A 115,343-nucleotide genomic window follows, 5' to 3' on the forward strand; every position below is an offset into this window, starting at 1 on the left:
GAAAAATGCCCGATTATGTAACAATTTATCCGATTCCTTATCACTATTTAAAAGAAGGAATTAAACGCTATGGATTTCATGGAACAAGCCATAAATATTGTGCGAAACAAACGGCTAAAATCCTCGATAAACCCTTAGAACTCTTAAAAATAATTACCTGTCATTTAGGAAATGGATGTTCCTTAGCTGCAATTCAAGATGGGATTAGTATTAATACTACTATGGGATTTACCCCCCTAGAAGGATTAATGATGGGAACCCGAAGCGGTTCAATTGATCCGTCTATTGTCTTATATTTACAAGGAAAATATCAATATGATGTGCATCAAATTAATCAAATTTTAAATAAAGAATCGGGGTTAAAAGGAATTGTGGGGGAGTCGGGAGATCTGCGATATATTTTAGCAGAAATCAAAGCCGGAAATGCTCAAGCTAAACTCGCCTTTGAAATGTATATTCATCGCTTAAAAATGGGAATTGGGCAAATGTTAGCGAGTTTAGGGGGTTTAGATGCGTTAGTATTTACCGCCGGAGTCGGAGAACACGCCGAAAAAGTTCGAGAAGCCGCTTGTCAAGGATGGGAGTTTTTAGGGTTAAAATTAGACTTAGAAAAAAATTCTTCTAACCCCGTTGATCAAGAGATTTCTACATCGGATTCTCAAGTTAAAATATTAGTAGTTCATACGGAGGAAGATTGGGCGATCGCAACGGAATGTTGGCATTTATTTAATTGCTATTAATGACAGTTTACTATTTTCTGTAAATATCATTAAATCACGGTAAGCGTAACACTAATATATCAAAAATAGGCGATCGCATTTTAAACCTAAAAACGCGATCGCTTTAATTAATAGGATTATTGAAGTTATCATCCCGTCAGATTAACAGCCTAAATTATTTTATCGGGTTATATTCGGCTAATAACTTTTCTAATTTAGCTTGATCAACTTTAGATAATAATTTATCGGCTTCATGATTATCTCGAACCGTTTTAGCTAACGTAAAAGAAGACCCCACCGAAAAGGTTAAACCCATTCCCATAAATCCTTTCACCCAAATATCAACCGGAAGGTAAGCAATTCCAATAGCAGTTGTAGATACAGCCAGAATAAAAGATAGCCAAACTTGAAGAATCCAAGCGGATGTATCTTTTTGTGCTAACATTTGTTTATTACTCATAATTATTACTTCCTTGGGGTGTTAGTTTAGTTAGATTTTAGTTGTGATCAACAAAAACCCTCACAAGTTATGGACAGTTTAAGAAACTGTACACTACCCTCTTGTGTAAAGCGAACATCCTTGCTTAAATAATTGTGGTTAACCCGCACGAAACCAACCATTAAGGGTAAAGCGTCCATCTTCAAACCGTCGGGACGGACAACTAACAGGCATGACCTCATGTTTGCAACGACTATCAAAAAAAACGATACTATTATTATGGGGTTCAATATCAATAAATTCCCGTTCATTTAAGGCATAACTATTATTCCATTCCGTTGCATACAGTCTTAAATTTCCTCCCGAAAAGTTTTTGGGTTGTTTATGAAAATAATAGACATAACTAATGACGCGAGTATCGGTTTCAGGACTCCCAGAATCATTATGAATTTTATAGAAACATCCATCATTATGAGCAGTTAATTGCATTTCAACTTGAGAAACTGTAAAGGGAGAAAAGTTTAACTGAGTCAGAACAGAAGGAATTGTAGCCATTAGTTTTTTGCGAAGCAATTCATAAAAACCAGGAAATAATGTTGCATATAAAATAGAAGATTTGCGATAATTAATAGCTTTAGTTGTTGTTTTAGAATCAACAAATTTACTCGATTGTTTTAAAGCAATTTTTAAGGCTTCTCGATTTTCTTGGGGGGTTAAAAAGTTTTCAATTTGGACATAATTTGCCGGGAGAATTGTAATATTGTTTTCAACAACCTTCGGGGTTGAATTAGGTGATATTTCTGGCGTTGAGGATAGCAAAGAAGATGATTTTAAAGATTCCATTAAAGTAACAGAAGAACATTCTGCCATTTCTAATATTTTTAAGGCTATATTTGCTCGTTCTGAAGGGTTGATTTTTTCATCTTGTAGCAGGGTTTCTAAGGTTTTAATTGACTGATTGATTAAATTTTGAAGTTGGTCTGTGGAAATTAGAGAAGGGGTTGTAGAAGGGATAGTATTCATACAGAGTTCGAGCAAATAGTGCTAGAAAGCTATTCTCTCTATGGTGACACAAATTTTATGTTAACGGTAGAGACGTGCTATAGCACGTCTCTACGAGCGGTTAAATTTCGTCCCAACCACTGACGCCGGAAGACATCACATAACTGGTGACGCTGGCTTCAAAGAAATTGGCTTTAGTATGCGCTTCTTTTTTGGTATCCGAGAAGCGTTCTAAATGGGTATAGGGACTTTTGCTGTACTTTTTATCGGGATAAAGCGGTTCTAAACCGATAGAACGCAACCGAATATTTGCTAGATATTTGGTGTATTGTTCGGTGCTATATTCGGTGATTCCTAAGATATTATTTCCCACAATATGATTAGTCCATTTACATTCATGTTCAACGGCTGTATTGAACATTTCATAAATTTGATCAACCGAATGGGTAAACACTTGCATGGCTTCAGGAATCAATTTTTGGAATAACCGAACATGACTCAATTCGTCCCTATTAATCATTTTGAAAATATCAGCAGATCCCGGCATTAACATCCGTGACGCTAAATTGTAGAAGTAGATAACGCTACTACCCATCCTTTCAGTAGGGGCTAGAACATACCATTATCTTTTATCTTAAACGAATAAAAGATACTCACCCTCTGTTCGTTGAACCTTCTCCTTTTATGCGGAGCTTGGCTGCTGATTACCCATTGTAAAGATTAGATCCCTTGCGGCTTCCAATCAATCCTTTAACTTTTTTCTGCTCTCGCACCTGGCGCGCTTATCATTTCTAATTTCGCTTTGGTATAAAGGCTTTAGGGAGTTCCAGCAATTTGATGAGTTTTCACTAACATCTCGCGGTGCTAGGGGGCCATTAATTTAACCCATTGTAGAAGTAAAGTCCTTCTAACATATAATCGGCTAACAGAGCAATGAAATAGTTTTCAGCAGTGGAATCATCAATATATTTTTGATAAATCCCAGCGATAAATTCACAGCGATCGCGTAAGACACGATCGGTTTTCCAAAACTCATAAACAAAGGTTCTCCGATCAGATGGAATCATCGTTTCAATCATGTATTGATAACTCTGATTGTGCATTGCCTCTTGAGAAGTTTGTTCTGCCATACACAGACTAATTTCTGGGGCAGTTACACAACTTTTGAGGTGAGGAATAGTTAAACTAAGCAATAACCTCACGATTACTGCTCGTCTTCAGAACCGGACTTGAGACTTTCACCTCATCCGGCTCCTCAATGATTTGGCTCTTATCATGAGTACCTTGAGAACTGCCATCTCTGACGGTTTTCTTGTCGTGGCAATGTCGATGTAGAAGTTGAAGGTTTTTGTACTCATCTTTTCCACCTTTTGACAGGGGAAGGATGTGGTCGATTTCTAGTACATCTTCTTCTTTAATGTACAATCCGCATTCTGGGCATTTCCCTTTTTGTTTCTTTAAGAGTATTGCTACTCTTTTAGGAACTTCCGGGTGTTTACCCATTCTTTGACTCCAGTATTTCCAGTTACCATCATAGGGCGATAGATTTTCTTTAACTTTGACATGAGATTTTATAGGAGTATCCGCATGGAGTAGTAGTCGAGTTAATTTATCTTCCTTACGACTAGCAAATACCCAGTTTCTATTTCCCTCAGAATGCCAATATCTATCTGCGACCCATTTATCAGTTTTATTCTGATGACGGTGTTTACCCCAGCTTAACAATTTGTAGAATATAAGATGATCTAATTTAGCGTAGATATCTTTACTCACAACACCAGAAAAATAATTGCACCATCCCCGGATTATCGGGTTTAAGTTATCAATCAGAGCCTTTTGGGGTGCTGATTGATGTTTGTCAATAATTTCACTGATGTTTTGATAATATTCCTTAATCGATTGCCGACTGGGTTTGATGAGGGTTTTGTACCCTAGTAATCGTCCACCTTTTGTGGTTTTTCCAGAGTGATATTTTCCGACTTTGTATTGTCGAATATTAAACCCTAGAAAATCAAATCCGGGTTCTTGATTCTCATATAGGTTAAGAGTATGAGTCATTCTGGTTTTACTAGGTTTCAATTCCAATCCCATGCCTTTTAACCATTCAGAAATTATTTCTTGACATCGTTGGACAATGGTTATGTCTTCGTGAAGAATCACAAAGTCATCGGCATATCGGATTAAGCTTATTGCCTTGGCTTTGTCTCTGGGTGATAATTTCCCTGGTAAAGTTTTAACAAATTCCTTAATCTGATATTCCATCCCATGAAGGGCGATGTTAGCCAGAAGTGGAGAAATGACCCCGCCCTGTGGCGTACCCTTTGATGTCGGGAACAATTGCTTACCATCCATGACTCCGCTTTTCAGCCAAGCCCGAATTTGTCTTCGTAATTTTGGATAGGTATTGAGTTTATCGAGCAATTGTTCATGGTCGATACCATCAAAGCATTGAGCGATATCGGCATCAAGCACAAATTTGGGTTTTTGCTTGATGACAATAAAGATTGCTTGGATTGCATCATGGCATGAGCGTCCTGGTCTGAACCCATAAGAATTAGGTTCAAATCGCGCTTCCCATTCGGGTTCTAATCCTAGTTTGACTAGGGCTTGTAATGCGCGGTCATATATTGTTGGTATTCCCAAAGGTCTTTTTTCGACCTTCGGTTTAGGTATCCATACCCGCCGCATTGGTTTGACTTTTGACCCAAGTTTCAGGTTTTTTACCAGATTTAGACGTTGTTTAGGGGTTAATGATTTAATCCCATCAACACCTGCTGTCTTTTTACCTTGGTTATCCTGAGTCACCTTTCTGACCGCCAGCATTTTTGCTGACCAGGACTTCATCAATGTTTTCTGGAGTCTGCGAACGACTTTAACATCACCACGACTTGAGGCTCGATAGATTCTCTTTTGCAGCTTATAAATCCGGCGTTCCAGCTTGCGCCAGTTTACCTGATTCCATTCCACCGTAGTCTTTAAACTCGTATTAGACATATTTACTACTTATTGAAACTCTACCTTCCAAATCATCGTGAGTCTGTTTGCATATCTCAGGCATTACTCTGAGCTTTCGCTTCTGACTCAATCCTTCCGACTCGCTGCATCCGGTTAGCACCTACTCGGAATATTCGACCTTTCCGAGAGCATACGAGGGGTTACTTCGTTCCAAATGACCATTTTATGTACCTTTAGAGTGATGCTCTACGCCGGGTTTATGGGAAGTGCAGGATGGTCTATTGCAAATTAGCCACCTCCATTAGCCTTTGTCTTTTTGACTCCAGGGTATCAGCCCTATTTCCCTGGTTCCAAATTACGACGCTTCAAACACATCTTCGTTGACTACTCATGGGTACTTTGCTCAACAGTTATCGGTTACGCTGATTCAGCTAGGCTTCCGATAGTCTGCCTTTTCACCCCGCTTTACGGATTGATGGCTAGTCGCTACCGTAGGGGTAATGCTGTCACTCTTGCACCTAGAGGGTAGGATTTTCACCTACATGGTCACTTAGTTGTCAAGGTTTTTCCAACCTTGCCGACTCCACATCAATCTTAGAGACTGACTTTTGAGCCGAACGAATCGCACTTGCAGGTTTGAATGGAATCTAAAAACGTCAAATAGGATAAAATTCCATCAAATGCCCAGCGTTCATCGGGAGTTAAATTAACATAATCCACGACATCCTGAGTAATATCTAATTTTTCAGGAACCCAGAAATTCTCCCGCATTTGTTTATACAAACTGACAGCCCAGGAATAACGCACATCATTAAGTTGCATTAAATTTGTGGTTTCCCCAAACCAAATTGAACGATGAGCAATATCATCATTTCCATTGGGGTTAAAAATGGGATTTATGGGCATTTTCAAGGGTTTTTGATGCCCACTTTTATCCATTGCTGATGATGAAAACAAATCTAGGGTCATAGTTGTAAAATAGAGTAGTGCAAGATTACTTTATCTTACAAGTATGACATAGCGCTATAGGCTTAACAATTTAACGGTTAGTTTGCACAAGCAACGCAACCATCATCGGCTTCTTTGAAGCTGTCGCGCTGTACAGTCCTGACATAATAAACGGCTTTACACCCTTGTTGCCAAGCTAAGATTAATGTATCAAAAATATCTTTAGCTTTCAGAGTCCGATCAGGCTCATCGGGGAAATAAATTCCTTCGTTGAGATTAAACATTAATTCCATTGAAATTCCGGTATCAATCCATTGTTGAACAGTCGCAACTGCTTTCACAACAATTTGTTGATTTAGGCTTTTATTTTCCGGGTAAAACCAGAAATGATCCCGCAAGAAAGGCGGAGCAATGGGTACGGTTCCTTTTGCCCATTTGTCATAGAAAAAACGACTATAACAAGGTAAAATACTAGCAGTACATCCTTGCACTAAAGAAGAAGATGTGTTAGGAGCGATCGCGGTAATATGAGAATTCCGAATCCCATATTGTTGAATCTCTAAACTCAATTTTTGCCAGCGTTCTTTATTCCCAGCGTGTTGTAAAAACCACTCTACGGGTTTCGCTCCAATTAACTTTCCTTGACTCCAAGTGCTACCTTTAAAGGCTGGATAAGCGCCTCGTTCTTTTGCCAATTCCATTGAGGTTTGAGTACAATAGAAACCGATATCTTCAAATAGATGACTAATTTCGGTTAAATGATTATAGGTTAAGCGATTTTTGGCTAACCAATCTGCTAAACCCATCGCTCCAACCCCAATAGTACGATATTTTTGATTATGGTGTTTACTGGCTTCAAAGGGTGTATTAGTAATTTCAATGGTATTGTCTAACATTCGCACCGCAATTTCACAGATTTCTGGGAGTTCTTCGGGTTCAATATTAGCCAAATTCAAGGAATCTAAATTGCAAGTGTGTGCTTCCTCTCCGGGTTTAACATTACTCCACGATTCTTGACATAAATTCCCCCCCGGAATATACCCTTCGTGTTGATTTGGATTAGCTCGATTTGAGGTATCTTTAAACCATAAATAGGGCATTCCCGTTTCCACTTGCGATCGCATAATTAACTTGAACAGTTCTCTAGCATTTACCTTTCTATAAAGGGTAATTTCTGTATCTAAATTTTCTTCTATTTTTTGATAAGCACTTTCAAAAGCATCCCCCCAAGTTTCTGCTAATTCAATCCCTAATTTTTCCCTAATTTCATAGGGATCAATCAGTGTCCAATCTTCCCGATTAATCACCCGGCGCATGAATTCATCGGAGATGACTAATTGCGGAAAAATATCATACGCTTTGCGACGTTGATCCCCATTTTCCGTTTGCATTTCCAGAAATTCGGAAACATCTAAATGCCAGATATCTAAACTAACCGTAATTGCTCCCGCCCGACGACCTCCTTGGTTAACCGCGATCGCAGTATCATTTAATAACTTAATCCAAGGAATAACACCCCCAGAGGTGTTTTGTTTCCCCATAACCCAACTTCCTGTCGCCCGAACTCGACTAACATTTGTTCCTACACCCCCGCCATTTTTAGAAATCCTAGCAGCATCTTTAATCGTGTCAAAAATGCTTTCTAAATTATCATCCATTGCTGTAATAAAACAGCTACTCAATGAACCATGAGGAATCCTTAAATTAGCTAAAATGGGTGTGGCTAATGAAATTTTCCGTTGAGCGATCGCTTGATAAAATTTTCGCGCCCAGAATAAACGATTTTCAGATGTTTCAACAATTGCTAATAGTAATGCACAGGTTAATAAAGCTTCCTGGGGTAATTCCTCAGACAATAAATAGCGTTTACTTAACAAAACCGCCCCAGCATAATCATAATCTTTATCCCATTCGGGATTAATCCAACTTCCGGCTTCTTGAAGTTCTTCTACGGTATAGGTTAAAATCCGAACATCATATTGTCCCTGTTCAACTTTGTTGTGAACGGTTCTGCAATAGTCGCCATATTCATAACCACGACGGACTAAGGTATCTTTCCATAAACTCCAAATATGCAGTCTTCCGGCCACATAACGCCAGTCGGGGTCTGAGGGACTACATAATTCTAGGGCGCAATTAATTAAATTATCCTGAATTTCTCTCGTGGTCACACCATTGCGGAGACGGGTGGTGAGTCCCGCTTCTAGGGTAATGGGGTTGGCCTCCATCCCCTCACAAGCCCAGTTGACTACCTCTCGAATTTTCGATACATCTAAGGGGGCAAAACTGCCGTCCCGCTTAATGACTTTAATATCTTTGTTGGGGGTGATGGTAATCGACGGTGATGTTGATTGCATGGTCAATATTTGTACCAACTTCTATGATGAATTCACGTCTTACCACTTTACTCTAATTCCATATTTAGTGACAGGGATTGACAAAAATCTTATTTTACACTATATTTAGCGTAATATTTGCTAACTGTACTTAAAATTAGACTTATTAGCATTATTAAGTTGCCCAAAAAAACAACCCCATAACGGGGATGTTGGCGGTGTTTGAGAGGCTGCTTCAAACTGCATAAATATTTTCCGGGTGGTTTCTGTAACAATCTTTAAGAAGATAAATAGTCTCAATAAACCGCCCTATCCTGACTTCATTATTCACATCACTATTACAATCGATTATATTCTAAACCCTAAGATACATCCTCATTATTATTCCTATTAGGATCGGAATTAGAAGCAGGACTGGAAATAAATAAATAGGGTAATAAAACCCCAATAATAGTTGCACAAAACGATAATAATGCTACAATAAAATCAGAGGAAAAACCCAAGCTAGAAATCCAAATCGGTTTGATTTTCCTAACTGGAAATTCTGGATCTAAACCCACTTCGACTTGATTATCTTTTCCGACAAAACGCACCTGTAACCCCGGAGGAGATTCGGGTTTGATTTCAATCGATCTTAAGCGTTGAATTCCGGGTTGTCCTGAAATCAATAAAAACTGATTTTGTTTAATTTCTAAGGATTTATCTGTCATTAAAATTTCTCCAGAAACTATCGTAGAACTGGGAAACTGATCTTGATTATCTCCGAGAATTTCATTTTTGGTAAATTTCACCTGTTTAACGTCTAAATTCCCTTGTATCCAGCGTAAAAATTTATTATCTGTTTCGGGAGGAGGAAGGGTAATGATTAAACTTGAGGGAGAAGTGAGGATGAATTCTCGTTGATCGGATTCGGGAATTAAGGTAAAATCAATCAAGTTGGGATTATCAGGAGTAGACTTAATTCCCAATTCAGGAATACTCACCTGTTCTAAACTAATTTTAATCGGTTCTTGACCTAATTTTAATTCCAAATTTGCTAAGGGTTGATAGGTTGATAAATCGGGATTTTGACAAACATCAATGGACAAATTACCCTGATTAAATAAATCAGAAGGATTTTCGTTATTAAAATCATCATTTTTGAGAAGATATTGAAGATCATCAGAGGTATTTGGAACCAATTTTAAACAAAAAGAGAGTTGATTGAGTTGAGAATTATAGTTAAAAGATTGGACGTTGACCGGAAGAATATTTTGAGTTTTTTCGGGTTTAAACGGAATCAATTTTAATTGAGTTAATTCAATAGAACTCGGTTGATTTTTATTGACCGGAGAAATCACTAAGCGACTATGGGGACGATCTAAATTTAACGTAATTTTTTGTTTTTGGTTGAATTTAGGTTCGGTTTTGCTGGTAAATTTCCCGCGTAACGTTAGGGTTTGTTGTCCGGTTAAATCAAAGGTTTTTAATCCTAAAATCGGGTTGATTAATCGTTGATGACCCTGAGAATTAACAATAAAACTCAATTCCTCAACTATAAAATTTCCTTCAAAGACATATTTTCCAAACGGATAAAAAATTGAACCTAGAATTACAGAAGCTAACGTTAGGAAAATTAAAGCCACAAATTTTTCCCGTTTTCTGAGGATATTTTTATAAAAACTCAACAAAAATCTTTTTGATAATTTCCATAGACTTGACAATATTTCCCGGAAACTATTAATTAAAAAACCCATTCTTTGAGAAATATCGGTAAAAATTCTGACAGTGATTTTTCTTAATTCTTTAACAGCATTTACAAAAAAACCAATAATATTTAATCCTGCTCTTTTAATATTCTGTTTAAATTTCCGACTAAAAATAGCTAATTTTTGCATTATTTTAACCAATTATTATGATGTTCAAAATAATAACTATAAGCACGAGTTTCCTTTTCTCTTTTTGCATTAACATATAACTCATAACGCCCATTTTCAGGCGCGTTTGCCGCTTTCCAAGTATAAGTAATTTCGCCTTGAATGGGGTTAGGACGAGGACTTGGGCTACCGGGAATCACCTTTCCATTCCGTCGCACTTCTAAGTTAGTTAATATAACTCGTTCTGGGGAATAAATCACAAATTCATATTGAGGGGAAGGATTTCCTAAAATCACCGGATAATAAATTCTTTCTGATTGTTGAGTAATATAAGCTAAAGCCCTAAGTTTATTCGGGGGAATTTTAGCCTTTTGCAGAATAGCCGTAGGTAAATTAAAAATAAAGTTAGAGGTATTTCTGACTAAATTAATTTCATCTAAGCGATAATTTCTAAAATAGGATTGAATCACCAGATTAGGAGTGCTATTATTAGGAGCCGGAATTTTTACTGTTAATGTATTGGGATAACTATTCAGATTCCGAGAAACTAAAGAGGTCAGCCGAAACGATAATGAAACATCCTGACCATCTTTTAGACCTTCACAACGGTTTTTATCCCGGCGAATATAGGCGAGGGAGTCAGGATGTCCGTTTTGGCAAGCGATCGCACTCAAAGGCGTTATACTCAGAATAGTTAAGGTTAAAAAGGCAATTTTACGCATCATTTTTTTAGTTGGAAATTAAAATAATAATAACAGGTTTTTACTCGCTTTTACCGTCCTTTCTGTAGGGCGAGGCGTGTCCAAAGTCCGTTAACTTAATGCCAAAAGCCTGGAAATAAATTTCAGGCTCAAAGCTCAAACCCGTTAAAACGGGTTAATGAAAAATGATCTTAGTCATCTTTAGATAACTTCAGCTTTCAGCCCGAACTTTAGTTCAGGGTATTATGACCAAAAGCCTGGAAATAAATTTCAGGCTCAAAGCCCAAACCCGTTAAAACGGGTTAATGAAAAATGATCTTAGTCATCTTTAGATGACTTCAGCTTTCAGCCCGAACTTTAGTTCAGGGTATTATGACCAAAAGCCTGGAAATAAATTTCAGGCTCAAAGCCCAAACCCGTTAAAACGGGTTAAGAAAAACAGGTATTTAGTTATCTTTAGATAACTTCAGCTTTCAGCCCGAACTTTAGTTCAGGGCATTATGACTTAAGTTAACACGAATAGGGAGCGCCGCCTCCCTACGGATTTATCCCCCATTTGATTAACTGTTGTTGGACTAAATCAATCGGATAAGCAATACCAAACCCGCCAGTGGTGAAAACTTGATCAGGAACAGCAGGGGTAGGGGTGTTAGGATCAGTAGCAATATCCTCATCTGCAACCCTAACCATAATCCCAATCACCTCTTTTGTGGTTTCGTTAATCACAGGGCCACCGGAATTACCCGTAGCAACCACCGCACTAACAGTCACTTTATTAATACTATAATTCGTCACTTCTCCCCCAGAAGAATTCCAAGGGTCAGCATTAATCGGATGACCAATCACAATAACTTTAGTATTGCGACTGACTCGACCTGTACCCATTTTCAACGGTCGAATATCATCAGGAATTCCCGTGATTTTCAAAACCGCTAAATCCAGTTTTTCGTCATTACTAATTTGTTCAACCGTCGCCGGAAAACGGGCGCGTCGGGTTGCTTCAATTTCGCTGAAAAACTCAATTTCAATCTTGGGACTGGGTTGGCGCTGTTGGTTAGCAATGACATGGCGGTTAGTCATCACCCAAATGGTATTTCCCTCCCGTTTCACCACCCAACCCGTCCCCCTTGTCGGCCCCCGTGTCCCTGGAATATCATTAGCAATAATCAATACCGTAGCGCGTAACTCATCCCGCAGGGGTTCCTGTTGTAAAGTGGGAACAAAGGCTAAATCACTCGCAGGCGGCGGGACATATTGGGGAGACTGTTGGGCCAGGAGTCGTTGGGCTTCTTTTAAGTTATTCTGGGCGGTGACATAATTGCCGTCAAGGGCAATAGATTTTTGATACTCGGCAATGGCTTCTGGCAGTTTCCCTTGTTGTTGTAGAGCATTGCCTAAATTATTATGGGCTAAGGTATGGGCACTGGCAGGAATTCCTTTTTCATCGGGTAAACTTAAAGCTATCGTGAAATTATTAATGGCTTCTTCTAGTTTCCCTTGGTCAGAAAGCGCAAGGCCCAGATTGTTGTAAGCATAGGCAGATTTGGGATCGAGTTGAATCACTTGGCGGAAATTAGTAATCGCTTCTTCTAGTTTCCCTTGGTCAGAAAGCACAATGCCCAAATTGTTGTAAGCAATGGCAAATTTGGGGTCGAGTTGAATCGCTTTTTGGTAATTAGTAATCGCTTCTTCTACTTTCCCTTGGTCTTTAAGCGCGTTGCCTAGACCGTTGTAAGCATAGGTATCTTTGGGGTCGAGTTGAATCGCTTTTTGGTAATTAGTAATCGCTTCTTCTAGTTTCCCTTGGTCATAAAGCGCAACGCCCAGATTGTAGTAAGCAATGGCAGATTTGGGGTCGAGTTGAATCGCTTTTTGGTAATTAGTAATCGCTTCTTCTAGTTTCCCTTGGTCATAAAGCGCAATACCCAGATTGTAGTAAGCAATGGCAGATTTGGGGTCGAGTTGAATCTCTTTTTGGTAATTAGTAATCGCTTCTTCTACTTTCCCTTGGTCTTTAAGCGCAATACCCAGATTGGTGTAAGCATAGGCAAATTTGGGGTCGAGTTGAATCGCTTTTTGGTAATTAGTAATCGCTTCCTCTACTTTCCCTTGGTCAGAAAGCGCAATACCCAGATTGTAGTAAGGAATGGCAGATTTGGGGTCGAGTTGAATCGCTTTTTGGTAATTAGTAATCGCTGCTTCTAGTTTCCCTTGGTCTTTAAGCGCAAGGCCCATACCGTTGTAAGCATTGGGATATTTGGGGTCGAGTTGAATCGCTTTTTGGTAATAAGTAATCGCTTCTTCTAGTTTCCCTTGCTTTCTAAGCGCATTGCCCATACCGTTGTAAGCATTGGCATCTTGGGGATTTATTCTAATAACTTGACGAAAGATAGTTTCTGCTTGGGAATAGTTTCCTGCGGCTTGTGCTGCGTTACCTTTTTCAAATAATTCCTCACCATTCGGCGCCAAAGCAACAGGTGTGTAACTCAACACAGAAAAAATCAGAACCAGAGGAAGCAATTTCGACTTTCGCACGTTTCACCCCCGTAGGGTGCGTAAGCCCAGCGCACGCACCAAAATAAATAGACTCCTATCGTTATAGTTTAGCGTAGCTGTTAGCAGACGGGGGTATAAACTAACAGATAAGCGATATTAAAGTCAGGATAGGTTTAGGGGGTTCTGAGATAGGTGTTATCGGTTGACTCAAACCATCGGTGTCAACTTAAGTTGCCTGCGCCCGGAAATAAATTTCGGGCTAAAAGCTCAAACCCGTTAAAACGGGTTAAGAAAGACAGGTATTTAGTTATCTTTAGATAACTTCAGCTTTCAGCCCGAACTTTAGTTCAGGGCTAACGTGGATTAAGTTGACACTTTGGACTCAAACCATCAGTGTCAACAATCGCGCCAAAAGCCCGGAAATAAATTTCGGGCTAAAAGCTCAAACCCGTTAAAACGGGTTAAGAAAAAGAAGCTGTGAGTCATCTTTAGATGCCGATCGCTCTTAGCCCGAACTTGAGTTCAGGGCTAACGTGGATTAAGTTGACATTAATGAACTCGAACCCGTCCCGACGGGATTGATGAAAATTTATTGTTAAAATCAGATAAACTGTAAATAGGTATACTTTATGAATTCATTATTAATATTGTGTCTGCTCAATCAACAACCTTCAACGCTCAAGAACTCGCTAGTTTAGACGATCAGCTTTCTAATCGTTTTATTCATCTTGATCCGTCGGGATATTTTATTATTTATATTGATAAAGAAGCCCGGTTAATCTGTGCCGAACATTATACCAATGCTATTAATGAAAAAGGATTAGCCGTTGATCCTGAAACCGGAGAACCTTTTCCTTGTACCGGGAGTTTGAAGCGAACACCCACAACGGTTTTTAAAGGAAGAACAGCTAAAGAATTAGGGATTAAAATTACTGAAGAAACTCAACCCTGTCCGATTAGTTGTTTAGATCATGCGTTGTATTTAGGACGGGAATTTGTGAAGGCTGAAATTGCTTTAACCACAGGACAACCGTATATTCAAGACTAATAGAGTTAGAAACCGGGTTTCTGACCCAGATTTTGCTGATGAAATCCAGATTTTTGTTGAGAAACCCGGTTTCTGGTAAGTCCTGAGAAACCGGGTTTCTGACCCAGATTTTGCTGATGAAATCCAGATTTTTGTTGAAAAACCCGGTTTCTGGTAAGTCCTGATGTCTCTACAGATCGCCCCCGCGAAAAGCCAGTAATACGATGACTACGGGGCCAGCAATAACAATCAGACCCAACATTGTAAGCTGTGCAATTAGCTCAAAGTTGATGTTGCCCAAAAAACTTGTAATTGCGTCCATTGTTCCTCCCTATTTGACCCAGTAATATATTGAGCGTTTTTAATAAAAACCAACTTTTGATTTTATCAGGTGATCGCACCATCATTTTATTGACACTCCCGGTGCCTAAAGCCGTGGGGATTCTTGGTTCAACGAAACCACTTAATCAAAGTGCCTTGCAGTGCTTCAACCAGAGGTGGGATTCTCCCCAAGCGTAAATTCGGGTATGCCCTACCCTATTCGCATGACTGCGAGTTCTTTTTTGACTTGAAACAAATTTGTTTCAAAAACTGGTTGCCTAGCTCCCATGAATCTTTTACCCACTGCTGGGGGAAACTAGAACTGTGCAGCAGAACCGCATAGATTCAATTGTCAAGGTTCAGTGTTCTGCCGTTAAGCAACTAGGTTTTTAGACAGGTTGTTTACCTTTTCCTGTTACTGGAAATAGTACCAGGATCAGATGTCAATAGACAACCCACCAATATAAAGCCGTCCTCCGCTATCGCTAAAGGGCTTGCCCTGAGCTTGTCGAAGGGACGGGGTTTTAAACCCAATTTTTCGATAATTTTAATAAAACGCAATACAACTCAACCCAGTCAAACCGAATCACAAGCTACCATAAGGGAACAGAACTCAACTCCCCTGTGTTTGCTATGGTTACGGCTGCTAATCTTTCTTCTCCTCCGACTCAGGATGAACTACCCTACTCCGATGGAGTTCCGATGGAAAGCCAACGTCACGTCCAGCAGATGACCCTGTTAATTCTGACCCTGCAACCTTGGTTAAACGCCCGAACAGATGGCTATGCAGGGGGTAATATGTTTGTGTATTTTAGTTTAGAACAACTAAAAAATCGGGATTTTCGCGGGCCAGATTTCTTTGCGGTGGTGGGTGTTCCCAAGGGAGAACGTAAAAGTTGGGTAGTTTGGGAGGAAGGAAAAGCCCCCGATGTGGTCATAGAATTGTTATCAGAAAGTACGGCAAATACCGATAAAACGGATAAAAAATTAATCTATCAAAATCAATTACGAGTTTCTGAATATTTCTGGTATGATCCCTTTAACCCTGATGATTGGGCGGGTTTCTTTCTGCAACAAGGTGTTTATCAACCGTTAATTCTGAACGATAATCAGCAATTTATTAGTCAATCTTTGGGATTAGCATTAGTGCGTTGGTCAGGAATTTATCAAGGGACTGAAGCGGTTTGGTTACGTTGGGCGACGTTAGACGGGGAATTATTACCTTTAGGAGAAGAAATCGCCGAACAAGAGCGTCAAAATGCCAAACAAGAACGTCAAAATGCAGAACAACAACGTCAACGGGCTGAACAAGAACGTCAACGGGCTGAACAAGCGGAATCTCAACTGCGTCAAGTTGCTTTTAATTTATTACAAAATGGGATGAGTATTGATCAAGTTGTACAAATCACGGGATTATCTTCAGAACAACTGCAATAAAAATCATTCATCTTGATAAGGAGTTGCTACAGTTAACGGATTAACTTGACATTGATATCAAAATATGATATCAACAAAAGAGAGACATCAAGTTGGGGTGATCATGCAGGCGATTCCTCTTTAAAGATTTTCCAAAAAGTGTTATTGTGCCGTTTCGTCATTCGAGAACTGAGGCAACTATGCTAAGTTATAAAGGTTATACTGCTCAAATTGAAGTAGATGCAGAAAAAGCAATTCTTTTTGGTCACGTTTTGGATATTAAAGATGTGATTACCTTTCAGGGTAAAACTGTGGAAGAAGCTCGTCAGGCATTCCACGACTCTGTTGATGATTATTTAGACTTTTGTGAAGAGTTAGGGGAAAAACCAGATAAACCTTTCTCTGGTAAACTGCCATTTCGGACAACACCTGAATGTCACCGTCAAATTTTTTTAGCTGCTACTAAAGCAGGTAAAAGCATTAATGCTTGGATGGAAGAAGTCTTAGCAGATGCCGCTAATCGTGCTTTCGGGAATTGACATCAACTAGAGGAGAAAACCAAATATGGCTATCATGTTTCTCTCCCTTACCCTAAATTATTACGGACGCGAAAGAGTTGAGCCCTGAAGGACTCACTACAATTTGTGCAAATTAACGTTAAGATCAAATACGAATAAATTATTGAGAATCGCTCAGGATACTGCTGTGACAGAAGCCAAGTCCTATAAAGATACCGTCAACTTGCCCCAAACCAAATTTGATATGCGGGCAAATGCTGTGAAACGGGAACCGGAAATCCAAGAATTTTGGGCTGAACAGGAAATTTATCAACGCCTGTCAGAAAATAATCCCGGTGAATTGTTTATTTTACATGATGGCCCTCCTTATGCGAATGGAGCGCTACATATTGGTCATGCTCTCAATAAAATTCTTAAAGATATTATTAATCGCTATCAAATTTTACAAGGTCGTAAAGTTCGTTATGTTCCGGGGTGGGACTGTCATGGTTTACCCATTGAATTGAAAGTATTACAAAACATGAAAGCGGGGGAACGTGAACAATTAACCCCCCTAACTTTGCGTTACAAAGCCAGAGATTTCGCCTTACAAACTGTTGAACAACAAAAAGCGGGTTTCAAACGTTATGGGGTTTGGGGCGACTGGGAACATCCCTATTTAACCTTAAAACCTGAATATGAAGCCGCCCAAATTGGCGTATTTGGAAAGATGGTTTTAGAGGGTTATATTTACCGAGGACGTAAACCTGTTCACTGGAGTCCGAGTTCAAAAACCGCATTAGCAGAAGCCGAATTAGAATATCCTGAAGGTCACATTTCTCGCAGTTTATTTGCAGCTTTTAAACTGTTAACAGTGGCTGAACCCTTACGGGAATTATTCGCGCCATTTCTATCAGAATTAGGGGTAGCTATTTGGACAACAACTCCCTGGACAATTCCCGGTAATTTAGCCGTTGCGGTTAACCCGGCGTTAAATTATGCGGTTGTAGAAGTGGGGGAAAGTGAAAAACCTACGGCGTTTAAATATTTAATTGTAGCCGAAGATTTAGCCGAACAATTATCAACAACTTTGGGTTATCCCTTAACGATTAAAGCCACATTTAAAGGTAAGGATTTAGAACATTCTACCTATAAACATCCCCTATTTGAACGGGAAAGTCCGGTGGTAATTGGTGGGGATTATATTACCACAGAATCAGGTACGGGATTAGTTCATACCGCCCCCGGTCATGGTCAAGAAGACTATATTGTCGGTCAAAAATATGGTTTACCCATTTTATCCCCAGTGGATGATCAAGGAAACTTTACCTCTGAAGCTGGAAAGTTTGAAGGATTGAATGTTTTAGGAGAGGGAAATGGGGCTATTGTTGAGGCTTTAACAGAAGTGAATTCTTTGTTAAAAGAAGAACCTTATCAACATAAATATCCCTACGATTGGCGCACGAAAAAACCGACTATTTTTAGAGCCACAGAACAATGGTTTGCCTCCGTTGAAGGGTTCCGAGATGCAGCCTTAAAAGCGATTTCCGAGGTGCAATGGATTCCCGCCCAAGGGGAAAATCGGATTACTTCTATGGTAGCAGATCGTAGTGATTGGTGTATTTCTCGACAACGCAGTTGGGGGGTTCCGATTCCGGTTTTTTATGATGAAGAAACCAACGAACCGCTATTAAATGAAAGCACGATTAATCACGTTCAAACTATTATTGCTGAAAAAGGTTCTGATGCGTGGTGGGAGTTATCTGTTGCGGAATTATTACCAGAAGAATACCGCAATAATGGCAAGACTTACCGCAAGGGAACTGACACAATGGATGTGTGGTTTGATTCGGGTTCTTCTTGGGCTGCGGTGGCGAATCAACGCCCCGAATTACACTATCCGGCGGAGATGTATTTAGAAGGTTCTGATCAACATCGGGGCTGGTTTCAATCGAGTTTATTAACCAGTGTGGCTAATTACGGTTACGCGCCTTATAAAACAGTATTAACTCATGGATTTGTCCTCGATGAAAAGGGGATGAAAATGAGTAAATCCTTGGGAAATGTGGTTGATCCTGCCATTGTCATTGAAGGGGGCAAAAATCAACAACAGGAACCCCCTTATGGGGCTGATATTCTGCGGTTGTGGGTGTCATCAGTCGATTATTCTTCGGATGTTCCTCTGGGTAAAAATATCCTCAAACAGATGGGAGATGTTTATCGGAAAATCAGAAATACTGCCCGATTTTTATTAGGGAATTTGCATGATTTTAATCCGATAAAAGATACTGTTAAATACGAAGAATTGCCGGATTTAGATCAATATATGTTACACCGGATCACGGAAGTTTTTACTGAGGTAACAGAAGCTTTTGAAAGTTATCAATTCTTCCGATTTTTCCAGGTGATTCAAAATTTCTGTGTCGTGGATTTGTCGAATTTCTATTTAGATATTGCCAAAGATCGCTTATATATTAGTGGAGTTGATGGATTTCGGCGGCGCAGTTGTCAAACGGTGTTAGCTGTAGCGTTAGAGAATTTAGCGAAAGCGATCGCACCTGTATTATGTCATACGGCGGAAGATATTTGGCAAAATATTCCCTATTCTACGCCTTATAATTCGGTATTTGAAGCGGGTTGGGTAACGTTAGAAAAATCTTGGGAAAAGCCAGAATTAGGGACGTTATGGCAACAGTTACGACAAATTAGAAGTGATGTTAATGTTGTCTTGGAAAAAGCCCGTCAGGATAAAATGATTGGTGCATCATTGGAAGCCAAAGTATTGTTATATGTGGCGGATGAAGATTTGCGTCAACAGATGCAAGAAATGAACCCTCAAACAACAGAATTAAAAGCAAATAATGGGGTTGATGAATTGCGTTATCTGTTGATTTGTTCCCAAGTTGAATTATTAGACACTCCTGAACCTTTAAACGATTTACAATATAATCAACAGTTTGAAGATTTGGGAATTGGTGTTATCAAAGCTGATGGGGAAAAATGCGATCGCTGTTGGAATTATTCGGTTCATGTTGGAGAGTCAAAAGATGATCCTACAATTTGTGAACGTTGTGTTGAGGCGTTAGCAGGAACGTTTTAAATCCTTATCAAGAAGGTAGGGATAAGGTGAGATTATATCTTCCTATCCCTACCTATATTGTTGTATGTATGATATCGAATTTGCTGAATCTGTTCGACAACACCTGAGAAGCCTCTCACCCAGAGAAATTGCTATCATAATAGATGCCATTGAGGAGCAACTTGTCTATGATCCTTTGACTCAAACTCGCAATCGCAAACCGTTACGCCCTAATCCTATAGCACCTTGGGAACTCCGTATAGGTTCTTTACGGGTTTTTTATGATGTTATTGTTGATGAATCCAATGTTGTGCGAATTTTAGCAGTTGGTAAAAAGCAAGGAAATCGACTATTTATTGGTGGTCAAGAGGTAAAACTTAAATGAAAACGATTGAACTTTCAACAGCATCTCAATCTCTATCAGCTTATGCTGAAGAATTTAGTCAGGAAACCATTGTTTTAACAGTTAATGGAAAAGCAGTTGCAGCCGTTGTTTCTTTAGAAGGAGTTGATCCTGAATCTTTAGTATTAAGTACGAATCAAGAATTTTTAGAAATTATCCAAAAGTCAAGACATGAGTTTAAATCGAAAAAAACCCTATCACTTGAAGACATTAAAAAAGAATTTATTCACTAGGGAGGGAAATTGATGTTGTGAAAGCCGAACTAGAAATCCAGTTTCTTTGAGAAACCAGGTTTCTAACCGCTCCTATCCAATTAGATTGGTTAAATAAAGATTAATTGATTTAAACCTTTGAAACCATGAAATCTATTAAAATTATTGTTGAAAAACATTCTGATGGTTATATTGCTTATCCTTTAACATTCAGGGATGAATGGGAAAAAGTAGTAAGCCCTTCAGGGCTTTCTTTCCTAGGCTGATCAGCAAAACCCACACCCATTAATAAAAATTGAGATAATTTAAGAGGGCGGGTTTAGGGAGATTGGTATTGAGAATTATAAAATTTGGGAGAACCCGCCCCTACAGGTTTTAATCACAAATCATTTAGACTTGCTATATTTCTTTAAGCATATTTTGATTTTACCCATTATTTCTATCAAGAGATAGAGGTAATAGTAGACTGATATTTTTATATTAGAAGGAGATAAAACAAGATAAAAAAATAGGAGAATAACAATGGGTTGGTTAAGCCGATTATTTGGCCGTAATGAAGAAGAAAAAGCCAAAACCTCTCAGAATGTGGAAGCAAAGGAAAATGTTCAAGCTGCTGCTCCCGCAACAACAGCAACCGCTACAGTTTCCCCTGAACGTATGGGTTTAGATGGCAAATATGATCAAAGTGGTTTAGCGAAACGGGTTGCTTATGCGTTTGATCAAGATTCCGAATTAGATGATCTTGAAACGGTTTGGGTGGCTCAAACTGATAGCACTGTTGTTTTAAAAGGGAAGGTTCCCAGTCAACAACTGTTGAGTAGAATGGTTACAGTTGCTAAAGGCGTTAATGGAGCCACTTCAGTGGACACTAGCCAATTAACAATCGGTTAGTTATTAATTTAGAATAAAAAAACGACACTGTTGAGCAACTATCTCAATGGTGTTGTTTTAATTTTAAATAAAATAATAATAATAATCTTATTTAGGGAATTTTTACTGTCCTATCTCAACATCATCTCAAAGTCAATAAAAATTAAAATCAGCTATCCCAAAAAGGGAACAAATGAGGGTATTATAGAAGCTATCACAACTGAATGATGAGTTTAAAAAGACATGACTGAACCTAAAACTGAAAAGTTAACTCGTGCTTTAAATCAATTAATTGAGGAACATGGAATTAGGAGTGTTGTCCACTCTTTAGCCGATCATTGTTTTAATGAAGCTAAATTTCTCCGTCAAGATCGCAGTACAGATCTAGCTCAAAATTGGCAAGAGATTGGGGACGGACTTAAACAGATTATTAATCAGTGGGAGTCCTAAATGGGGAGAGATTAAACACGGTTAGAGATAAAGATTTTAAATATATCAATGGGTGGTTTTTCTAAATCTACCCATTATTTTAGATTAAATTCTAATTAATCTAATATTAAAAGAAGAATACTAATCTAAATATTTTAATCTATCATAAACCTATTGTTGGAGAGGTAAATCTTGCCAGAAGGGTTGTTCATTTCCTAGACGAGTGGTATTTGTGGCACTGTAAATATTACCTTGTAATTCTTGATAGTAATCATCCTCTAGGAAATTAACATTAATTTCCGCAACAGCAACCCGGCGTTTAAAGTCTTCTTGGGTATAGTCTCGGCCATCAATTAACGGCCCTTTGGGATTAGAAACTAATAATTCTCCATTGACATAAACACAATTAATTAAATTCGGCCACCAAGCATAACCACTATAACTAAATATTGCTGGAATTTCAATGATTTGATCATTTCTGAGATTGAATTCTTTTTTCAGTTGATTAATTAAGGGGTCAATTTTTTCCTTTTGTAAATTTTGATTATGTTGGAGCAATAATTGATTATTCAACGCGGCTCTGACGGTGGTTTGAGTGCTTAATCCTCGATTAATAGCTGCCCCTTCATAACCTTGTTTTTCGAGTTCTTTTAATAGTTTAATTCCTTCCCCTGGACTGGCAATTAACATTAATGGCTCACCGGAAGCAGTAGAAATAAAATTAATAATTTCATCGACATGACGCATCATCAACCAAGAGGTATCAATAGCAACAGGATCACCTTGAATTTTTTGCGCTTTTAAAAACTCAACAACTTCAGGATTTAGACTCACATTGTCGGCTGTGCCATAATAAATTCTTCCTAATGGATAATCGGGTAAAGCCGGAGTTACGGCTAAATTATTATACCAATCTGCCCATTGATTAAACACATCTAATTGCCGGGGTTTACTAACTTCAAACCAGCCGAAATTTTGATTCATTAAAGATTGAGCATAATTATCACTTTCTGTGCTACGGTTTCCTTTTAAAACAACGGGATATTCCTGTAAACCTTCAGCATTCGGAAATTGAACATAACCAATTTCTTGAGTTCCTTTCATCCATAAGGTTGCTCCTGGTGTCACTTTAACATTGGCTCCGGTGGTTTCAACTATTGTTTTTACCTCTTGAACAATGGTTTGATTATCACCGCGATCGCTAATATGAACTTCAGAAACGGGTGCAGTATTAGGAGACATAATCCAAGGCGCAACTCCCATTGAAATCGTATCCGTTGCGATGATAATTCCTTGTTTGCGGGCGATGGCTTTTAAACTAATTAAACCCGACCAATTTTGATTAGCAAATTGTTTAGCTTCTACCCCTAAAATAATATCTGAACTAAATTCTAAAGGCGTTGTACCGGATAAATCAATCGGTTTCCATCCCGTTGAGGTTTTCTGGAATATATTAATATAAGATCTAGCCGTTTCATCAACACTCATTAATAATTCTGAACCCTTATAATCTTGAGATACTTTAAAATGAACCAGGGCTAAATCCTTTTCATCTTCAGCCCCATTAACCCCTTTTTCTCGCCAGTCGGGTAAGCCATTAAGATCATCATCATCATTATTAAATAAAACTAACGGCCCTACTGATAAAGACCATTGTTCTGGGCGTTGTTCATCGGCTTCATTAACAATACCATCTCGGTTCGTATCTCCATAGAGTTGAAACCCTGGAAATTGAGGATTAGCGAGGGAAACTGGGGAGAGCGTTTGCGGTTTTTCCGGTTGTTGTTTTTGGGATTGTTGTGCTAACGCTCGTTGATAAGTTGCGATCGCTAAATACCCTTGATATTCTACAATTTTATCAATGGCTTTAGAACTCAAAAAAGACTCTCTGGGAATTTTTCTGAGGGTATCAATAGCTTGTAACCATAATTGTTGGGCGGTTTCCCAATCTTCAATGGTATTGGTTTCAGGTTGTTTGCCAAAAGTTGCAGCTTCAGTGGCGATTTTAATTGCTTGATTCCAACTTTCTAGGGTTTTTTCTTCAAATTTAATTTGGGTTTCTACTTGACGGTTCGCTTTAACTAAGGTTTCATATTGTTTGAGTTGGAGTTGATATTCCCACGCTTCTAAATTACGATTAATATCGGGAGGATTAGAGACTTTCTTTAATTCCGCTTGGATGAGATCGCGCAATTGATATAATTCAGCTAAGGATTTAGGTGTTATTTCGATGGTTTCTAAGTTAGGGTTTCTGCGAGTATTCGTTTCAAATCCTTGCAGTTGTAGTCCTGAGTCGTTAATGCGATACTCCAAATTCAGATCCGTCGGTGCGGACTGAGCTAAGGTTGAAGGGGCGGGTACTAGGATAATTCCAACGACTACACCCAAAGCGTTAATTAAAGCAACAGCAATGTAGCGCATCCAGTTCATCTTTCTTCCTCAGATATCCTGATTGATTGTACCTGAAATTGACGTCACTGTTGATCGGGACGGGAGAAAAAGATTTAGGGAGTTGGTGCGTGCGCGGAGCTTACGCACCCTACAAGTTTAGAAGAAGTTGGGTTTTGTTTCTATCCAATTCCCAACAATTCATCACTAATATTAACAATATTAATACTATTTTTAACAATATTAACATCGGTAGTATTAGCAACGACTCCGAAAATATTTCCTGTTGTGGTTTGACGAATAATAATCCCTTGGGAGGCTCCAGTGGCGAGTTGTAAATTAGCCGTTTGATCAAAGGTTTCTAAGGTGAGTTGTTCAGAAGTTAAACTGGCAATAATAATAATTTTATCTCCTTCTGTGGGTTTAAAATCGGTAATCAAATCGGCTTCAGTGGCGTTTAGAGGAACTTCTGAGGGATTTGCACCTAAAATAAAGGAATCCGCATCAGCACCTCCAGTGAGGATATCAAACTCTAAATCTCCGATTAAAATATCCCGCCCCGCGCTCCCTTCTAAAATATCTTTTCCTTTCCCTCCTCTTAATAGGTCTTCGCCATCTCCTCCGATTAAGAAATCATCGTCACGGTTGCCATTAATAATATCGTTTCCAGTATCGCCATTAAGGGTATCATTTCCCTGACCTCCCCGAATTAAATCTATCCCTTCTGCACCGGATAATTGATCATTTCCGGTATTACCATTCATGACATCGGTTTGATGAGAACCCACTAAAATATCATCACCCGCTAAAGCCAGAATTCCTCCTGGATATTCTACCGTCCATTCGGGTAAAATTACGCCTGTGGGTAGTTGTGGAAAATTGAAATTGTTGGCAGGTGCTAAGATATCAATATCATCGGTTAATATAAATAATTGTGAGGATTGTCCTGACAACTGGGTCAAAGTTTTATAACTACTTAAACTATTAATATCGCTGAGAATTTGACTGGGTTTAACCTCCAAAGTTGGGGCTGTATTCAGGGTGATTTGGGGGTTTTGTTCTAATAATTTCTGCACCCAAGGTTCTGCAATGGGGAGAATTGTGTTAAATAGGGGTTCATATTGGGGAAAAAATGTGAAAACGACGGGTTCAGCAATTGGCCAAATAACATCGCTAACAAAGTTAATAATTTGGTTAAACATAGCTGGGAAATTTTAGGTGCAAATCATTCGTTATTCTTTTTGATTTTGCACTTTGATTTCCGAGAATTCAGGATGATTTTTTTAAGATAAATTAAAGATTTGTATTCTAATATGAAATCTAGTTATTAACGCTACAGATGATCCCCCCTAACCCCCCTTAACAAGCAGGGCGTTTTCAAAGTCGGGTGTAAAAAAGAAAATAAAAGTGATCTTTTATTGATAAAATCAAAAAGAGATCACTATTTTNGCAGGGAACAGGGAATAGGGAACACCGCAGAAAAAGATTTCAGCGCCCTTGGTTTACTGGCTCAGTCTTTGTCCTAACCCTTCTGGCGACTGCTATACCGCAAAAAATTATTATTCTGGCTTGGGTTCAGATTTAGACTTAGACTTAGATTCGGTGGATTTTTGAGCCGCCGCTTTTAAATCGGGGTCGGGAGGTTGGGGACGAACTAACGGGGGATGGGTTGTTTCCTCAGATTCAGTTGCTTCGGCGGGAGTTTCGTTTTCTGACACAATCGTAATTTCCTCTACGTTTTCGGGGTTTACCTGATCAATCACCGAAGATATTTCCTCAATTACAGATTCCTGAGTTTCCTCAACAATAAGATTCACCTGTTCTGCGGTAATCTCCACAATTACTTCAACCTGGGGCGCAGCCATTTGTTCAAAGGGTGAAGGAGTCGGTTTATCAATCACCTCTGTTGTTTCTGGCTCTGTTGAGGTGTCCTGATCAACAATATCAGCAGTTGGGGCAACGGTCGCTTCTAAATCCTCAAATTCTGCAAATTCTGAATCCGCCATCACAGTCTGACTGTCCGATGTCGTTGATTCTACAACCGTTGAAGCGGGGGGAACTGGATTAGGTTCAGGAGATTTAGGCTGGCGGTCGGTTGTCGGTTTTGGGGTTTTGGCTTTAGGTTTTTTCTGGAATAAACCTGTTAAATTGCCGATCGCACCCGATAACATTCCGACGAGCGCCGGGATAGATTTCTGCGGTTGGGAAGCCGTTTTTGGAGTCGTTACCTCTGGAGTCACCACAGGTTTTGTTTCCTCTGGCTTCTTGGGTGCTTCTGGGGGTGTTTGTACGGGTGCTGTTGCGCTTGGAAAGGTGGGTTCAACCGTTGGGATTTCTGGCGTTTCCTCAACAGAGACTTCAAGGATGATTTCTGCTTCAGTTGTAGACGAGATCGGGGGTTGCTCTGCCACCTTCTGATCCGACACCTCGCTCACATCGGGAGAGGTTGACAGGATTTCCGGTTCGGGTTCGGGTAGATGCTCTACCGGAGCTTCTGGAATAACTGGATTGATTGGGGATACAGGTTCAGGCGGTTTAACAATATTAATCTTCGGTGTAGATTGAGGAGAAATCCCAGAGGACTGACGACCTAGAAAGCCGTTCAGTCGTTGTTTAACATCCGCCGGAATCGGGGTTTGTTGAGCCACAGGGGTTGCTGCTCGTCGTAGCACCAGAATTTCCGATCCAAACCAAACTAATAACGATACACTCGCCACTTGACCCAATAATACAGCCCCAGTAATTCGTCCTGCACAGGCCCACAAAATTAGTGCATAAAATAATCCGACTCCACTCCAGACAAAATCACTTTTACGGTGAACTTCTGGAAAGAAGAAGGCAGCCATATAAAGGGCGAAACTCCCTAAACCTATTGCGATCGCCAGGATATACGCCAGCATTTTGCCCTCCCACTCTATCAAGAAACCTCTATTGCGTTATTTTACCGTTAACTGGGAAATGTTGACGGTTGACTGTTGGCTGTTGGCTGTTGACGGTTGACGGTTGACGGTTGACGGTTGGCTGTTCAAAGTCAGCGAGCGAGGACGCTCCCCCTGCTTCCCCTTCTCCTCCTCTCCCTCTGTTCCCTGTTCCCTGTTCCCTGTTCCCTATCCCCCGTGTGATTTTAATCACGACTAGAGACTGTGCGGAATCATACAGACAGGATGTGTTGTCTTATTACTATAGACATAGCATAGACAATAGGGTGCGGTTAGAAAGTGAATTTAGGGGGGAGTTAATCATGTTAGAAAAATTATTGTTAGCGGCTTTTATCACATTGTCTCTTCATTTACAATTTGGCGTAAACTGGTTAAGCTCGAAACCAGCATCCTCAAGCGGGATCGCATTGCAAATGGATATGGGAAGAATTGTTCTGTCTCAAAAAATCATCAAGTAGAGTTTGTTAACTCAAGCTCTGATTAGAGATCAGACAATCCTCTATCGAGCAGATAGAGGTTCCCTAAACAACAAATTAATCGGGATGAAATTTTTCTCATCAAGAGTTCATCACCCGTTCACCCTTAATCGTTATCATCACCAGTAGAGTTAGTGATTTGTGCATCTAGTCTCACGCTCACTGGAGTTTTAGTTAACCATGTTTTCCTCCGATTTGAAAGCTCATCGGACTCCATTCTACGCTCCAGATAATCCTAAACTGATTCGATTATCCAACGATGTAGCATGGATTCAGGTCATTGAAAGTGCGATATTGAATAATCGCTGTGCTTTATATCTTCAGAATGTTGTTTCTTTAACAGAACCCGATTCTCGACAATATTATGAAGTTTCTGTGCGATTATTTGATCCGAAGGGTAGGATGATTCCTCCCTCGGTTTTTCTTCCGGTGGCTGAACGGTATTCTTTACTTCCTGATCTGGATCGTTGGTTGGTTGAAAATCTGTTTGCATCCTTAGTCAAAATTGATGCTAACTTAATCAAAAATAGTTGCTTTGCAATTAATTTATCAAAGCACAGCCTGAATAAAGTTGATTTCGTTAGTACAATTCATGAAAAATTAAATCAGCTAGAAATTTCTCCTGAATTCATCTGTTTTGAAATTACCGAAACAGTGGCTTTATCTAATTTAGAAATTGCCTCTGATTTAATTACCTATCTTCAAAGTTTAGGTTATTACTTTACTTTGGATGATTTTGGTCAAGGATTATCTTCTTTATCCTATCTCCAGCATTTACCTGTCGATTATATCAAAATCCCAGGTATTTTTATTAGAAATATGCTGAGTGACCTAACGGATAGAAGCATTGTAGAAATGATTCATTACTTGGGTCAAAAGATGGGATTAAAAACCATTGCTGAAGACGTAGAAACTGAAGCCATTTTTCAGCAAGTTAAAGCCATTGGAATTGACTACGCTCAAGGATATTATCTCAGTAAGCCTCAACCCTTTGAGCAGGTTTTATAGCACTAACAATTAAGGTTTTTGACAATACCAAGCCTTGTAACAAGGGTCATAACTTACAGTTAATCTGTTCCCTGTTCCCTGTTCCCTAGCGCGTAGTGCTATAACTCAACCGTAAAGTAAGATAAAATGATCAGAGTTTGTGATCAAGTTCCAGTTTCTTGAACCCCCCGAAATGTTAAATCCTATTTTGATGAAATTAATGGTGCGTGCGCGTTGCTTACGCACCCTACAAATGTTTTAATTCATCATTTGTTTAAAAAATGCGATCGCATCTTTTAACGCTACAATAAATACATCAATTTCTGCTTTAGTATTGTAGAAATATAAACTCGCTCTGGCGGTAGCATTAACCCCTAAATAGCGATGTAAAGGTTGGGTGCAATGATGTCCTGAGCGAATGGCAACCCCCCCATCATCTAACATGGTTGATAAATCATTGGCGTGAATACCCTCAACACTAAAAGACGCTAAGGCGGCTCTGCCTTCTCCGTTAGCATTGGGTAGGGGGCCATAAAGTTTTAATTCGGGAATTTCTCGCAATCTTTCATACAAATAAGCCGTTAATTCATGTTCATAGGCTGCGATTTTATCCATACCAATTGACATTAAATAATCGATAGCTGCCCCTAATGCGATCGCTTCTCCAATTGCTGGAGTTCCGGCTTCAAATTTATGGGGTAATGCTCCTACAGTAAAATGATCTAAAAACACCTCATCAATCATTTCTCCACCCCCAAAAAACGGCGGCATGGCTTCTAATACCTCTAATTTGCCATATAAAAAGCCGATACCCGTAGGAGCGCACATTTTATGACCGGATGCCACTAACCAATCACAATCGATTTTCTGCACATCTAAGGGGGTATGGGGCGCACTTTGGCAAGCATCTATTAATACTTTTGCGCCGTATTCATGGGCAATTTGAGTTATTTCTTCAATAGGATTAATACAACCCAATGTATTAGAAATATGAACAAGTGAAACTAATTTTGTTTGCTCTGAAAGTAAGGTTTTAAACTGTTCTAAATCAAATTCTTGAGTTTCTGTTAATTCCACAAACTTGATCACCGCGCCTGTTTTTTGGGCAACCATTTGCCAAGGAACTAAATTACTATGATGTTCCATGACACTGAGAATAATTTCATCCCCTGCTTTTAAGGTATTTAAACCCCAAGAATAGGCAACAAGATTAATGGCTTCACTCGCATTGCGGGTATAGACAATTTCTTGATAGGATTTAGCATTAATAAATTGAGCGACTTTTACCCGTGCGGCTTCATAAGTATCCGTTGCTTTGGCGCTTAAGGCATGAACCCCCCGATGCACATTAGAATTATACTTTTGATAATAATCTTGAATGGCATTTAATACCGCTAACGGTTTTTGAGAGGTGGCGGCGTTATCTAAATACACTAAGGGTTGACCGTTGATTTCTTGATGTAAAATCGGGAAATCTTGACGGACGGTTTCAGCGAGTGTTTTTTCTTGAGTTAACATCATTTTTAATATCCTTAAGTCTAATTTGAGACTGACATAGAAACCGGGTTTCTGAAGTAAAAATATCAGGATGAGAAACCCGGTTTCTGGGGTTAACTAAATTCTGTGCGACAGGAAACGCAACGGGATAAGACCTGCTTTAACGTTTCTGAGGGTAATTCGGCTAGAATTTCGGCGGCGAAAGCATCAATTAACAGATGACGACTCATCTGTTCATCTAACCCTCGACTCCGCAAATAGAAGACTTCATCTTCTTCTAATTGACTGACGGTTGCGCCATGAGAACATTTAACATTATCCGCCACAATTTCTAACTGGGGTTTCGTGTCTATTCTTCCTTTTGAAGATAGCAATAAATTCCGACTCAGTTGATTGGCATTTGTAAACTGTGCCGTTTGGGGTACAAATACTTTACCATTAAAAATACCATGTGCTTTGTCATCGATAATACATTTATGCAGTTGATTAAATGTACCCTGTTGATGATTGAGCATCATGGTACTATGGGTATCCGCTAACTGTTCACCGCCAATTAATGTTAATCCATTCAGAGTGGTTTCAGTTCCTTCTCCCCGTTGATAAACTTCTAAATTATGACGAGAGAGTTGAGATCCTAAACTAATAGCATGGCAAGTATAACGGCTATTTCGAGATTGAAAAACAGCGTTTTTGCCAATGTGAAATGCTGTTCCTGCACCCCGTTGTACCCTTGTATGCTTCATTTCGGCGTTTTCTTCTAGGAAAATTTCGGTGACAGCATTGGTAAAATAGGATTGCACTTTTACTCGGTCAGAACATCCGATAATTTCGGCGATCGCATAATGTTCAATTAAGCTGATTGAACTTCCAGTTTCTGCTACAATTAAGGTTCGGGGTTGATTGATCACCGGAAGATTATCCGGTAAAGCAATGAATAATAAATGAATCGGGTCTTCAAGGATTTTATTCTTTTCAACCCAAAGGACTGCTACATCATTTAACCCGGTGGTATTCAGGGTTGAAAAAACATCTTGATTTCCTTGTTGTTGACTGAGATAGTTGGGAATACGAGCTTGAAATTGTTCGGGAAGTTGTGCTAAATTGCCAATAAAAACACCCTCTGGAATTTCTGTAATATCAGAAAGTTGGGGTGCATAAATCCCATTAACAAATACAATCCGTTTGTGTTCGGCTTCGGGTAATATTAAAGAAGCGATCGCTTCCGCTTCTAAGGGGACAAAATTAGCAGCTTGAAAGCGATGTTCTAATAAGGGCGATAAATTGGTAAACCGCCATTCTTCATCCCGTTGGGTGGGGATTTCTAATTCTTTCACCCAAGTTAACGCATGATCTCGAATCTCTTGCAGTTGAATCGCAATTTCAGACCCAAGGGGATAGGGAGAAGACTGTTTAGAAAGTCCGTTTTTAATTTCTGCTAACAGATGGTTTAAATAGGACACTTCCGGTTTTTTTGTGACTGTAATCTTGTTCATTAAACCCCCACCATTGACGCAGCAACAACATTATCATAGCCTTGTTCTTCCAGTTCTAAGGCGAGTTCTTTTGTGCCTGTTTTAATAATTCGTCCATCGGAGACAACATGAACATAATCCGGCACAATATAATCGAGTAACCGTTGATAGTGAGTAATCAATAACATGGCGTTATTTTCATTGGCTAATTGATTGACTCCATGAGCAACAATTCGCAACGCATCAATATCTAAACCGGAATCTGTTTCATCTAAAATCGCTAATTTGGGTTCTAATAACGCCATTTGTAAAATTTCATTGCGTTTTTTCTCCCCGCCTGAAAATCCTTGGTTAACGCTGCGTTCTAAAAATTCATCCCGCATTTTAACAATCTCTAGTTTTTCTCGGATTAATTCATCAAAATCAAAGGCATCTAATTCTTCTAATCCTTTATGTTTTTGATGAGCATTATAGGCAACTCTCAAAAAGTCTACATTACTCACCCCAGGAATTTCAATTGGATATTGAAACGCCAAGAAAATTCCGGCTAAGGCGCGTTCTTCGGGTTTTAATTCTAATAAATTTTGACCGAGAAAGGTAATTTCTCCTCCGGTCACTTCGTAGCTAGGATGTCCGCTTAAAACCTTAGAAAAGGTGCTTTTTCCCGAACCATTTAAACCCATAATGGCATGAATTTCTCCCGCTTTAATTTCTAAATTAAAGCCTTTGAGGATTTCTTTATTGTCAATATTAGCCGTTAAATTTTTAACGGATAAAATCAGTTCGCTGTTTTCTTTAATCATGGTTTTATGTTGTTAGATTTAGGACTTTTTTCCCTCGTTCCCTGGTTCTACCAGGGAATGCAGTCAGGAGGCTCTGCCTCCTTTTTTGAATAGAGGCAGAGCCTCTATGTTTCGTTTCTAGGTAGAACCTAGAAACGAGGGGGGCGAGAGGAGGAAAGGAATGATTAACCAACAGTTCCTTCTAATTTTAAGCTCAATAATTTATCAGCTTCGACGGCAAATTCCATCGGTAATTTATTGAACACATCTTTACAGAAACCGCTAATCATCATTGATACAGCATCTTCGGCAGAAATTCCCCGTTGGGAAAAATAGAACAGTTGGTCTTCTCCAATTTTAGAAGTAGACGCTTCATGTTCAACTTTGGCACTATTATTTTCCACTTGAATATAGGGAAAAGTATTGGCTTGCGCTCGATCTCCGATTAACATAGAATCACATTGAGAATAATTTCTCGCGCCTGCCGCTTTCGGCCCCATTTTGACTAAACCCCGATAACTATTGGAGGATTTCCCGGCAGAAATTCCTTTAGAAATAATCGTGCTCCGGGTATTTTTGCCAATATGGATCATTTTGGTTCCGGTGTCCGCTTGTTGTTTATTATTAGTCAGGGCAACGGAATAAAATTCACCCACTGAATTATCCCCCACTAATAGACAACTGGGATATTTCCAAGTAATAGCAGACCCGGTTTCTACTTGAGTCCAAGAAATCTTAGAATTTACGCCTTTACATAATCCCCGTTTGGTGACAAAGTTGTAAATTCCGCCTTTGCCTTGTTCATCTCCGGCGTACCAATTCTGCACCGTAGAATATTTGATTTCCGCATTGTCTAAAGTGACTAATTCCACAACAGCAGCGTGCAGTTGATTAGTATCAAACATCGGGGCGGTACAGCCTTCTAAATAGGTGACAGAACTACCTGATTCTGCTACAATTAAGGTACGTTCAAACTGTCCCGAATCTCCATTATTAATCCGAAAATAGGTAGACAAATCCATCGGACATTGAACGTCTTTAGGAATATAAACAAATGACCCATCACTAAACACCGCAGAATTCAACGCCGCGAAGAAATTATCGCCAACGGGAACCACACTGCCTAAATATTTTTCAACCAGTTCAGGATGTTCCTTGACCGCTTCAGAAATAGAACAGAAAATTACCCCATCTTCCGCTAATTTTTCTTTAAAGGTTGTGGCAATAGAAACACTATCAAAGACAGCATCAACCGCCACATTAGAAAGACGTTTCTGTTCGCTTAAGGGGATGCCTAATTTTTCAAACGTTTCTAATAAAGTGGGGTCAACTTCTTCTAAACTGGTTTTTTTCTTTTCAACTTTGGGAGCGGAATAGTAGATAATAGATTGATAGTCAATGGCCGGATAATTGATATGGGGCCAAGTGGGTTCTGCCATTTTTAGCCATTGTTGATAGGCTCGTAAACGGAAGTTGAGCATGAATTCTGGCTCATTTTTTTTAGCCGAAATCAGGCGAATAACATCCTCACTGAGTCCACGGGGTATGGTGTCTGACTCAATATCGGTGACAAAACCGTATTTGTACGGTTGGTTGACTAGGGTTTTGACGGAAGCACTCATAAGCTTAAATTTAGTGTTCGACGGTTCTCAACGGATGACAGACGGGTGGTAAGCTGTAGACTTAAGCAACAGATTTGTTACTTAAGTCTATTTTAAGCTACATTAACAACAAGCGTATTGTCAAAGTCCAAATTCATTAATTTTTGTTAAGACGATGGCCACCACTCAGCAGCAATCCACGAAACACGATATTCTGCAACTCCTTCTCAAGCAGGGACAGGCAACGGCCCAGGAGTTAGCGGAAACCCTTGATATTAGTCCCCAAGCCATTCGTCGCCATCTCAAAGATTTGGAACTGGAGGGGTTAATTGCCTATAATTCGGTTCAGGTGGGGATGGGGCGACCTCAGCACGTTTATGAACTGACGACTCAAGGACGGGAACATTTTCCGAACCGTTATGATGAGTTTGCGATTTCCTTCCTCGATACTTTAGCGCAAACTGTCGGACATGAACAGGTCAGTCAAATTTTACACAAACAATGGCAACGAAAAGCTATCCAATATCGGGAAAAAGTTGGGCAGGGTTCGCTGAAAGAACGGGTAGAAAAATTAGTTGAATTAAGAAAAGCCGAAGGGTATATGGCTGAGTGGTATGCGGTGGAGTCAGAACAATTGGATACTCAGCGAGAACGTTATATTTTAACGGAACATAATTGTGCCATTTCTAATGTTGCCGAATCTTTTCCCAGTGTGTGTGGTCATGAATTAGAAATGTTTGGGGCTATTTTAGAAGATTGTACGGTAGAAAGAACCCATTGGATTGTGAATGGGGAACATCGTTGTGGCTATTTAATTATCGGAGGAAACAGGGAACAGGGACGGGGAACACCGGAGGAAAAGACAGACACAATATCTGGTTTGTTACATCAATCTTTGTCCTAACTGTGGTGCTGCGACTGGTATATTAACTAATCAATAAAACCTATGGAATTTTTAACTGAGGACGAAGCAATTCAAGTGGATGCGGCGTTATTATCTTCTAAGGAGAAGTTTTCAACGCGGTTAGCAATTTATGCGTTACGGTGTTTGAAACAAATTTCTCAAAACGAAGAAATTATTATTGAAAATATTAAACCGGAGCAAGTTCAAAGCTGGATTGAAAAGGATGCGAATTTTCAAGAAAAATTAGAACTAGATGCTAATTTTAAGAATTTTTTTAGTCAGTTAATCTTGGCTTCATTAAAGCCTTTAAAACAAGCATCTCAAGCGGAAAATATTCCCATTCAAGAATTAACTGTTAAACAGTTAATTCAATGGTTTGAGCAGGAATCTAAAAGGTAAAATAATAATGATAACATTGTTCTCTGATTGGGGTAAGTTATAGTCAGTGCGATATTAAGGATTTTCTAAATTAACAATTTGCTGAGAAAACCAGAATGCTGCATTAAAATTATTGGTTTTTTCTAATTGTTCTAAGGTTAATTCTAATAATACCATAGGTAAGCCATTTAACGCCAGAGAAGTGTTGATTTCCTGGTATTTTCCATTCTCTTGTAAACGAAAGGCGATCGCCCGTTTTCCTCTAATATCAATCACCCAATATTCAGGAATTCCTAACGCGGCATACAGTTGTTTTTTCTCATCTAAATCAATAGCTAAAGTGGTATCAGAAATTTCCCCGACTAAATCAGGAACTCGCCATTGTTCTAAATTGATTCTTCGGGGTTCTCCTTCTTGCCATTTAGGAGAATTTTCACCAATATATAATACTTTATCCGGTGAAGCCGCCCGTTGGTTGGGTTTTTCAATAACACATCCACTAAAGGAATTTGCTAAGACCCCAGGTTCACGGGAAAACCACACATAAAATAAGAAACTCAATAAATCATTCACATTAGAGTGATTAATGCCTTCATTTCCCATATCAATCCACAAATATCCTTGATTAAATGTAATATTAATAGTGTCTAAATGGCGATTATTAACATAACCCAAATAATCCTCCCAAGTAGCAGGTCGCCATTGGTTCTTTTGAGTTAATTCAGGAATAGAAACTAGGGTTGTCATGGTTTCATCCTCATTTAAAAATAAGGGATATAGCAATCTTCAATAATTTCTGAAAAATCCTGTAGGGGTGGCGTCCCTCCCAACCCTCTTTGTACCTGAGTTTGGAAACCAAACCCCTACGATAAAATATTACAACCTATTGAGGGTTGCTATATTGATTTTAACATGGGGTTAAGGTGGTGCGTGTGCTACGCTTACGCACCCTACGGATTAGAATTTTAGTAATAGTGGTGCGTGTGCTACGCTTACGCACCCTACGGATTAGAATTTTAGTTCTTGTAATAGCCAAAATCCCGCAAAGGATTCGGAATTAGGGTCAGATTGAACTGCTAAAAAATGCACGTTTTTAGCCTTTTGTTTAGCAATTTCAAAATTTTGGGCTTCTCCTTGGGTTTTAGCATCGGCTAAATTATCTAAAATCCAGCTTTCATTTTCCCCCGTTTCTAATAATAAACTAGGACGGGAACTGCTATCAAATCGTAAATAAGCTAATTCTAATCCTGACATCCAAGCGGCTAAAGGAGTCGCCCTAGAGGAGTAAATAATTAACCCTGGAATAGAGGTTTCTGGAGTTAACCCCACCATTGATAATCCGAAGGCTTCACCAAAGCTAATATCCCATTCTGACAGGTCAGAAAAGGCGCTCGCTTCTAAACTCACAAACGCCCATTTATCCCCCCGCAAAGCATCAGGAAGCGGTTGAGGTTTGAACTCCAGAAACTGAACGGAAGGGTTAGCCCCCTCTTGATAATTTTCTAAAGTGGGATAGAATGTTTCCATGCGTTCCTGTAACCATTGATAGAGGGCATAGGTACGCCGACTGGCAGAGGAAGGAATGGCTAATTCTTTACAGGATTTAGAAATCATATTCGCCATCGGACGACGAAAGAAACGAATCCGAGAGGGGGGTGTAGGGACTTTGGCGATCGCATCTTCAATGGCTTGTTTTAACCAAATTGAGTTGACTTGGTTACTGGGACAAAACTGGGTGTAGCGAAACATCGTCTCGGCGCGATCTTCAATATTAAGCGGGGTTTCACAGATTAAGACTTCCCAAACTTTCTTCCCTTCTTCGTCCCGCAGGGGGCGACTATAAAAATCGAGTTCCCAAATAGTTGATTTCATCGATGGTTAGATTCTACTGCATAAGTTTACCCTATTGTTAATGCTAGGATGATTCGGTTGTTCTGATCAATATTGACTTAAAAATCTTCAGAGGGTCAGTTTATCTGTTATTTATTATATTAATAATAATTAGGACAGAAATTCTATTAGCCCTGAACTAAAGTTCGGGCTAATAGCTGAAGTTATCTAAAGATAACTAAAGACTTAATTTTATTAACCCGTTTCAACGGGTTTGTAGGGGCGGGTTCAACAAGATCTTTTCTGATTAACCGCAACCCCACTGAACCCGCCCCTACATTCAATCGATGCCATAAATCTTTACAAAAATCTGTAATACCAAGAAACCGGGTTTCTGCGTTAACCTTTGCTACTAACAGAAAGATCAATTGAGAAACCCGGTTTCTGACCCCAATAGACATTAAACCGAATCATCTGCTAAATTGAGACTATGAGCAAAAACACAGAAGGATATAAAATTGTTAGCGACAACCGCAAAGCCCGCTATCTTTACGAGATTTTAGAGACGTATGAGGCGGGAATCGCCCTCCAGGGAACGGAAGTCAAATCGATTCGGGCGGGTAAAGTTAACCTGCAAGATGCCTATGCTTTGATTCGCGGAGGTGAAGCCTGGTTGTTGAACGCCCACATCTCACCCTTTGAGAAAGCCAGCGTTTATTTTAACCATGATCCTCGTCGCACCCGCAAGTTATTGTTGCACAAAGAAGAAATTAATAAACTCTTAGGACAAGTCGAACAAAAGGGATTAACTTTAGTTCCCTTGAAAATGTACCTCAAAGGCGGACGAGTTAAAATTGACATTGCCGTTGGCCGAGGCAAAAAACTCCACGATAAACGGGAAGATATTCGTCAAAAAGATGATAAACGGGCGATGGAGCGGGCGATGAAACGCTATTAGAAAATTTGTGTTATCGCAGGGAATAGGAAGGAGGAAAAAAGTTCACCGTCTAGGGTGGAGGATCAGTCTACGGAATATCTTTGATATTCAAAAGGTTGGATAGCTAGGAGTTGAGCCAGAGTAGAGGGACTGGATCACTTGTAAAACAAGACAGCCCAGAAAGTTCGTAATTAGTGTTTTTCTCTACATCAACAAATACCTCTTCAATAACGGCACGAAAATTTACTCCAGCCAGTTTTACTACTTGAGATTGATTTTTATATTTTTGAAAGTCATCTGTAGGCGTGATATGAATAACAACACCATTACAGGCAAACTCCCAATGGTTATTGAATGAACGATGCTGTCGTGCTCTTGTTCGTTGTTCTCTGCTGCCTGGACGAAAAACCTCTCCAGCAAATAAATTAAAATTGCTATACCTATGACGTTTGAATTTAAGGCTTGTATTTTGATTCTGATTCTGTTTAATATACTCTTTAATTTTTGCTGCTGTTCCCTTAGCTGAACAATCTTTCCAGTCATATTTGAGATGAACGTTGAGTAGCCTATCAGGGGTTTTAGGCTCAATTCCAATAATGATTAATCGTCGTGAAAAAGTTTTCAGAAAATCCCTCAACACAACTTCTGATGGTACAACAGTAGGTGTTTCAACTTCCGTATTATTTAATAATGGTTGGAATCGTTTAATTGAGCTTCTCTCTGCTTCATCTAAGTCCTCTTCATTCCATGCTTGCCAAGCAATTCTAACAGAGCATTCTTTATCAATTTCTTCTAACTTATAAAGGCGGTGATGATTTTTCCACCTTGCTACTAATTTTTTGGCTTTGCCGACATAGAGAACTCTGTTATTGGCATCTATGGCAAAGTAAATAGCTGCACAATCCGGTAATTTTTTACGTTCAGCTAAGGGCAAAGATGGTAGTTGAAAAGGATCAAGTATTGTAGACATTTTGTATAGTTTTTATTTAATTTTAAGTTAGTGTTTCTAATGCTAACAATCCAGCACCATAAGCAGGTTCATGACGCGGAGAGATAATATTAGCTAAAGGTGCGATCGCGTTAATTTCAGCTTCAAATTGACGGCGAAAATTGGCTAATCCTTGCCATACTCCTCCCATGACCACAATTTCAAAGGATTCTGTGGGTTCAAATAAAGAATTAATAGCAACTTCTGTAGCTAATACTAATTCATGGGCTGCATTTTTAATAATAGTTTGAGCAATGGAATCACCGGAAGCCGCAACTTGATCCACAATGGGGGCTAAACTAGCAATATCTTTAACTTTCCATCCTTGACGGTAAACCACGGGAATTAATTCTTCAATAGAATTTAAACTTAAAACCTCTTGAAATTTTGGAATCAGTTGAGTTGATTCTAAGCGACCATCATAGGAACGTAACGCCGCTTTTAACCCTTGAACAGCAATATCATAACCACTGCCTTCATCTCCTAAAATATACCCCCAACCGCCGACTCTTTTACTGATTCGGTGATGATTTTTTCCGAATATATGGGAACCTGTTCCTGCTATGACAACAATACCAACAAAGTGACCTAAACCACCGACTAAGGCAATTACACTATCACTATTAATAATAATAGTTTCCGGGGTTAATTTCCAGTCAATCGGTAATTCTGAGGAGGTTTGAATCTCTTCAATTAAATTGCGAATTATTTTAATATCTTCAGAACGTCCAACCCCTGCTAATCCTAAACTAATTCCTTGAATCGGAACGAACCCTTCTAAGGCTAAAAAACTATGTTCAACCGCTTGTTTAATTGCTGAAATAATCGCTATTTTAGCAGCTTCTATTCCAATTGTTTGATAATTTGATGGCCCAGCTTGTCCGTGTCCTAATATTTTGCCATCAGCACTCATTAACACACAAACCGTTTTAGAACCGCCACCATCAATCCCTAAAACATGAATCATTGTTCCTTATTCCCTATTCCCTATTAACAGGTGTTGGGTTTCGGGTGTTGGGTTTCATTCCTGTTCCCTGTTCCCTGTTCCCTTAAAACCTAAATTGTGAGTTTTCCCCCTAAAATTAATTAAAATATAGGGGGATTTTTAAAGGTTGAATTACAGATTAATTAACTTTCTAGCTCGTTCAGAACGAGCTTCAGCAGATTCCATCACTTCTGATAATTTTTCAACCACTTCACCCGGATAATTTTCTAAAATTCGGGTAGACAGAGAAATCCGATGGCGACCTTCATCTAAACTAATCACCATCGCTTTAATCATTTGACCGACGGGAAAGAGTTGGGGTAAAGATTCAACATATTTTTGGCTAACTTCTTTAATGTGAATTAACCCCGTCACCCCTTCAATATCGACAAAAACACCGAAGGGTTTAACTCCCATGACTTTCCCTTCGACGAGTTGACCGACTTCTAATTGACTAAAACCGATGGATTGAGAAGCTAACCGTTGGGATAAAACAATTTTATTTCGTTCGACATCTAATTCTAAGATACTAACATTTAAGGATTGTTCTATTAACGATTCTAAATCGTCTTTTTCTAAAAGATGCGATCGGGGAATAAATCCTCGTAAAGAATAAACTTCAACCGTAACACCGCCGCGATTAACTCCAGTCACTCTAGCTTGTAGGGATTGACCACTGTTTTGAACATCAAGGAGTTGATCCCAAACTTGTTTAAGTTCTAATTGGCGGATGGAAAGTAACATTTGACCATCTGCATTTTGCTCTCGAATAATTAGAAAATCTCGCTCTTCTTTTAACGGCAGAATTTCGGAAATATCCTCAAATTCTATAACAGAAATCTCTTTTTTGGGAATAAAACCTGGTGATTTAGCACCTTTAATGTCAATGTAAGCACCATCGCTGGTATATGATTCTACCTGACCCTTAACGATTTGCCCTTTGTGTAAATCATAACTGTGTTGATCTAGGGCTTTGGCAAAATCATCAAGGGAAAAGGACGGGTTTTTAGTAGCCATAGCAAAAAGTAAAGAAAAACAAAAATTAAGGTCTTAGGAACCTGCTTATAACGTTGCTCTCGTCTTCAACAACACTCCAATCATTTGAGCATAACATAGTTGAGGAGTTGACGGTTGACTGTAATCAGTTATCAGTTATCCCTTCTCCCCTTCTCCCCTGCTCCCTTGCTCCCCTGCTCCCCTAACCCCTTAACTGCTGATCAAATAAACCTTTAACCTGTATCCAGGCATCTTGGGCCGCTTCAGCGTTGTAGGTGCTACGTTGGTCGCAGAAGAAGCCGTGATCGGCTTTGTAGCGGAAAATTTGATGGGGAATTTGATGATTTTGGAGTTCGGTTTCAATTTGATCGACCTGTTCGTTAGGAATTAACGGATCTTCTGTACCAAAAAAGCCATAGAGAACCCCTTGAATGTCTTTTGTGCGGGTGATGGTTGCCGCCCCGCCTCCGGGGATCATTGTGGCAATAGCACCGCCATAAAAGCAAGCTGTGGCTTGTATATCGGGTAGGGTAGCGGCTAAATAAACAACATGGCCCCCAAAACAAAAACCAATAGCCCCGAATTTCGGTTGCAGGTTGGGGAGGGTTTTCAAATAGTTGAGGGTGGCTTGAATATCGCTTAATAGTTCGTTGGCGGTGGTTTGATCTTTATATTTTCGGCCTAATTCGATATCGGCTTCGGTATAACCGACTTCAAAACCGGGGGCTTGGCGTTGATAAATAGCAGGTGCGATCGCAATATATCCTGCTTTGGCGATGCGTTCGGTAACATCTCGAATATGAGAATTTACCCCAAAAATTTCTTGAATCACTACAACACCGGGAAATGGCCCTTCTCCGGTGGGTTCCGCAAGATAGGCATCAATTTGTAATTCCCCATTAGGAACCTGAACATGAGCCGCGCGAATAGGTTGATTTATCATGATCTTTCACCGTGCTATCATTGACATCCTCCCGACACTAACGATCAAGCTAATGGTGCGGGATTCCCAAGGCTCACGACTTGGGTTTCTGCTTCCGTCCCTTACGGGTTTTCGCACCTGCCTCAACAAATTTACTCTGTTCCGGTCTTACGGTCGCTCCACAGACTGACACGGCCAGCCCGGCCGCCAAAATATTATTTGCTGCATTAATATCACGGTCATGATGTCTCCCACAATTAGGACAATCCCATTCCCTGATATTTAATGGCAATTTATCTAAAATGTGTCCGCAGTTTCCACAGCGTTTGGAACTGGGAAACCATCGGTCTATTTTGATTAACTTTCGCCCGTACCATTCAGCTTTATAGGTTAATTGACGGACAAATTCTGCCCAATTTGCATCACTAATTGCTCTCGCTAATTTAGGATTTTTGACCAGATTTCTCACGGCTAAATCCTCAACCACTATCGTTTGATTTTCCCGAATCAGTTGAGTGGTTAGCTTGTGAGTAGAATCCCGTCTACAATCGGCAATTTTAGCATGAATTCGAGCTACTTTTTTTCGAGATTTCTCTCGATTCTTTGAACCTTTGATTTTCCGACTCAAAGATTTTTGAGCAAGTCGAAGTTTTTTGTATAACTGATTAAAGTGTTTGGGGTTGGCTACCTTAACACCGTCAGAGGTTGTCAATAGGCTAGAAATTCCTAAATCTATTCCTACATTTTTATCGGTGGGTTCTAATTTGTTATTAGTTAAATCATCAATTCTTAAAGAGACAAACCATCGACCACTAGGGTCTAACTTAACTGTTATAGTTGAAGGTTGACATTCTTTTGGAAGTTGACGACTCCACCGAATCAGTAAAGGTTGTTTATTCTTAGCTAGATAAATTTTACCGTTTTTATAGGTGAATGCAGATGACGTAAATTCTGCACTACCTCCATGACGTTTCTTTTTAAAGTTGGGATATTTAGCCCGACCTGCAAAGAAGTTGGTAAAAGCGGTTTGCAGATGTCTTAATCCTTGTTGAAGTGGAACTGAGCTAACATCATTTAGAAAGTTCAGTTCTTCTTCTTTTTTCCATTCAGTTAACTGGGAAGATGTTTCACAATAACCTACTCGTTCTTTTTTTTCATACCAGGCTTGGATTCTGGCTGCTAATGCTTTATTGTAGATTAGTCGAACACACCCCAATGTTCTCCTCAACAGGTCTTCTTGTTCAGGAGTTGGATAGAATCGGTAGCGATAGGCTTTTTCTGTCATGTCTTACATTCTAACACGGAATCTGTAATTTGTTTTTTGATGTCCCGCCATTCATCCCGACACCAACGTTCCTTATGGTGCGGGTCTTCTGGCTCCCATTTTTGATAATATACCCAGATATACCCAAATCTGGTAATATAGAAACTATGACAAAAAATTATAAAATTCATAGAGTTCTCCAAGAAATTAGTCGTGAATTCAATCACAATAGTTATTAGGTTTTAACTTTTTAATACTGACATGAAACAACCAGAAGTATTACCCCAGATCCAGTGTTCCCTGTTCCCTGTTCCCTGTTCCCTGTTCCCTGTTCCCTTTTAAGCCTAAATTTTGAACACAACTCAAATAGGATTGCTATATTTTGTTAATTTTGTTTTGATTTCCTTGGAGATGTAAAGATGGTTCGGTTTTATATTCAGCCTGATAGCGATATTCCAGCGTCTAACCAACTGTTTAATCAAATTCGGTTTGCGATCGCCTCTCGACAATTTCCCCCCGGACACCGTTTACCCAGCACTCGTCAACTCGCCATGGAAACGGGATTACACCGGAATACCATTAGCAAAGTCTATCGACAATTAGAAGATAATGGCTTAGTCGAAGCCCAGGCGGGATCAGGGATTTATGTCCGAGCATTAGGTCATGAAGGCGGATCTCGGTTACATTCGCCGATTTTAGAACATTCTCCCGAAGCCAATAAAATTATTCAACGCAGTTTAGATGAATTACTATCTCACGGATGCAGCCTCAATCAAGCCAGAGAAATGTTTCTGGGCGAAATTGATTGGCGATTACGCTGTAGTGCGAGAGTCTTAGTTACGGCGCCGACTCAAGATATTGGGATCGGACAATTGATGGCGCAGGAGTTAGAAGAAGCCTTGAAAATTCCAGTACAGTTAGTTCCCATGGAACAGTTACCCGACCTGTTAGAAAAAGTTCCATCGGGCACCGTTGTTACCAGTCGCTATTTTATTGGACAAGCTGAAGCGATCGCCGCCCCAAAATCCGTGCGGGTGATTCCCGTTGATATTTATAATTTTGCTAAGGAAATTGAATTAGTTCGAGATTTACCCAAAGGGACTTATTTAGGGATCATCAGTCTGAGTTCAGGATTATTACGAGCAACGGAAGTGATTATTCATAGTCTGCGGGGGGATGAAATTTTAGTGATGACGGCACAATTAACGGATACCTATAAAATTAATTCTATTGTTCGGACAGCGCGACTAATTGTTTGTGATCAAGCCAGTTATGCCATTGTTAAAGATCTCGTTCACACCCACCGCGAGGAACTCATTCGTCAGCCCCAACTGGTCTGCTGTCCCAATTATATTGGCGCCGAGTCGATTAGTTTACTGAAACGGGAGTTAGGTTTAAAGTAAATAGCAAGCCCAATTAGGTGCAAACCGAGTCAATCCCACACCATTAGCTTGATCGTTGGTGTCGGGAGGATGTCAAGGCGTGGATAGTTGTCCGATGGAGGGATTTGTTGCATCTCAGGTCAAAGCCGCATTTAATATTCCAGAAGAGGTTGATGTTTGTTGTCTCCTGGCTTTAGGATATGCGACAAAGCCTTTTAAAAAATATGGGGGAAGATTTTCTGTTGAACAAGTCTGTTATGGAGAATCATAAGGGGAAGTCTGGGAAGATGAATCTTTGACCTAGTTTCCAGAAGACCCTGATAAAATTTATCATCTAAAATTTCAAATTGTAGAATGTCTTACAAACTAGGGGCAAAATTATGAAAACAGCAATTTTAGAACAAACGCAGAAACAACAAGAATACAACAGTCAAACTTCTTCTGATGTAGAGACTAAAAATCCTTTTTTAGAAGAGGAAGAAGCCGAAAACCTGGAAGACAATCCGTTTGATCTTCAGGATTTAGAGAATTTAAGTTCTTCTCCCGATCCCGATGCTTCGACTTCCGAAATTTATCCCGAAGAACAACCCGTTAATAAACGATTTAATCCGGTTTTATTGGCACAAGTTGCTGCGGTTTTGGTGGTGGTATTCGGATGTGTTTATACCGTGACTCGCCCCTGTGTGATGGGAGAATGCCAGGAAGTAGATACTGCTAGAGACTTTAATCAAAAATCTAAACAAACCATTGAAACCGTTGCTTCTGCTCAAGCCCCTGTTTTAGCTCAACAGGATTTACAATCAGGAATTAAACTATTAGAAACGATTCCCTTTTGGTCGCCCCATTATCCTGAAGCTAAAGCCCTTTTATCAGTTTATCGCCAGGAATCTAATGAGTTAGATTCGGTATTAAAAGCATTAAAAACCGCAGCCAAAGCTTCAGAAATTAGCCAAAATCCTCCCCATCCGATAGAAGATTGGGTGAAGATGCAATCCTTGTGGGAGCAAGCGATCGCATCTTTAGAACAAGTCAAGAGTGGTAGTGTGGTTTATCCCTTTGCTCAAGCTCGATGGCAACAATATAGAGGCAATTTAGCCGAGGTGAGAAATCGCTTAAAATTAGAACGGGATGGAGAACAAATTTTAACCACAGCCAAAAAAGCCGCCCAAGTCGCAGAAGCTCGTCAAGGAGTGGCAAAATATGCAGACAGTTGGAAACAAGTATTTGATACTTGGCAAGTTGCTGCTAATACTTTAACAACGATTCCTTACGGGACAACGGCTTATCAATCTGCACAGGTTTTATTAGCACGTTATCAACCGAAATTAGAGGAAGCCCGCGATCGCAAAACTATTGAACAAGTGGGTTTAGATGCTTATAATCAAGCGGTTAATAATGCTGAACAAGCCACACTTTTAGAACAACGGGGTGCTTGGTCGGAGGCGGTTACCTATTGGAGTCGGGCGGTTACTTATGCGAAACAAGTTCCGGTAAGTAGTTCTTATTCTGCTAAAATCAAACCCCTTTTAACCACCTATAATGATTCTTGGAAACGGGCTGATGTTAAAAATCGAGTTACCTCTCGTTTAGAAAAAGCGCGTCAAGATTTAACGAAGTTGTGCAGTGGAAATCCCAAAGTTTGTAACTACAGTGTCACTGAAAATTTAATCACAGTTCGTTTAACATCGGATTATGTGAATCAAATTCAATCCACGGCTAAAACAGCCGATCAAAGCGGAGATTCTAAGAAACGTTCTGAAGCTGAAAATCACGTTCAAGTCCTGAAAGTGGCTTTAGAAACGATTAGTCAAAATGCCCAAATCCCCTTAGAAGTTTATGGAGCAGATAACCAAAAAATTGCTACCCATGTTCCGTTACAATAAGTCATAAAAACTTATATGAAATCCTTAAATTAGTGCTACAGATGGCAAGGGAACAGGGAACAGGGAACAGGGAACAGGAGGGAATAGGGAATAGAAANCTTGGTGAGAATCCAAGACCCCGAAATCCTAAGGGTTCCTCCGCACGGCTCGTCCGCGGAGGGTAAGTCAGGGCCTAAGGCGAGGCTGAAGAGCGTAGTCGNGATTTCATATTATTTTTTGAATCCAGAAATAGCAGTCAGAAAATTCTGCATTGTCCGATGCAATTTGATGGATGTTTATTCTCTTTGATTATATCTTTAGCGATCGCTATCTCTTGTAATATAGGGAGAGCGATCGCTATTTTTTAACATCCTTACAACCCTTGTAGAGTTTTAGGACTGCCAATGCACTTGTTCGGCGTGACCCCAGAAAGCTTCTAATTTATAAAAATCTCGTTCTTCAGGTAACAAAATATGAACAATTACATCGCCATAATCCATTAACACCCAATTACCATCATTTTGACCTGCAATTCTGAGGGGAAGCCGTTCTAGTTCTACTTCTATTTGATCAGAGATGGCTTGAGAAATTGCCCGGAGTTGAGCTTGAGAAAAGCCCGTTACAATTACAAAATAATCTGCTAAATAAGAAATTTCTGATACGCACAGCACCAGAATATTATCCGCTTTCCGGTCATCTGCTGCGCGGGCGGCGGCCAGTGCCGTTTCCTTGCTGGTATCGGGATCAGAATCGGCAGAGATGATCGCGGGATCAGAGGCGTATTTGGTTTTGGCGTGATCAAACATTAAGCTCTTGTATTCCTCGTATATTGACATCCTCCCCACCCTAGAAGTGCAGGGATTCCAAACATCACTGTTTAGGTTTTCTCTTGAGAGCGATTAACCCTAAAACTAATGATTATTCTAATTATCTTAATCCTTATTTTTAATTTTGGACAATTCAGCTTTTGGAAAAGCGGACTGGATGGGGGACAGTTAGCCTGAAAGGGTGATCACCTCTAAATCATCGTCTCACAGATTCGGGCTGGGATTCTAAAAGGGGTGTAGATTTTGTTACCACTTCTGCAAATAAAGTTTCATACAGGCTCAACGCTTGTTCAATGCCATAATAGTCTTCAGCGTATTTTCGACCCTGTTTCCCCAAAGCTTCTAGCTGATCTGGATTTTTGTAAAGATGTGTAATCGCTTCAGCTAAACTCTCTGGGTCTTCTGGTGGCACCACAATTCCTCCTCCACTTTTGATAATGACTTCTTTAGCCGTTCCTGTATCAGGAACAGAGGCAACAATTGCACAGCCACTCGCTAATAAAACCGGAATTTTAGAGGGTAAATTAAAGGCTGTTACCTGTCGTTTTTGCACCACTAATCCCACATTAGCAGCCGATAACATCTCCGGTAATTTTTCACGCGGTTCTAATGGAATAAATAAAATATTTTGGGTTTGATAATCCTGGCGTAAATTCTCTAACTCTTGTAATGCTTCCTGTTCCCCGGCAATCACAAAAGAGATTTCAGGAATATACTCTAATAAGGTTGCCGCTTTTATAACCGTTTCTAACCCTTGAGTTAAAGCAATATTCCCCGAATACAGAACTATAAATTTATCTTGCAGTTGATACTTGATCCGAAAGGGATTATTCGTCTCCGGTAAAGGTCGAATAAAATTCGTATCTACCCAATTCGGAATATAAACAATTTTATTCTCAGGAACCCCTTGCTTTACTAACTTATCAACAAAACTCTGGGCAATAACAGAAATTCGCTCAACTTTTTTGTATGTTAACTGTTCAACGGCTTGGGCTGTTTTAATCACAATCCCATCAGGATTAACTAATTTTACCCGCAGGGCGGCTTCTGAAACAATATCCTGAATATTGAGGATGACTGGACAACGGCGAACTGTTGCATAAAAAGTAACCGGAACACTCACCAATAAAGGCGGAACCGTTGCAAAAATTAGATCAGGTCGCCACCCATTAAACGCCTGAACCATACTCGTCATAATAAAACTACCATCGAGAAGCAGACGATCCAATAACCCCGGCTTAGGGCCACGCACCCAAATATAGCTGCGCTGAATTATCACCCCATTGCGTTCTTCCGTCAGATAAAACTTATGCTGATAGCCCTCATAAATCCGGCGTTCAGGATAGTTGGGCATTCCCGTGACAACCCGCACTTGATGCCCTCGTCTGACCAAGCCTTCGGCTAGTTCTGTCATCAGAGGAGCAATACCAATGGGTTCAGGATAGTAGTTATAGGAATAAATTAATATACGCATACGCTTTGGGTAGACCTAAAAACGGTTTTAGCATGATTCGTCTTTAAACTTTAGACTCCTGGGCATGATCAAGAAAATATCATCTGAGCCTTGAGAATTCTAAACTATTTTAACCTGGGATTTTTTAACGTTAGATTTTGGCTGTTCTAGCTACTTACCTAGATTCGTACTACTTAAAACCTTCAGTCTCAGCCAGGAGGAGGGATAAAAATCACAATTAGATGTCAAGGGATGAAGGCTATCCAGTCGGCAAGACTTAAAGTTAGACTCGTTATTTTTGCGCTTGTCTCATTGCACTCCCACTCATCGTACCCATATCCGCAGCCAAAATACTAGAGTTGAACAGAAAATCCTCGCCTCTGTCGCTTATGGCCTGTTGTCCTAGCTTTTCGGCTTCAGCACCAATACCATCTCCACTTCCACCTCTGAAGCATCAGGAAACCGGGCACTGATCCCGACACCTCGAATGGAATTGAGCATTGTCATCCGGTTGGGTTGTAGGGAAATAGCCGGGGACGCTAACAGATATCCCATCGCCCAAGCGGTAATTTTTTCCATATCTAAATAGACATAACTATGATGGGAATTGGGTAAAGATTTGCTAATCTCTTGGAATCGTTGGCTTTTGTTCAGGGGTTGTTGGGGTTGCTGGGTAATCGCTTCCACCACTGGCCCCCCAAAGGCGAGAAACATTAAATTGGGATTTAACCAACCATGCCCAAATAAGGTTCCTTGTTTGGGGTCATTCCATTCAGTGACGGCAATTCCGGCTAAGGTATTTTGTTCAATATTAATCGGAGGATTACTATTGGCAATAATAGTATTAAGTTTATTTAACATTCGTTCGGCGGCGGGGCGATCGCTGGTTTCTATTAACAATACTCCCCCTAATCCCAAGGACGCTAACACTCCTTTTTCCGATGCGATCGCACCCAAAGCAAATTCCCCATCCATCCAGCCAAAAACTTCTGTATCCGCATCTAAATCAATCGCTTGCAGTCCCAAACGAATTTGACGGGTCAGATTCTCAAAATTGGGATTGTTTTTTCCTAATGTTAAAAACTGTAACCACAGTTGATCGAGATCATGGCTATTGACAAAGGCGACGGTTTCTGTGGGAAAGCGATTTACCATTTTCCCAAATTCTGGGGAATGCTGCGATACAGCACCATCGGGACGGAACTGGGCGATGGTTTTGAAGCGAATTCCTTCCGATTCTACCCCAACCCCCAAAATAACGGATTGAATCGGTTTAAATGGAGATAAGGATTCACCGGATAAACGGGAAGCATCGGGCCAAGTGGTACTTAAATCTTTCATAAAACCCTCATAGTCCGCTATAAATACAGTGACTAAGGGATTAGAGAGGTTTGCATTTTTAAAGAACAGGTCGGATTTTCCTGATAAACTAACAAGGGACGGCGATCCTCTGAAGGTATCGATCGCCCGTTTCACAGGTTCAGGACGGGCTGCAATCACTAATTGATCATTCACAACCGCGACATTGTACTGTTTTCCGCTTTTTTCGGTGTAACGGGACAGGGTAATGCCTCGATATTGACTCTGTTGAGATTTGATATCCGGTGAAGCCTTTACTTTTTGGGCAAAATGCCATGCTTTCCATTGATTTTTAATTCCCACCACCATTAACAATTGCGGATCAGAGGCGGGTTTGACTGGATCGGGAGGGAGTAACGTTACCATCACCCCGCCGATCCAAGGTTGAATATCTCGATTGAAATTAATCGCTGTGCCTGCTAAACTTTGCTTTTGAAAGGCTTGAATTCCTTGTCCGATTAACGCTTGGGTTTCTGGAGTACCAAAATTTTGTAATTGTGATAAGGCGTGAGGCGTGGGAGATACAAAGGTTGCCATGATCGCTTCACCCGGCACAAGTTTGCCCGTTTCTAAGGCACTATAGGCTTTGTACCGTTGATGAGTTAAATACAGGACGGTGGCGATACTCCCGATACAGGCGATCGCTGCAACAGCTATGATCAGTTTTGATTTTTTCTGGATCAGCATGATGATTTCCAAGCGGGGGTTTTCAGGAATGTTTCTGATCAGAAAGAAAGCGGTTATTTCTCCCTATGTTAGCTTGCTACCCGCACAGGGGAAGTACCAAAGATTTGATAATCTAAAGACACAGGTGCGACCATTCAGCTATTAAGAGTTATTTAATGAAAGTAGCAGTTACAGGAGCAACGGGATTTGTCGGAAGTCGTTTAGTAGAACGACTACAACAGGAAGGCCATTCGGTGTTAGTCCTGACCCGCAACCCAGAACAAGCTAAACGAGTGTTTCCCAGTTCTGTCTCTTCCGGGTTAGAAATTGTGGGTTATACTCCGACGAAATCGGGGGCTTGGCAACAGGCGATTTCTGGCTGTGATGGCGTGGTGAATCTCGCTGGAGCCCCCATTGCGGATGAACGCTGGACACCCCAACGCAAACAGGAAATTTTAGAAAGTCGTTCAACGGCGACTCAAAAATTAGTGGAAGCGATCGCTCAAGCTGATTCTAAACCGAGTGTTCTGGTGAGTGCTTCGGCGGTTGGATATTACGGAACCAGCGAAACGGCCCTGTTTGATGAAAATAGTCCCAATGGACGGGATTTTCTCGCCAATGTCTGTCTGGCTTGGGAAGCCGCCGCCCAACAGGTAGAGGAAGTCGGAACTCGTTTAGTGATCTTAAGATTAGGAATTGTCTTAGGAATGGGAGGAGCATTAGAAAAAATGTTAACTCCTTTTAAACTGTTTGCAGGGGGGCCGTTAGGTTCAGGACATCAATGGTTTTCTTGGATTCATCGGGAAGATTTAGTCAATTTAATTCTATTTAGTTTAACAAATTCCCAACTAGAAGGGGTTCTGAATGCAACCGCACCCAACCCGGTAAAAATGGAGCAATTATGTCACGCTTTGGGTGAAGTTTTGCATCGTCCTTCTTGGCTTCCGGTTCCTGATTTTGCCCTGGAAATGTTATTAGGAGATGCGGCGCAGGTAATTCTCCAAGGTCAACAAGTTATCCCTAAACGTACCCTATCTTACAACTTTAATTATCAATATCCAACGATTAAACCTGCCCTAGAAGAAATTTTATCGTCTTCATAAATGGGGTAATTTTGTCAGAGATAAAGCTTCTGTAAGGGCGAGGAGACCTCGCCCCTACATCTCCCTGTTCCCTGTTCCCTGTTCCCTTTCTCAACTCGGTCATTTATTTTGCACAACTACTTATATAATGAATACTCATTTTAATCAAGCTCGTTCTAGTTTAAAACAAACCTTGGCGCGTTATCACCATTTACGACGTCAACGGCGGAGTTCTCATCCTGAATTACAAGCGACATTACAAAAACAGTTAGAAGTCTTATCAACGAATTTAGAAAAGCTGGAACAGGGGTTAATTAGAATTGCGGTATTTGGGTTAGTGAGTCGGGGAAAATCGGCAGTTTTAAATGGGTTATTAGGGGAAAAAATTCTCCAAACAGGCCCCTTAAATGGCGTGACACAATGGCCCCGTTCTGTGCGTTGGAGTGTACCTTTATCTCATATTGAAGAACCCAACCGGATTGATAATATTGAAGACCTAAATCCGATTTTAGTTGAGTTAATTGATACCCCTGGATTAGATGAAGTCGCCGGACAAGTTCGGGGGGACATGGCAAAGGAAGTAACTCGCCAAGCGGATTTAATTTTATTTGTGGTATCGGGGGATTTAACCCGAACGGAATATGATGCCCTTTTAGAATTACAAACTGCTCATAAACCGTTAATTATTGTGTTTAATAAAATTGATTTATATACGGAAATAGAACAGGATAAAATTTATCGAAATTTACAACAATTAGCCAAAATTCCAAACCCAGAATTAGATCAGTTTTCTTCGTCTACTGAGATAGATATTCCTCAACATTCAACCCCATTTGAAATTGTTAAAGTATCAGCCGAACCCGCACCTGTAAAACTGAGAATTGAATGGCCGGACGGTCATATAACTTATGAATGGGAGTCTCCACCGCCCCAAATTGATGAATTAAAACACATTCTTTTAAAGTTATTAAATCGAGAAGGGCGATCGCTTTTAGCGTTAAATGCGTTAGTTCAAGCAAGAGAAGCAGAACGTATTATTGCGCGTCAAAGTATTCAATTACAAGCGGCGGAAGCGGAAGAATTAATCTGGAAATTTACGCGCTATAAAGCCTTAGCTGTAGCGTTAAATCCGATTGCGATTTTAGATGTTTTGGGTGCAACGATTAGCGATTTGATTTTAATTCGTTCCTTATCTCGTTTATATGGTTTACCGATGACCAGTTATGAAGCGGGGAAATTATGGAAAAAAATTCTATTGAGTTCGGGAGGATTATTATTAGCAGAAATGGGAAGCGGTTGGATATTAGGATTTGGTAAAAGTGCCGCAGGGTTAGCAACGGATCTCGCTAATTATGCGGGAATTGCGATTACTCAAGCGTCTATTTCTGCCTATTTAACCTATACGGTGGGTCAGGCGGCGCAAGTGTATTTAGAAAAGGGCTGTACTTGGGGTGAAAATGGGATTGATACGACGATTAAAGAGATTCTAAATCAAGTTAATCGAGATAGTTTTATTACGCAATTAAAGCAGGAAATTGAAGGCAATTCTCAACCTATCATTTAGAGGTAGATTGAGAGGTTTTAGGGTCTTTTGTGGGAAAGGTTAGAAAATTGCCAAACCCTCCTAATGTTTGATATTTATATCCGGCAATCTCGGTGGTATAAACACTAAATAAAACCGTATTTTGTCGAGTTGTAGATTTATCAATCGTATCTTTAATTAAGTTGCGTTGGGTGGTAACTAAGGTATTACAAGTATTGACTAATGTATTAGAAAGTCCTTTTAAAAATTCCGGGACTTGGGACTCTTGACAAATCGATTTTTTAATTTCTGCGGATAATTGATCAGAAGCATAATTGAGATATTCTTCTCGCGGAGGATTAGTAAATGCCATTGTTCCTGCTAAAATCGTGAGTATAATTGCACCTTTACCGATATAACCTGAAGACGGTTTAGATTGAATAGTGTCAAGTTTCATCATGTTAGTTAGAGAGTGAGTTAGAACCAATACTAGAATATCTTTATTGTATCTTTCAAGGGTTCCTGTGTCGATTCAGGATTTCCGAATTTAGAAAATGTGATCAGGCTTTTTTTCCAAAAGTGCGATCGCTATCAAAATAGATTATAATAGAATAGCCCAACTTACTCGACAGATTAATAACATAATCAATTGAGGTTATTTTAAATGAGATTAACAGCAACAGATCAAGGATTATTAATACCCAAAGAAATGTTAGGAAAAAATCAAGAGTTTGAAATCATTCAAGAACAGGAAAAAATTATTATTACGGGTATCAAAAAAGAATCTTCGATTTGGGATTTAGGTTCAAACCCTGTGGAATGTGATCTAAAAGATGGCGCAGTTAATCATGATCATTATCTGTATATTCCATGAAAAATATCTATTTTTTAGATACCAGCTATATTTTAGCTCTGGAAATAATAAATGAAGACGCTCATAAAAAAGTATTACAAAATTGGGTGGCTTTAGCAAGCTCCAAACCTTTTTTAGTAACCACAACATACATTTTTGATGAAGTCGTAACTTTTTTTAATAGTCGCAACTTTCATTATAAAGCAGTTGAAGTTGGTAATCGTCTCTTGGAAAGTCGTGATATAGAGTTAATAGAGATTGATCGGACTTTCTTTAATCAGGGATGGCAATATTTTCAAAAGCATAAAGACAAATCTTATTCCCTCACTGATTGTTTATCATTTATCGTTATGGAAGAACGAGAGATTGTTACAGCTTTAACCTTAGATCATCATTTTATTCAAGCTGGATTTCAAATTTTACCATCATAACCTAACTGCAAATAACTTTTTATTTTTATCCCCTAAAAGTTAGATGATAGTTCATGTATGATGGTTTCTAAGATAGCCATTTTCCTAATTGGGTTAGAAACCAGGTTTCTTAAATTTTTTTGTTGAATGATTAACTAAAATTTGAAATAGCAGATTGTCTAAGCAGGGGAGAAACCCTAAAGCGGGTTTGCTGTTGCTGTTCTTCGGGTTCAATGTAAGTCATATAAATGTTTTCCTGTATTGGCAAAAACCAAGTTATCAGCTACAATACTTATCAAAGCGATTAATATTCCTGATATGCCTTGGATTTAACAAACATAAAAGGCAGTCAGATCGACATGAAAAAACTCAATTAGTTGATCGAGGCAAACTATGACAACGCCAGCCTTATCTCCCGCCCAAGCTAACTTAAAATTAGCTCTCTGGCAAGTCGATGCAGATTCCATGAGTAGCAGTGATTTGTTTGTTTGGTTAAATGATAGCGGTTTACCTTTAGAAGTGACAACTCGTCTGCATCAACTTGTTACCTATACAAAAAAAGCTGGTCATAAAGTAATTGCAATTGGCAAAATTATTCTGATTAAAATTATCGAATTTGTGCAAGCTAATCCAAATTTAGTTATGGGAATGGCTGTGGGTGCGGCGGTAGGAATTTTAGGATATTCGGTTCCTTTTTTGGGCCCATTGTTAGGCCCTATTACCACTGCATTAGGGGTGACTATTGGTGCGATCTCAGGTCATCGCTTAGATCAAGGACATCGCCAATCTGACGGTATTACGGGAGTAACTCAAAGTCTGATTGAAATTGCTCAAAAATTCTTTAAGCTATTCATTGTTAGAACAACTAAAACAACAGAAAAAAGAAATTGAAGCGAAAGAAAGAGCTTCTGAAGTAGAAGAAAGCGACAAAACAGAATTCATTTTTTGCCTAAAAGAACCTATTAAGCTTAATCTCATTAGTCCTAAAGATGCCCAACAATTAATCGGTGCTGTTGAATCTGGTCAACTGCCAATTAAGGAAGCCATTAAAATGGTTCAGGATGTTGTAGAAGCAGCCAAAGTTCAATGATTACAGTGATTTTTCGTGGGTTGATTTTCTACTATTGCTCACTATTTTAATTTGAAATATACGGGTATCGCTCCTTTTTTATTAGGGGCGATCAGTTTTTGTTTAGAAGATGCGATCGCTCTTTTGATTTTTGATCGGGCGATCATTTTCAGAACATCAAAAATATTTTGCTATAATCAATTTAACTTTGATAAAACGACTAAATATTAATATGAACATCACTTTTAAACAAAATTTGATTAATACATTTGATAATTTAACTTCAGAAGAACGAGATCAACTGATTGAGTTTCTGCAAAAACGCCGGCTAGAGTTACAAGAACAAGAAATACTAAAATCTGTCAAGCTGACACGAGAAGCCAAGAAAAATGGCACAGCTTTTTGTGGTACTGCGGAAGAAGCAATTGCAAATCTTTTGGCAGACTAATTTATGAAAATAGTCTATGAAAATAGTTTTAAAAGGTCATTTAAAAGATTAGTAAAGAAGAATCCCCAACTGCAAGAAAAAGTCATTTCAGTAATAACTTTATTATCTGAAGACCCTTTTATCCCATCCCTAAAAACCCATAAATTAAAGGTAAATCTGGATGGTTTGTGGTCTTGCTCTGTTGCCTATGATTGTAGAATTATTTTTGATATGGAAACAATAGACGAGTCAACAGGAGAGGGGATTTTAAACTTATATTATATTGGTAGTCATGATGAGGCTTATAGTTGATATGATTTTGATTTTTGAAAGTGCGATCGCTCTTATTTTCTTCATTCCCCGATTTCAAAACAACTTGCCCTCATTCTGGATATTTTCTGGAAGCATGAAGAACCCGAATGATTTGTACAGTTTCCTCTTTTACTCGGTAAATGACAAGATAAGGTGTATTAGCAATGACAAGTTCTCTAGTACCTTCTACACGACCATATCTTCCCATAAATGGATATTGTGCTAATTGATTCACAGTATCCTTAATCCTCACAATTGTTTGCCTTGCTGCGTCTGCATCGTCAGAAGAAATATATGTGTACACTATCTCCAGATTTCGCAGCGCCCTTCGCAGCCACTTAATTTTCATTGATTAACTTAGCAAAAACACCTTGAACTTCTTCATCGCTGGCAAAGTCATTTGCTTCTGCTTCACCAATACCTCTCTCGATCTCTGAACCTAGCCATTGATTAATGTCCAGATAGCTGTCAATCGCCTCATTAACTACGTCGCTGAAATCCCTTTCCATTAAGGTAGCGATCGCAGAAATTGCAGCTTTTTTCTCGCTATCCAATGTTAGCATCATGTTTTCTTTGTTCATCGTTTGTATGGTTATTATCAATAGTATGATGTCATTATAACATATCTTCCTTTTTTTTCCAAATAACAAAAGGTGCGATCGTCATTCCTTAAGTTAAAATATAAGTTGTCATATCCGATCATATAACTGATCAGATTCATCAAAAGACAAGTTATGCCTGTAAACTGGAGAGAACATATCGTTAGTACCCCCGATGTACTGCGAGGTAAACCAAGAATCAAAGGAACTAGAATTCCCGTTAGTCTGATTTTAGGATATTTAGCATCAAATAACACTGTCGAACAAATCATGGACGAGTTTCCAGATATTGTCAAAGAACAGATAGCTGCTTGTCTTGATTATGCTCGTGATTTATCAGATTTTGAAACAGTTGCCTAATGGGTTTAAGATTGTTCATCGATCAATGTGTTCCTAAGTCTATTATTTCAATCCTTCGTGATACCGAACATGAAGTTTTTGTATTGGGAGATTACATTCCAATTGAATCTCCAGATATTATTGTCATTGCCAAAGCTCAGGAATTAAATGCCATACTTGTTTCTCTCAATGGAGACTTCGCAGATATTGTGACTTATCCGCCAAGTTCATATCAAGGAATCATTTCTATTCAACTGAGAAATCACCCGGAAATTATTCCTCAGTTGATGGCAAGGCTAACAGAATACTTATCATTGCACGATAGTGAGGAGCATTATCGAGGTAAATTACTACTGGTAGAAGTTTACAGAATTCGCATTCGAGAGTAAAAATTGACAGCGATCGCCATTTTTTCCCAAATAACAAAAAGTGCGATCGCTCTTTTTTTACAAGATGCGATCGCGCTTATTTTCCGAAAGTGCGATCGCCTCATATCAAGCTTTTACCCGTTACAAACTCATAGCAATATGACAGGAATGTGCGATCGGAAATTCTCAAAATCTTTATCAGTAGTGAAAATGCTGTAGCCGCGACGATGAGCAACGGCACATAGCAGAAAATCAGTATTTGAACCCTGAACGCCTTTAGTGCGACAGGTATTGAAAAACTCTGCGGCTAACTCATAATCTTCAGTTGTTAGCTCTAAATCAGGAAAAGCTCGAAGATACTCTTGCAAACGAACAAACTGTTCCTTATAGCGCACCCCAGAAAGCACCTCCTGACGAATAGCCCCTAGTAAAACAACTCGTCCATCTACAATCAAATCGCGCAGAACATTAACGATCACGATCGCATCATTTGTTGTGTTCCGCCGCAATGCCAGCGACCAAACGGAACTATCAACAAGAACATTCATAAGGTTTGTCGCTGTTGCTTGTAGTTATAATCTTCATCGTAGTCAATAGCACCAAACAATTCCAATATTTTTAGTTGTTTACGACGTTGAATATACTCGCGTAAAGCTGCTTCAATTAATGTAGTAGGTGTTGAATGGTTACTCAAATCAAGAGCTTCTTGAAGAAGAGTTTTGTCAATTTCGAGCGTAGTTACCATGTATTTTCCTCCTGCAAGTAGGGTATGACACAATTGCCACCAGACAATACTGTAATTCTAGTGTAGCACTGAAACTCCTTTAAGGGGCGATCGCCCTTATTTTCCCAAATAACAAAAGGTGCGATCGCTCTTTATTTGGAAGATGCGATCGCGTTTTTTCCAAAAGTGCGATCGCGTTCTGAATTTAATTTCTGGAAGAAAGAAAAACCTAGTTTCGCTGATACTTTCGCTTTTCTCTAAATAATGTTAATATTGAAGTATGGATAGTGTGTACAGACTACAAGGTATTGACTTTGAATAGGACACAAACAAAGCCGAGAGCAACCTAGAAAAACATGGCGTTAGCTTTGAAGAAGCCGCAGAAGTTTTCTTCGATCCATTCTATCAGGAGGGAGACGCTACTGGCAGTGAAGAACCCCGCGATTTTATACTGGGTTATTCCCTTTCTCAACGCCTATTACTCGTAGTTTATGTAAAACGTAGTCTGCGAATCCGCATCATTTCTTCCCGTCCTGCTACCCGCACTGAAAGGAAATTATATGAACAATCCTGAAGCAGAAATAAAATTGCAATTGCGGCCTCGGATCACGGAAACAGTCTCGATTGAAGTCCCAATAGATACTTTAGAATCACTGACAAAAATAGCGACAATTCGAGATATGTCTGTAGAAGCGTTGCTGAAGTTTTATATAGGACAAGGCTTACGGACAGACTTAACTAAAGCCTTTTCAGAACGCCTGTTGGATACAACGGCTCAAGTTCTAGCCAGACATCTTGATTCAGAAGAAGAAATATCCACGATTATTCGAGAAATTCAAGCTGAAACTGCACGTTAAATGATAGCGTAATTACAAAAATAAATGCGATCGCTCTTTCTTTCCCAAAGCGCGATCGCTTCTCTCTAACTTCTATTCCTCTTACGTTTCTAAGCAACAGCTAGTTCATATTGCAGAACTAAAATTTCATCTGCTTTTAAAATAGCCATAGCATATTCAATCCCTTGACTATCAGCAAACTCCACTAAATACCGACATTCCTTTTCCGTATCATACACTTCAACAATAGTTCCTACAAGTCCTACTGGTAAACTAGGTACAGATTCGTATTCCGGTTCCACTAGCGTTAACCGTGTATTTGAAATAGGCTTGAGAATAGCAACAGAATCGAAAAGTTTAAGGTGTTTTGTCATAGTTTAAGGAAAGCTGAAATCAAACGAGGATTAGAATTAGTTGAAGTAATTTCCCAAATTGTCCGAAGTTGAATCCCTGCTGTATTGGGTACAGTCCAATCAACTTTAAACTGTTGCCCAAAATCAGTAATATTTTGTTGGATAACTTCACCTTCAATAGCTGCTTTTTGAATAAGCTCTCGCAAAACCTCTGCATTGTTAGTGGTGATTCCCAAAACCGACGCAAAGACTCTGGCTTTGTGTTTGCCACTCGAATGCTCTTGATTTAAGCAGTAGCCGACCAGCTTTTGCAGAGAAATTTCAGCCTGATTACCATTGGGTAGTTTCATTATAACTCCTCCTCACCTCCTAATTAGGATCAATTTTTCTTGTAACGGAGAGGGTGGACTATTGCGCTTTAATTCTTCTACCCTAGCTCGACTTTCAGCCGTGCGGCGATCAATTTCTTCTCTATGATCGTAATAATAAGTCATTGCTGCATGAACAGAGGCTAGAGGCAAATCATACTTACCTGCGATTTCTTCTATAGAAATTCCCATTTTGAGATACATTTCGGCGATGTGTGCTACAGCAATTCGATGACCTGAAATGCACGGTTTACCACCAAGTACCCCAGAGGTGATTTCAATATGTTCTGTGATGACAGATTTCTTAGACATTATAGTAAAAGACTCTTAATAGTTAATGTTTAATCTCTTTAATGTTAGCACAAATAGATGTAGTGCGATCGCCGCTAAAAATTTAACTACTTACCAATAGTATTAGCCGAACTCTAATTAATGAATAAATGTGCTGGTATCGCTCCTTTTTTATTAGGGGCAATAATTTTTATTTAGAAGATGCGATCGCCCTTCCCTAATTTACTGCACGTTTGAGAATTTGAGCGACAACTCCGTACCTATCCCCCGTCAATCCATCCAGTTCGTGTTCAATATCTTCCAACCAGCCCAGCTTACTCGTCCACTTACCATTTGCTAATTGTCTAGCTGCATGAGTTGGAATACCGCTTGAGTCAATATATATCGCTATTTTCTCATATCCAACTTCTAATCCATCGCCCTGACAAATTTCATATCCCAGTGTTTTATAAGCCTGAATATAGGCTGCTATCGTCTCCTCTTGCGGCACACCTTCTGGCCAATAAAATTGCTCTCCAGGTATCGGTTGCCACCAACGATCATTTTCCGCCGCCGCCCATGCAAAGCAGTTATATTCTTGAGATTTGGGGCTGGTAACTTGATAATCCGTGCGAGATAAATTTTGCCACTTAACTTCAAGTTCTGGTCTTCTATACATTATCTTCGATCGCGTAACCTTGATTTTTACCCCACTCTATCCAAGCTGATGCCATCTGTTTTACCCGACCCCTTTGTTCTGATTTAATCGGATTTTCACCCGTAATTGCAGTCAACGCTGATAACCAGTAAAGCGGATTATTTTTGAGTTCTAATAGCAAAATCGGCACTATTTTAGTTCCCATATTAATAATTTCCTGATAGGCTGGATGCTCAGACATTTGAGCAGTTGAAGACAGTCCAGAAACCTCTTTCTCCCAATCGGAGGCTAGTGCATAAAATTTTTCAACTACCTCTGTGGAAATTTCAGCATTGTTGTTAAGGCTATTTTTAGCAGTATTTGGTGAAGAAAATTCTCCCCGTGCGAGAAAGTTTTCTATCCCTATTAAGACTAACTCTTCTATCGACAGATTCAGTTCGTTGGCAACTTGTTGTAATTTGAGAAGGCGCTCATCTGAAATAGAGATTGAGATCGTGTTCATCTGGATTACAAACTAGCATAATGCCTTGAGTGTAGCAAAAAAATTACTGACTTTATGTTTTGTGATGACGGATTTATTAGACATTGGTTTCTTGCCATCGGGCCCAGAAACCGGGTTTCTCTCCCAGAGTTAATGATATTAAAGCTAGATTAATACAGAAACCCGGTTTCTTGAATTTTGGTTTCTTGAGAATATTATTTAGATTTCATCCGATTAATTTGATTTTGTAACTCCTCAATTTGGCGACGTAAATCATCGACTTCATCTTGAGATTTTTCGGCTTTAACATTCACTGAACCTTCGGCGGTTGCTCGTTGATATTGACCGGAGCGAATTTTTCGATATTCCGCAGAATCAGCCCATTCTCGTAAATATTGAATCCGTTCAACGGGAAAGGGATGACTTAACATCATGCTTTGACCGCCATTATACAATAAAAATTTATAGACTTGATTTAAACCATCTTGATCTAAATCTCGATATTGTTCTGACTGACGAATAAATTCATCTAAACTACATTCTTGAGCATATTTTGTACTGACTCCCGCTAATTCCATCATGGATTTCATCACACATTTAAGATCATCTGTCACTAATAATGCCGCCCGGTCTGCGGATAATTCGGCTTTTCTACGCCATTCATAAAAGGCATAAATTAAACCACTACTGACTAAATTTCCTAATCCAAAGGTCATTTCTCCGATCATTGAAGCTACACCCATTGCCCAAATTGCCATCTGATTTAAAATTGGATGACCGCATTTAATATGGCCTAATTCATGGGCTAAAACCGCTCGTAATTCTGCTTCATCTACTAAGTCTAAAAGACCTGTATTCAGAATAATATAAGGGTGTTCTTGTCCCAGAGCAAAACTATTAACTTGGGGATTTTGAGAGACAAATAAACCGGGTTCAGGATAAATATCTAAATCTCGCACACATTCTCGAAATAGATGATAAATACTCGCATATTGTCTCGGCCCAACTTGTATACTATTGCCCATTAAGTAAACATATTGAGGCCGTTCATAGACAAATTCTACAAATTTACTGGCAATTAAATCAAAGCCAGGAACACTGCGTAAAGCAGCTTCTGCTTCTTGATCAAGGGGATGACGAAAGGCTTCGCTAGAAATTCCGGTGTAAGTGGGCATAATAATAATTTACAAGGTAATGTTAGAAAGTGGATTTACAATGTTTTGAAGCCCTGAAGGGCTTACTACGGTTTGGATGTTCCGATGATTAAATTATCTCCCATTTCTATTCTAGGGGTTGCTATTATTTTCGGTGGATGTGTGACTCAACCTGATCCGATGTCTGGTCAAGTTCAGGAAGTGGCATCTTATTTGACAGGGGTAATGGAGACTTCAGCACAGGCTAAAGCGATTCCTGATGCGCCCAGTGTTCGGATGACGACTTGTGAGGTGAAATTGAACAATACAGATGGTTCTGTTCAACATTCTAACGGGGTTTTTCTCTATCAAGAACAGGCCTTAACTCGTGATTTATCAAAACCCTATCGTCAGAGATTTTTAGAAATTATACCAAGTTCTGAGGGAAACAGTGTGGAGTCCGTTAGTTTTAAACCCATTAACCCTAAAAATTGGATTGGTTTGTGTGAAAAACCGCTATCAGAACGGGTGGTTAATTCTCAAGAAATTGATAATCTTAATTGTCGTGTATTTTTAAAACCTGTCGGAACTCAATATTTAGGTGAAACGCAACCGGGAGGATGTGTTACTAATTTTAAGGGAGCGGTTAAAGTCACGAATACGATTAAGTTAGATCAAAAGGGAATGGAAACTCAAGATCGAGGGTTTGATGCGAAAGGTAAACAAGTTTGGGGGGCTGAAAATCGTTCCTATCAATATCAGAAAGTTAGGGAACAGGGAACAGGGAACGGGGAACAGAAATAAAAGAAACTTCACCATAATCTTTTAGGTTTGCTACATTATTAAATACCCTAGTTTTGTGACTGCTATAAACTTTAAACCCTTTGATTTCTATTAAAATGATACTCAATCTTTTAATCATTAGTTTATTTTGGTCAGTGGGACTTTTGCTCGATTTATGGGATATTGCCCGCTATGTTCCTACTGTGGATATCTTAACCTCCGAATTACTGCAAGAACGGATTCTTGTTGGTGCAGCTTGTGGATTAATTGGGGGATTAAGTGTGGGATGGGGTTTGAAAAAAGTTATCCCGTCTTTAAGTGGAATTCGTGTCGTTATTATTGCCTTAATGTGGGCGATCGCCTTCGCAATTGGAGTACAACTTAGTGCTTATATTAATGAATATGATCTGGCTTTTAATCAGTTACATTTAGATTCCTTTACATTAGGTTCAATTCGTCAATTAATTAATTTTACCATTGCGGGTTTAATTGGCGGTTGTTTCATGGGTCTTGTTGTCAAAAAAATTGATCCTTCAATTTCTTTTTTAAAAATTATCTTAATTATTGGGTGTTGGTGGAGCAGTTTAATTTTAGCCGCAGGCTTGATTTTTATTATTCCTTGGCAAGGTGGAACCGGAATTTTACGTTCATTTTTAGCAGGATTAAGTATTGCCATTTTAGGGGCAGGAATTATGTTTTTACAGGTTAAATTTTTACCTTCTGAAGAAATATCGTCTTAGGTAGTAAAAATAATAGTGTAGCAACATCAAGTAGAAAAATTAATAATAAAATTAAAAAAATCTACCTTTAGGGATATGCTGATTCCTGATAAAACTGGATAGGATTTGATTTTGAAAGTAGTATTCTTCATTCCTCTAACATGGGGATGTAACATTATTAAACCCTCTCCCCTGGAGTCAACGCTATGTATATTCCTTTATGGCCGGGTAAACCTTATCCATTAGGTTCTCATTGGGATGGAAAAGGAACAAACTTTGCTTTATTTTCCGAAAATGCGACGGCTGTTGAACTCTGTTTGTTTGATCAAAAAGGAAAAGAAACTCGTTTATTTTTAACAGAAGTTAGTAATTTTATTTGGCATGGTTATGTACCCAGTGTAGGGCCAGGTCAACGCTATGGTTTTCGAGTACACGGCTCCTATAAACTTCATGAAGGTCATCGTTTTAACCCTAATAAACTATTAATTGATCCCTATGCTAAAGCTATTGATGGGGATATTCAAGGGGGAATAGAAACGTTAGGTTATATTGCAGAACACCCCGATCAAGATTTTTCCTATTCTGAAGAAGATGATGCTCATTTAGTCCCGAAATCCGTTGTAATTAATGAAGCTTTTGATTGGGGAAAAGATCAACTTTTACGCATTCCTTCCCATGAAACCATTATTTATGAAGCTCATGTCAAAGGGTTTACTAAACTAAATCCTGACATTCCTGAACCCTTACGCGGAACCTATGCAGGAGTCGGACATCCCGCCAGTATTTCTTATTTACAATCTATTGGAATAACAGCCATAGAATTAATGCCTGTACATCATTATTTAGCCTATCCCGGCTATTTAGTGGATAAAGGCTTAAAAAATTATTGGGGCTATGATTCCATTAACTATTTTGCCCCCTATTCGGGTTATAGTTCCAGTGGCACATTAGGGCAACAAGTAACGGAATTTAAACAAATGGTTAAAGCCCTTCATCAAGGGGGAATTGAAGTCATTTTAGATGTGGTTTATAACCATACCGGAGAAGGCAATCATTTAGGGCCGACGCTATCTTTAAAAGGCATTGATAACGCAGCTTATTACCGTTTAGTGGATGAAGATCCTCGCTATTATATGGATTTTACAGGCTGTGGAAATTCCCTGAATGTTCGCCATCCGCAAGTGTTGAAATTGATTATGGATAGTTTGCGGTATTGGGTGTTAGAAATGCACGTCGATGGGTTCCGATTTGATTTAGCTTCGGCTTTAGCACGGGAACTTTATGCTGTGGATCGATTAGCCGCATTTTTTGATATTATTCATCAAGATCCGGTGTTATCTGACGTGAAATTAATTGCTGAACCTTGGGATATTGGAGAAGGAGGATATCAAGTTGGTGAATTCCCCTTATTATGGTCAGAATGGAACGGAAAATATCGAGATAATGCCCGCAATTTCTGGCGAGGAGAAGACCAAACTTTAGCAGAATTTGCCTATCGTTTTACAGGAAGTTCAGATTTATATCAGTTTAATGGTCGCCGTCCCAATGCGAGTATTAATTTTATCACGGCTCATGATGGATTTACGTTGAATGATTTAGTCAGTTACAACTATAAACATAATGAAGCTAATGGAGAAAATAACCAAGATGGGGATCATCATAATAGCTCTTGGAATTGTGGAGAAGAAGGCCCTACAGATAACCCTGATGTGTTGAAACTTCGCAACCGTCAACGACGGAATTTTTTAACCACTTTGATGTTATCTCAAGGGGTTCCGATGATGTTAAGTGGAGATGAAATTGGGCGATCGCAACAAGGGAATAATAATCCTTATTGTCAAGATAATGAAATTTCTTGGCTAGATTGGAATTTACAAGAAGAAAATTCTTCTTTATTAGACTTTACCCGTCAATTGATTTATTTCCGTCGTCAACATCCGGTTTTTCGCCGTCGGAAATGGTTCCAAGGTCGGGCAATTTATGGTTCAGGAGTGACCGATTTGGGATGGTTTAACCCCGATGGCGGTGTGATGACTGAGGAACAATGGAACATGGGATTTGCTAAAGCTATTGGTGTATTTTTAAATGGTGAAGAAATTCTCACACCAGGAGAACGGGGAGAACGCATTATTGATGATAGTTTTTATATCCTGTTCAATGCTCATTATGAACCCCTAGATTTCTTTCTCCCTGAAGCCATGGCAAATCGAGAATGGCAAGTTATAATTGATACGAATCAATCTCGTTTTGTTAAAGATGATATTCGTTATACCTTGGATAAACCCATTACGGTAACTGAGCGATCGCTAATGGTTTTAAAACGGTTGTAATCGCAATTAAGGCTAGGATTAAAGCGATTTTTTTAACCTTTGTAGAGGTACAATCTGGTATTTCTATAAAGGTTAAAAAAATAAAATAAAGTTAGGAAATGAGGAAACAGAACGATGAAATCCTTAAAGTTGGTCTTACTTCCTGGTTTAAAAGTCAAAAAAGCATCAAACCATCAAATGATCATCACTCAAAAATTTATCGATGGTGTTTTTGAGTATCAAAAGTATTGGCCAGGCTCCATAGTAGTCCTCATTGAGGAAGATGAGGGTTTAAATAAAAATCTTGACAATAGATTAATTAATGTTGATGAATTACCTTTTGACATAGAAATTATTAACTTTGATTCTATACCCGAACGTCAAGAATTACACGAAAATTCGGTTTTTCTGAGCAGTACCAGCTTTAGACACAATCAGATCAGTAAAGTTTGTAAATCCCATAATATTCCCTGTATTTATATTACTGAATACAGCTTAAAAACCCGAATGCAAATTATCAATGCGACGACTCAAAATCCGATTCTAAGGCTGAGAAGATATGTTTGGCAAATTTTGCAAGAGTTTAAACAACGAAAAGCGATCGCCATCGCTAATGGAGTTCAGTGTAATGGTGTTCCAACTTACAAAGCTTATCAAAAAATTACCCCCAATCCTTGCCTTTATTTTGATACTCGAATTACAGAAGATATGATAGTTAGCCCTGCTAATTTAGCGACAAGAACCGATCAATGTCTAGAAAAAAAACCTCTGCGTTTACTCTTTTCTGGACGTTTAATTAAAATGAAAGGTGCAGATCACTTAATCTTAGTTGCTGAAAATCTTAAAAAGCTTGGGGTTAAATTCGAGATGTTTATTTGTGGCGATGGTGAATTGAAAGAAACAATGCAACAGCAAATTGAACTGAGGGGACTTTCTGATTCTATTAAAATGCTAGGGGTTCTGGAATTTAAAACAGAATTGGTTCCTTTTGTTCAAAAAAATGTGGATTTATTTATCTGTTGTCATCGCCAAGGTGATCCTTCTTGCACCTATTTAGAAACGATGAGTTGTGGCGTTCCCATTGTGGGATATGACAATGAAGCTTTTGTTGGGGTTGTTCACCACTCCCAGGCGGGTTGGTTTGTGAAGATGAATCGACCGGATTTATTGGCTGGAAAAATTGCCGAGTTAAATCAAAATCGGGAAGCAATAGTTGCTGAATCTTATCAATCTCTTGAATTTGCCAAACAACATACATTTGAAAAAACATTTCAAAGAAGGATTGCTCATATTCAAGAAATAGCAGCTATTAGAGAAGACTTTGTTTCTTAAGGGGAGTTATGCTAGACTAAAATAACGCTCTGATTCCTGATTAAAACCTGAAACTTACCCCAGGGTTAAAGATATTAAACAACAGTATTTCATCGAGATAATATGATCAATTTAGCTCTCTTAAAACAGCGTGGATTGCGTCTTTTAAACGGACGAAAAAGCTATAAAGATTTATCTGACAAGCAATGGACTCTTTCTCCGGGTCAGAGTTTAATTTCTCCACCTGCAATCTATTTACCTGGAGAACTTGATAAGGTGACAGGTGTTCCCATAGAAACAACCTATGCAAATGAATTGCAACGAATACAAGGGGGAATAACTCAACACGCAGCAACAACAGCTTATCGACTAAGTGATGTACAAATTCACAGGGGATATATTTATAAAGGAGCCATGAAATTCCCTTTGACAACGACAAAAGAATCGTGGTTTAATCAAAGTGAAACAGAGTATATTTCTGAAGCAGCGCTGGCTTGTACCTTTTGTGGAAACCTTTATTTTGGTCATTGGATGACCGATGATGTTATTTTGAATTTGGCGGCGCGGGAATTAGCAACAGCCATCAGAACAGATCAGAAACTTAGTCCTAATCAAATTGAATATAGCCATCTGTTTGAGATTAATTCCACTCCTGTTAACCACGCTAAATTTAAGGAATTGATCATTATTGAAGATTATGGACAAAATCAATTTAAACGCGAACGATATCAATATATCCGAGCTAAATTAAAACAGCTATATTCGCCTTCAGTCCGTCCCGGTGTGATGTTATTGCGGGGAAAGTCAGGTATTCAAAGATATCTATTAAATGAGGATGAAATTGCTGAATTTCTGAGAAATCAAGGCTTTACTATTATTGACCCAGAAAACACCCCCGCACGGGAAATTGTGCGTCAAACTTTAGGGGCAAAAATTATTGTTGGGGTTGAAGGAAGCCAATTAGCAAATGGATTATTTACAGTAGCAGAAGATGGCGTTATTCTCACATTACAACCGCCTTATCGATTTAATAATGTCTATAAAGGTCGATCAGATTGCTTAGGAATTCAATATGCTTTTGTGGTCGGTAAACAGGTGGATAGTGGATTTGAAATCAGTATAGAAAACTTGACAAAAACTCTGGATAAAATTAATTCAAGACGGGTGTAGGTGAACTACCTACACCCCAGACCTACTTTCATCGACCATATAGTTGATTTAACTTTAACAACTGATGGCTTAATTCTTCAGTTAATAACTCAGAACTTTGATAACGCCAACGCCAATTTCCATCGTTATGACTGGGATCATTCATTCTGGCACTATGCCCTAAATTTAACATATCTTGTAGGGGAATAATGGCTAAACTAGCAACAGAACTTAAGGCTAAACGAATCATCACCCAGTTAATATTTGTGATGTCATCTGGGGAAGAATACCCTAAATATTCTGCTAAATGTTGTTTTTCTTTTGCACTTGCAGTTTCCCACCATCCCAACGCCGTATCATTATCATGAGTTCCCGTATAAACTAAACAATTTTGAACATAATTATGGGGAAGATGCACACTATTAGCATCCCCTCCAAAGCCAAATTGTAAGATTTTCATCCCCGGAAAATGGTAATGATCTCGTAATTGTTCAACTTCGGGAGTAATAATTCCTAAATCTTCCGCTAAAACAGGTAAATTTCCCAGTTCTTGTTGAAGTAAATCAAAAAATTCATAACCCGGCGCTTTAATCCATTCTCCATTCATTGCATTTTTGTCGCCTCCCGGAACACTCCAATAAGCTTCAAAGGCTCGAAAATGATCAATGCGGACATAATCTGCATATTGCAGCGTAGTTTTAAATCGTTCAATCCACCAAGCAAATTTTGTTTTTTGCATTTCCTCCCAATTATAAATCGGATTCCCCCAAAGTTGTCCCGTTTCACTAAAAAAATCGGGGGGAACTCCGGCAATATACAAGGGTTCTAAGGTTTCAGGATGCAGTTGAAATAGATCGGGATTTGCCCAAACTTCAACACTATTATGGCAAACATAAATAGAAATATCGCCAATAATTTTAATCCCTTGTTGATTGGCATAGCGACGCAATTCTTCCCATTGTTTAAAAAAGATAAATTGCAGGAATTTATGATATAATATAGGTTGTTGTAGTTCTTCTATTTTAGCGTTTAAGGCATTAGGATCTCGATGGGCTAAGGCAGGTTCCCAATAATTCCAGGCTTTGCTTTCATTCGCATCTAATAAAGCCATAAATAAGGCATAATCGTTTAACCAAGAAGCGTTTTTTTGGCAAAAAATTTCAAATTCGGCAGGGGGTTGATGATCGAATTGTTTTTTAAAGCTAGTGTAAGCTTTTTGGAGATAGATGGTTTTGTGAGGAATAACTTTGTCAAACTTAACTTGATTTCGGTCTTCTTCTTCTAAGGGAATAATTTCTTCAGCTTTTAATAATCCTTCTTGGGCTAATTGTTCTAAATTAATCATTAAAGGATTACCCGCAAAGGTACTATAATTCATAATATAAGGAGAATGTTCATCTGTTGTTGGCCCCAAGGGTAGGATTTGCCAAAATTTATGACCACTCCGCTTTAAAAAATCAATAAATTCATAAGCTGATTTTCCCAGATCTCCAATTCCATGTTGACTAGGAAATGAGGTCGGATGAAGTAAAATCCCACTGGAACGCTGAAATAACATCACAATTTTTTATTAATTTTTCATCTTTACAAAAATAGCATAAATTGAACTACTCAGCATCTTTCTAACGATAGGGAAGTGTTTAAATCTGCTATCCCCTTCTGGAGACGCGCCATGGCACGTCTCTACTCAATTGGTCGTTTAAATGTATCGTTGCTTCAACTTCCGGTTACTGTCGAGCAGAAATTGATATGATTAAATGAGTAGTCTCTTAATCAATAGCCATCTTATTCAACACAAGGTTAAATTTATGATCAAATTTCTTAATCTTTTTCCTAGCTTTTTATTAACAGGTTGTTTCAGTATCGGGAGTATTTTTTTATCCTTATCCTCTGTCCAAGCTCAAGATGCTGTGGATATTCCAGTAATTCAAGGAACTCCTGCCCAAACCTATACGCCGGGGGCTTGGCAACCTGTAGCAAGAATTAATCCCAATCAACCTGTAACCGTTACGATTTTGAATCAAACTGGATATAATTTAGAAACTGGATTAACGACCGGAAAAACTAACACCCAAATTGCTCCTAGTGGCAGTTATACGATTAATAATGTCCCGAAAAATTCTCATATTGTGATTAATTCTATAACGAGGGCTGCTGTTCTCGATTATAGAATTGATGTGCAGGATAATGTCGTTAATGTTACTATAAAAACGGCGGCGGGTGTGGCGGGAGATAATGCGATTAATATCCAAGATACCGGAGCAATTTATATTTATTAATCGCTGTTTTTGGGACTGTAGAGTTTGGGACGGAACTGACTGATGACGCTGTACGTCAGTTCAAAACGCCTAAACTCTATCTAAAGAATTCAGTCACTAGGATGAGGAAAAAGTAGAGGATTTTAGGCATACTATAGCCAAATTAACTCAATAAACCCTTTACTAAAATTTAATATGAAACGTTTATATTATGTCGGGTTATTCACAGCAATCATGATCTTCCTATCGGTATTACCCGGTATTGTTTATCAAATCTTTTTTTCATCCAAATCTGAAATTCCGGCGCAGCTTGATTCCCCTCATCATGCCGTTTCTCCCCAGGTTTGACTTGATCAATCACTTGATTCTCAGTAACAAATTACGGACTCAACCCCCTTCAATCAGTTGACGACTGTACCCTTATTTGATATGAATATTAAATAGGGTAATTAATAACCCAAAGTGAATAGAAACACACCAGGATGAGAATTGCCTGTTGTGGTGTTGGTCAGAATTAAACTTTTTTAGGGGATAGAAATGCGAATTTTAATCATGGGCGGAACCCGATTTATCGGAGTTTATTTAACGAAACTTTTAGTTGAAAAAGGGCATGATGTTGTTCTATTTAATCGAGGAAAAAAACCTGCACCTATTGAAGGAATTCAACAAATTCATGGCGATCGCACTGATTCTAACCAAATTCAAGATAAATTAGCCCATGAAGAATTTGATGCCATTTTTGATAATAACGGACGAGAACTTAATGATACCAAACCTTTAGCCGATTTATTCAAAGATCGGGTGAAACATTTTGTGTATATGAGTTCAGCCGGAGTTTATTTAAAGTCTGATCAAATGCCTCATATTGAAGGAGATGCTACTGATCCCAAAAGTCGTCATTTAGGCAAATACGAAACCGAGAGTTATTTACAAGCAGAAAATTTACCCTGGACATCAATTCGCCCTACTTATATTTATGGGCCGTTAAATTATAATCCCTTAGAATCATGGTTTTTTGATCGCATTGTTGCGGGTCGTCCGATTCCTATTCCCGGTAATGGATTTCATCTCACCCAATTAGGTCATGTTCAAGATTTAGCAACAGCAATGGCAGCCGTTTTAGGAAATGAAAAAGCCCTAGGTCAAGTATATAATATCTCAGGAGAACGTTATGTTACCTTTGATGGTTTAGCTAAAGCTTGTGCTGTTGCTGCGGGAAAATCCTTAGATTCTATTCAACTAATTCATTACGATCCCAAACAGTTTGATTTTGGCAAACGTAAAGCATTTCCGATGCGAGTTCAACACTTTTTTGCCGATGTTCATAAAGCGATAGAAGATTTAAACTGGAAACCTGAATTTGATTTAGTTTCTGGTTTAAAAGATTCTTTTCAAAATGATTATTTAGCCAGAGGACTCGATCAAGCGGAAGTTGATTTTTCGACGGATGATGAAATTATTAAGGCGGTTTCTGCTTAAGAAATTGTGATTCTGGAGACAGTTTTAGGGTAGAGAGGCAAAATTTTAAGTCTCTACCCCCAACTGTCAGTTAAAATAAACCCAGGCGTAACTCAACGCTCAACATCCGCAATCAAAATTATCAGGATATGCTGGGAACTACACTGGGCGGACGGTATCACATTCTACAATCATTAGGGGGTGGAGGATTTGCGCGTACCTATCTCGCGGAAGATCGTCAACTTCCAGATCGCCATCAATGTGTGGTTAAACAACTAAAACCCCACGCCACGAACCCAACAACGTTACAAATTGCACGGCGTTTATTTGAAACAGAAGCTCAGGTTTTATATCGTTTAGGATATCACGAACAAATTCCCCAATTGTTTGCTTTTTTTGAAGAAGATCAAGAATTTTATCTCGTTCAAGAGTTTATAGAAGGTCATGATTTAAGTCAAGAATTAATTCCGGCTTTTTCTATTCCTTCCACCCAACCGCCTCAACAACCATCGATTCATTCTAGTGTAACTCAAGTTATCCCAAATCCCCTAAAAGGACGATTTAATGAAGCGGAAACTATTATTCTGTTGCAAGATATTTTAAAAATATTAGATTTTGTCCATAAACAGAATGTAATTCATCGAGATATTAGTCCTAAAAATTTAATTCGTCGTAAAAAAGATAATCAATTAGTCTTAATTGATTTTGGAGCGGTTAAACAAATTACGACTCAAATGTTGAATTCTCCCGGACAAAGTTGTTTGAGTGTGGGAATTGGAACACCGGGTTATATGCCCAGTGAACAAGCGAGGGGAAATCCGAAACCCAGTAGTGATGTTTATGCAGTAGGAATGATTGGAATTCAAGCCTTAACTGGAATTGCGCCCCATCAATTACCAAGTGACCCTGATACCGAGGAAATGATTTGGCAAAATCAAGCGATTGTGAGTCCAGAATTTGCTGAAGTGATCAATAAAATGGTACGCTATGATTTTCGACAACGATATAGTTCAGCAACGGAAGCTTTAGAGGCAATTAAAAGCCTAAATCAACCCACTATGGCAACAATTCCAGCTATTCCTCTTTGGCTTAGACCGTTAAAAATTCAACCTTCAAAACCTAAAATTTATGGGATAATTCTGTCAATATTAGGGTTAATTGGGTTAGGGACGGGAACCGGAATATATTTATGGCAATCTCTACAGTCTTCTAATGCAATAGGACTCCATCATCAAGGCAATACTTTATATCGATTAAACCGTTATCCAGAGGCTTTAAAACGGTATGATCAAGCTCTTAATTTAATGCCAACTTATAAAGAAGCCTGGAAGGATAAAGGTCAAATTCTCTATCAGTTAGAACAATATTCCCAAGCTCAAGAAGCTTATGATAAAGCCATTCAAATTGACCCGAATTATACGGAAGCTTGGATAGGTCGAGGGAAAGTTCTCAACGCTTTACAAAACTATCCTGATGCTTTAACCGCTTTTGAACAAGCAATTAAACAAAATCCCGATGCGATAGATGCTGGGTTAGGAAAAGGGAATGTTTTACTCAGTTTCAAACGTTATGAAGAAGCAATTCAAGCCTATAAAGAGGTTTTAGATCGGTTTCCTTCTTCCTTTGAAGCTTTATATAAAACCGGAAAAGCTTATCATGATTTAGAAGATTATGAACAAGCTTTTAAAGCTTATGATCAAGCGGTAGAAGTTAAAATCAATGATCCGAATGCCTGGTATAATCGAGGAAATGTTTTAATGCAAATGAAACGCTATGGAGACGCCCTAGAATCTTACGATAAGGCGGTTCGTTTTAATCCTAATTTTTATCAAGCTTGGTATAGTCGGGGTAATGCTTTATTGAAAAAAGACAAGGAAAAAGAAGCAATTGAGTCCTTTCGACAGGCGGTTAAAATTCAACCCAACTATTATCAAGCTTGGTATAGTTTAGGGTGGTCACTCCATCAACTTCAACGTTATGAAGAAGCAATTACAGCTTATAATAAGGCGTTGGAAATTAACAAAAATGATCATTTAATGTGGTATAATATTGGGAATTCTTTATATAATTTAGGTCGTTATCAAGAGGCGATCGCATCCTATGATGAGGCGATTTATCAAAACACCAATCATGCTGAATCTTGGTATAGTCGGGGGAATGCTTTTGTAAACTTAAACCAATATCCAGAGGCGATTTCTTCCTATCAAAAAGCGTTACAATATCGTCCTGATTATCGGGAAGCAACTCAAGCCAAACAACAAGCTGAAAAACAACTTCAAGAGCTTAATACAAGTCCCAATTCAACGAGTGAGACAGGCGGTTAAGTTAGGGTCTGGAGTTTACCCAGATATCCTGTTGTTGGCGACAACCTGTAGCTGTTCAAAACTGATGGAGGAATTTTGGGGCTGAAACCGTTGTCTGTTGAGGGTTTGAACTGTGTTGATTGTCTTTGGAGGTTGTCGTAACTCTTGAAAACCATACCATCCAAGAGTTTCAGCGTTTTTTTGTTTTTGCCTCTTGTCAAGTCGAGGGCTGAAATGATATATTTAGATCAGGTTGCCGCGATCGCACCTTGAAAACTTCATAAATTAAGGGTTTCAGGAGCCTGCGGTTGCAATAACCAATAATCCCTATCAGGGATTGAAACGCAACGACTCCGAAAAGTAACAAAGATGGGGGCGGCGTTGCAATAACCAATAATCCCTATCAGGGATTGAAACTGGACTGGCCGCAGAAAAACTAATGTATTGATTGTTGCAATAACCAATAATCCCTATCAGGGATTGAAACAAGAATTTCTCTTGCACACAGAGCCAACTCCTACCGTTGCAATAACCAATAATCCCTATCAGGGATTGAAACCTTCCAACGAAGGCGGAGCCATTTTTTATCGGGTTGCAATAACCAATAATCCCTATCAGGGATTGAAACCAGTAGAACACTGGACTGCTTATTTATCAAATTTTCTAGGTGTTGCAATAACCAATAATCCCTATCAGGGATTGAAACCTGACTCTGTGAAGTACAGTGTTTTGATCGTATAGAAGTTGCAATAACCAATAATCCCTATCAGGGATTGAAACAAACACGACCTGCTAAAGGCTGCGGTACGGGGTATGTTGCAATAACCAATAATCCCTATCAGGGATTGAAACTTATTATGTAAACACAAGCCCATTACAAGTGTTGGTTGCAATAACCAATAATCCCTATCAGGGATTGAAACTCCTTAACCGTATTTTTGTAATCCTGCGAAATATCCGTTGCAATAACCAATAATCCCTATCAGGGATTGAAACGTAATTCTGTTGTTGCCATATAATTAAGATATTGCGGTTGCAATAACCAATAATCCCTATCAGGGATTGAAACTTGATTTTGTTGATGTTTAGGGCTATAAAAAGAAAGTTGCAATAACCAATAATCCCTATCAGGGATTGAAACAAAACATTAGCCCTGATTCCACTCCACAGAATCAGTTGCAATAACCAATAATCCCTATCAGGGATTGAAACCTATCTGCCGCTTCCCCGATTGAATGAGAGTTTTGTTGCAATAACCAATAATCCCTATCAGGGATTGAAACGGAATTGTGGCAACCGGAGTAGGTATCAGCAAATGGGGTTGCAATAACCAATAATCCCTATCAGGGATTGAAACAGACAAATCAGCTTCGGCAAACCAAGTACCTTTAGTAAGTTGCAATAACCAATAATCCCTATCAGGGATTGAAACTAAAGCTATTCTAGCCGACGCTTGCGGGGTCATTTGTTGCAATAACCAATAATCCCTATCAGGGATTGAAACTCTGATGAATTTTGAGAGACTTCTGACGAGATTAGTTGCAATAACCAATAATCCCTATCAGGGATTGAAACAAAATCCGTTTGCAGTCGCGGGGGTCATCCCCTAGTTGCAATAACCAATAATCCCTATCAGGGATTGAAACTTATTACAACCGACTTGCTTTATTCAATAAAAATTGAGGTTGTTGCAATAACCAATAATCCCTATCAGGGATTGAAACTCTATTATTAAAATCCATTTAATCCGTGTTCTAAAAGGGGGAATTGAAGCCCTGAAGGGCTTACTACTGTTGGGGTTGAGGAATCAAATAAATTAAACCAGAAATTAGAGTGAATCCGACAGAAATCCAGAATAAAATTAAAGTATAAAATTGCCAAACTTCAGGTAAAGGAGCAATTAAAAAAGCGATCGCTAAAATTTGACTCACTGTTTTTAATTTACCCCAAATATTCGCCCCAGAAATTTGAGTTTGATTCACCCGCCATCCCGCAATTGTAAGTTCCCGTGCTAAAATTAAAAAGACTCCCCAAGCGGGAATTTGTCCTAATTCTATAAAGGCTAATAAAGGCGCGAAAACTAATAATTTATCAACCAAAGGATCAAGAAATTTTCCTAAATCTGTGACTTGATTGAGTTTTCTAGCTAAATATCCATCTAACCAATCTGTACTCGCGACAACCAAAAAAATTCCTAAACAAATCCAACGATTAGTAACCGTTGGATCATGTAAACCATATAATAAAAAGGGGACTCCGAATAAACGGGAAACTGTAATCCAAGTGGGTAAATTCATAAATCAGTTATCAGTTATCAGTTATCAGTTATCAGTTAAGAAGCTTACAATTGATTAACTCTTAACTCCTAACTTTTAAATCTTACACTAATCAGTGATTAATGATAACTGATAACAGATTGTGGTTCTTCCCAGGTTTGATGAGAATTCCGGGTTAACTGGCTTAAATATTGCCGAGTGATATCTGCACGGTCTAAACTTAGAAAATAATTGTGATCTACATCTTGATAAAATAACGCACCTTCGAGTAATCCTTGATAATCAGGATTTTCTTGAGATTCTTGAGTTAACCAAATCGCCTCAGAAGTTGAAGGAATTAAACCTGGGGGTAATTTTCCCTTTAAAATTGCCACAATTCGATCCTGACAAGAACGGGTATTTATTCCTCGACTTTCTAACAGTTGATTCACTTCGGCTAAAGATAAAGGTTGTTCTTGAAACACCCGCAAAAGTTCAGCTAAAAGAAAATAATCACTGTATTGATGTCGGGACACATCCAAAACTTGAAAATAAAGGGGTAATACCGCCAAACCCCAGGCTAATCGACTACAATGGGAATAATTATTATCCTGATTTTCTGGCTCACGGGGACTATCTTGAGTAATCAACGCATTCGGTAATTTTTGGCGTAACCAACGGCTAAACGTCGGCCAAGTGCCATTTCCTCCGGTACAAATGGCTTGATTAATTCCCACAGAAGAAATCCCTTTAAGACTCAAAAGATGATTCAGTTCTCGATTTAACTGTTGTACAAAGGGAATCAAAACCTTTTGTTCTAAATCCCGTTGAGAAACCTCCCAAGAATCCCCATTTAGTGTTAAAATATAGCGATCGCTGTGTTGAAGTTGAGATTTTAAAATTTCTGCTATTTCTAATAACTTTAATCCCCCCTCGGAACTGTGTAAAAGCTGTTGTAAACGATAACGTTTTTCTAAATCCGGTTGTCCGGGTTGGGGAAATTCTAAATCAGAAATCTCGAACTGTTGGAACGGTGAACCCTCTGGCTGAATCAACAATTGAGTGATAATATCCTGAGTTAAAGCATCTCCACCATAAACTAAATTATGACAAACTACCTGGGGTGTTGCTGTTAAATTTTGGGGGAGGGTTGCTACTGCCATTTCAGTTGTTGTCGCACCCATATTAATCATTAAAATTGTGCTATTGGGTTCAGGAGGATTGAGGTAAAATTGATATAATAAAGTAGCGATCGCATCCTCAAGAATAAAAATCTGTTCGGGATGTTTGACAATTTCAGCCGCTAATACAGCCTCCCGAAGATTAAACCGATAGGCCTCTGTTGCTCCCACCGGACAGCCTAAAATAATTCCCCCTAAAGCCATTAACGCCTGCTGGAATTCACTGCCATCAAGTCCCACAGCACCGAGGCGATAAGTATTCGGTAAAGCCATCAGGGGAAGGGTTTCCCGGTTTCGTGACCTAATGCCAGAGGTGCCCCGACCCTGCAAAACCCGACTGGGATTTAACGTAGATAATAAAGCCGTCCACGCTTCCCGAAATCCCCCCAAGAAGATAGACTGTTGTTGCGACCACTGAATCATCGGAACCCCCGTTAACCCAGAGACATCAACAGATTGGTGATAGGGAATTGCCAGATTTAATAAGGGTTTAAAATGTTGTAAACGGGTGGGAGTTGCCTCCTCCTGAGAATCTAAATAATAGACTTGACACCGAAGACGAAATGTGAACGGAAAATCCTCAACTTCCGAGAGTTCCGTCTGTTCCGCTTGCCAATAAATCGGATAAACTTTGTGAGTTTCCCGATGTAACAAAGCGGCGGATAATCCCGTCGTTCCCAAATCAACTCCCAAATACCATTGAGTCTGTCCCCTCGACAATTGTAAAACGGAAATATCCGTCTCCATACCAAAATCCGGCATAAAATTAATCAGTTATCAGTCAACAGTTATCAGTCAACAGTCAACAGTCAACAGTCAAAGAATTACTGATGAAACTCTTGACTCAACGCTTCCAACGAGAGTGAATTTTCCTCCCCTTCGGTTTCCCAGTGCAGGGGTTGTTCCTCAGCCAGATTCAAACTATTGAAGACATCATCTAAAGTTAAATCCGAGAAACTTTGTAGAGATACCAAATTCTGCGCCTCCACCGATGGTTTATTCACAGATTCAATAGCAAGAGAAGGAACAGATTGAGCCGAACGAGGTTCCATACCAATATCCCGAAATAAATCCTCAAAGGTAATCAATTCTTCGGGTGGGGATACTTTTGGGGGAACCGCTTCCACCCTTGGCTTTTGGGGTATGGGTTGAGGTGGAGAAATCGTTAATTTTTCGGGAGAACGTTTAGGGGTAGAATTCGTTTCCGGTTGTTCTAAATTAAACAGATCCACCTCTAAATATTCCAAAGTATTGCGATCTATTAATAAACGAGAATCCACTTGATCGCTATCTTCATCTAACTCGATCGGCAGTAAATTTTCATCTGGGGACGCTTGAATATACTCATCCGTCTCCAATCTAGCCGTCCTGTTCTCAGGAGAGGAAGACTCCACCGGAGTCGAAACCCCCGTGAGCATTTGTTGGGTTTTGGCAGATACCACACTGGAAACGACGGGGGAAGCGTCCTCAAAAGTAGGTTCTTCAAAAATATCACTTAAATCTGCTAAAGTTTCCTCAAACGGATTAGGCGCAGAAGCAGCAGGGGAAGCCGTCAGTTGCTCCATTACTAGGGACACCGATTCAGCTTCCTCTGGAAATAAATCCTCAGATTCTAAGGATGCAGATTCAATAAATTCTGTCGTTAGGGGTAACTCAGATTCTATCAACACCTCTGGGTCAGATTCATTAAACAGATCCAAGGCATTCAAGGGACTCTCATCAAGGGCTTCCGGGGAAATATCCTCCGGTTCTAGGGGTTGGATCGCCGTGGCGGCGGTATCCTCAAACAAATCTTCCGTGTCTAAACTGACCTGCGATTGATCCTGATCCCAATCAGATCCTGCATCATCCGTTTGCGTTTCCTCATCTAACAATAAGGTTTCCACATCCTCGGAAACCTCATCCTCATCGTAGCCCTCAACAAATGCAGCGTCTTCGTCAAAGAAATCAATCTCTGCTGGTTCGACAACAGAAGCAACGGAGGATTCTTCCTCCTCAACCGAAGCAACATCCTCCCCAAATAAATCAATTTCCGGTAGTTTCGCAACAGAAGCAACAGGAGGTTCTTCCTCCTCAGCCATATTAAACAATGCTTCTAAGTCTAAATCATCTTCAGAACGCGACTGTTCTAATCCAGACTGATCTAAATCTAAGGAAAAAGCAGGTTCTTCCGGCATCAGATCTAACTCATCCTGACTCGGAAGAGAAGACAGTTTTTGTACGGACTCAAATTGAACCTGTGGTTGATCCGTTGTTTTCGGTCGTTGCGGTTTATTTTCCTTGCTATCAGAGAGATTGACAGGCCTCGCAGGTTGTCTAGGGAGTTCTGCCCCCGCATAAGGTAAAAGTTCCTCAAACGTTAAAGGTAAATCCTCCGATGGAGCAACCGAGGGGAAATCACTCTCAGTGGGAGCCGGAGGAGCAATCGTATTAGCAGGGGGTTCGGATTCGGTTAATTGTAATGAAGATTGTAAATAGGAAGACGTTTCTTGACCGACCTGTTGGGCCAGTTGGTTCACCAAGGTTGTAAACATGACTTCCCCTTGTTGGCCCAAACCGTGCATCCGTTCCAGACTTTGAGATAGGGAGTCAGAATAGGTTTGTAGATTCCGTTGCAACGATTCAAAGATCACACTCAGACTGGAATCCAAGGTCATCAACAAATGATCCGATTGTGTTTGCAACTGTCGCATCTGTTCTAAACGTTGGGCCGGAGTCAGACTCGCCAGAGACGTTCGGGGTCTGTCCACAGGTTCGGCCGCCAGTGCCGGGAGTGAGTTTGATTCCGTCAATAAAACCGAATCTAAAAATCGAGTTTCAATATGATTCAGGGTTTCGGTAACGTTATGAATCAGACTATCCTGTAATCGAGTCATGAACTCCTGCAAAAATTCACGACTGAGTTGTTGTTGATAGGATGGCGACGGCTGGATTTGCGCCAGGGTTTGGGCTTTTCGGGCTTCTAATTGTTGAATTTCTTGGACTAAATTGCGTTGTTCCGTGCGTAAGCGATCAACCTCATCTTGAAGGGGTTGAGTTAAATGGCTCCGCAGATAAATCATTTCCCGCCGGATTGCTTGCCACAAAGGTTCTCGCATACCAGGAGATGACGGTTGATTGGTCTCCATCGGCGACAGGAGTGCCCCCTCGTCCACCTGTTGCTGAAGAACGACCAAATACTTTCGGACACGCTCTAGGACTTGACGGGAGCGTGTGACGGTTTCCCCAAAGACAACCCAAGGTAAACGCAAGTTGGGCTGGCTTAGAACATCGTCAATTTCGGCGATGAGTGCCTGAATCTGATCCTTCTGAACATTCAAGGCTGAACCCTCTCAATAATCATCAGAAAAAATGGGTAGAAACCCCTAACTTCTAGTTAGGCTTTATATTTTTTCCCCTTTCGGGGAGGAGGGTATGGTTGCCCTCCTAACTCCTATTTCTAGGGTAAAGTTAGCTTCGCCAAGGTTTTAAGAGCTTGTTAGGCTAGTAGCACTTCCTTAACCCGATAAAGATGTTTAACTACTAACGACAGAGCCAGGGACTAGCTACGCATCCACAGGGTGTCATGACTCAAAAAACGTAGTCAATTAAGACTTAGGCTGGTCAACTATCACTGAAGGTGAGGCACCAGGCGCGAAGCCTGCGCTTCGCGCCTGGTGCCCCGTCGCTTCAGTACGGGGTGCTGACGCTAACAGAATGGGACTGGTTGATGCGTTCTGTACGTTCCTAACTTCACAATCGCTTGATCTTCAGGATTCCCTAGATTAAAGCAGTTGTTATCTACATAATATGTTAGGCTTCAGAAGCACTCAAGTAGCTAAGTTAGAATTTTGGGTGGATTGGAAGATCGAGGAGCAGGAGCAAGACAGTTAAAAACTAAACCAGTTTAACTTTTTTGGGGCCTAATCGCTCTAAAATATAAAGTTGCTCAGTCATTTGTGATTCCTGTGGGAATTAACAGAGGCGGAATCTTAGTTAATAAATAGAGGAAATTTTAGGGTGATTGACCACTCAGAGCGCAAATTCTCCTTTCCTGCAATCCACTAAAAACCCACTCTTTTGATTAGCTACGGATCAACGCGAATTTATAGTAGTACGACAGCCTCATGGAAGATCGGTATTTCTCCCGTGACAATCAATCTGATATTCTCAAGATGATCCGCTCAACGCCTTTCTTTGAAGGCTTGCCCCCAGAGGCGGCGGACAAAGCGACATCTCATATTGTGGGTCGAAATCATCCCGCAAACCAAGTTATTTTGTTGGAAAATGACTGGGGAAGTTCCGTTTATTTTATTTTGGATGGTTGGGTCAAAATTCGTACCTATAATTTGGATGGTAAAGAAGTAACGCTGAACATTTTGGGTAAGGGTGAGCTATTTGGAGAAATGGCCGCATTAGATGAAGTCCCCCGTTCTACGGATGTGATCACATTAGCACCCACATTAATTGGGAATATGCCCGCTCAGGATTTCGTGGAGTTAATTACAACCGAACCCCGTGCTGGAATGCGATTGGCTCAGTTAATGGGACGACGTTTACGCCAAGTAAATCGACGTCTACGATTGCGTGAATCGGATAGCACCTCAAGGGTTGCTGATATTTTACTGTTTCTGGCAGAGGGTCAGGGAAAAAGTTCGGATCAAGGAACACAAATTCCTAACCTTCCTCATCGGGAGTTAAGTGGTTTGAGTGGTCTAGCGCGGGAAACGGTAACTCGCGTTCTGAGTAAACTAGAGAAGAAAGGGTTAATTCATCGGGAACGGGATATCTTAAGTATTCCCGATGTCCACGCCCTGGAACGGATTTTAGTCTAACCTTAAACGCTCACGCTCTGAGTGTCACAACCCTATTCCCGATTGCATGAGTGATTCTTCCCCATCAAGTTCCTATTTTGACCCGGCGACCTCTGAATCTGACGATGAGGGAATTACATCTCCCGATTCAGATGTCCCATCTCCTTCAAATTCAACTCGTCCTCCTCATCAGCCTTCTGGTAACGCCCTAATTCTGGTTGAAACGGCTTTTCTGGCCAGTGCAGCCAGTTTAATTTGGTTTGTTAATTATTATTTCCCGATGGGGCCAGTGCTGCGGCTATTTTTCTCTTTGCCGATGGCCTTATTGTATTTACGTTGGGGAAAACGAGCTTCAGTTATGGGAGCCGTGGCTTCATTTTTATTATTATCGGTGTTAATGGGGCCGACTCGCAGTATTGTGTTTTTGATTCCTTATGGCTGGTTGGGTGTGGTCTTGGGGGGAATGTGGAAACGGGGCAAGGCTTGGTGGATGTCGATTAGCGTTGGGTCTGTGATTGTTGCGATTGGTTTTTTCTTTAAGTATTGGTTACTGTCAATTCTTCTGGGACGAAATCTGTGGGCCTATGGCACTGTTCAAATTGCTTCCCTGGCAGAATGGATTTTTATTAAGTTAGGGATTTTGGCTCAACCGAGTTTAATGTTAGTTCAAGCGATCGCTGTTTTAATGATTTTTATTAATAGTATTGTCTATTTATTTGTGGTTCATCTCGTATCTTTGCTGTTATTAGATCGCCTTAATAGCCCGATTCCTCGCCCGCCTAAATGGGTACAAGTTTTATTAGATTACGAGTGAAACTATTGGAGAATATTTAAACCTTAACCTTGGGTAACTTGATCATAAAACTTGTCCCCTTCCCCTCTCCACTTTCAACCTCAAGAGTTCCTTGATGCGCTTCTGTAATACTCTTGGCTAAAAATAACCCTAATCCCCAGCCTGTTTGATCCTCAGCACAAATAGTTCGACGAAATTGTTGAAATAGGATTGATTGAGCGTCTAGGGCAATCGGCTCGCCTTCATTATGAATAGTTAGGTTAATCTGTGTTTCAGTTTGCTGAAGTGTCAGTGTAATCGGCGTACTCGGATCACCATATTTCACCGCATTAATGGCTAAGTTTTCAATCACCCGTCGTATTTCTTTGCGACTGCAATAAATCCTGATCTCAGAATCAGAGACGACAACAAATCGCTCTCCATACGCGAAGTTCAAATCCTCCACTACCTCCTGAAGGAGTACCTCTAAATTGCATTCTTCAAATTTCATTTTTAAGCTTTGTCCTGCCCGCAGCCGACTCGCATCCAGCAGATCTTGAATCATCAAATCTAGCCGATTGACTGCACCGAGCATTCTCGTCGCCACATCGATGTGGGTGTCTCCTCGTTCAAGTCGTCGCAGAGTGAGTTGAGTTCCCAGTTTGACCACATTCAGAGGCCCTCTGAGGTCGTGAGTGAGCGTTACCATAAATAGCTCTTGAATATCTCGCAGGGTTTCGGAGAATTGAGTTGCAGCGTCATTAACGGCTTGCTCAATAGAGCCGATAATAATATCTCGATCTTCTATTGCTAAAGGTGCTTCTTCTTCTAAAACTTGAAAGATGACTTGACGGAGGATGTGATACTCGAAAATGAGTTGACTCATAGAGTAGTCAGCATACCCGGCCCGTTCATGCCCATGCAGCTTGCCAATGCGAGTGCTTTCTGCCTCGTCGGCGGTGATTCGGGTAGATGTCCTAACAATTCTATTTGAAAGTGCATCTACCAGTTGATTTAAGTACAGAGGTAGGGAATTTTGCAAGACCAGAGAATCTTGATGGGTTGATGCACTGACTTCATCACGAACCCGCTTCTCCCACAGGTGCATAATTCTTTCAGCATTGTGTTTAAGACGCTCAGATGCTTGGCTAGATATCATTTTGGTTGTGGATGAGTCGCTGCGGAGAGAAGATTCTCTCTCTTTATTTAATACAGGTGTATTGTGGTAGTACAGCAATCGTTATCAGGAGCGTATTTTCTGCCCAAATCCTCTAACGATCACCTCAACTGATAGCATACTGCATCGTTAATTGCTTCTAGCAAAAGATATGTTTTCCTGAAGCCCCGGTCATTTCTACCCTCCCACCTTATTTTTATGACGGTTCGAGTTTACACCCAGTTAATCCAAGGAAATCAGTGGTTACATCGCTATCAAGGCAGTTCACCTGTATTTGCTTGTGTGTTGGGATTTACCGCCACAGCTTTAATTCCGGGGATTTCTGCGGCTGGATCGACACCAGAGTCTCGACAATATACGGCTGTGGCGGATGCTGAATTTCTCTACAATGGCCCCCAACCCCATCCTCACTATCCCTTACCCCCCTTAGATGCGGGAGCGTCTCCGGTCTTAATCTCCCGTGCTGTTGTGGAAGCGTTGCAGTGTCCTTTATATTTATTCAATGCGGGATTAGCTGTTAATCCTTCGGTTCCCACAATTGACCTCGGAGGAGTACCAGCACTGTGTTTAACATCCGGTACGGCTATGACCTTAGAGACGGTCAAACATCTATTAGAACAAGGGTTAATCTGGGGAGAACGATTAGCAAAAGAAGCTGAAAATAGTTATGTAATTTTATCGGAATGTGTTGTTGGTGGAACGACTACCGCTTTAGCCGTATTGCTAGGGTTGGGAATTTCAGCTATGGGGAAAGTCAATAGTAGCCATCCCGATTGTAATCATGCCCAAAAATTAGCGATCGCCACAACAGGATTACAGCAAGGCGGGTTTTGGCCGTTATCACCGACGGGATCTCAGGGTGTTGATCCGTTGCGGTTGGTAGCTGCTGTGGGTGATCCGATGCAAATTGTAGTGGCGGGAATGGCGATTGCTGCAAGTCGCAGCGTTGGGGTATTGTTGGCGGGAGGAACCCAGATGTTAGCGGTTTATCGTTTGGTCGATGCGATCGCCACTCAATATCATCTCCCTTGGTGTCCCGACCAAATTGTTATCGGTACGACCCGTTGGGTCGCCGAAGATGCAACGGGGGATACTGTTGGGTTAGCTGAAACTATAGGAACTGTACCCCTATTAGCAACTCAACTCAACTTTTCAACATCCCGTTACCCTCAACTTCAAGCCTATGAACAAGGATTTGTTAAGGAGGGAGTGGGGGCTGGTGGGGCTGCGATCGCCTCTCATCTCGCCCTCGGCTGGAATAACACCCAACTCCTAGAAGCCATTGAAGCACTAGCAGATCGGATAAAATTTGATCATTAATGTCAAATTCTGCAAATCTCTGATATAATGTAATGCTGAACAATAAAAGCGGACATGGCGGAATTGGTAGACGCGCTAGATTTAGGTTCTAGTACCGTAAAGGTGTGAAGGTTCAAGTCCTTTTGTCCGCATTGAATCAAAATTGACATCCTCCCAACACCAACGATCAAGTTTATGGTGTGGGTCTTCTGGCTATAGCGCTACGCATTACAGTTAGGACATTTCTAAATCCTGAAACCCTTTCACTTCTTACTGTTCCCTGTTCCCTGTTCCCTGTNCAGCTTATTCTCCGCGATGCACGGTTCTTTAGTGACCTCTTCTCTGGTGCGTGAAACCACCGAAACCGAATCTCAAAACTACGGTTACAAATTCGGTCAAGAAGAAGAAACCTACAACATTGTTGCAGCCCACGGTTACTTTGGTCGTTTAATCTTCCAATACGCCAGCTTCAACAACAGCCGCAGCTTACACTTCTTATTAGGTGCATGGCCCGTTGTCGGGATTTGGTTCACCGCTTTAGGTGTGTCCACAATGGCGTTCAACCTGAACGGTTTCAACTTCAACCAGTCAATCATCGACTCTACCGGTCGCGTGATCAATACTTGGGCTGATGTGTTAAACCGCGCTAACCTGGGTATGGAAGTAATGCACGAGCGCAACGCTCACAACTTCCCCTTAGACTTAGCTTCTGGTGAATCTGCTCCTGTGGCTTTGGTTGCTCCTCAAATCAATGGTTAATTTTTAACCTAAATAATACAAAAAACGCTCTCCGAAAGGAGGGCGTTTTTTGGTGTTTTAGGATTAGCTTTAACTCTTGCTCAACCCGGTTTATGAACCCGACTAAATTCTATTAAGCAACGGGAGCACGTTCAGGAACAATAAAGGTTTTTTCACCGGATAATTCAAAGACTTCATGAACTGCTTTTAATGCTTCTATGCCTTGGTCTTCATCAACTAAACAACTAATTTTAATTTCAGAAGTAGCAATCATCAAAATATTAATATTTTTGTGAGCTAACGCTTCAAACATTTTAGCTGCAACCCCTGGATAATGGATCATTCCTGAACCAACAACACTAACTTTAGCAATCGATTTATTAACAATAATTTCACCGCAGCCTAATTCCGATGTTGCTTGTTCTAAAATCTGTTGGGCTTCATCCGCATCTCCTTCGGCAACGGTAAAAGCAATATCTCGCGTTAAAATCCCGTTAACCTGATGACAGCGTTGGGATTGAATAATCATATCCACGCTAATATTATGATCTGCTAATAAGGAAAATAATTTTGCTGCCATTCCTGGACGATCTGGAATATGACGAATGGCTAAACGGGCTTGTTTGACATCTAATGCCACCCCACGCACAGGGGGTAAACTTTCATCGAGTTGGGTTTTTTTGGCCTCCAAATCGATTGTTTGTTTGGGGTCAAGACTTACTTCAAAAGATTCACATAAGGCGACAACAGCCCGTTCACAATCTTCGGTAGCAATCACACAACTAACTTTCACTTCTGAAGTCGAAATCATCTGAAGATTAATACCCGCTTTCGCTAAGGTATTAAACATTTGAGAAGCGACTTTAGGACGCCCAATCATTCCCGCCCCCATAATACTAACTTTAGCAATAGGAGTGTCATCCCCGGTGACTTCAGCATCCCCTAGATCGGAACTATTGGGTTTTCCTAAAGCGGGTAATAAGGCATCAGCAACGGCGATCGCTTGGGTAAAATATTCCCGTTCTACGGTAAATGTAATATCATTACTATTGCCTTCATGAATCGATTGAATAATCAAATCAACATCTAAATTTTGAACTGCAATTCCCCCGAATAATTTCGCTGCAATGCCGGGGTGATCGGGTATTCTTAATAAGGAAACTGCTGCTTGATTCGTATCAAATTCAACACCATCCACAGGACGGGCTAATTCTAATCCTTCTAAAGGTTGAGGTTGGGGTTTGGGAGCAATAACTTTAGTTCCGGGGTCATCTGTCCAACTAGAACGAACCACTAAAGAAACGCCATAATTGCGGGCAATTTCTACCGCACGAGGATGTAAAACTTTTGCCCCTAAACTGGCGAGTTCTAACATCTCATCACAGGTAATTTCTGCCATTAATTGGGCATTAGGAACCAAACGAGGATCAGTAGTTAAAATCCCTGGAACATCAGTATAAATTTCACATAAATCTGCTTTTAAAGCCGCTGCTAATGCCACCGCAGAAGTATCAGAACCTCCTCGTCCTAATGTCGTAATTTCTAAATCATCTTGACTACTTACCCCTTGAAATCCTGCTATAACTACGACTTGTCCTTGATTTAAGTGGCGTTCTATTCGTTGAGTTTCAATGCTTAAAATTCGGGCGCGAGTGTGTTCAGCTTCGGTGATAATTCCCACTTGAGCGCCTGTTAAAGAAATCGCAGGTTGTCCGACTTCCTGCAATGCCATACTCAATAAAGCCATGCTCACTTGTTCTCCCGTTGAGAGTAACATATCCATCTCTCGACGGTTAGGAGTTGGAGAAATTTGTTGGGCTAAACCCACTAATTGATCAGTAGTTTTTCCCATAGCAGAAACAACGACAACCACTTGATGATCTTGGGCTGTTTTTAACACCCGTTGAGCAACAGATTGAATGCGTTCAACGGAACCGACAGAACTACCACCGTATTTTTGAACAATCAGCATATTAACTTCAGAATTGGCAATGAGGAATAAACAATTAAACTGAACAATCAGGAGTTTAACCGGGAAATTTTAAGCGGATTAACCTAGTTTAAGATAGGGATAAATCAGCCTATTGTATTTTACAAGAAAAGACGAGAAAATAATCCTTAAGTTTCCGGGAAATCCTGGCAGGAATTTTGACGCCGATCAAATGGAAGTCAGGATTCTGGGTTATGATACCATAGCCTAGAGAGATTGATCCCGAATGACTTTATAATCTAGGTTGCAAAATGTTAATATTTTACACAATCTCTCATCTTGGGCAGCGTTCTCTCCGAAATCTATACAGATTTGGGATTTTAATCGGATTAATTTTTGTTTTAGTGGGGAAAATGGAAGCACAAACTTCTCAACTGCAACTACTGAGTGATCCATTTTTGCAGTTACCAACGCCAACATCAATCCTGGTGATTTGGTTTACAGAATTTGCAGGTTCTCAACATTTTGTTAGCTATGGTAAAGACTTTAAGCAAAGGGTATTTGCTACGACAACTCAACTAACTCGAACCCGGGAAGATCAGAATTCTAAAGTCGGTGAACAACGGGAAAAAGGAACAATTTATCAAAAACCAACTCCCCGCAAAATTTGGCGACATCAAGCAGAAGTTACAGGTTTAATTTCTGGGGTTAAGGTTCCCTATTTTGTTACCAGTGTCACAGAAAATCATCAAAAAATCGAAAGTCATCAGTTTACGTTATCCCCTCAACCTAAAGCGGAAACTCCCTTAAAAATTTTATTAACATCTGATCATCAACTGATGCCCATGACAGCAGCAAATTTACAAAAAGTTGCAGAAACAATTCCTGAGTTAGATGGCATTTTTTTTGCGGGAGATTTAGTGAATATTCCAGATCGAGCTTCAGAATGGTTTGATGATATTCGGGGAAATGCTTTTTTTCCTTGTTTACAAGGAAAGGCTAATTATCAGTTAGAAAAAGCTGGAGTTAAAACCTTTTATCATGGAGCTAGTTTAATTCAAAATATCCCTTTGTTTCCAGCTATTGGCAATCATGAAATTATGGGAATTTTTTCTGATGAATTAAGTTTAAATGAACAGTTTAACCATCCCTATCCTCGGTTTATCGGGAAAAGACTGGCTCCGCTATTCCCTGATCAAATCGAAGAATTAGAGTTAAAAAATAAAACCTTTAATAGCGATACTTATCAGGAAATTTTTAGTTTACCTAATAATAAAAATTACTATTCCTTGAGTTTTGGAAACATTAGATTAATAGTATTGTATATTACAAATATTTGGAGAACACCAAGTTTAGAGGCGAATGCTAGAGGACGTTATCGGGAGAAACAAGAAGACTTTAATCATCCTGAAAATTGGGGCTATGGACAACATATTTTTGAGTCTATTCAACCGGGAAGTGAACAATATAAATGGTTACAACAAGAATTGAATAGTCCTGAATTTCGACAAGCAAAATATAAAATTGTCATGTTTCATCATCCTCCCCATACTTTAGGAGATAATATTGTTCCTGCTTATACTGATCCTCAACAAATTATCGAAAAGGATAATCAAGGAAATGTGAAAATGATCCGTTATGAATATCCTTTAGAACAAGATTATATTATTCGAGATGTCATTCCTTTATTAGAAAAAGCTGAAGTACAGTTAGTTTATTATGGACATTCTCATCTATGGAACCGTTTTATGAGTCCCAGTGGAATGCACTTTTTAGAATCTTCTAATGTGGGAAATAGTTATGGTGCATTTTTAGGAGATAAAAAACGAGCAGTTCCCTGGGAATTTAGGGAAAAATATCCCGCTATCGGTGATCCGAATGGTTTAGAGCCGATCCTTCCTAGCTTAAACCCATTATTAGCAGAAGATGGTAAACCTTTACCTTATATTGCCAGTAATAATATTACAGTTTTTAGTATTTTAGATACAGAAACGGGAACCGTTAAAAGTTACTATTTTGACACTCAAAAACCTCAGTCAGAAGTAATTAAATTTGATGAATTCAAGTTAAAAAATAGTCACTAGGTTACTTGTTTTTGACCCATGATCAGGATTGAATCAGTGGCTACCCCATTTTAATCAGGCTAAAATTAAAAGGGGTAAGTATAAATTATGCAGTTTTACTTACCGAGTTGTTAGAGGGAAAACATGAGCAAAATTGATTACCAGATGTTTCAGAAACTGCCTCTTCGCTTTATTCTGATTGTTCCATTTGTTTTACAAATTTTTGCTGCTGTTGGTTTGACCGGATATTTATCTTTAAGAAATGGTCAAAAAGCGGTAAATAATTTAGCAATTCAGTTACAATATGAAGTTGGGAGTCGGATTGAACAACATTTAAGCAGTTATCTTTCTATCGCACCGCAACTGAATCAACTAAATGCTCATGCGATCGCAATTGGAACCATTAACCCTAATAATTTAACGCAAATGGGGCGGTTTTTTTGGCAACAGCGTGTTACCTTTAATATTGGTTATGTTTTGTTTGGAACACCTACCGGAAAATTTTCCAGTATTGGCAATTATTTTGGAGATCAAAGAATTACCTTTGATACGGTAGATCCTGAAGCTTACGGTGATGGAAGAGACTATGTTTATGGAACAAATAATCGCGGTCAACTGACCCAACTTTTATATAAAAGTGTAGAGGATTATTTTTTTCAAAAAGAAGGATGGTATGCTGCGGGAGCCAGATTAGGAAAACCCACTTGGAGTCAAGTTTATACTTGGGAAGTTGAACCTTATCCCCTTTGTATTGCAGCCAGTTATCCCTTATTTGATAATAATAAAAAATTAACGGGGGTCTTAGGTGTAGAAATGCGATTATCGCAATTACATGATTTTTTGCAAGAATTGAAAGTAAGTTCTTCCGGTAAAACGTTTATTATAGAACGGAATGGATTAATAATTGCCAGTTCTACTCATGAACAACCTTTTCATTTAAAACCCGGACAAAAACCGCAACGATTAAAAGTAACAGAGAGTCAAGAACCTTTAATTAAAGCAACAGCAAACTATTTAAAATCAGAAATTAAAGATTTTGAAACGATTAAAACCATTCAACAACTGCAATTTCCTTTTCAAGGTAATCAACAGTTTGTTCAAATTGCACCTTGGCGAGATCAATTAGGGTTAGATTGGTTAGTGGTCGTAGTTGTCCCAGAGTCCGATTTCATGAAAGAAATTGATGCGAATACTCGGACTACAATTTTACTTTGTTTCGGGGCTTTAATCTTAGCAATTATATCAGGAATTTATACCACCCGTCACATTACTCAACCCATTTTACGCTTAAGTTCTGCATCTAAAACCATTGCAGTATCGGCTCAACAAGGGTTTAGGGGTGACTTAGTTAAACCCAGAGTTGAAGAACCTAAAATCAAAGAATTAGGGGTTTTAGCGGATTCATTTAATCAAATGAGTCAACAATTAGAGGATGTTTTTGCTACTTTAGAACAAACCAATAAAGCCTTAGAAAAACGGGTAGAAGAACGAACCTCTCAACTCCAAATAGCCAAGGAAAAAGCCGATGCTGCTAACCAAGCTAAAAGTGAATTTCTGGCTAATATGAGCCATGAGTTACGCACCCCATTAAACGGAATTTTAGGCTATGCTCAAATTTTAGAACAATTGGAACCCCTGACCGAAAAAGGACGCAGAGGGGTAGATGTTATTCAGCAATGTGGTTATCATCTTTTAACCCTAATTAATGATGTTTTAGATTTATCCAAAATTGAAGCCCGGAAAATGGAACTCTACCCAACTGATTTTCATTTTCCAGCTTTTTTAGAAGGGGTTGTAGAAATTTGCAAGATCAAAGCTCAACAGAAAGGAATTCAGTTTAATTATCGACCTCAAGAAAATCTTCCCATTGGTATTTGCTCCGATGAAAAACGGCTGAGACAAGTGTTAATTAATTTATTAGGAAATGCGATTAAATTTACCGAAAAAGGAAGTGTAACCTTTTCCATTCAAGCCACACCTATCCCCCCAAATTCGCGGTATCATCTGCATTTTGAAATTCAAGATACTGGGGTGGGGATGACATCAGAACAATTAGAGCGAATTTTTCTTCCTTTTGAACAAGTGGGAGAGACTAAAAAAAATACCGAAGGTACAGGTTTAGGATTAGCAATTAGCCAAAAAATAGTTTCCTTAATGGGAAGTCAGCTTCAGGTACAAAGCCAATTAAAAGAGGGGAGTATTTTCTGGTTTGATGTGGAATTACCTGAAGCCAAAGAATGGGCAAATACCTCTCGCAATATTCACAAAGGAATCGTTAACGGATATCTAGGGAAACAAAGAAAAATTATAATTGTTGATGATAATTGGGCAAATCGTTCAGTAATTGTTAACTTATTAGAACCGATTGGGTTTGAAGTAATAGAAGCCAATAATGGTCAAGAAGGATTAGATAAAGCAAAGGCTATTTTCCCCGATTTTATTATTACTGATCTGGTCATGCCTGTCATGGATGGGTTTGCGTTGATTAATCAGTTACGCCAATTACCACAACTCAAAGATACGGTGATTATTGCTTCCTCAGCCAGTGTATTTGATAGTGATCAACACCGCAGTTTAGATGCGGGAGCTAATGCGTTTTTACCTAAACCTGTTTCCGCCGATTTATTGTTAGAATTATTGCAAGTTCACCTGAATTTAGAATGGATTTATCTTTCGGCTGAATCTCCAGTTCCCGATCAAAATCTACCTTCTAATTCTCAGCCGGAAACCCCAGAAATCCCGATTGAAATCTTATCACACTTGTACGAATTAGCTCAAGAAGGAGACGCAGATGGTATACTAGCAGAAGCTCATTTAATCCAAACTCATTATCCGCCTTATTTCGCTTTTACTCAACAAGTGATCCGGCTTGCAGAAAATTTTCAACTCAAAAAGCTGCGAGAGTTGTTGAGTCAAACCCTCAGCCAATCTTAAACGGTTTATTCTTCAACTCATCTTAAAATTCATCCCCTATTCTCATCCATGCAAGACATTGGCTTTATCCTAATTGTTGATGACAATCCTACTAATTTATCGGTTTTATCCCAAACCTTAAAAGGTGCAGGATTTGCGGTGCGCGTTGCTGAAGATGGAGAAAGTGCGCTGCAATTAGTGGAGCGCAAACAACCTGCTCTCATCTTATTAGATGTGCAAATGCCTGGTATTGATGGGTTTGAAACGTGTAAACAATTAAAATCTAATCCTAAAAATCAAGGAATTCCAATTATTTTTTTAACCGCGTTAACGGATGTTGAAAATAAAGTAAAAGGACTTTCTCTAGGAGCGGTTGATTATATTTCTAAACCCTTTGAAAAACAAGAGGTATTAGCTAGAGTTCGAGTGCATTTGCAACTTAAACAACTCACAGAAACACTAGAACAACAAGTTGCAGAACGGACTGCTATTTTAGAAAAAGCGCAAGTTCAATTGGTACAACAAGAAAAACTTTCCAGTCTGGGACAATTAGTAACGGGAATTGCCCATGAGCTTAATAATCCGATTAGTTGTATTGTCAATAATATTCCTTTAGCTCAGGACTATGTTCGGGATCTAGCTGATATTTTAACTTTATGTCAAACTTATTATGAGCAACTGCCCATACCCCTACAAGAGGCAATCTTGACAGCAGATTTAGATTTTATTTTAAAGGATTTACCGCAATTGCTAAACTCTATGAAATTAAGCACTGATCGAATTAAAGATATTTCGATTTCCTTAAGAAATTTTGCCCGTTCAGATTCTTTAACTAAAGTTTTATTTAATATTCATGAAAGCCTGGATAGCACTTTATTAATTTTGAGTCATCGTCTCAAACCATTAGGGGAACGAGCCGCTATTCAATTAGTTAAAGAATACGGCGATTTACCTCTCGTTGAATGTTATCCAGGCCAACTCAATCAAGTGTTTATGAATCTTTTAGCAAATGCCATTGATGCCCTTGAAGAAGCCGGACAACAGGGACAAATGAAAACCCGAATTCCTACCCTAAAAATTTGTACGAGCCAACCTGATACACAATCAATTTTGATTCGGATTTCTGATAATGGAATTGGGATGACAGAGGAGATTCTTCAGCACGTTTTTGAACCCTTATTTACTACAAAACCTGTGGGTCAGGGAACGGGATTAGGATTAGTTATTGCTTATCAAATTATTGAAAAACATCAGGGGAAACTGAATCTCTATTCAACCCCAGGACAGGGAACAAACCTAGAAATTTGGCTTCCTATTACTGCTTAAGATTCAAAATTTCCGGTGCAGTTGATAGGGTTTCTGCGGTGGTTTTCATCAGTTCTAATTCCGCAGAACTCCAAACATGAGGATATTGACAATGATGAACAATTAATAAACCCCAGAGTTCGTGAGCAACAATCACAGGAACAACTAAATTAGCCCGAACAGAAATACTGCGTAAAAAGTTTTGATGACAAGGGTGAATTGATGCCGTTTCAATATCTGCGATCGCCCCAATTCTTCCATCTTGATAATACTGAGCATATTCTTGATTAAAACAATCATCAGCACCCGTAGAACCATAGAGCGATAAGGTTTCTTGACTCAAGGATTCAAAGGTAACTTGCCCTTTCCATTGATAATAAAAATAATATAAAATAACTCGATCTGATTGAAGTTTAACTCTTAATTGATCGAGTTCTTTTTGAATTAAAGTATCTCGTCTTATACTCGTTTTCAACCGCACTGCAAACTTTTGTAAACCGGGATCGCCTGGAGAAGGTTGATTTTCAAAGTCGTTGATGTTCTTGAATTCGTTAGGGGTTGGGGAAGAATTCATAGGGAGCCAATCAAATCATATTTCAGTTTAATATTTTATCACGAATTTGTAATAGTAAGCCGATAAATCAGCGATAATAGATTAAACTTTAACTTTTCTTTAGCTTTCGAGTTTATGCTGACAATCGCACAACAACAGGAATTATTGACCCTATTAATCCAGTTAATGACAGTGTTTGGAAGTCGGATTTTGACCGCAATCCTAATTCTATTGTTGGGGTTATGGTTGGCAAAATTTATACAACGTCTCAGTAAACGGTTGATGATTAAGGCGCAATTAGAGCCGACTCTGATTCGATTTTTAGTTAATTTAATTTATATTGCGACTGTTACCTTTGTAGTTTTAGCAACCCTCGGAAAATTGGGAATTCAAACTACATCATTTATTGCGGTTTTAGGGGCTGCTGGGTTAGCAATTGGGTTAGCCTTACAAGGCTCTTTATCTAATTTTGCTTCGGGTGTATTTATGATTATTTTTCGCCCGTTTAAAGTTCACGATTATATTGAAGGAGGCGGAGTAGAAGGAACTGTTGAGGAAATCCAAATTTTTACCACCCTTTTAACAACACCTGATCATAAAACTATTATTATTCCCAATAGTAAACTTTACGGCGATAAAATTGTTAATCACTCGATTCAACCCATCCGCCGAGTGGATTTAACCTTAAATTTTAGTTATGATACCAATTTGGATCAACTTCGAGAACTATTTATCACTCTAGTTGAGGCTGATGAACGAATTTTATCTGAACCCACACCGGGTATGGAAGTTCGAGAAATTGCCGCCAGTGGGATTAAAATTTTATTAACGGTTTGGGTTAGTAATCTCAACTATTCTCAGATGCGTTCTGATCTCAATGAGCGCCTGAAACAGAGCTTAGATGCTGATGGGATTAAATTGGTTTGATCCGTTTACTGATTGAGGAATAATCCCCCTAGTTGGGGTTATTTGTGCTAGAATTCTCCTAGAGTTAGGCAAACTAAAATCATGGCATCCGACTTAGATCGTGGGATTATGAAATTTAAAGGGGCGGACAGTCCCACCGCAATTATTGTTTCTTCAGTGCTGGTTTTGGGAGGTATTGGTTTCCTGCTTTGGTGGGCACTACAGACCGCCTATTCGTTGTCCTAAAGGCAAAACTGGGAATAAAACCCGTAATATACATCAGGATGCTGGTCAGCATCCTTTTTTTGTATTATACTTGTAACCTATGTGTCTTATTTTGTAGTGTTTCACGGCTCAAGATTATGGCGACTTTTCGGGATCTCGGTCAATATTACCGACAATACTTATCCCTATCTATCCTAAGTATTAGTGCATCAAGTGCTTTTGAACTAATTGATTTAATTGTTCCTTATACTATAGGACAAACGCTCAATGTTCTCTCAGGTCAACCTGTTGATAGACTGACTCAATATTCCATTCAAGCAATATCTAATTTAACCGGAATTGCCCAAACCACTCAACTTTCTTTAGGGGTTTTATTGGGTTTAATTTTCTGTGTTACTGTTGTTAAAGCCCCGATACAGCCTTTGTTAGGGCTTTGGTATCACTGGTTAATTTCATTAAAAACTCGTCGAAATCAATATCAAAATGCTTTGGAAAAAATTCTTACCCTTCCCCTAGAATTTTATGATGAAAATAACCCCGGACGAATTGCCAGCCGAGTTACAAAAGGGATTTATAACCAGACTTGGACATACCCTGAAATTGCAGGTCAATTGATTCCTAAACTCATACGAATTTTAGGAATTATTGTAATAATTGCCTGGATTGCATGGCCGATTGCCATTTTCTTTTTGCTATCTTTTCTGTTGATTTTAACCTTTAGTTTAAAATCATTGAAACGGCTAATCGACTTAGAAGAAATTATCGCCCAGCATGAAGAAAATACGGAAAGCCGCAATTCTGAGATTATTACAAACATTAAAACGGTTAAAGCCTTTGCAACGGAATCTCAAGAATTAAAACGACAACTAACTCGTCTTAATCGAGAGTTTAAAGTAACGGTAGGTCGGATTCATAGAGGCTATATTCAGTTAACGATCCGTCAAGCAACCTGTGTACAATTCAGTCTGTTTATGGTCTTAGGATTTACCTTGGCTGCAACGATTTCTGGTCATATTTCTCTAGGATATTTTGTCACTATCTATACTCTAGCGAGTATGGCTTATTCTGAAATTACACCGATTAGCAATACGGCGGAAGTTTTCGCCCGTCGCTATGCGTCGATGATTCGGTTACACGAATTTATGCAGTTACCAACGGGACAAGATGCTGGCAATTTAACTCTGAATAAAACCGACGATCTTTCGGAAAATTCCTATCAATTTAACGGAAAAATAGAATTTTCCCAGGTGAGTTTTAGCTATAATCCGAATACTCCGGTTTTACAGGATATTAATTTATTGATTGAACCCTATGAAACCGTCGCTTTAGTCGGACGTTCGGGATCGGGAAAATCAACGTTAGTTAAACTCCTGTTTCGTTATTTTGAACCGCATCAGGGTCAGATTTTAATCGATGGGATTGATATTCGCAGTTTGAATGTTACGGGTTATCGCAAACGGTTAGCGATTGTGCATCAAGAGGTGGATATTTTTAATGGAACCCTGTTAGAAAATCTGACCTATGGCAATCCTAACGCTACCTTTACAGAAGTCAAAGCAGCTTGTAAAATAGCTAAAGCGGATGAGTTTATTCAACAGCTTGCGAAGGGCTATTTTACCCCCGTAGGAGAACGGGGCGTGCGGTTATCAGGAGGACAAAAACAACGCTTAGGAATTGCACGGGCGTTATTAGTAAATCCTGATATTTTAATCTTTGATGAAGCAACATCTAGTTTAGATTATGAATCAGAACGGGCGATCCAATTAGCCATGCAAAATATCTTGGGAACACGCACAACAATTATTATTGCTCATCGTTTGAGTACGATTCGAGAAGCGGATCAAATTGTGGTGTTAGATCAAGGTCAAATTGTGGAAGTGGGAACCCATGAAGCACTGCTTCAACACCAGGGAATTTACCAACGTTTACATAAGTTGCAAGAAACAGGAGAATTGTTGGTGTAATTATCAAATCACAATTATAGAGTTCAAAAACTGGGTTCTTTGCAAAGATCCAGTTTTTTCTACTTCTGACAGTTTAAGACGGGCTATATTAAGATCAAAGGGGTGCAATTAATTCAGTCGCAAGTTTAGGTAAGGAAGGCAGAAGAGTATGTTTGAATTTAAACAAGGGTTATTTCAGTTTGAGTTTACGGATCATCATGCGATTTTAGGGGTTTCCCTGGAGGCAGATTTTGAGGACATTCGCAAACGCTATATGCGGATCGCCCGTCGTCTGCATCCTGATACCTGCCCCTTTGAGAACCCCCAGGATCAGGAGTTAGCGAAGCAATTATTAGCAAAGTTAGTCAGTCCAGCCTATAATCAGTTTTCAAAAGAAGGTGAACGCAAAGAATATATTCTGCTGTTAAAAACAATGGGCGATCGCACGGTCAAAGAACAGCATAACCTGAAATTGCAAACGGAAGCCGCGCAAAAGCTGATGCAAGCTTCTGATTATCAAAATGCTTATGAATCTGCTATTCAAGAGTTAGCTAAAAATCAATATGAATCCCCTCAAAAAGCCTTGGATTTCATTGCTCAAATTAGTGAATTAAATTTAATTTATTTACTTCGTAAAAATCAAAGAGGCGGTGTTTCTCCCGCTCCATCTGTCAAAGTTGCCGATCAAACTCCTGCTCCGGCTGCAATACCGAAGAAAGATTCTTTTGTCGAACAAGCTTGTCACCGTGCAGAACAATTGATGGCGAGTCAAAACTATGCCCAGGCAGTTTTAGAGTTAAAAGATGCGATTAAACGAGAACCTGATAATAGTCATTGTCATGGTTTATTGGGGTTAGTTTATTTAAAACAAAATCAACCGAAATTAGCAACACCCCATATTAATCGAGCGTTACAACTAAACCCGACACAACCTCAAGCCCTAGACGCTAAAAAACAACTGGAAAAAGCCACACCCCAAGCCGGAGCAAAATCTAAAACCGCCCAACAAAGCGCTAAAAAATCAGAAGGAGGTTTGTTTGGGGGGCTATTTGGTGGAAAGAAAAAATAGGGGGTTGGCGGTTGACGGTTAACCGACAACGGACAACCCGCACCCAGAATGCTGTATTGTAGAACAAGTTACAAATTGCCGTTTGTAACTCAATTCTTAATGCTTAATTGTTAATTTTTACTCAAGTATGGTTTATCAACCCCCGTCGGGTGCGCGAGATTTACTTCCCCTCGATGTTGCCCAAAAAATTTGGATTGAACGGCGTGTGCAACAGGTGTTTCACCGTTGGGGCTATCATCGAATTATTACCTCGACTCTGGAACATTTAGAAACGCTGATAGCTGGAGGTGCGGTACAACCGTCAACGGTGATTCAACTCCAAGATGCTGAAAATCGTTTAGGACTGCGCCCGGAATTAACAGCGTCGATTGCTAGGGCCGTGGTTACCCGCATGGGAAGTCTGCAATCTTGGCCCCAACGCCTGTATTACAATGCGAATGTCTTCCGTAAAGGTAACGCGGTTGATCACGGACAACAGCTTGAATATTATCAAGCCGGGGTGGAACTTTTAGGGGCTGGCGGGTTACGCGCGGATTCAGAAATTCTGCTATTGTTGCGGGATTGTCTGCAAACTTTGGGGTTCAGTAATGCTGATTTAATTATCGGAGAAGCGGGTTTAACTCAATCGTTATTATCGCCTTTTCCTCCTAAAGAACGGGAAAAAGTGAGAGCGGCGATCGCTAATTTAGATCGAATTGGTTTAGAATCCTTATCCCTCTCTTCAGAGCTCCGAGATCGAGCATTATTTTTATTTGATTTACGGGGTCGTCCAGAAACCGTATTATCTCAAGTTTCTCAATTGGATTTAGATCCGTCCCAACGACAAGCGGTAAATAACCTCAAATCTTTAATGGAATTATTGCAAAAATGTTGGGGAAATTCTGAAATTCAACCTGCAATTACCCTGGATTTAAGTTTAGTTCAAACCTTTGATTATTACACCGGAATTGTGTTTATTGCAGTGAGTGATACCGCTTCTGGGGCACGAATATTAGGACAGGGAGGACGTTATGACCAACTCCTAGGACTGTATCATCCCCAAGGAGAAACAGAACCGGGAATTGGGTTTTCCTTGAATCTTGAAGAGTTGCATCAGGTGTTATTGGGACGAGGTGAACTGCCTCGTGAAACCCCCGCCAGTGATTGGTTAGTGGTGGCTCAAACCCCGGAAGCGGATGCGGCGACTTTTGCCTATGCGGGTCAGTTAAGAGAGTCTAGTGAGTTAGTGCGGGTAGAAGTCGAGTTAGGACGTCGGGAAACCCCCGAAGAAATCCGCGACTATGCTCGTCGTCGAGGAATTGATCAAATTGCTTGGGTTAATGTTAACGGCGACCCCAAAATTGAGAAAATTCTCTAAGGGTAGAGGGGGGTAATTTTTGGGTATTTCTAATCAATTTTAGGATAACAGTTTCACCCCCCCTAGACTTTTTATCCCTTGCCAATTCGTTGATTTATCGTTAACAATTAAAAAGAATTAACCGCCCTATTTTTTAGCAGGAGAATACTAACTATGCCCCATAGCATTGTCACGGACGTTTGTGAAGGTGTTAGCGATTGTGTTGCAGCTTGTCCCGTTGCTTGTATTCATGAAGGGCCGGAAAAAAACAAAAAAGGAACGGATTGGTATTGGATTGATTTTTCCACCTGTATTGACTGCGGAATTTGTCTGCAAGTTTGTCCTGTTGAAGGGGCAATTGTAGCAGAAGAACGCCCTGAATTGCAGAAAACGCCTAAGTAAAATCGGTTGAGATTTAATCCCCAAAACCTGATTTTATAGAACAATACCGTCGCCATTTTTTCTAATCGTCGGGTGGGTGATACTAGAAAGCAACAATCTCAATATGATCACCCCCCAGCAATTGGATCAGATTCTTATGATGATTTAATATGGAGGTTTTTGTCTTTTTTACCTGAAATCATCTAAAATATATCTTAGCTAAAACTTGATTTATTGAAAAGATAATCTGACGGAATTTTATGATGTTAACCCAAACCGACTTAAAACAACAATTAATCGCTAAAATTGAGGCAGTACAATCTCAACTTGGAGGATTAAACGGTTCTCCCGTCACGAATGTTAAAATCAAACCCGCTCTCGCAGAAGAAATTGAAGCGATGGTGGTTCAACTAGAAGCTAAAAACCCTAACTATCGTCCCTTACTGCATAATCCTTTATTATTAAATGGAGCTTGGTTACTGCTCTATTCTACTGCAAGAGAAATTCGCAGTTTAGCTTCACTACCTTTAGGTTTAAAAGTGGGAAAAATCTATCAAATTATTGATGTCGAGTCTCGGCAATTTTTTAATCAAGCCTTTGTCAAACATCCATTAGGATTGATTTCGGGTTATGTTAAAGTAACGGCTACCTTTGAACCTGTTGTTGATGATAATAAGTTACCCAATAACCGCCTGAATGTTTTCTTTCAACAACGCTATATCGCCATTTCTAATATTGTAGGAGTTAAGACTCCTCAACTGGAACCCGCCCGTGTTGTTCCCGCCCGAAATCCCGTAGGTCGAATCCCCAGTTTAGAGATTACTTACCTGGATGAAACCTTTCGTATTGGTCGAGGAGGGGATGGGAGTTTGTTTGTTTTAATTAAGAGTGAATTAGGGTAAGTTTTAATTGGTGCGTGCAATGCAGCTTACGCACCCTACGTTAATTATTTTCTGTGTAATATTCAATAAGTGTTATCAAAAAATGGAATAAGCTGCTACGCAATACTAGAAGATAGCAGCTTAAATTATTTTACTTCAGCACATAATAAGCTAATACACTTTGAACTTCATAGATATTCAGCTTTCTGTTAAACTCCCTTTCGATGGGGGCAGAGCTTCCTGATATCCAGATTTTTAACTCTGCATCAAGGTCAAAATGTCCCGATGTTTCAATGCTAAAATGAATAATACTGCGATAGGGAATAGAGTGATATTCAATTTTTTTCCCGGTAATTCCTTGTTTATCAATAAAGATCAATCGTTTATTGGTGAATACAATTAAGTCTCGAATTAACTGATAAGCTCTCTCTACAGACTCACCCTCTGCTAAAAGCTTAACCAGTTCATTTTGCAGTCTTCCCTGATCAATTTCAGATGCGTTACCTAACAAGCCATCGATTAATCCCATGATTGACCTCCAAGCTAGAATAGAAGCCTTTGAATTTTAAAGGTTATGTCTATTATAGCTTTATTTTTTTGATTGTGTACAGACTATTTTAATCTGAAAATACGCAATGATTAAACTTTCGGTCTATTTGCAGAAACACAATATTCATATAACGCTTTATTACAATTTCGTTTTCTGATAATTTCAGAATTGATCTGTTTATAGCCTAACATTTTCATAGACTTAGATAGAATTGATGCTGTGTCAACAGTGTTATCAAAGAAATTGGAATTACCAATAATATAATACAACTTGGCTTGAGCTTTAAGAATAGATATAAGTGAAGACAAATGAAGATGAATATCATGAAAATATTTTAACACATAAATAGCCATTAAATCAGCATTTTTACCCCCAGATTTTTTAATTTTATCGACAGTTATAAATAATTCTTTGGGTAAATTATTTTCTTCAATTTGCCAAGAATTTAAACGACTGGTAGCAATTCCCCAAGTTCCCCCAATTGCTAACCAGTCAATTTCACCTGCTTCTTTTGCTTCAGTTATAAACTTAGTCCAATACATATAAGGACGCAGTTCACGAATATAACTCATACGATTAGGATAAGGAGGTGAAGTAATAACTTGATCAACTTTAATATGATCTAATCCGATTAGAGCTTTAGAATCTTTCTCAATAACAGTTACAATCCCTGAAATATGGGTTTCTGCGGTTTTTAAAATAAACTCAAGAATAGTCAAAAATAATTCTTCAGTATATTCTATATCAAACTGGGTAACTGTTTCCTGAAATGACATAGAAACATGGTTAAATGAGGCGGAAGAAGTTTCGATAATCAGACGGCAAAAAGCAATCCACACTAAACTATAATGATTATTTTCGGGCTCGCCAAAATAATTGACTAAAGCAGTTCGCAAAGCTGTCAGTAATTTTAGGGTATGCCTAGACCACCATCTTTCAATATTGAAAATAGGAGGTATCCAATTGTCTTGATTAATTAAAGTTTTGTAGTCCTGAAAAACAAGTTTTATTCGGTTCCTGATATCTGTTAATTCAGCCTGAGAATAGTTTCTACATTTCGCATTTCCTAGCCAAACTAAAAACGGATTAATATCTAATAAAATTGTCTGTTTTCCCTGTTCAGCCGCCACAAGTCCAGTAGTTCCTGTACCCGAAAATGGATCAAGAATAATTGCATCTGGTTCAACAGAAGTTAAAAGCTTTTCAACTAATTTCACACCATAGGCAGGAGTCAGACGTAACCATCCATGTCGCCCTAAATTCTGATTATGTTTAAACGTATATTCCGGTCTTTGTTTTACAGTTGATAACATTATTCAGCCCTTAATAAAGCTTCTAGCGTTGTATATATTTCATCTCGAATTAATGAAGAATTTCGTTGCAAGAAATCTGCTAAATCATAGCCTAACACATTCTTGGAAAAAACAAACAGAGAATTTTGGCTAGTTCCTAATAACGTTCCGGTGATAATTGCTCCTCGGCTATTCCGATATCTTAAGACTAAATCGGAATCAATTTGTGAGGAAAAGATAGCAAATACAGGTAAGTATCCATTAGCCCAAGCAACGGCAATATTATCAATATCAGCATTTTGTCTTTTACTATCTTTACTTTTATAACCTTGTCGAACTTCAAATACGGCTCCATTTGCAGGTGCAGGAACATTCAGAGATTGACTATAATTTGCTATCCATTGCGTAACTCTTTCTCTAACATCATAATTTTGAATTGCTGTTAATTCTAATCGAGCATCTAAGGATAACGTTCTTTCCTTATTATTTTTTGTCTGCACTGTGTAAGACCATAGAACATCTTTTGGATCATCATAATTGGCTTGATCAATAATAATCTGTCGAAATAAACTTTCACAACCTCTCCCAATTTGTCGATAAATAGAAGTCATTCCCCCCGCAGCTTTATGAGCAGCATACATTAAATCTGAATTCAGACCAATCCATGAATAAAATGGATCTGAACCATATAATGATAGAAATCCCGCCAAATCTAATCCTTCTTCTCGATTTCCTAATCCAAATTTAGGTTTATATCGCCTACAAACTTTAATCGGATCTAAAAACCGCTTCAGATAAAGGTTTTCGTCAGTCACGGTAAATTTTATAAGTTTAGTTTGTCTCAATTGAGTATACAACAAGGTGTAAATTAAGAATAATGTTACAAAGATCTCAACATAGAAGCGTTTACCATTAAACGGATCTACAATAGAAACAGTTAACAAGCCGAGAGGTTATCTCATTATGCCTCAAACCATTAAAAATCAACCCAGTGGGTTATATATTCAAACCCCTGACCAACAATCGATCGCTTTTCCCCTCAAACATACGAATGTTAGTGCTAAAATTGCGGGGAATCTGTCACGGGTGGAAGTTACCCAGAGTTTTGAAAATCCCTTTACAACAACTTTAGAAGCGGTTTATATTTTCCCTTTACCCGATGAAGCTGCTGTTGATGAAATGTTAATTCGGATTGGCGATCGCACTCTTAAAGGTAACATTAAAAAACGCGAAGAAGCCCAACAAATTTATGAACAAGCGAAACAAGAAGGACGCACCGCCGGACTGTTAGAACAAGAACGGGATAATATTTTTACTCAATCTTTGGCTAATATTAAACCCGGTGAACAAATTGATGTGATTATTCGCTATTCCGATAGCTTGAAATTTACCGGGGGAAACTATGAATTTGTGTTTCCGATGGTGGTTGGCCCCCGTTATATTCCGGGGGTTGGGATTGAAGATCCCAGTGGTGGGGGGACTGCGATCGCACCCATGACCCAAAATCAAGATACGGATTTAGTTCCTGATGCGTCTCGTTTAAATGCGCCGATTTTGCCAGAGGGGATGCGATCGCGTCATGATATTAATATAACGGTTGAAATTGATGCGGGTGTGCCGATTCAGAAGATTAATTCTCCCTCCCATCAACTTCAGATTGACCATACCGGACAAAATGCCCGCATCACCTTAGCAGAGGGAGATACCATCCCCAATAAAGACTTGATGTTGCGGTATCAGGTGGCCGGGGAACAAACTCAAACAACGGTTTTAACCCAAAACGATGAACGGGGGGGACATTTTGCCGTTTATTTAATTCCAGCGATTAAGTATGCTGTGGATCAAATTGTTGCGAAAGATGTGGTTTTTCTGATCGATACTTCGGGTTCTCAAGACGGTATGCCACTGATGCAATGTCAGGAATTGATGCGACAGTTTATTAATGGCTTGAATCCTGACGACACCTTTAGTATTATTGATTTTGCCAATACCACGCAACAGTTGTCTGCGCTTCCGTTGGCGAACACCCCCCAAAATCGCGCCCAAGCGTTGCAGTATATTAATCACTTAAATGCGGATGGGGGTACGGAACTCTTACGGGGAATTCAGGCGGTTTTGAACTTCCCGGTGGCGGATGTGGGGCGGTTGCGGACGGTGGTGTTGTTGACGGATGGCTATATTGGTAATGAAAATCAAATTCTGGCGGAAGTGCAACAACATCTCAAACCCGGAAACCGCCTGCATAGTTTTGGGGTAGGGAGTTCGGTTAATCGCTTTTTGATCAACCGCATTGCTGAGTTGGGCCGGGGGATTTCTCGGATTATTCGCCATGATGAAGCTGTAGAACCCGTTGTACAACAGTTTTTTACTCAGATTAATAACCCCGTTTTAACCAATATTCAGGTATCTTGGCAAGGAAAGGGAGAAAACCCTGTTATTTATCCGACTTTAGCACCGGATTTATTTGCGGAACAACCCTTAGTGTTATTTGGCAAGAAACCCGATGGCAATTCTGGCGTTTTGGAGATTCAGGGGTCTGCTGCGGGTGGAACGTCCTATCAACAGCGTTTTAACTTGAATTTTGAATCTGGGGGAAATCCGGCGGTGGCTCAATTGTGGGGACGCTCTCGAATTAAGGCGTTGATGAATCAGATGGTGCAAGGGGATACCAAGGCGGGAGTGGAGGCGGTAACGGAAACGGCTCTCACTTATCAGTTATTATCTCAGTATACGGCGTTTGTGGCGGTGAGTGATGATGTGCGGGTCAATCCGAGTGAGGCTTCGGTGTCGGTGCAAGTCCCTGTGGAAATGCCGGAAGCGGTCAGTTATGAGGGAATGTATGGTGGCTATGGTTCCTTGGGTTCCTTGCTTCAGGCTCCATCGGCTCCATCGGCTCCAGCGACTCGTTCTATGTTCCGTCGAGGGATGGAAATGATGCGAGGCTTCAAGATGAATGACAGTTCTGCGCTTTCAGAGCCAACAGAGATGGATGCTTTTTTCGAGGAAGGCGTATTTTTAGAATTTGAACCTCCATCTCCTATTTTAACGTCTTTAGAGATAGTGAGCGCGACGGGATTAGATCAAGAAGCGATCGCTTTTTTAACTCAACATTTACAATCAATTAAAATTCCAACGGGAATTAACGGTAATTTGGTGTTTGAGTTAAAGATTAATAAAGGACGGGTTAAACAGGTGATTTTAGATGAAGAAAAGTCTACTATTCAGGACGCTAAAATCATTGAATTAATTCGGCGATCGCTCTTAACTTGGAAACCTGTTCAAACTAACCCGATAACTGTTGTTTTAACTTTGAAAATTGACTTTTAACTGTTGGTGCGTGCGCTGTCGCTTACGCACCCTACAACTGATAACTGATTACCAGGGACTTCCAATCATGGTAAATCCTGACCAATAATAGGGATGGGATAGGGTTGTAATATTGCTTCCTGCGAGATCAGAAGGAAGAGGAATTGTGTCAAAGGTGGTAATTAATTGATCATTTTCCAGGCGAGTTCTTTCTTGAATCATGTTAATTTGGGCATTTTGTAATGCGATCGCTTTAATGGGAGCTTGTCTTAAATCTTGATAAAATTCACTCATTAATCCTAACGTTCCTTGGTCGCTCACATACCATAAACTCGCTAAGGCTGATTTAACTCCCGCTTGCACCGCTAACCCGGCAAATCCTAATTCTGAACGCCGATCTCCTAATGCTGTTCGACAAGCACTTAAGGTTAATAATTCTACCGTTGGATTATCAAAATTTAAGCTGGGTAGTTCTGTAATGGGTAATTTTTCATTCCATAATTGAATATAAGAATTACTCGGAGATCCCGGTTTAAAATCAGCGTGGGTGGCTAAATGAATGACTTCAAAATCGGATAAACGACGTTGGGATTTTAAATTTTCGAGGGTGAATCGTTCGTTTAAAAATTCTTCACCGGGCCAAAGATTAATAATATTTTCTAATTCGATGGGAACCGCAGGTAAAGGGTTTTGTTGTTGAAATTGACTGGCTCCCATTGCTAAGACTTCGGCTTGACCAATGGCTTGATACCGAAAGTCAATTAAGCTGGTACTGGGAATTAAACTAATCGCATATTTTTCGACTAAAAATTGTTGACCATCCCATAATGCAGCGATGGGTAAACTGCGTAAACCAGGGTCAAGGGAAAAAAGAATCGTAGAAACCCCTAATTTTTGTAAATCATTTGCTATGGGTTGAATCATCCATTCATAGAGTTGTTGAGCAGATGCTTGATAACTCACAGTATTACGTTTTCGGGGGTTGGTAATTTCGGTTTGTAGGTCTCGAACAACGGGGAATAATTTTTCTCGTGTCGCTTCAGGAACACTATGGTGTAAAGGTTCACCGGAGGAGGGAACAACAATTATTTCTAATTGATTCTCACGGGAAACAATATATACAATCGCATAAACTTGTTGGGTTTTTAATTCAAGTTCTTTTAAAAATTGCTGAACTTCTAAACGGTTTAATAAATTGGATTGAACTCCTAAATGTTGTTGAAATTCTTGATTTCTTAACTGTTCTAAAAGTAGAATACTAGAGTCTAAATTATTCGATTGAAAAGCGACTTCTGTAGTTGATAACAGTTCTTGAGGAAAGGAAGAATTAGTGGGATTATTGATAAATTCAGGCGTAATTTTATCTTGTTTTTCTTCTGAGTTTGGAGGAATTGATATATTTTGTTGAATAATAACTCCGGTATTCCCCTGGGTGGGATTTTCATTGGGGGGAATATTCGGTGGTGCATCATCAGTTTGAATTGCAATATTTCCTAATGTAAATGAACCCTCAAAGCTTTGGGGTGGAAGAATGCTAAAATCACCCGTTGTAATGGCGGCGGCGGTTCCATTGACAGTTAAGTTACCTCCGATTTCAAAGGTAGCAACAGGGGGATTGAGTGGCCCGCCAGCGTGGCGAATGGTGATGGAACCGCTACCCAGACGGCCAGCAGTGGAGATACTGGCGGTTCCGGTTGGGGAAAATGGGGTGGGGAAGGAATTAGTAGCACGGAAGTAGCCTTGAGTTGATTCAACAAAAACGTTACCGCCACGACCATTGGCGGATTCAGCATTAATATATTCGACTTGTACATCGTTGATGGGGTCGAGGAAGACGTTACCCGCTTGGGTTTGGCCTTGGGTGTCAATTTGTCCGGCGGTTATGCTGGTTTCTGCATTGACAGTAACGTTACCTCCAGTCAAGCCTGATGTCAGTATATTCCCGGTTGTAACGGTTCCAGTGGGACTACTTAGGGAAATATCCCCACTCTGACCATTGGGGGATGAGCTATTCAGGCTATTAGTGGTAATATTTCCCTGGGGGGTATTTAGGGTAATATCCCCACCGTTAAGATTAGAAGATGAAGTATTGAGGGAATTAACCGTAATATTCCCGTTGCGACTGTTGAGTGTGATACCCTCAGCAACCGTAATATCACGGGTGTTAATGTCGTTAGTGGCTGTAATTACAACCGTATTATTACTGAGGGTATTGGCATTGAGGTTGACAATATTACTCGCGTTAATATTAAGTCCCCCTGACCCTACCGTAATAGGTGCATTTGCTTGAACGGTTCTGGCCGTAATCTCTAAACCGTTGAGGGGAGATTCGTTATTGAAAGTATCTAAATTAACATCATTATTTCCGGTATTAAGGGTTAAATTCCCTTGTCCGGTTAGGGTTGAGCCGAGAAAGTTAATCGCTCCGTTGCCAATACTGGTGTCTAATGTTACTGAATTACTCTCAATGTTTACGGTATTTACGGAAGAAAAATCAAGTCCACTGGCGGTGTAGATATCGCCAAACAGGTTAACGGCGTTTGCTTGTTGAAAAATTAATCCGCTTACGGGGTTATTATTATTACCAATAGTATTGAGAGAAATGGTTCCGCTTCCTGCATTTAGCGTTAGGGTTTGGGAACCTGTTATCGGACTATTATTAAATAGAATATCGCCATTATTTCCCGTCGTATTAATACTGATATTATTGGCGAGTTGGGTTCCTCCTGAAGCATTACTAAAATCAACAATATTATTAACAGTTAAATTGCCTTGTAAGGTGGTGAGTCCGGTCGTATTCACCTGTAAACTAGAGAGGGGGTTACTATCACCAACCGTTGAGAACGTAAGATTACCACTTCCAGCGTTAACAGTTAAATTACTATTACCATTAACAGGAAAATTAAAACTAATATTTCCACTGCTATTTGTACCGAATGAAGTTAGGGTAATATTAGGGGATGCAAGTTGAACGGGACTATTATATTGTTGTTGACTTCCAGCACCATTACTCGCAGAGGTATTGATATCATTATTTAAAATAATCGGATTATTTTGAGTATTGATATTCAGGGTTCCGGCTTGACCGTTATTGGTACTGGTATTAACGCCGCCTAAGTTGAGAGTTCCTGGGGTATTAATAGTAATAGCACCGCCATTATTTTCGGAACTGGTATTCAGCGTTCCGGGGTTTGTTGTAATATTGCCATTAGAACTATTTAGGGTAATAGGTTGACCGTTAGTGGTGATATTTCCCGTTACAATATTATTCGTTGCGGTAATTTCAACTTCACTGCTATTTGTGGTTGTAATATCTTGGGGAAGGGTGACAGCATCACTGGAATTAATGATAAAATCTCCGGTATTAACGGTAATGGGAGAGGTGCTATTAACGCTTCCCGCAGTAATATCTAATCCGCCAACGGTTACGCTATTATTAAATTGGATATTTGCGGTTCCCGCTTGTAGGGTTAACCCGTTATTATCAGCAGGAATACTGTTAACCGTATTGTTAAAGGTAATATTACCACTTCCCGATGTTCCCGAAGTGTTGATATTAACAGGTTGATTGATTTCAACGGGGTTATTAAAGGTTAAATTACTCCCGTTTCCGTTATTTCCAGAATTATTAATATCTCCGGTTAACGCAATAGTTTCACCGCTAACGCTTAGGGTTCCCGCTTGGTTGGTTTGGGTACTGGTATTAATTTCACCGAGAGAGACGCTTGCGGTTGTTGTAATATTAACATCACCGCCATTACTATTATTTGAACTGCTATTTAAGGTTCCTGAACTGCTATCAATATTTCCGGTATTACTATTGAGGTTAATTTCTTGACCTTGGGTTGTTAAGTCGGCTGTGGTGATATTATTTTCAGCATTAATATTAATCGTTCCGGTATTGGTAGCGGTGATAGGTTCAGTTAAATTAACAGTTCCACTACTATTAAGATTAACGCCTCCTGCTTCAACAGTAATATTAGCGTTACTATTAATATCTCCACTGTTAACCTCTAAGCTATTTAGGGTATTCGTTCCTCCAATAGTTTCATTAACGCTAACCGTTCCCGTCCCGGCTTGAAGGGTTAAATTAGAATTTCCTGGCGTATTACTATCAACGGTATTATTAAAGGTAACATCTCCACTTTTTGCGGTTCCTGATGTGGTTAAAGTTACGGTATCCGCATCTAAAATAACCGGAGAATTAAAGGTAATATTATTACCCGAACCGATAGTCGCAGAGGTATCAATATTATTGGTTAACGTGATACTATTTCCGGCGAGAGTTAGAGTTCCGGCTTGAGAAGTTCCTAAATTAGATTCAGTTCGGGTATTAATTGCACCAACGCTTAAATTTTGAGCCGCATTCAGGTTAATTTCTCCTCCATCTTCGGTTGTGGAACTACTATTGAGGATACCCGCAGTTGTATTAATATTTCCCGTATTACTGGTGAGCGCAATTCGTTCTCCATTGCTAATAATATCCGTTGTCGTAATGTCTCCCTCGGCGACAACATCAACGGGACTATTATTATTTGTTGTCACCGTATCGTTAAAGGTAACATCTTCCGTTGCGGTAATATTAATTGCGCCATTATCAACGGTAACAGTAGACTGAGTAACAACATTTCCGCTATTTATGGTTAAAGTTTGTAGAGGAACGCTATCGCCGACCGCTTGATTAAAATTAACATCTCCCTCTCCCGTTTGTAGAGTTAAACTATTACTCCCAGAATTATTATCACGACCTCCATTTACGGTTCCATTAAAGGTAACATTACCACTCCTATTATTTCCCGTTGTTGTTATCGTTACGTTATCTTGAGGAAGGATAACATTGGTATTAAAATTCACTTCACTTCCCTGACCTTCACTCGCAGAAGTATTAATATCCCCCGTTAAACTAATGCTATTATTTCCCGATGTAATATCCAGGGTTCCTGCTTGACTATTAGTAGAACTAGAGGCGGTACTGGTATTAATTTCTCCTAAAATAACTGTCCCCGATGCGTTAATAATTTGGTTTCCCCCATTATCATTTGTAGACTGACTTTCTAAAATCCCATTTTGAGTATTAATATCACCGTTACTACTGGTTAACGTTATGGTTTCACCCTCAGTAATAATATCCTGAGTTGTAATATTTCCCGTCGCTAAAATATTGACAATACCGCCATCAGTCGCTAAAATATCCGCTAAGTTTACCTCTCCACTGGCATTAATAGTTAACCCAGAAGTCGTAATATTAATTGGTGCAATACTATTAATATTACCTCCCGTAACTGTTAAACCATTGAGGGGGGTAATATTCCCGACACTATCATTAAAACTAACTGTTCCCGTTCCTGCTTGTAGAATTAAACTATTACTTCCCGATAGGGTTCCATTAACAGTATTATTAAAAATAATATCCCCACTACTTGTACTCCCTGCGGTGTTAAATGTAGTAGTTGGTTGGGTGAGTTGCACAGGTGCAGAAATCGTAATATTATTTCCCTGACCTGTGGTTGCGGAAGCATTAATATTATTAGTGATAGTAACTGTATTATTAGCAGAAGTCAGGGTAACACTTCCCGCTTGGGTATTACCAGAATTCGCGGTTGTACTGGAATTAATACTCGCAATGTTAATATTACCCGCCGCATCAATAGTAACAATTCCGCCATCCCCAACAGCCGAACTACTATCGAGGGTTCCAAAACTACTATTAACACTTCCTTCGCTACTTTGGAGATTAATTTCACCGCCTGAATTTGTTAAGGAACTGATGAATAAATTCTGATTTCCAGATATTGTAATCCTTCCTGAACCTGTCGTTGTAATTGGGGTATTTTCTCCGATGATAACACTGGTTGTATTCTCACCATTATTGACACCATCGATTAAAATTGACCCCGTATTGGTTTGAATTTGACTACCCTGAAAAATTCCTATCCCTTCACTATCGGGAACCGCAGCACTGCGACCTTGTAAATTAATATCCCCACTGCTTAAACTATTAATTTGTGCGGTATTAATTAAAAGGATGCCATTACTATCTCCCCCAGTACCATTCCCAGTTCCACTTAAATTAATTGTCCCTGTTCCTGATGATTTAAGTAAACTATTCCCTAATAAAATCCCCTGTCCATTAAAATCTGCTGTACTAACTCCCGTTAAATTCAGATTTCCATTTAAGACCTCAATAATAGGGCCATCTAAAATAAAAATACCCTGACTATTGGTAGTTTGACTACTACTTCCCACTAAATTAATATTTTCGGTTGCTGTAATGTTGGCGCTTCCAAACAAGGAAATTCCATGACTACCACTCCCTGTGGCATTACTCAGTCCATCTAAACTAATATTTCCAATTCCAGTAGCAACAATTTCACCTCCATCCCCAATAAAAATCCCCGGACTTGTATTTGCACCCCGTCCTAAACCCTGAATTAAAATATCTCCATCCAGAGTTTGTATTTGTCCATTAGCAATATAAATTCCCTCGCTATTATTACCGTCCCCACTCACGCCGGATAGATTAATTCTTCCAGTTCCCGCCGAAAAAATAAGTCCGTTATTCAAGATAGAAATCCCATCATTATTATCCCCTGTGGCGTTATTATTGCCGCGCAAATCAATAATTCCGGTTCCCGTTGAAGCAATATTACTCTCACTGACATAAATTCCCACACTCCCATCACTTCCGGCGGGAGTTCCTGTCAGTTGAATTGTGCCATCAACGGTTAAAATACTGCTTTGGTTCAAGTTTACCCCAAAACTATTTAAGCCATTTTCACTACTTCCTATTAAGCTAATATTTCCCGTTGTGCTTTGTAAGGTAGAATTATTATTGAGTAAAATCCCAATATTACTGGTTTGACTGCCTTGACTATTCCCAATAATATTAATATTGCCTGCGTCTGAATTAATGGTAGATTGTTCTAACCAAACTCCCATATTGGTATCGGTTTGTGTGCCAGAAGTTCCCGTTAAGGTAACATCACCATTCGCAGAATTCAAGCTACTATTGGTTAATAAAATACCATGATTAAAGGGTAAGTTATCAACCGCAATTCCATCAAGGGTAATATTGCCCCCCAGGGTATTAAGTTGACTATTATCGAATAATACCCCAGACCGAAAAGTAGTATTTCCTCGACCTGTGGCGGTGAAATCTCCGCCGTTTGTATCAATTATAGCGTTACGAACGAAAACAGAACCATTATTATTATTATCAAAATCCGCATTAAAATTAAGGCTTAATTGATCAACATCACCGGGGTTACTATCACTAATTGTTTGTCCATCTAAAATAATATTTCCTGCCGCATTTAATGTTAAGATTCGGTCATCTCCAATCCCATCAAAATCTAAGGAAGTCTGAAACGTAATATTCCCATCTTGGGAATTGTTTTCCACATCTCCCGTTTCTACAATCACATTTCCTTCTGTTAAGGCAGACTTTAAGAGAAATACACTTAACCGAGCATTATCATCAGTGGTATTAAATAATAATTCACCCGTTGCTAAAGAATTTTCATTCAGGTTTGTATTTCCCCCGGTATCATCGACAATATCAATATTATTCGGGTCAAGTAACCAGGTTCCTCCTAACCCAGAAGGCGCTGCAATATCAGGAGCCGTGTTAATCTCTAAAATACCGCGACTACTGGTTTCAACAAATCCGCCATTTCCGTTTTGTATTCCCCCCCGAACTTGAATTAAACCATAAACTTGAGTTAACTCCTCAGACCAAACAATAACTCGACCGCCATTTCCGGTTTCTAAAGCATTCGCA

Annotated in this window: 101 protein-coding genes, 1 tRNA gene, 2 pseudogenes and 1 CRISPR repeat array (2 of these 105 only partly in view); of the genes and pseudogenes, 53 read left to right on the forward strand and 51 right to left on the reverse strand. The window is 39.5% G+C overall.

Annotated elements, in window-relative coordinates; genetic code table 11:
* On the forward strand, positions 1-740 hold the 3' portion of the coding sequence (locus tag PL8927_RS21395) for an acetate kinase (RefSeq protein ID WP_083625489.1). Its footprint begins 478 nt before the window's first position; 740 of the gene's 1,218 nt are visible here — the last part of the coding sequence; its start codon lies beyond the left edge, outside the window; it ends in the stop codon at positions 738-740.
* Positions 741-894: 154 nt separating this feature from the next.
* On the opposite strand, the gene PL8927_RS21400 is transcribed toward PL8927_RS21395, so the two are convergent.
* The 10 genes from PL8927_RS21400 to PL8927_RS21445 form a co-directional block, all read right to left on the reverse strand.
* The gene (locus PL8927_RS21400; RefSeq protein WP_083625490.1) at positions 895-1,179 is read right to left on the reverse strand and encodes a YiaA/YiaB family inner membrane protein; all 285 of its coding nucleotides are present in this window, start codon (positions 1,177-1,179) and stop codon (positions 895-897) included.
* A gap of 138 nt (positions 1,180-1,317) precedes the next feature.
* On the reverse strand, positions 1,318-2,181 hold the full coding sequence (locus tag PL8927_RS21405) for a 2OG-Fe(II) oxygenase (RefSeq protein ID WP_083625491.1): 864 nt from the start codon (positions 2,179-2,181) through the stop codon (positions 1,318-1,320).
* A gap of 100 nt (positions 2,182-2,281) precedes the next feature.
* Complete coding sequence (locus PL8927_RS21410) at positions 2,282-2,755, reverse strand: ribonucleotide-diphosphate reductase subunit beta (RefSeq protein ID WP_083625492.1); 474 nt, start codon at positions 2,753-2,755, stop codon at positions 2,282-2,284.
* Between the two features lie 280 nt (positions 2,756-3,035).
* Entirely contained in the window at positions 3,036-3,362 is a 327-nt protein-coding gene (locus tag PL8927_RS21415; protein ID WP_231506101.1) for a ribonucleotide-diphosphate reductase subunit beta, read from the reverse strand.
* Positions 3,346-5,154 carry a group II intron reverse transcriptase/maturase gene (gene ltrA / locus PL8927_RS21420; protein ID WP_083625493.1) on the reverse strand — a complete coding sequence of 603 codons (1,809 nt, stop codon included), beginning with the start codon at positions 5,152-5,154 and terminating at the stop codon, positions 3,346-3,348. The genes PL8927_RS21415 and ltrA overlap by 17 nt, the downstream gene beginning before the upstream one ends.
* Positions 5,155-5,709: 555 nt before the next feature.
* Entirely contained in the window at positions 5,710-6,084 is a 375-nt protein-coding gene (locus PL8927_RS21425; protein WP_231506102.1) for a ribonucleotide-diphosphate reductase subunit beta, read from the reverse strand.
* Positions 6,085-6,161: 77 nt separating this feature from the next.
* A complete protein-coding gene (locus PL8927_RS21430; RefSeq protein ID WP_083625494.1) occupies positions 6,162-8,420 on the reverse strand; it encodes a ribonucleoside-diphosphate reductase subunit alpha in 2,259 nt (752 codons plus the stop codon).
* 341 nt (positions 8,421-8,761) lie between these two features.
* Complete coding sequence (locus tag PL8927_RS21435; RefSeq protein ID WP_083625495.1) at positions 8,762-10,276, reverse strand: hypothetical protein; 1,515 nt, start codon at positions 10,274-10,276, stop codon at positions 8,762-8,764.
* Complete coding sequence (locus tag PL8927_RS21440; protein ID WP_156093276.1) at positions 10,276-10,980, reverse strand: hypothetical protein; 705 nt, start codon at positions 10,978-10,980, stop codon at positions 10,276-10,278. The genes PL8927_RS21435 and PL8927_RS21440 overlap by 1 nt, the downstream gene beginning before the upstream one ends.
* 513 nt (positions 10,981-11,493) lie before the next feature.
* The gene (locus PL8927_RS21445) at positions 11,494-13,491 is read right to left on the reverse strand and encodes a serine protease (RefSeq protein WP_083625497.1); all 1,998 of its coding nucleotides are present in this window, start codon (positions 13,489-13,491) and stop codon (positions 11,494-11,496) included.
* A gap of 610 nt (positions 13,492-14,101) precedes the next feature.
* Here PL8927_RS21445 and PL8927_RS21450 point away from each other — a divergent pair.
* Positions 14,102-14,500, forward strand: a complete 399-nt coding sequence (locus tag PL8927_RS21450; RefSeq protein ID WP_083625498.1) for a DUF4346 domain-containing protein — start codon at positions 14,102-14,104, stop codon at positions 14,498-14,500.
* A 169-nt stretch (positions 14,501-14,669) separates the two neighbouring features.
* On the opposite strand, the gene psb30 is transcribed toward PL8927_RS21450, so the two are convergent.
* On the reverse strand, positions 14,670-14,801 hold the full coding sequence (gene psb30 / locus PL8927_RS21455; RefSeq protein ID WP_083625499.1) for a photosystem II reaction center protein Ycf12/Psb30: 132 nt from the start codon (positions 14,799-14,801) through the stop codon (positions 14,670-14,672).
* Between the two features lie 632 nt (positions 14,802-15,433).
* Here psb30 and PL8927_RS21460 point away from each other — a divergent pair.
* From PL8927_RS21460 to PL8927_RS21490, 7 genes are all read left to right on the forward strand, one after another.
* Complete coding sequence (locus PL8927_RS21460) at positions 15,434-16,237, forward strand: Uma2 family endonuclease (RefSeq protein WP_083625500.1); 804 nt, start codon at positions 15,434-15,436, stop codon at positions 16,235-16,237.
* 179 nt (positions 16,238-16,416) lie between these two features.
* Complete coding sequence (locus PL8927_RS21465) at positions 16,417-16,755, forward strand: type II toxin-antitoxin system HicB family antitoxin (protein WP_083625501.1); 339 nt, start codon at positions 16,417-16,419, stop codon at positions 16,753-16,755.
* 166 nt (positions 16,756-16,921) lie between these two features.
* Positions 16,922-19,813: an isoleucine--tRNA ligase gene (gene ileS, locus PL8927_RS21470; protein WP_083625502.1), complete on the forward strand. Its 2,892-nt coding sequence runs from the start codon at positions 16,922-16,924 to the stop codon at positions 19,811-19,813.
* A gap of 64 nt (positions 19,814-19,877) precedes the next feature.
* Complete coding sequence (locus PL8927_RS21475) at positions 19,878-20,177, forward strand: type II toxin-antitoxin system RelE family toxin (RefSeq protein ID WP_156093277.1); 300 nt, start codon at positions 19,878-19,880, stop codon at positions 20,175-20,177.
* Complete coding sequence (locus PL8927_RS21480) at positions 20,174-20,428, forward strand: type II toxin-antitoxin system Phd/YefM family antitoxin (RefSeq protein WP_083625503.1); 255 nt, start codon at positions 20,174-20,176, stop codon at positions 20,426-20,428. The genes PL8927_RS21475 and PL8927_RS21480 overlap by 4 nt, the downstream gene beginning before the upstream one ends.
* Positions 20,429-20,929: 501 nt before the next feature.
* The gene (locus tag PL8927_RS21485) at positions 20,930-21,298 is read left to right on the forward strand and encodes a BON domain-containing protein (protein WP_083625504.1); all 369 of its coding nucleotides are present in this window, start codon (positions 20,930-20,932) and stop codon (positions 21,296-21,298) included.
* Positions 21,299-21,520: 222 nt separating this feature from the next.
* A complete protein-coding gene (locus tag PL8927_RS21490) occupies positions 21,521-21,727 on the forward strand; it encodes a hypothetical protein (RefSeq protein WP_083625505.1) in 207 nt (68 codons plus the stop codon).
* A 150-nt stretch (positions 21,728-21,877) separates the two neighbouring features.
* Here PL8927_RS21490 and PL8927_RS21495 read toward each other — a convergent pair whose 3' ends face one another.
* The 3 genes from PL8927_RS21495 to PL8927_RS21505 all read right to left on the reverse strand — a co-directional run bounded on the left by PL8927_RS21495 (position 21,878) and on the right by PL8927_RS21505 (position 26,994).
* Complete coding sequence (locus tag PL8927_RS21495; protein WP_083625506.1) at positions 21,878-24,136, reverse strand: protein-arginine deiminase family protein; 2,259 nt, start codon at positions 24,134-24,136, stop codon at positions 21,878-21,880.
* A 140-nt stretch (positions 24,137-24,276) separates the two neighbouring features.
* Positions 24,277-25,296 (reverse strand): calcium-binding protein, encoded by a 1,020-nt coding sequence (locus tag PL8927_RS21500; RefSeq protein ID WP_083625507.1) that lies wholly within the window; start codon positions 25,294-25,296, stop codon positions 24,277-24,279.
* Between the two features lie 357 nt (positions 25,297-25,653).
* Positions 25,654-26,994, reverse strand: coding sequence for a Ycf66 family protein (locus tag PL8927_RS21505; RefSeq protein ID WP_083625508.1), 1,341 nt, complete (start codon positions 26,992-26,994; stop codon positions 25,654-25,656).
* Positions 26,995-27,689: 695 nt separating this feature from the next.
* Here PL8927_RS21505 and PL8927_RS21510 point away from each other — a divergent pair.
* Positions 27,690-28,517 carry an EAL domain-containing protein gene (locus PL8927_RS21510; protein ID WP_083625509.1) on the forward strand — a complete coding sequence of 276 codons (828 nt, stop codon included), beginning with the start codon at positions 27,690-27,692 and terminating at the stop codon, positions 28,515-28,517.
* Positions 28,518-28,754: 237 nt separating this feature from the next.
* Here PL8927_RS21510 and PL8927_RS21515 read toward each other — a convergent pair whose 3' ends face one another.
* The 4 genes from PL8927_RS21515 to sufB all read right to left on the reverse strand — a co-directional run bounded on the left by PL8927_RS21515 (position 28,755) and on the right by sufB (position 33,869).
* Positions 28,755-30,017: a SufS family cysteine desulfurase gene (locus PL8927_RS21515; protein ID WP_083625510.1), complete on the reverse strand. Its 1,263-nt coding sequence runs from the start codon at positions 30,015-30,017 to the stop codon at positions 28,755-28,757.
* A gap of 89 nt (positions 30,018-30,106) precedes the next feature.
* A complete protein-coding gene (gene sufD / locus PL8927_RS21520) occupies positions 30,107-31,486 on the reverse strand; it encodes a Fe-S cluster assembly protein SufD (protein WP_083625511.1) in 1,380 nt (459 codons plus the stop codon).
* Positions 31,486-32,268 carry a Fe-S cluster assembly ATPase SufC gene (gene sufC, locus PL8927_RS21525; RefSeq protein ID WP_083625512.1) on the reverse strand — a complete coding sequence of 261 codons (783 nt, stop codon included), beginning with the start codon at positions 32,266-32,268 and terminating at the stop codon, positions 31,486-31,488. Before sufC ends, sufD begins: the two co-directional genes overlap by 1 nt.
* A gap of 164 nt (positions 32,269-32,432) precedes the next feature.
* Complete coding sequence (sufB, locus tag PL8927_RS21530; protein ID WP_083625513.1) at positions 32,433-33,869, reverse strand: Fe-S cluster assembly protein SufB; 1,437 nt, start codon at positions 33,867-33,869, stop codon at positions 32,433-32,435.
* A 154-nt stretch (positions 33,870-34,023) separates the two neighbouring features.
* On the opposite strand from sufB, the gene sufR reads away from it, so the two are divergent.
* The gene (sufR, locus tag PL8927_RS21535) at positions 34,024-34,752 is read left to right on the forward strand and encodes an iron-sulfur cluster biosynthesis transcriptional regulator SufR (RefSeq protein WP_083625514.1); all 729 of its coding nucleotides are present in this window, start codon (positions 34,024-34,026) and stop codon (positions 34,750-34,752) included.
* Positions 34,753-34,794: 42 nt separating this feature from the next.
* Complete coding sequence (locus PL8927_RS21540; RefSeq protein ID WP_083625515.1) at positions 34,795-35,151, forward strand: hypothetical protein; 357 nt, start codon at positions 34,795-34,797, stop codon at positions 35,149-35,151.
* A 54-nt stretch (positions 35,152-35,205) separates the two neighbouring features.
* Here PL8927_RS21540 and PL8927_RS21545 read toward each other — a convergent pair whose 3' ends face one another.
* Entirely contained in the window at positions 35,206-35,877 is a 672-nt protein-coding gene (locus PL8927_RS21545) for a Uma2 family endonuclease (protein WP_083625516.1), read from the reverse strand.
* A 261-nt stretch (positions 35,878-36,138) separates the two neighbouring features.
* Positions 36,139-37,002 (reverse strand): Tab2/Atab2 family RNA-binding protein, encoded by an 864-nt coding sequence (locus PL8927_RS21550; RefSeq protein ID WP_083625517.1) that lies wholly within the window; start codon positions 37,000-37,002, stop codon positions 36,139-36,141.
* A gap of 448 nt (positions 37,003-37,450) precedes the next feature.
* Between PL8927_RS21550 and smpB the strand changes: the two genes are divergently transcribed.
* A complete protein-coding gene (gene smpB / locus PL8927_RS21555; protein WP_083625519.1) occupies positions 37,451-37,918 on the forward strand; it encodes an SsrA-binding protein SmpB in 468 nt (155 codons plus the stop codon).
* 103 nt (positions 37,919-38,021) lie between these two features.
* Here smpB and PL8927_RS21560 read toward each other — a convergent pair whose 3' ends face one another.
* The 6 genes from PL8927_RS21560 to PL8927_RS21585 form a co-directional block, all read right to left on the reverse strand.
* Complete coding sequence (locus PL8927_RS21560) at positions 38,022-38,867, reverse strand: GIY-YIG nuclease family protein (protein ID WP_083625520.1); 846 nt, start codon at positions 38,865-38,867, stop codon at positions 38,022-38,024.
* A gap of 22 nt (positions 38,868-38,889) precedes the next feature.
* Positions 38,890-39,852 carry an N-acetylglucosamine kinase gene (locus tag PL8927_RS21565; RefSeq protein WP_083625521.1) on the reverse strand — a complete coding sequence of 321 codons (963 nt, stop codon included), beginning with the start codon at positions 39,850-39,852 and terminating at the stop codon, positions 38,890-38,892.
* Between the two features lie 150 nt (positions 39,853-40,002).
* Positions 40,003-40,887, reverse strand: a complete 885-nt coding sequence (locus PL8927_RS21570) for a S1 RNA-binding domain-containing protein (RefSeq protein WP_083625522.1) — start codon at positions 40,885-40,887, stop codon at positions 40,003-40,005.
* 181 nt (positions 40,888-41,068) lie between these two features.
* Positions 41,069-41,809: a dienelactone hydrolase family protein gene (locus PL8927_RS21575; protein ID WP_083625523.1), complete on the reverse strand. Its 741-nt coding sequence runs from the start codon at positions 41,807-41,809 to the stop codon at positions 41,069-41,071.
* Between the two features lie 73 nt (positions 41,810-41,882).
* Positions 41,883-43,073, reverse strand: coding sequence for an RNA-guided endonuclease InsQ/TnpB family protein (locus PL8927_RS21580; RefSeq protein WP_083625524.1), 1,191 nt, complete (start codon positions 43,071-43,073; stop codon positions 41,883-41,885).
* Positions 43,070-43,243: a hypothetical protein gene (locus PL8927_RS21585; protein ID WP_156093278.1), complete on the reverse strand. Its 174-nt coding sequence runs from the start codon at positions 43,241-43,243 to the stop codon at positions 43,070-43,072. The genes PL8927_RS21580 and PL8927_RS21585 overlap by 4 nt, the downstream gene beginning before the upstream one ends.
* Before the next feature lie 228 nt (positions 43,244-43,471).
* Here PL8927_RS21585 and PL8927_RS21590 point away from each other — a divergent pair, with 228 nt between their 5' ends.
* The 3 genes from PL8927_RS21590 (at position 43,472) to PL8927_RS21600 (ending at position 46,317) form a co-directional block, all read left to right on the forward strand.
* Positions 43,472-44,455 carry a GntR family transcriptional regulator gene (locus tag PL8927_RS21590; RefSeq protein WP_083625525.1) on the forward strand — a complete coding sequence of 328 codons (984 nt, stop codon included), beginning with the start codon at positions 43,472-43,474 and terminating at the stop codon, positions 44,453-44,455.
* Between the two features lie 79 nt (positions 44,456-44,534).
* Positions 44,535-44,705: a nitroreductase family protein gene (locus PL8927_RS21595; RefSeq protein WP_331281856.1), complete on the forward strand. Its 171-nt coding sequence runs from the start codon at positions 44,535-44,537 to the stop codon at positions 44,703-44,705.
* A gap of 109 nt (positions 44,706-44,814) precedes the next feature.
* Positions 44,815-46,317 carry a hypothetical protein gene (locus PL8927_RS21600; protein ID WP_083625526.1) on the forward strand — a complete coding sequence of 501 codons (1,503 nt, stop codon included), beginning with the start codon at positions 44,815-44,817 and terminating at the stop codon, positions 46,315-46,317.
* Positions 46,318-46,688: 371 nt separating this feature from the next.
* Here PL8927_RS21600 and rsfS read toward each other — a convergent pair whose 3' ends face one another.
* The 3 genes from rsfS to PL8927_RS21615 form a co-directional block, all read right to left on the reverse strand.
* Complete coding sequence (gene rsfS / locus PL8927_RS21605) at positions 46,689-47,132, reverse strand: ribosome silencing factor (RefSeq protein WP_231506103.1); 444 nt, start codon at positions 47,130-47,132, stop codon at positions 46,689-46,691.
* Between the two features lie 187 nt (positions 47,133-47,319).
* Positions 47,320-48,597: a WcaI family glycosyltransferase gene (locus PL8927_RS21610; RefSeq protein ID WP_083625528.1), complete on the reverse strand. Its 1,278-nt coding sequence runs from the start codon at positions 48,595-48,597 to the stop codon at positions 47,320-47,322.
* Positions 48,598-48,978: 381 nt separating this feature from the next.
* Positions 48,979-50,622: a DUF3352 domain-containing protein gene (locus PL8927_RS21615; protein WP_083625529.1), complete on the reverse strand. Its 1,644-nt coding sequence runs from the start codon at positions 50,620-50,622 to the stop codon at positions 48,979-48,981.
* A 155-nt stretch (positions 50,623-50,777) separates the two neighbouring features.
* Between PL8927_RS21615 and thyD the strand changes: the two genes are divergently transcribed.
* Both thyD and PL8927_RS21625 read left to right on the forward strand, forming a co-directional pair.
* Positions 50,778-51,704, forward strand: a complete 927-nt coding sequence (gene thyD / locus PL8927_RS21620; protein ID WP_083625530.1) for a thylakoid membrane protein ThyD — start codon at positions 50,778-50,780, stop codon at positions 51,702-51,704.
* A 127-nt stretch (positions 51,705-51,831) separates the two neighbouring features.
* Complete coding sequence (locus PL8927_RS21625) at positions 51,832-53,247, forward strand: GTP-binding protein (RefSeq protein WP_083625531.1); 1,416 nt, start codon at positions 51,832-51,834, stop codon at positions 53,245-53,247.
* Here the strand turns inward: PL8927_RS21625 and PL8927_RS21630 are convergent.
* Positions 53,240-53,662: a DUF4359 domain-containing protein gene (locus PL8927_RS21630; protein ID WP_231506104.1), complete on the reverse strand. Its 423-nt coding sequence runs from the start codon at positions 53,660-53,662 to the stop codon at positions 53,240-53,242. The two genes, PL8927_RS21625 and PL8927_RS21630, sit on opposite strands and share 8 nt — an antisense overlap.
* A 207-nt stretch (positions 53,663-53,869) precedes the next feature.
* On the opposite strand from PL8927_RS21630, the gene PL8927_RS21635 reads away from it, so the two are divergent.
* The 7 genes from PL8927_RS21635 (at position 53,870) to PL8927_RS21665 (ending at position 56,276) form a co-directional block, all read left to right on the forward strand.
* Positions 53,870-54,079: a hypothetical protein gene (locus tag PL8927_RS21635; RefSeq protein WP_083625533.1), complete on the forward strand. Its 210-nt coding sequence runs from the start codon at positions 53,870-53,872 to the stop codon at positions 54,077-54,079.
* Positions 54,076-54,489: a type II toxin-antitoxin system VapC family toxin gene (locus PL8927_RS21640; protein WP_083625534.1), complete on the forward strand. Its 414-nt coding sequence runs from the start codon at positions 54,076-54,078 to the stop codon at positions 54,487-54,489. The genes PL8927_RS21635 and PL8927_RS21640 overlap by 4 nt, the downstream gene beginning before the upstream one ends.
* A gap of 372 nt (positions 54,490-54,861) precedes the next feature.
* Positions 54,862-55,359, forward strand: a complete 498-nt coding sequence (locus PL8927_RS21645) for a DUF2273 domain-containing protein (protein WP_083625535.1) — start codon at positions 54,862-54,864, stop codon at positions 55,357-55,359.
* Entirely contained in the window at positions 55,322-55,558 is a 237-nt protein-coding gene (locus PL8927_RS21650) for a hypothetical protein (protein ID WP_197047510.1), read from the forward strand. Before PL8927_RS21645 ends, PL8927_RS21650 begins: the two co-directional genes overlap by 38 nt.
* A gap of 51 nt (positions 55,559-55,609) precedes the next feature.
* Positions 55,610-55,768, forward strand: a complete 159-nt coding sequence (locus PL8927_RS21655) for a hypothetical protein (RefSeq protein ID WP_156093279.1) — start codon at positions 55,610-55,612, stop codon at positions 55,766-55,768.
* A 1-nt stretch (position 55,769) separates the two neighbouring features.
* Entirely contained in the window at positions 55,770-55,985 is a 216-nt protein-coding gene (locus PL8927_RS21660) for a hypothetical protein (protein ID WP_036832737.1), read from the forward strand.
* A gap of 3 nt (positions 55,986-55,988) precedes the next feature.
* On the forward strand, positions 55,989-56,276 hold the full coding sequence (locus PL8927_RS21665; protein WP_083625536.1) for a type II toxin-antitoxin system RelE/ParE family toxin: 288 nt from the start codon (positions 55,989-55,991) through the stop codon (positions 56,274-56,276).
* A gap of 70 nt (positions 56,277-56,346) precedes the next feature.
* Here the strand turns inward: PL8927_RS21665 and PL8927_RS21670 are convergent, their stop codons facing one another.
* The gene (locus tag PL8927_RS21670; RefSeq protein ID WP_083625537.1) at positions 56,347-56,625 is read right to left on the reverse strand and encodes a type II toxin-antitoxin system RelE/ParE family toxin; all 279 of its coding nucleotides are present in this window, start codon (positions 56,623-56,625) and stop codon (positions 56,347-56,349) included.
* On the reverse strand, positions 56,615-56,857 hold the full coding sequence (locus PL8927_RS21675; protein WP_083625538.1) for a CopG family ribbon-helix-helix protein: 243 nt from the start codon (positions 56,855-56,857) through the stop codon (positions 56,615-56,617). The genes PL8927_RS21670 and PL8927_RS21675 overlap by 11 nt, the downstream gene beginning before the upstream one ends.
* 153 nt (positions 56,858-57,010) lie before the next feature.
* Here PL8927_RS21675 and PL8927_RS21680 point away from each other — a divergent pair, with 153 nt between their 5' ends.
* Together PL8927_RS21680 and PL8927_RS21685 are read left to right on the forward strand one after the other, a co-directional pair.
* The gene (locus PL8927_RS21680; protein WP_026794260.1) at positions 57,011-57,235 is read left to right on the forward strand and encodes a DUF433 domain-containing protein; all 225 of its coding nucleotides are present in this window, start codon (positions 57,011-57,013) and stop codon (positions 57,233-57,235) included.
* A complete protein-coding gene (locus PL8927_RS21685; protein WP_083625539.1) occupies positions 57,235-57,603 on the forward strand; it encodes a DUF5615 family PIN-like protein in 369 nt (122 codons plus the stop codon). Before PL8927_RS21680 ends, PL8927_RS21685 begins: the two co-directional genes overlap by 1 nt.
* A gap of 128 nt (positions 57,604-57,731) precedes the next feature.
* Here PL8927_RS21685 and vapC read toward each other — a convergent pair whose 3' ends face one another.
* Entirely contained in the window at positions 57,732-58,130 is a 399-nt protein-coding gene (gene vapC / locus PL8927_RS21690; protein WP_083625540.1) for a type II toxin-antitoxin system VapC family toxin, read from the reverse strand.
* Positions 58,127-58,327: a type II toxin-antitoxin system VapB family antitoxin gene (locus PL8927_RS21695; RefSeq protein ID WP_083625541.1), complete on the reverse strand. Its 201-nt coding sequence runs from the start codon at positions 58,325-58,327 to the stop codon at positions 58,127-58,129. Before PL8927_RS21695 ends, vapC begins: the two co-directional genes overlap by 4 nt.
* A 313-nt stretch (positions 58,328-58,640) precedes the next feature.
* Here PL8927_RS21695 and PL8927_RS28640 point away from each other — a divergent pair.
* Both PL8927_RS28640 and PL8927_RS21705 read left to right on the forward strand, forming a co-directional pair.
* Positions 58,641-58,880, forward strand: a pseudogene (locus PL8927_RS28640) (BrnT family toxin); the annotation flags it as partial.
* Positions 58,867-59,163, forward strand: coding sequence for a hypothetical protein (locus tag PL8927_RS21705; protein WP_083625542.1), 297 nt, complete (start codon positions 58,867-58,869; stop codon positions 59,161-59,163). The pseudogene PL8927_RS28640 and the gene PL8927_RS21705, both read left to right, overlap by 14 nt.
* A gap of 89 nt (positions 59,164-59,252) precedes the next feature.
* On the opposite strand, the gene PL8927_RS21710 is transcribed toward PL8927_RS21705, so the two are convergent.
* From PL8927_RS21710 to PL8927_RS21735, 6 genes are all read right to left on the reverse strand, one after another.
* Positions 59,253-59,516 carry a DUF4926 domain-containing protein gene (locus PL8927_RS21710; protein ID WP_083625543.1) on the reverse strand — a complete coding sequence of 88 codons (264 nt, stop codon included), beginning with the start codon at positions 59,514-59,516 and terminating at the stop codon, positions 59,253-59,255.
* Entirely contained in the window at positions 59,513-59,845 is a 333-nt protein-coding gene (locus tag PL8927_RS21715; RefSeq protein WP_083625544.1) for a DUF6883 domain-containing protein, read from the reverse strand. Before PL8927_RS21715 ends, PL8927_RS21710 begins: the two co-directional genes overlap by 4 nt.
* Positions 59,846-59,857: 12 nt before the next feature.
* The gene (locus PL8927_RS21720) at positions 59,858-60,175 is read right to left on the reverse strand and encodes a DUF433 domain-containing protein (RefSeq protein ID WP_083625545.1); all 318 of its coding nucleotides are present in this window, start codon (positions 60,173-60,175) and stop codon (positions 59,858-59,860) included.
* Positions 60,176-60,371: 196 nt separating this feature from the next.
* Positions 60,372-60,812: a DUF7689 domain-containing protein gene (locus tag PL8927_RS21725; RefSeq protein WP_083625546.1), complete on the reverse strand. Its 441-nt coding sequence runs from the start codon at positions 60,810-60,812 to the stop codon at positions 60,372-60,374.
* The gene (locus PL8927_RS21730) at positions 60,805-61,293 is read right to left on the reverse strand and encodes a hypothetical protein (RefSeq protein ID WP_083625547.1); all 489 of its coding nucleotides are present in this window, start codon (positions 61,291-61,293) and stop codon (positions 60,805-60,807) included. Before PL8927_RS21730 ends, PL8927_RS21725 begins: the two co-directional genes overlap by 8 nt.
* Before the next feature lie 194 nt (positions 61,294-61,487).
* On the reverse strand, positions 61,488-62,447 hold the full coding sequence (locus tag PL8927_RS21735) for a M48 family metallopeptidase (RefSeq protein ID WP_083625548.1): 960 nt from the start codon (positions 62,445-62,447) through the stop codon (positions 61,488-61,490).
* 84 nt (positions 62,448-62,531) lie between these two features.
* Between PL8927_RS21735 and PL8927_RS21740 the strand changes: the two genes are divergently transcribed.
* From PL8927_RS21740 to PL8927_RS21760, 5 genes are all read left to right on the forward strand, one after another.
* On the forward strand, positions 62,532-63,209 hold the full coding sequence (locus tag PL8927_RS21740; RefSeq protein WP_083625549.1) for a chromophore lyase CpcT/CpeT: 678 nt from the start codon (positions 62,532-62,534) through the stop codon (positions 63,207-63,209).
* 95 nt (positions 63,210-63,304) lie between these two features.
* Positions 63,305-63,928 (forward strand): hypothetical protein, encoded by a 624-nt coding sequence (locus PL8927_RS21745; RefSeq protein WP_083625550.1) that lies wholly within the window; start codon positions 63,305-63,307, stop codon positions 63,926-63,928.
* Positions 63,929-64,113: 185 nt separating this feature from the next.
* Positions 64,114-66,237, forward strand: a complete 2,124-nt coding sequence (gene glgX / locus PL8927_RS21750; protein ID WP_083625551.1) for a glycogen debranching protein GlgX — start codon at positions 64,114-64,116, stop codon at positions 66,235-66,237.
* A 114-nt stretch (positions 66,238-66,351) separates the two neighbouring features.
* Positions 66,352-67,548, forward strand: coding sequence for a glycosyltransferase (locus PL8927_RS21755; protein ID WP_083625552.1), 1,197 nt, complete (start codon positions 66,352-66,354; stop codon positions 67,546-67,548).
* A gap of 102 nt (positions 67,549-67,650) precedes the next feature.
* Positions 67,651-68,697: a glycosyltransferase 61 family protein gene (locus PL8927_RS21760; RefSeq protein ID WP_083625553.1), complete on the forward strand. Its 1,047-nt coding sequence runs from the start codon at positions 67,651-67,653 to the stop codon at positions 68,695-68,697.
* 28 nt (positions 68,698-68,725) lie between these two features.
* Here the strand turns inward: PL8927_RS21760 and malQ are convergent, their stop codons facing one another.
* Positions 68,726-70,234 carry a 4-alpha-glucanotransferase gene (malQ, locus tag PL8927_RS21765; RefSeq protein WP_083625554.1) on the reverse strand — a complete coding sequence of 503 codons (1,509 nt, stop codon included), beginning with the start codon at positions 70,232-70,234 and terminating at the stop codon, positions 68,726-68,728.
* Between the two features lie 250 nt (positions 70,235-70,484).
* Between malQ and PL8927_RS21770 the strand changes: the two genes are divergently transcribed.
* The 4 genes from PL8927_RS21770 to PL8927_RS21785 all read left to right on the forward strand — a co-directional run bounded on the left by PL8927_RS21770 (position 70,485) and on the right by PL8927_RS21785 (position 74,716).
* Positions 70,485-70,955, forward strand: a complete 471-nt coding sequence (locus PL8927_RS21770) for a hypothetical protein (RefSeq protein ID WP_156093280.1) — start codon at positions 70,485-70,487, stop codon at positions 70,953-70,955.
* Between the two features lie 174 nt (positions 70,956-71,129).
* Positions 71,130-71,282: a hypothetical protein gene (locus PL8927_RS21775; RefSeq protein ID WP_156093281.1), complete on the forward strand. Its 153-nt coding sequence runs from the start codon at positions 71,130-71,132 to the stop codon at positions 71,280-71,282.
* A 189-nt stretch (positions 71,283-71,471) separates the two neighbouring features.
* The gene (locus PL8927_RS21780; RefSeq protein ID WP_083625556.1) at positions 71,472-72,413 is read left to right on the forward strand and encodes an NAD-dependent epimerase/dehydratase family protein; all 942 of its coding nucleotides are present in this window, start codon (positions 71,472-71,474) and stop codon (positions 72,411-72,413) included.
* Between the two features lie 128 nt (positions 72,414-72,541).
* Positions 72,542-74,716 carry a serine/threonine-protein kinase gene (locus PL8927_RS21785; RefSeq protein WP_083625557.1) on the forward strand — a complete coding sequence of 725 codons (2,175 nt, stop codon included), beginning with the start codon at positions 72,542-72,544 and terminating at the stop codon, positions 74,714-74,716.
* Positions 74,717-75,002: 286 nt separating this feature from the next.
* Positions 75,003-76,419: a CRISPR direct-repeat array (repeat unit 37 nt; unit sequence GTTGCAATAACCAATAATCCCTATCAGGGATTGAAAC).
* Positions 76,420-76,482: 63 nt separating this feature from the next.
* Here the strand turns inward: PL8927_RS21785 and pgsA are convergent.
* The 3 genes from pgsA to PL8927_RS21800 all read right to left on the reverse strand — a co-directional run bounded on the left by pgsA (position 76,483) and on the right by PL8927_RS21800 (position 81,451).
* The gene (gene pgsA, locus PL8927_RS21790; RefSeq protein WP_083625558.1) at positions 76,483-76,992 is read right to left on the reverse strand and encodes a CDP-diacylglycerol--glycerol-3-phosphate 3-phosphatidyltransferase; all 510 of its coding nucleotides are present in this window, start codon (positions 76,990-76,992) and stop codon (positions 76,483-76,485) included.
* A gap of 98 nt (positions 76,993-77,090) precedes the next feature.
* Entirely contained in the window at positions 77,091-78,893 is a 1,803-nt protein-coding gene (locus tag PL8927_RS21795) for an acetate and sugar kinases/Hsc70/actin family protein (protein ID WP_083625559.1), read from the reverse strand.
* Positions 78,894-78,955: 62 nt separating this feature from the next.
* Positions 78,956-81,451: a hypothetical protein gene (locus tag PL8927_RS21800; RefSeq protein ID WP_083625560.1), complete on the reverse strand. Its 2,496-nt coding sequence runs from the start codon at positions 81,449-81,451 to the stop codon at positions 78,956-78,958.
* Between the two features lie 786 nt (positions 81,452-82,237).
* Here PL8927_RS21800 and PL8927_RS21805 point away from each other — a divergent pair.
* On the forward strand, positions 82,238-82,945 hold the full coding sequence (locus PL8927_RS21805) for a Crp/Fnr family transcriptional regulator (protein ID WP_083625561.1): 708 nt from the start codon (positions 82,238-82,240) through the stop codon (positions 82,943-82,945).
* 46 nt (positions 82,946-82,991) lie between these two features.
* A complete protein-coding gene (locus tag PL8927_RS21810; RefSeq protein ID WP_083625562.1) occupies positions 82,992-83,738 on the forward strand; it encodes a DUF2232 domain-containing protein in 747 nt (248 codons plus the stop codon).
* 16 nt (positions 83,739-83,754) lie between these two features.
* Here PL8927_RS21810 and PL8927_RS28645 read toward each other — a convergent pair whose 3' ends face one another.
* Positions 83,755-84,855 carry a sensor histidine kinase gene (locus PL8927_RS28645; RefSeq protein WP_156093282.1) on the reverse strand — a complete coding sequence of 367 codons (1,101 nt, stop codon included), beginning with the start codon at positions 84,853-84,855 and terminating at the stop codon, positions 83,755-83,757.
* Between the two features lie 216 nt (positions 84,856-85,071).
* Between PL8927_RS28645 and cobT the strand changes: the two genes are divergently transcribed.
* From cobT to PL8927_RS21830, 3 genes and pseudogenes are all read left to right on the forward strand, one after another.
* A complete protein-coding gene (gene cobT, locus PL8927_RS21820) occupies positions 85,072-86,193 on the forward strand; it encodes a nicotinate mononucleotide-dependent phosphoribosyltransferase CobT (RefSeq protein ID WP_083625563.1) in 1,122 nt (373 codons plus the stop codon).
* Between the two features lie 48 nt (positions 86,194-86,241).
* A tRNA-Leu gene (locus PL8927_RS21825) sits at positions 86,242-86,324 on the forward strand.
* A gap of 97 nt (positions 86,325-86,421) precedes the next feature.
* Positions 86,422-86,931 (forward strand): annotated as a pseudogene (locus PL8927_RS21830) (photosystem II q(b) protein); the annotation flags it as partial.
* A 112-nt stretch (positions 86,932-87,043) separates the two neighbouring features.
* Here PL8927_RS21830 and PL8927_RS21835 read toward each other — a convergent pair.
* On the reverse strand, positions 87,044-88,882 hold the full coding sequence (locus tag PL8927_RS21835) for an aspartate kinase (RefSeq protein ID WP_083625564.1): 1,839 nt from the start codon (positions 88,880-88,882) through the stop codon (positions 87,044-87,046).
* 371 nt (positions 88,883-89,253) lie between these two features.
* Here PL8927_RS21835 and PL8927_RS21840 point away from each other — a divergent pair, with 371 nt between their 5' ends.
* The 3 genes from PL8927_RS21840 (at position 89,254) to PL8927_RS21850 (ending at position 95,142) form a co-directional block, all read left to right on the forward strand.
* Positions 89,254-90,924, forward strand: a complete 1,671-nt coding sequence (locus PL8927_RS21840; protein WP_231506106.1) for a metallophosphoesterase family protein — start codon at positions 89,254-89,256, stop codon at positions 90,922-90,924.
* A 123-nt stretch (positions 90,925-91,047) separates the two neighbouring features.
* Positions 91,048-93,837: a hybrid sensor histidine kinase/response regulator gene (locus tag PL8927_RS21845; RefSeq protein WP_083625566.1), complete on the forward strand. Its 2,790-nt coding sequence runs from the start codon at positions 91,048-91,050 to the stop codon at positions 93,835-93,837.
* Between the two features lie 48 nt (positions 93,838-93,885).
* Complete coding sequence (locus PL8927_RS21850) at positions 93,886-95,142, forward strand: hybrid sensor histidine kinase/response regulator (RefSeq protein WP_083625567.1); 1,257 nt, start codon at positions 93,886-93,888, stop codon at positions 95,140-95,142.
* Here PL8927_RS21850 and PL8927_RS21855 read toward each other — a convergent pair.
* The gene (locus tag PL8927_RS21855) at positions 95,132-95,695 is read right to left on the reverse strand and encodes a GAF domain-containing protein (RefSeq protein ID WP_083625568.1); all 564 of its coding nucleotides are present in this window, start codon (positions 95,693-95,695) and stop codon (positions 95,132-95,134) included. The two genes, PL8927_RS21850 and PL8927_RS21855, sit on opposite strands and share 11 nt — an antisense overlap.
* Positions 95,696-95,809: 114 nt before the next feature.
* Here PL8927_RS21855 and PL8927_RS21860 point away from each other — a divergent pair, with 114 nt between their 5' ends.
* From PL8927_RS21860 to PL8927_RS21885, 6 genes are all read left to right on the forward strand, one after another.
* Positions 95,810-96,601, forward strand: a complete 792-nt coding sequence (locus PL8927_RS21860; RefSeq protein ID WP_083625569.1) for a mechanosensitive ion channel family protein — start codon at positions 95,810-95,812, stop codon at positions 96,599-96,601.
* Positions 96,602-96,942: 341 nt separating this feature from the next.
* The gene (locus tag PL8927_RS21865; protein WP_083625570.1) at positions 96,943-98,769 is read left to right on the forward strand and encodes an ABC transporter ATP-binding protein; all 1,827 of its coding nucleotides are present in this window, start codon (positions 96,943-96,945) and stop codon (positions 98,767-98,769) included.
* 148 nt (positions 98,770-98,917) lie between these two features.
* Positions 98,918-99,817 (forward strand): J domain-containing protein, encoded by a 900-nt coding sequence (locus PL8927_RS21870; RefSeq protein WP_083625571.1) that lies wholly within the window; start codon positions 98,918-98,920, stop codon positions 99,815-99,817.
* A 127-nt stretch (positions 99,818-99,944) separates the two neighbouring features.
* Positions 99,945-101,174, forward strand: a complete 1,230-nt coding sequence (locus tag PL8927_RS21875) for an ATP phosphoribosyltransferase regulatory subunit (protein WP_083625572.1) — start codon at positions 99,945-99,947, stop codon at positions 101,172-101,174.
* A gap of 153 nt (positions 101,175-101,327) precedes the next feature.
* Complete coding sequence (locus tag PL8927_RS21880; protein ID WP_083625573.1) at positions 101,328-101,555, forward strand: indolepyruvate ferredoxin oxidoreductase subunit alpha; 228 nt, start codon at positions 101,328-101,330, stop codon at positions 101,553-101,555.
* 239 nt (positions 101,556-101,794) lie between these two features.
* On the forward strand, positions 101,795-102,436 hold the full coding sequence (locus PL8927_RS21885) for a PAP/fibrillin family protein (protein ID WP_231506107.1): 642 nt from the start codon (positions 101,795-101,797) through the stop codon (positions 102,434-102,436).
* Between the two features lie 130 nt (positions 102,437-102,566).
* Here PL8927_RS21885 and PL8927_RS21890 read toward each other — a convergent pair whose 3' ends face one another.
* The 3 genes from PL8927_RS21890 to PL8927_RS21900 all read right to left on the reverse strand — a co-directional run bounded on the left by PL8927_RS21890 (position 102,567) and on the right by PL8927_RS21900 (position 105,072).
* Positions 102,567-102,944, reverse strand: coding sequence for a PH domain-containing protein (locus PL8927_RS21890; protein WP_083625575.1), 378 nt, complete (start codon positions 102,942-102,944; stop codon positions 102,567-102,569).
* 110 nt (positions 102,945-103,054) lie between these two features.
* Positions 103,055-104,278 (reverse strand): DNA methyltransferase, encoded by a 1,224-nt coding sequence (locus PL8927_RS21895; RefSeq protein WP_083625576.1) that lies wholly within the window; start codon positions 104,276-104,278, stop codon positions 103,055-103,057.
* Complete coding sequence (locus PL8927_RS21900; RefSeq protein WP_083625669.1) at positions 104,278-105,072, reverse strand: hypothetical protein; 795 nt, start codon at positions 105,070-105,072, stop codon at positions 104,278-104,280. The genes PL8927_RS21895 and PL8927_RS21900 overlap by 1 nt, the downstream gene beginning before the upstream one ends.
* 148 nt (positions 105,073-105,220) lie before the next feature.
* Between PL8927_RS21900 and PL8927_RS21905 the strand changes: the two genes are divergently transcribed.
* A complete protein-coding gene (locus PL8927_RS21905) occupies positions 105,221-107,584 on the forward strand; it encodes a VIT domain-containing protein (protein WP_083625577.1) in 2,364 nt (787 codons plus the stop codon).
* Between the two features lie 48 nt (positions 107,585-107,632).
* On the opposite strand, the gene PL8927_RS21910 is transcribed toward PL8927_RS21905, so the two are convergent.
* On the reverse strand, positions 107,633-115,343 hold the 3' portion of the coding sequence (locus tag PL8927_RS21910; RefSeq protein WP_083625578.1) for a CHAT domain-containing protein. Its footprint extends 1,130 nt past the window's final position; the window shows 7,711 of its 8,841 coding nt (coding positions 1,131-8,841); the start codon falls outside the window, past its right edge; its stop codon occupies positions 107,633-107,635.

The organism is Planktothrix serta PCC 8927, from assembly GCF_900010725.2.
Lineage (GTDB): Bacteria > Cyanobacteriota > Cyanobacteriia > Cyanobacteriales > Microcoleaceae > Planktothrix > Planktothrix serta.

Coding starts and splice junctions, on each gene's coding strand:
- PL8927_RS21550 (WP_083625517.1), bottom strand. CDS start 37,002: ATGAAATCAACTATTTGGGAACTCGATTTTTATAGTCGCCCCCTGCGG.
- PL8927_RS21630 (WP_231506104.1), bottom strand. CDS start 53,662: ATGAAACTTGACACTATTCAATCTAAACCGTCTTCAGGTTATATCGGT.
- PL8927_RS21585 (WP_156093278.1), bottom strand. CDS start 43,243: ATGAATTTTATAATTTTTTGTCATAGTTTCTATATTACCAGATTTGGG.
- PL8927_RS21430 (WP_083625494.1), bottom strand. CDS start 8,420: ATGCAATCAACATCACCGTCGATTACCATCACCCCCAACAAAGATATT.
- sufR (WP_083625514.1), top strand. CDS start 34,024: ATGGCCACCACTCAGCAGCAATCCACGAAACACGATATTCTGCAACTC.
- PL8927_RS21795 (WP_083625559.1), bottom strand. CDS start 78,893: ATGCCGGATTTTGGTATGGAGACGGATATTTCCGTTTTACAATTGTCG.
- PL8927_RS21545 (WP_083625516.1), bottom strand. CDS start 35,877: ATGACAACCCTAGTTTCTATTCCTGAATTAACTCAAAAGAACCAATGG.
- PL8927_RS21680 (WP_026794260.1), top strand. CDS start 57,011: ATGCCTGTAAACTGGAGAGAACATATCGTTAGTACCCCCGATGTACTG.
- PL8927_RS21435 (WP_083625495.1), bottom strand. CDS start 10,276: ATGCAAAAATTAGCTATTTTTAGTCGGAAATTTAAACAGAATATTAAA.
- PL8927_RS28645 (WP_156093282.1), bottom strand. CDS start 84,855: ATGATATCTAGCCAAGCATCTGAGCGTCTTAAACACAATGCTGAAAGA.
- PL8927_RS21745 (WP_083625550.1), top strand. CDS start 63,305: ATGATACTCAATCTTTTAATCATTAGTTTATTTTGGTCAGTGGGACTT.
- PL8927_RS21885 (WP_231506107.1), top strand. CDS start 101,795: ATGATGTTAACCCAAACCGACTTAAAACAACAATTAATCGCTAAAATT.
- PL8927_RS21400 (WP_083625490.1), bottom strand. CDS start 1,179: ATGAGTAATAAACAAATGTTAGCACAAAAAGATACATCCGCTTGGATT.
- PL8927_RS21495 (WP_083625506.1), bottom strand. CDS start 24,136: ATGAACTGGATGCGCTACATTGCTGTTGCTTTAATTAACGCTTTGGGT.
- PL8927_RS21890 (WP_083625575.1), bottom strand. CDS start 102,944: ATGGGATTAATCGATGGCTTGTTAGGTAACGCATCTGAAATTGATCAG.
- PL8927_RS21540 (WP_083625515.1), top strand. CDS start 34,795: ATGGAATTTTTAACTGAGGACGAAGCAATTCAAGTGGATGCGGCGTTA.
- PL8927_RS21870 (WP_083625571.1), top strand. CDS start 98,918: ATGTTTGAATTTAAACAAGGGTTATTTCAGTTTGAGTTTACGGATCAT.
- PL8927_RS21760 (WP_083625553.1), top strand. CDS start 67,651: ATGATCAATTTAGCTCTCTTAAAACAGCGTGGATTGCGTCTTTTAAAC.
- glgX (WP_083625551.1), top strand. CDS start 64,114: ATGTATATTCCTTTATGGCCGGGTAAACCTTATCCATTAGGTTCTCAT.
- PL8927_RS21730 (WP_083625547.1), bottom strand. CDS start 61,293: ATGAACACGATCTCAATCTCTATTTCAGATGAGCGCCTTCTCAAATTA.
- PL8927_RS21660 (WP_036832737.1), top strand. CDS start 55,770: ATGAACATCACTTTTAAACAAAATTTGATTAATACATTTGATAATTTA.
- PL8927_RS21855 (WP_083625568.1), bottom strand. CDS start 95,695: ATGAATTCTTCCCCAACCCCTAACGAATTCAAGAACATCAACGACTTT.
- PL8927_RS21500 (WP_083625507.1), bottom strand. CDS start 25,296: ATGTTTAACCAAATTATTAACTTTGTTAGCGATGTTATTTGGCCAATT.
- cobT (WP_083625563.1), top strand. CDS start 85,072: ATGACGGTTCGAGTTTACACCCAGTTAATCCAAGGAAATCAGTGGTTA.
- PL8927_RS21715 (WP_083625544.1), bottom strand. CDS start 59,845: ATGAAACTACCCAATGGTAATCAGGCTGAAATTTCTCTGCAAAAGCTG.
- PL8927_RS21580 (WP_083625524.1), bottom strand. CDS start 43,073: ATGACAGAAAAAGCCTATCGCTACCGATTCTATCCAACTCCTGAACAA.
- PL8927_RS21685 (WP_083625539.1), top strand. CDS start 57,235: ATGGGTTTAAGATTGTTCATCGATCAATGTGTTCCTAAGTCTATTATT.
- PL8927_RS21610 (WP_083625528.1), bottom strand. CDS start 48,597: ATGCGTATATTAATTTATTCCTATAACTACTATCCTGAACCCATTGGT.
- PL8927_RS21810 (WP_083625562.1), top strand. CDS start 82,992: ATGAGTGATTCTTCCCCATCAAGTTCCTATTTTGACCCGGCGACCTCT.
- PL8927_RS21850 (WP_083625567.1), top strand. CDS start 93,886: ATGCAAGACATTGGCTTTATCCTAATTGTTGATGACAATCCTACTAAT.
- PL8927_RS21575 (WP_083625523.1), bottom strand. CDS start 41,809: ATGATAAATCAACCTATTCGCGCGGCTCATGTTCAGGTTCCTAATGGG.
- PL8927_RS21705 (WP_083625542.1), top strand. CDS start 58,867: ATGAACAATCCTGAAGCAGAAATAAAATTGCAATTGCGGCCTCGGATC.
- PL8927_RS21875 (WP_083625572.1), top strand. CDS start 99,945: ATGGTTTATCAACCCCCGTCGGGTGCGCGAGATTTACTTCCCCTCGAT.
- PL8927_RS21835 (WP_083625564.1), bottom strand. CDS start 88,882: ATGCTGATTGTTCAAAAATACGGTGGTAGTTCTGTCGGTTCCGTTGAA.
- PL8927_RS21755 (WP_083625552.1), top strand. CDS start 66,352: ATGAAATCCTTAAAGTTGGTCTTACTTCCTGGTTTAAAAGTCAAAAAA.
- rsfS (WP_231506103.1), bottom strand. CDS start 47,132: ATGTCAATATACGAGGAATACAAGAGCTTAATGTTTGATCACGCCAAA.
- PL8927_RS21640 (WP_083625534.1), top strand. CDS start 54,076: ATGAAAAATATCTATTTTTTAGATACCAGCTATATTTTAGCTCTGGAA.
- PL8927_RS21570 (WP_083625522.1), bottom strand. CDS start 40,887: ATGGCTACTAAAAACCCGTCCTTTTCCCTTGATGATTTTGCCAAAGCC.
- PL8927_RS21675 (WP_083625538.1), bottom strand. CDS start 56,857: ATGAACAAAGAAAACATGATGCTAACATTGGATAGCGAGAAAAAAGCT.
- PL8927_RS21740 (WP_083625549.1), top strand. CDS start 62,532: ATGATTAAATTATCTCCCATTTCTATTCTAGGGGTTGCTATTATTTTC.
- PL8927_RS21460 (WP_083625500.1), top strand. CDS start 15,434: ATGGTTACGGCTGCTAATCTTTCTTCTCCTCCGACTCAGGATGAACTA.
- PL8927_RS21720 (WP_083625545.1), bottom strand. CDS start 60,175: ATGTCTAAGAAATCTGTCATCACAGAACATATTGAAATCACCTCTGGG.
- PL8927_RS21410 (WP_083625492.1), bottom strand. CDS start 2,755: ATGGGTAGTAGCGTTATCTACTTCTACAATTTAGCGTCACGGATGTTA.
- PL8927_RS21590 (WP_083625525.1), top strand. CDS start 43,472: ATGGTTCGGTTTTATATTCAGCCTGATAGCGATATTCCAGCGTCTAAC.
- PL8927_RS21665 (WP_083625536.1), top strand. CDS start 55,989: ATGAAAATAGTCTATGAAAATAGTTTTAAAAGGTCATTTAAAAGATTA.
- PL8927_RS21635 (WP_083625533.1), top strand. CDS start 53,870: ATGAGATTAACAGCAACAGATCAAGGATTATTAATACCCAAAGAAATG.
- PL8927_RS21645 (WP_083625535.1), top strand. CDS start 54,862: ATGACAACGCCAGCCTTATCTCCCGCCCAAGCTAACTTAAAATTAGCT.
- PL8927_RS21725 (WP_083625546.1), bottom strand. CDS start 60,812: ATGTATAGAAGACCAGAACTTGAAGTTAAGTGGCAAAATTTATCTCGC.
- PL8927_RS21695 (WP_083625541.1), bottom strand. CDS start 58,327: ATGGTAACTACGCTCGAAATTGACAAAACTCTTCTTCAAGAAGCTCTT.
- PL8927_RS21615 (WP_083625529.1), bottom strand. CDS start 50,622: ATGCTGATCCAGAAAAAATCAAAACTGATCATAGCTGTTGCAGCGATC.
- PL8927_RS21625 (WP_083625531.1), top strand. CDS start 51,832: ATGAATACTCATTTTAATCAAGCTCGTTCTAGTTTAAAACAAACCTTG.
- psb30 (WP_083625499.1), bottom strand. CDS start 14,801: ATGGACGCAATTACAAGTTTTTTGGGCAACATCAACTTTGAGCTAATT.
- PL8927_RS21490 (WP_083625505.1), top strand. CDS start 21,521: ATGACTGAACCTAAAACTGAAAAGTTAACTCGTGCTTTAAATCAATTA.
- PL8927_RS21785 (WP_083625557.1), top strand. CDS start 72,542: ATGCTGGGAACTACACTGGGCGGACGGTATCACATTCTACAATCATTA.
- PL8927_RS21600 (WP_083625526.1), top strand. CDS start 44,815: ATGAAAACAGCAATTTTAGAACAAACGCAGAAACAACAAGAATACAAC.
- PL8927_RS21710 (WP_083625543.1), bottom strand. CDS start 59,516: ATGACAAAACACCTTAAACTTTTCGATTCTGTTGCTATTCTCAAGCCT.
- PL8927_RS21565 (WP_083625521.1), bottom strand. CDS start 39,852: ATGATTCATGTTTTAGGGATTGATGGTGGCGGTTCTAAAACGGTTTGT.
- PL8927_RS21505 (WP_083625508.1), bottom strand. CDS start 26,994: ATGCTGGCGTATATCCTGGCGATCGCAATAGGTTTAGGGAGTTTCGCC.
- PL8927_RS21515 (WP_083625510.1), bottom strand. CDS start 30,017: ATGATGTTAACTCAAGAAAAAACACTCGCTGAAACCGTCCGTCAAGAT.
- ltrA (WP_083625493.1), bottom strand. CDS start 5,154: ATGTCTAATACGAGTTTAAAGACTACGGTGGAATGGAATCAGGTAAAC.
- smpB (WP_083625519.1), top strand. CDS start 37,451: ATGAGCAAAAACACAGAAGGATATAAAATTGTTAGCGACAACCGCAAA.
- PL8927_RS21895 (WP_083625576.1), bottom strand. CDS start 104,278: ATGTTATCAACTGTAAAACAAAGACCGGAATATACGTTTAAACATAAT.
- PL8927_RS21735 (WP_083625548.1), bottom strand. CDS start 62,447: ATGCCCACTTACACCGGAATTTCTAGCGAAGCCTTTCGTCATCCCCTT.
- sufB (WP_083625513.1), bottom strand. CDS start 33,869: ATGAGTGCTTCCGTCAAAACCCTAGTCAACCAACCGTACAAATACGGT.
- PL8927_RS21840 (WP_231506106.1), top strand. CDS start 89,254: ATGGAAGCACAAACTTCTCAACTGCAACTACTGAGTGATCCATTTTTG.
- PL8927_RS21560 (WP_083625520.1), bottom strand. CDS start 38,867: ATGTCTACAATACTTGATCCTTTTCAACTACCATCTTTGCCCTTAGCT.
- PL8927_RS21440 (WP_156093276.1), bottom strand. CDS start 10,980: ATGATGCGTAAAATTGCCTTTTTAACCTTAACTATTCTGAGTATAACG.
- PL8927_RS21845 (WP_083625566.1), top strand. CDS start 91,048: ATGAGCAAAATTGATTACCAGATGTTTCAGAAACTGCCTCTTCGCTTT.
- PL8927_RS21465 (WP_083625501.1), top strand. CDS start 16,417: ATGCTAAGTTATAAAGGTTATACTGCTCAAATTGAAGTAGATGCAGAA.
- PL8927_RS21510 (WP_083625509.1), top strand. CDS start 27,690: ATGTTTTCCTCCGATTTGAAAGCTCATCGGACTCCATTCTACGCTCCA.
- PL8927_RS21480 (WP_083625503.1), top strand. CDS start 20,174: ATGAAAACGATTGAACTTTCAACAGCATCTCAATCTCTATCAGCTTAT.
- sufD (WP_083625511.1), bottom strand. CDS start 31,486: ATGAACAAGATTACAGTCACAAAAAAACCGGAAGTGTCCTATTTAAAC.
- PL8927_RS21770 (WP_156093280.1), top strand. CDS start 70,485: ATGATCAAATTTCTTAATCTTTTTCCTAGCTTTTTATTAACAGGTTGT.
- PL8927_RS21670 (WP_083625537.1), bottom strand. CDS start 56,625: ATGAAAATTAAGTGGCTGCGAAGGGCGCTGCGAAATCTGGAGATAGTG.
- PL8927_RS21485 (WP_083625504.1), top strand. CDS start 20,930: ATGGGTTGGTTAAGCCGATTATTTGGCCGTAATGAAGAAGAAAAAGCC.
- thyD (WP_083625530.1), top strand. CDS start 50,778: ATGAAAGTAGCAGTTACAGGAGCAACGGGATTTGTCGGAAGTCGTTTA.
- PL8927_RS21475 (WP_156093277.1), top strand. CDS start 19,878: ATGTATGATATCGAATTTGCTGAATCTGTTCGACAACACCTGAGAAGC.
- PL8927_RS21905 (WP_083625577.1), top strand. CDS start 105,221: ATGCCTCAAACCATTAAAAATCAACCCAGTGGGTTATATATTCAAACC.
- PL8927_RS21425 (WP_231506102.1), bottom strand. CDS start 6,084: ATGACCCTAGATTTGTTTTCATCATCAGCAATGGATAAAAGTGGGCAT.
- PL8927_RS21865 (WP_083625570.1), top strand. CDS start 96,943: ATGGCGACTTTTCGGGATCTCGGTCAATATTACCGACAATACTTATCC.
- PL8927_RS21880 (WP_083625573.1), top strand. CDS start 101,328: ATGCCCCATAGCATTGTCACGGACGTTTGTGAAGGTGTTAGCGATTGT.
- PL8927_RS21775 (WP_156093281.1), top strand. CDS start 71,130: ATGAAACGTTTATATTATGTCGGGTTATTCACAGCAATCATGATCTTC.
- PL8927_RS21860 (WP_083625569.1), top strand. CDS start 95,810: ATGCTGACAATCGCACAACAACAGGAATTATTGACCCTATTAATCCAG.
- PL8927_RS21405 (WP_083625491.1), bottom strand. CDS start 2,181: ATGAATACTATCCCTTCTACAACCCCTTCTCTAATTTCCACAGACCAA.
- PL8927_RS21805 (WP_083625561.1), top strand. CDS start 82,238: ATGGAAGATCGGTATTTCTCCCGTGACAATCAATCTGATATTCTCAAG.
- malQ (WP_083625554.1), bottom strand. CDS start 70,234: ATGTTATTTCAGCGTTCCAGTGGGATTTTACTTCATCCGACCTCATTT.
- PL8927_RS21780 (WP_083625556.1), top strand. CDS start 71,472: ATGCGAATTTTAATCATGGGCGGAACCCGATTTATCGGAGTTTATTTA.
- sufC (WP_083625512.1), bottom strand. CDS start 32,268: ATGATTAAAGAAAACAGCGAACTGATTTTATCCGTTAAAAATTTAACG.
- pgsA (WP_083625558.1), bottom strand. CDS start 76,992: ATGAATTTACCCACTTGGATTACAGTTTCCCGTTTATTCGGAGTCCCC.
- vapC (WP_083625540.1), bottom strand. CDS start 58,130: ATGAATGTTCTTGTTGATAGTTCCGTTTGGTCGCTGGCATTGCGGCGG.